98 protein-coding genes and 3 pseudogenes (1 of these 101 cut by a window edge) are annotated in these 113,764 nt (G+C 72.7%); 41 read left to right on the top strand and 60 right to left on the bottom strand.

The window, feature by feature from the left end:
- Positions 1-674, top strand: the final stretch of a protein-coding gene (locus tag AB0E85_RS02485) for a SpoIIE family protein phosphatase (protein ID WP_361921639.1). It extends 1,372 nt beyond the left edge of the window; the window shows 674 of its 2,046 coding nt (coding positions 1,373-2,046); its start codon lies beyond the left edge, outside the window; its stop codon occupies positions 672-674.
- A gap of 10 nt (positions 675-684) precedes the next feature.
- Here AB0E85_RS02485 and AB0E85_RS02480 read toward each other — a convergent pair whose 3' ends face one another.
- The 5 genes from AB0E85_RS02480 to AB0E85_RS02460 form a co-directional block, all read right to left on the bottom strand.
- Entirely contained in the window at positions 685-1,101 is a 417-nt protein-coding gene (locus AB0E85_RS02480; RefSeq protein ID WP_361921637.1) for a hypothetical protein, read from the bottom strand.
- Positions 1,102-1,133: 32 nt separating this feature from the next.
- The gene (locus AB0E85_RS02475) at positions 1,134-1,601 is read right to left on the bottom strand and encodes an SHOCT domain-containing protein (protein WP_361921635.1); all 468 of its coding nucleotides are present in this window, start codon (positions 1,599-1,601) and stop codon (positions 1,134-1,136) included.
- Between the two features lie 80 nt (positions 1,602-1,681).
- Positions 1,682-2,563 (bottom strand): ribonuclease BN, encoded by an 882-nt coding sequence (locus AB0E85_RS02470; protein ID WP_361921634.1) that lies wholly within the window; start codon positions 2,561-2,563, stop codon positions 1,682-1,684.
- Positions 2,564-2,566: 3 nt separating this feature from the next.
- Complete coding sequence (locus AB0E85_RS02465) at positions 2,567-3,922, bottom strand: hypothetical protein (RefSeq protein WP_361921632.1); 1,356 nt, start codon at positions 3,920-3,922, stop codon at positions 2,567-2,569.
- A gap of 53 nt (positions 3,923-3,975) precedes the next feature.
- Positions 3,976-4,638 (bottom strand): HdeD family acid-resistance protein, encoded by a 663-nt coding sequence (locus AB0E85_RS02460; protein ID WP_361921630.1) that lies wholly within the window; start codon positions 4,636-4,638, stop codon positions 3,976-3,978.
- A gap of 165 nt (positions 4,639-4,803) precedes the next feature.
- On the opposite strand from AB0E85_RS02460, the gene AB0E85_RS02455 reads away from it, so the two are divergent.
- On the top strand, positions 4,804-5,442 hold the full coding sequence (locus AB0E85_RS02455; protein WP_361921628.1) for a potassium channel family protein: 639 nt from the start codon (positions 4,804-4,806) through the stop codon (positions 5,440-5,442).
- Between the two features lie 3 nt (positions 5,443-5,445).
- Entirely contained in the window at positions 5,446-6,855 is a 1,410-nt protein-coding gene (locus tag AB0E85_RS02450; protein ID WP_361921626.1) for a DUF2252 domain-containing protein, read from the top strand.
- Positions 6,856-6,876: 21 nt separating this feature from the next.
- On the opposite strand, the gene AB0E85_RS02445 is transcribed toward AB0E85_RS02450, so the two are convergent.
- The 4 genes from AB0E85_RS02445 to AB0E85_RS02430 form a co-directional block, all read right to left on the bottom strand.
- A complete protein-coding gene (locus AB0E85_RS02445; protein ID WP_361921624.1) occupies positions 6,877-7,074 on the bottom strand; it encodes a hypothetical protein in 198 nt (65 codons plus the stop codon).
- A 125-nt stretch (positions 7,075-7,199) separates the two neighbouring features.
- Entirely contained in the window at positions 7,200-7,718 is a 519-nt protein-coding gene (locus AB0E85_RS02440) for a hypothetical protein (RefSeq protein WP_361921622.1), read from the bottom strand.
- On the bottom strand, positions 7,718-9,325 hold the full coding sequence (locus tag AB0E85_RS02435) for an MFS transporter (protein ID WP_361921620.1): 1,608 nt from the start codon (positions 9,323-9,325) through the stop codon (positions 7,718-7,720). Before AB0E85_RS02435 ends, AB0E85_RS02440 begins: the two co-directional genes overlap by 1 nt.
- A 75-nt stretch (positions 9,326-9,400) precedes the next feature.
- Positions 9,401-12,064, bottom strand: coding sequence for a LuxR C-terminal-related transcriptional regulator (locus AB0E85_RS02430; protein ID WP_361921618.1), 2,664 nt, complete (start codon positions 12,062-12,064; stop codon positions 9,401-9,403).
- A gap of 189 nt (positions 12,065-12,253) precedes the next feature.
- On the opposite strand from AB0E85_RS02430, the gene AB0E85_RS02425 reads away from it, so the two are divergent.
- Entirely contained in the window at positions 12,254-13,087 is an 834-nt protein-coding gene (locus AB0E85_RS02425) for a class II glutamine amidotransferase (RefSeq protein ID WP_361921616.1), read from the top strand.
- 18 nt (positions 13,088-13,105) lie between these two features.
- On the opposite strand, the gene AB0E85_RS02420 is transcribed toward AB0E85_RS02425, so the two are convergent.
- The 4 genes from AB0E85_RS02420 to AB0E85_RS02405 all read right to left on the bottom strand — a co-directional run bounded on the left by AB0E85_RS02420 (position 13,106) and on the right by AB0E85_RS02405 (position 18,016).
- Complete coding sequence (locus tag AB0E85_RS02420; RefSeq protein WP_361921614.1) at positions 13,106-13,615, bottom strand: O-acetyl-ADP-ribose deacetylase; 510 nt, start codon at positions 13,613-13,615, stop codon at positions 13,106-13,108.
- A complete protein-coding gene (locus tag AB0E85_RS02415) occupies positions 13,612-15,021 on the bottom strand; it encodes an NAD(P)/FAD-dependent oxidoreductase (protein ID WP_361921612.1) in 1,410 nt (469 codons plus the stop codon). The genes AB0E85_RS02420 and AB0E85_RS02415 overlap by 4 nt, the downstream gene beginning before the upstream one ends.
- A 180-nt stretch (positions 15,022-15,201) precedes the next feature.
- Complete coding sequence (locus tag AB0E85_RS02410; protein ID WP_361921610.1) at positions 15,202-16,047, bottom strand: inositol monophosphatase family protein; 846 nt, start codon at positions 16,045-16,047, stop codon at positions 15,202-15,204.
- Positions 16,048-16,189: 142 nt separating this feature from the next.
- Positions 16,190-18,016 carry a gamma-glutamyltransferase gene (locus AB0E85_RS02405; protein ID WP_361921608.1) on the bottom strand — a complete coding sequence of 609 codons (1,827 nt, stop codon included), beginning with the start codon at positions 18,014-18,016 and terminating at the stop codon, positions 16,190-16,192.
- 264 nt (positions 18,017-18,280) lie between these two features.
- Here AB0E85_RS02405 and AB0E85_RS02400 point away from each other — a divergent pair, with 264 nt between their 5' ends.
- Complete coding sequence (locus AB0E85_RS02400; RefSeq protein ID WP_361921606.1) at positions 18,281-18,949, top strand: hypothetical protein; 669 nt, start codon at positions 18,281-18,283, stop codon at positions 18,947-18,949.
- A gap of 26 nt (positions 18,950-18,975) precedes the next feature.
- On the opposite strand, the gene AB0E85_RS02395 is transcribed toward AB0E85_RS02400, so the two are convergent.
- From AB0E85_RS02395 to AB0E85_RS02355, 9 genes are all read right to left on the bottom strand, one after another.
- Positions 18,976-20,496, bottom strand: a complete 1,521-nt coding sequence (locus tag AB0E85_RS02395) for an NCS1 family nucleobase:cation symporter-1 (protein WP_361921604.1) — start codon at positions 20,494-20,496, stop codon at positions 18,976-18,978.
- Between the two features lie 138 nt (positions 20,497-20,634).
- Positions 20,635-21,657, bottom strand: a complete 1,023-nt coding sequence (locus AB0E85_RS02390; RefSeq protein WP_361921602.1) for a TIGR03842 family LLM class F420-dependent oxidoreductase — start codon at positions 21,655-21,657, stop codon at positions 20,635-20,637.
- A gap of 11 nt (positions 21,658-21,668) precedes the next feature.
- Positions 21,669-23,072 carry a dihydropyrimidinase gene (gene hydA, locus AB0E85_RS02385; RefSeq protein ID WP_361921600.1) on the bottom strand — a complete coding sequence of 468 codons (1,404 nt, stop codon included), beginning with the start codon at positions 23,070-23,072 and terminating at the stop codon, positions 21,669-21,671.
- 76 nt (positions 23,073-23,148) lie between these two features.
- The gene (locus AB0E85_RS02380; protein ID WP_361921598.1) at positions 23,149-23,991 is read right to left on the bottom strand and encodes a nitrilase-related carbon-nitrogen hydrolase; all 843 of its coding nucleotides are present in this window, start codon (positions 23,989-23,991) and stop codon (positions 23,149-23,151) included.
- 156 nt (positions 23,992-24,147) lie between these two features.
- On the bottom strand, positions 24,148-25,746 hold the full coding sequence (locus tag AB0E85_RS02375; protein WP_361921596.1) for a PucR family transcriptional regulator: 1,599 nt from the start codon (positions 25,744-25,746) through the stop codon (positions 24,148-24,150).
- Between the two features lie 28 nt (positions 25,747-25,774).
- Positions 25,775-27,061 carry an aspartate aminotransferase family protein gene (locus AB0E85_RS02370; protein ID WP_361921594.1) on the bottom strand — a complete coding sequence of 429 codons (1,287 nt, stop codon included), beginning with the start codon at positions 27,059-27,061 and terminating at the stop codon, positions 25,775-25,777.
- Entirely contained in the window at positions 27,058-27,900 is an 843-nt protein-coding gene (locus AB0E85_RS02365) for a nitrilase-related carbon-nitrogen hydrolase (RefSeq protein ID WP_031136537.1), read from the bottom strand. Before AB0E85_RS02365 ends, AB0E85_RS02370 begins: the two co-directional genes overlap by 4 nt.
- A 170-nt stretch (positions 27,901-28,070) precedes the next feature.
- A complete protein-coding gene (locus AB0E85_RS02360; protein WP_361921591.1) occupies positions 28,071-29,801 on the bottom strand; it encodes a hypothetical protein in 1,731 nt (576 codons plus the stop codon).
- A 98-nt stretch (positions 29,802-29,899) separates the two neighbouring features.
- Positions 29,900-30,151, bottom strand: coding sequence for a helix-turn-helix transcriptional regulator (locus tag AB0E85_RS02355; RefSeq protein WP_361921589.1), 252 nt, complete (start codon positions 30,149-30,151; stop codon positions 29,900-29,902).
- 32 nt (positions 30,152-30,183) lie between these two features.
- Between AB0E85_RS02355 and map the strand changes: the two genes are divergently transcribed.
- Together map and AB0E85_RS02345 are read left to right on the top strand one after the other, a co-directional pair.
- Positions 30,184-30,951 carry a type I methionyl aminopeptidase gene (gene map, locus AB0E85_RS02350; protein WP_361921587.1) on the top strand — a complete coding sequence of 256 codons (768 nt, stop codon included), beginning with the start codon at positions 30,184-30,186 and terminating at the stop codon, positions 30,949-30,951.
- A gap of 188 nt (positions 30,952-31,139) precedes the next feature.
- The gene (locus AB0E85_RS02345; protein WP_361921585.1) at positions 31,140-33,674 is read left to right on the top strand and encodes an ATP-dependent Clp protease ATP-binding subunit; all 2,535 of its coding nucleotides are present in this window, start codon (positions 31,140-31,142) and stop codon (positions 33,672-33,674) included.
- A gap of 49 nt (positions 33,675-33,723) precedes the next feature.
- On the opposite strand, the gene ggt is transcribed toward AB0E85_RS02345, so the two are convergent.
- Positions 33,724-35,526 carry a gamma-glutamyltransferase gene (ggt, locus tag AB0E85_RS02340; RefSeq protein ID WP_361921583.1) on the bottom strand — a complete coding sequence of 601 codons (1,803 nt, stop codon included), beginning with the start codon at positions 35,524-35,526 and terminating at the stop codon, positions 33,724-33,726.
- A gap of 104 nt (positions 35,527-35,630) precedes the next feature.
- On the opposite strand from ggt, the gene AB0E85_RS02335 reads away from it, so the two are divergent.
- Both AB0E85_RS02335 and AB0E85_RS02330 read left to right on the top strand, forming a co-directional pair.
- Positions 35,631-36,392, top strand: a complete 762-nt coding sequence (locus tag AB0E85_RS02335) for a hypothetical protein (protein ID WP_361921581.1) — start codon at positions 35,631-35,633, stop codon at positions 36,390-36,392.
- A 116-nt stretch (positions 36,393-36,508) separates the two neighbouring features.
- Positions 36,509-38,077 (top strand): CocE/NonD family hydrolase, encoded by a 1,569-nt coding sequence (locus tag AB0E85_RS02330; protein ID WP_361921579.1) that lies wholly within the window; start codon positions 36,509-36,511, stop codon positions 38,075-38,077.
- A gap of 223 nt (positions 38,078-38,300) precedes the next feature.
- On the opposite strand, the gene AB0E85_RS02325 is transcribed toward AB0E85_RS02330, so the two are convergent.
- Positions 38,301-39,044 (bottom strand): amino acid ABC transporter ATP-binding protein, encoded by a 744-nt coding sequence (locus AB0E85_RS02325; RefSeq protein WP_361921577.1) that lies wholly within the window; start codon positions 39,042-39,044, stop codon positions 38,301-38,303.
- Between the two features lie 140 nt (positions 39,045-39,184).
- Complete coding sequence (locus tag AB0E85_RS02320) at positions 39,185-39,592, bottom strand: DUF6278 family protein (protein ID WP_361921575.1); 408 nt, start codon at positions 39,590-39,592, stop codon at positions 39,185-39,187.
- Positions 39,593-39,840: 248 nt separating this feature from the next.
- On the opposite strand from AB0E85_RS02320, the gene AB0E85_RS02315 reads away from it, so the two are divergent.
- On the top strand, positions 39,841-41,616 hold the full coding sequence (locus AB0E85_RS02315; RefSeq protein WP_361921573.1) for an SGNH/GDSL hydrolase family protein: 1,776 nt from the start codon (positions 39,841-39,843) through the stop codon (positions 41,614-41,616).
- Here the strand turns inward: AB0E85_RS02315 and AB0E85_RS02310 are convergent.
- The 8 genes from AB0E85_RS02310 to AB0E85_RS02275 all read right to left on the bottom strand — a co-directional run bounded on the left by AB0E85_RS02310 (position 41,613) and on the right by AB0E85_RS02275 (position 52,310).
- Positions 41,613-42,392 carry an exodeoxyribonuclease III gene (locus AB0E85_RS02310; protein ID WP_361921571.1) on the bottom strand — a complete coding sequence of 260 codons (780 nt, stop codon included), beginning with the start codon at positions 42,390-42,392 and terminating at the stop codon, positions 41,613-41,615. The two genes, AB0E85_RS02315 and AB0E85_RS02310, sit on opposite strands and share 4 nt — an antisense overlap.
- Before the next feature lie 53 nt (positions 42,393-42,445).
- Positions 42,446-43,081 carry an MBL fold metallo-hydrolase gene (locus AB0E85_RS02305; protein ID WP_361921569.1) on the bottom strand — a complete coding sequence of 212 codons (636 nt, stop codon included), beginning with the start codon at positions 43,079-43,081 and terminating at the stop codon, positions 42,446-42,448.
- 34 nt (positions 43,082-43,115) lie between these two features.
- Entirely contained in the window at positions 43,116-44,423 is a 1,308-nt protein-coding gene (pcaC, locus tag AB0E85_RS02300; RefSeq protein ID WP_361921567.1) for a 4-carboxymuconolactone decarboxylase, read from the bottom strand.
- Positions 44,424-44,573: 150 nt separating this feature from the next.
- On the bottom strand, positions 44,574-46,805 hold the full coding sequence (locus AB0E85_RS02295; RefSeq protein ID WP_361921565.1) for an SWIM zinc finger family protein: 2,232 nt from the start codon (positions 46,803-46,805) through the stop codon (positions 44,574-44,576).
- Positions 46,802-49,654, bottom strand: a complete 2,853-nt coding sequence (locus AB0E85_RS02290) for an SNF2-related protein (protein WP_361921563.1) — start codon at positions 49,652-49,654, stop codon at positions 46,802-46,804. Before AB0E85_RS02290 ends, AB0E85_RS02295 begins: the two co-directional genes overlap by 4 nt.
- Positions 49,655-49,737: 83 nt before the next feature.
- Positions 49,738-50,319, bottom strand: coding sequence for a sugar kinase (locus AB0E85_RS02285; protein WP_361921561.1), 582 nt, complete (start codon positions 50,317-50,319; stop codon positions 49,738-49,740).
- A complete protein-coding gene (locus tag AB0E85_RS02280) occupies positions 50,316-51,464 on the bottom strand; it encodes an ROK family glucokinase (protein WP_361921559.1) in 1,149 nt (382 codons plus the stop codon). The genes AB0E85_RS02285 and AB0E85_RS02280 overlap by 4 nt, the downstream gene beginning before the upstream one ends.
- A gap of 108 nt (positions 51,465-51,572) precedes the next feature.
- Positions 51,573-52,310, bottom strand: coding sequence for a GntR family transcriptional regulator (locus AB0E85_RS02275; protein ID WP_209442542.1), 738 nt, complete (start codon positions 52,308-52,310; stop codon positions 51,573-51,575).
- 128 nt (positions 52,311-52,438) lie between these two features.
- On the opposite strand from AB0E85_RS02275, the gene AB0E85_RS02270 reads away from it, so the two are divergent.
- Positions 52,439-53,458, top strand: a complete 1,020-nt coding sequence (locus tag AB0E85_RS02270; protein WP_361921557.1) for a Gfo/Idh/MocA family oxidoreductase — start codon at positions 52,439-52,441, stop codon at positions 53,456-53,458.
- A 16-nt stretch (positions 53,459-53,474) separates the two neighbouring features.
- Here AB0E85_RS02270 and AB0E85_RS02265 read toward each other — a convergent pair whose 3' ends face one another.
- Positions 53,475-54,152, bottom strand: a complete 678-nt coding sequence (locus AB0E85_RS02265) for a response regulator transcription factor (RefSeq protein ID WP_359634042.1) — start codon at positions 54,150-54,152, stop codon at positions 53,475-53,477.
- A gap of 46 nt (positions 54,153-54,198) precedes the next feature.
- The gene (locus AB0E85_RS02260) at positions 54,199-55,416 is read right to left on the bottom strand and encodes a histidine kinase (RefSeq protein WP_361921931.1); all 1,218 of its coding nucleotides are present in this window, start codon (positions 55,414-55,416) and stop codon (positions 54,199-54,201) included.
- Positions 55,417-55,650: 234 nt separating this feature from the next.
- Here AB0E85_RS02260 and AB0E85_RS02255 point away from each other — a divergent pair, with 234 nt between their 5' ends.
- Entirely contained in the window at positions 55,651-55,851 is a 201-nt protein-coding gene (locus tag AB0E85_RS02255; RefSeq protein WP_361921555.1) for a hypothetical protein, read from the top strand.
- 39 nt (positions 55,852-55,890) lie between these two features.
- On the opposite strand, the gene AB0E85_RS02250 is transcribed toward AB0E85_RS02255, so the two are convergent.
- Both AB0E85_RS02250 and AB0E85_RS02245 read right to left on the bottom strand, forming a co-directional pair.
- Positions 55,891-56,286 (bottom strand): ribonuclease, encoded by a 396-nt coding sequence (locus AB0E85_RS02250; RefSeq protein ID WP_361921553.1) that lies wholly within the window; start codon positions 56,284-56,286, stop codon positions 55,891-55,893.
- A gap of 107 nt (positions 56,287-56,393) precedes the next feature.
- On the bottom strand, positions 56,394-57,020 hold the full coding sequence (locus AB0E85_RS02245) for a dihydrofolate reductase family protein (RefSeq protein ID WP_361921551.1): 627 nt from the start codon (positions 57,018-57,020) through the stop codon (positions 56,394-56,396).
- Between the two features lie 180 nt (positions 57,021-57,200).
- Here AB0E85_RS02245 and AB0E85_RS02240 point away from each other — a divergent pair, with 180 nt between their 5' ends.
- A complete protein-coding gene (locus AB0E85_RS02240; protein ID WP_361921549.1) occupies positions 57,201-57,944 on the top strand; it encodes an SDR family oxidoreductase in 744 nt (247 codons plus the stop codon).
- A 225-nt stretch (positions 57,945-58,169) separates the two neighbouring features.
- On the opposite strand, the gene alc is transcribed toward AB0E85_RS02240, so the two are convergent.
- Entirely contained in the window at positions 58,170-59,285 is a 1,116-nt protein-coding gene (gene alc, locus AB0E85_RS02235) for an allantoicase (protein ID WP_361921547.1), read from the bottom strand.
- Between the two features lie 38 nt (positions 59,286-59,323).
- On the bottom strand, positions 59,324-60,664 hold the full coding sequence (gene allB / locus AB0E85_RS02230; RefSeq protein ID WP_361921545.1) for an allantoinase AllB: 1,341 nt from the start codon (positions 60,662-60,664) through the stop codon (positions 59,324-59,326).
- A gap of 247 nt (positions 60,665-60,911) precedes the next feature.
- Between allB and AB0E85_RS02225 the strand changes: the two genes are divergently transcribed.
- Positions 60,912-61,709: an IclR family transcriptional regulator gene (locus tag AB0E85_RS02225; protein ID WP_361921543.1), complete on the top strand. Its 798-nt coding sequence runs from the start codon at positions 60,912-60,914 to the stop codon at positions 61,707-61,709.
- 60 nt (positions 61,710-61,769) lie between these two features.
- Here the strand turns inward: AB0E85_RS02225 and AB0E85_RS02220 are convergent, their stop codons facing one another.
- Positions 61,770-62,099: a DUF5955 family protein gene (locus AB0E85_RS02220; protein WP_361921541.1), complete on the bottom strand. Its 330-nt coding sequence runs from the start codon at positions 62,097-62,099 to the stop codon at positions 61,770-61,772.
- A 242-nt stretch (positions 62,100-62,341) separates the two neighbouring features.
- On the opposite strand from AB0E85_RS02220, the gene AB0E85_RS02215 reads away from it, so the two are divergent.
- Complete coding sequence (locus tag AB0E85_RS02215) at positions 62,342-62,956, top strand: nucleotidyltransferase family protein (RefSeq protein ID WP_361921539.1); 615 nt, start codon at positions 62,342-62,344, stop codon at positions 62,954-62,956.
- Positions 62,957-63,164: 208 nt separating this feature from the next.
- The gene (aceB, locus tag AB0E85_RS02210; protein ID WP_361921537.1) at positions 63,165-64,790 is read left to right on the top strand and encodes a malate synthase A; all 1,626 of its coding nucleotides are present in this window, start codon (positions 63,165-63,167) and stop codon (positions 64,788-64,790) included.
- 1 nt (position 64,791) lies between these two features.
- Here the strand turns inward: aceB and AB0E85_RS02205 are convergent, their stop codons facing one another.
- From AB0E85_RS02205 to AB0E85_RS02185, 5 genes are all read right to left on the bottom strand, one after another.
- Positions 64,792-65,124: a SelT/SelW/SelH family protein gene (locus tag AB0E85_RS02205; protein ID WP_361921535.1), complete on the bottom strand. Its 333-nt coding sequence runs from the start codon at positions 65,122-65,124 to the stop codon at positions 64,792-64,794.
- Positions 65,121-66,035 (bottom strand): HipA family kinase, encoded by a 915-nt coding sequence (locus AB0E85_RS02200; RefSeq protein ID WP_361921533.1) that lies wholly within the window; start codon positions 66,033-66,035, stop codon positions 65,121-65,123. Before AB0E85_RS02200 ends, AB0E85_RS02205 begins: the two co-directional genes overlap by 4 nt.
- 181 nt (positions 66,036-66,216) lie before the next feature.
- Positions 66,217-67,665, bottom strand: a complete 1,449-nt coding sequence (locus tag AB0E85_RS02195) for a polysaccharide deacetylase family protein (RefSeq protein ID WP_361921531.1) — start codon at positions 67,663-67,665, stop codon at positions 66,217-66,219.
- Positions 67,666-67,796: 131 nt separating this feature from the next.
- Positions 67,797-71,507, bottom strand: coding sequence for a hypothetical protein (locus tag AB0E85_RS02190; RefSeq protein ID WP_361921529.1), 3,711 nt, complete (start codon positions 71,505-71,507; stop codon positions 67,797-67,799).
- Positions 71,508-71,607: 100 nt separating this feature from the next.
- Positions 71,608-72,879, bottom strand: a complete 1,272-nt coding sequence (locus AB0E85_RS02185; protein WP_361921527.1) for a cytochrome P450 — start codon at positions 72,877-72,879, stop codon at positions 71,608-71,610.
- 301 nt (positions 72,880-73,180) lie between these two features.
- On the opposite strand from AB0E85_RS02185, the gene AB0E85_RS02180 reads away from it, so the two are divergent.
- The 6 genes from AB0E85_RS02180 to AB0E85_RS02155 all read left to right on the top strand — a co-directional run bounded on the left by AB0E85_RS02180 (position 73,181) and on the right by AB0E85_RS02155 (position 79,424).
- On the top strand, positions 73,181-73,480 hold the full coding sequence (locus tag AB0E85_RS02180; protein WP_361921525.1) for a hypothetical protein: 300 nt from the start codon (positions 73,181-73,183) through the stop codon (positions 73,478-73,480).
- Positions 73,481-73,495: 15 nt separating this feature from the next.
- Positions 73,496-74,365 (top strand): ABC transporter ATP-binding protein, encoded by an 870-nt coding sequence (locus AB0E85_RS02175; protein ID WP_361921523.1) that lies wholly within the window; start codon positions 73,496-73,498, stop codon positions 74,363-74,365.
- The gene (locus AB0E85_RS02170) at positions 74,362-75,345 is read left to right on the top strand and encodes an iron-siderophore ABC transporter substrate-binding protein (protein ID WP_361921521.1); all 984 of its coding nucleotides are present in this window, start codon (positions 74,362-74,364) and stop codon (positions 75,343-75,345) included. The genes AB0E85_RS02175 and AB0E85_RS02170 overlap by 4 nt, the downstream gene beginning before the upstream one ends.
- Before the next feature lie 7 nt (positions 75,346-75,352).
- Positions 75,353-77,425 (top strand): iron ABC transporter permease, encoded by a 2,073-nt coding sequence (locus tag AB0E85_RS02165; protein ID WP_361921519.1) that lies wholly within the window; start codon positions 75,353-75,355, stop codon positions 77,423-77,425.
- 80 nt (positions 77,426-77,505) lie between these two features.
- On the top strand, positions 77,506-79,005 hold the full coding sequence (locus AB0E85_RS02160) for an APC family permease (protein WP_361921517.1): 1,500 nt from the start codon (positions 77,506-77,508) through the stop codon (positions 79,003-79,005).
- Between the two features lie 2 nt (positions 79,006-79,007).
- Positions 79,008-79,424 carry a universal stress protein gene (locus AB0E85_RS02155; RefSeq protein WP_062929930.1) on the top strand — a complete coding sequence of 139 codons (417 nt, stop codon included), beginning with the start codon at positions 79,008-79,010 and terminating at the stop codon, positions 79,422-79,424.
- Here the strand turns inward: AB0E85_RS02155 and AB0E85_RS02150 are convergent.
- Positions 79,419-79,787 (bottom strand): (2Fe-2S) ferredoxin domain-containing protein, encoded by a 369-nt coding sequence (locus tag AB0E85_RS02150; protein WP_361921515.1) that lies wholly within the window; start codon positions 79,785-79,787, stop codon positions 79,419-79,421. The two genes, AB0E85_RS02155 and AB0E85_RS02150, sit on opposite strands and share 6 nt — an antisense overlap.
- A 61-nt stretch (positions 79,788-79,848) precedes the next feature.
- Positions 79,849-81,366: an IucA/IucC family protein gene (locus AB0E85_RS02145; protein ID WP_361921929.1), complete on the bottom strand. Its 1,518-nt coding sequence runs from the start codon at positions 81,364-81,366 to the stop codon at positions 79,849-79,851.
- A gap of 119 nt (positions 81,367-81,485) precedes the next feature.
- On the opposite strand from AB0E85_RS02145, the gene AB0E85_RS02140 reads away from it, so the two are divergent.
- The 3 genes from AB0E85_RS02140 to AB0E85_RS02130 are packed head-to-tail and all read left to right on the top strand — an operon-like array spanning position 81,486 to position 85,080.
- Positions 81,486-82,982 (top strand): IucA/IucC family protein, encoded by a 1,497-nt coding sequence (locus AB0E85_RS02140; RefSeq protein ID WP_361921513.1) that lies wholly within the window; start codon positions 81,486-81,488, stop codon positions 82,980-82,982.
- 44 nt (positions 82,983-83,026) lie between these two features.
- On the top strand, positions 83,027-84,292 hold the full coding sequence (locus AB0E85_RS02135) for a VWA domain-containing protein (RefSeq protein WP_361921512.1): 1,266 nt from the start codon (positions 83,027-83,029) through the stop codon (positions 84,290-84,292).
- Positions 84,292-85,080, top strand: a complete 789-nt coding sequence (locus tag AB0E85_RS02130) for a hypothetical protein (protein ID WP_361921510.1) — start codon at positions 84,292-84,294, stop codon at positions 85,078-85,080. Before AB0E85_RS02135 ends, AB0E85_RS02130 begins: the two co-directional genes overlap by 1 nt.
- A gap of 55 nt (positions 85,081-85,135) precedes the next feature.
- Here AB0E85_RS02130 and AB0E85_RS02125 read toward each other — a convergent pair whose 3' ends face one another.
- Positions 85,136-85,762 carry a helix-turn-helix domain-containing protein gene (locus AB0E85_RS02125; protein ID WP_361921508.1) on the bottom strand — a complete coding sequence of 209 codons (627 nt, stop codon included), beginning with the start codon at positions 85,760-85,762 and terminating at the stop codon, positions 85,136-85,138.
- A gap of 86 nt (positions 85,763-85,848) precedes the next feature.
- Between AB0E85_RS02125 and AB0E85_RS02120 the strand changes: the two genes are divergently transcribed.
- From AB0E85_RS02120 to AB0E85_RS02095, 6 genes and pseudogenes are all read left to right on the top strand, one after another.
- On the top strand, positions 85,849-87,057 hold the full coding sequence (locus tag AB0E85_RS02120; protein ID WP_361921506.1) for a pyridoxal phosphate-dependent aminotransferase: 1,209 nt from the start codon (positions 85,849-85,851) through the stop codon (positions 87,055-87,057).
- Positions 87,058-87,197: 140 nt separating this feature from the next.
- The gene (locus AB0E85_RS02115; RefSeq protein WP_361921504.1) at positions 87,198-87,761 is read left to right on the top strand and encodes a DUF2243 domain-containing protein; all 564 of its coding nucleotides are present in this window, start codon (positions 87,198-87,200) and stop codon (positions 87,759-87,761) included.
- Entirely contained in the window at positions 87,761-88,609 is an 849-nt protein-coding gene (locus tag AB0E85_RS02110; RefSeq protein ID WP_361921502.1) for a cytochrome c oxidase assembly protein, read from the top strand. Before AB0E85_RS02115 ends, AB0E85_RS02110 begins: the two co-directional genes overlap by 1 nt.
- Before the next feature lie 59 nt (positions 88,610-88,668).
- Complete coding sequence (locus AB0E85_RS02105; RefSeq protein ID WP_361921501.1) at positions 88,669-89,304, top strand: hypothetical protein; 636 nt, start codon at positions 88,669-88,671, stop codon at positions 89,302-89,304.
- Positions 89,305-89,362: 58 nt separating this feature from the next.
- On the top strand, positions 89,363-89,785 hold the full coding sequence (locus AB0E85_RS02100; protein ID WP_361921499.1) for an acyl-CoA thioesterase: 423 nt from the start codon (positions 89,363-89,365) through the stop codon (positions 89,783-89,785).
- A 28-nt stretch (positions 89,786-89,813) separates the two neighbouring features.
- Positions 89,814-89,930, top strand: a pseudogene (locus AB0E85_RS02095) (IS5/IS1182 family transposase); the annotation flags it as partial.
- A gap of 849 nt (positions 89,931-90,779) precedes the next feature.
- Here AB0E85_RS02095 and AB0E85_RS02090 read toward each other — a convergent pair.
- From AB0E85_RS02090 to AB0E85_RS02055, 8 genes and pseudogenes are all read right to left on the bottom strand, one after another.
- Positions 90,780-90,956: pseudogene (locus AB0E85_RS02090) on the bottom strand (serine/threonine protein kinase); the annotation flags it as partial.
- Positions 90,957-91,044: 88 nt separating this feature from the next.
- A complete protein-coding gene (locus AB0E85_RS02085) occupies positions 91,045-92,433 on the bottom strand; it encodes a nucleobase:cation symporter-2 family protein (protein WP_361921498.1) in 1,389 nt (462 codons plus the stop codon).
- Positions 92,434-92,659: 226 nt separating this feature from the next.
- A complete protein-coding gene (locus AB0E85_RS02080) occupies positions 92,660-94,039 on the bottom strand; it encodes an 8-oxoguanine deaminase (protein WP_361921496.1) in 1,380 nt (459 codons plus the stop codon).
- Between the two features lie 118 nt (positions 94,040-94,157).
- On the bottom strand, positions 94,158-95,081 hold the full coding sequence (gene pucL / locus AB0E85_RS02075) for a factor-independent urate hydroxylase (RefSeq protein WP_361921494.1): 924 nt from the start codon (positions 95,079-95,081) through the stop codon (positions 94,158-94,160).
- A 6-nt stretch (positions 95,082-95,087) separates the two neighbouring features.
- Positions 95,088-95,483 carry a hydroxyisourate hydrolase gene (uraH, locus tag AB0E85_RS02070; RefSeq protein ID WP_361921493.1) on the bottom strand — a complete coding sequence of 132 codons (396 nt, stop codon included), beginning with the start codon at positions 95,481-95,483 and terminating at the stop codon, positions 95,088-95,090.
- Positions 95,484-95,490: 7 nt separating this feature from the next.
- Positions 95,491-96,000 (bottom strand): 2-oxo-4-hydroxy-4-carboxy-5-ureidoimidazoline decarboxylase, encoded by a 510-nt coding sequence (uraD, locus tag AB0E85_RS02065; protein ID WP_361921491.1) that lies wholly within the window; start codon positions 95,998-96,000, stop codon positions 95,491-95,493.
- Positions 96,001-96,133: 133 nt separating this feature from the next.
- Entirely contained in the window at positions 96,134-96,502 is a 369-nt protein-coding gene (locus AB0E85_RS02060; protein ID WP_033306635.1) for a helix-turn-helix domain-containing protein, read from the bottom strand.
- Positions 96,499-96,750, bottom strand: coding sequence for a hypothetical protein (locus AB0E85_RS02055; protein ID WP_062929898.1), 252 nt, complete (start codon positions 96,748-96,750; stop codon positions 96,499-96,501). The genes AB0E85_RS02060 and AB0E85_RS02055 overlap by 4 nt, the downstream gene beginning before the upstream one ends.
- Before the next feature lie 161 nt (positions 96,751-96,911).
- Here AB0E85_RS02055 and AB0E85_RS02050 point away from each other — a divergent pair, with 161 nt between their 5' ends.
- The 5 genes from AB0E85_RS02050 (at position 96,912) to AB0E85_RS02030 (ending at position 101,630) form a co-directional block, all read left to right on the top strand.
- Positions 96,912-97,733: a TIM barrel protein gene (locus AB0E85_RS02050; protein ID WP_361921489.1), complete on the top strand. Its 822-nt coding sequence runs from the start codon at positions 96,912-96,914 to the stop codon at positions 97,731-97,733.
- Positions 97,734-97,758: 25 nt separating this feature from the next.
- The gene (locus AB0E85_RS02045; RefSeq protein WP_361921487.1) at positions 97,759-98,649 is read left to right on the top strand and encodes a 2-hydroxy-3-oxopropionate reductase; all 891 of its coding nucleotides are present in this window, start codon (positions 97,759-97,761) and stop codon (positions 98,647-98,649) included.
- 207 nt (positions 98,650-98,856) lie between these two features.
- The gene (locus tag AB0E85_RS02040) at positions 98,857-100,314 is read left to right on the top strand and encodes a catalase (protein WP_361921485.1); all 1,458 of its coding nucleotides are present in this window, start codon (positions 98,857-98,859) and stop codon (positions 100,312-100,314) included.
- 311 nt (positions 100,315-100,625) lie between these two features.
- Positions 100,626-100,862: a hypothetical protein gene (locus tag AB0E85_RS02035; protein WP_361921483.1), complete on the top strand. Its 237-nt coding sequence runs from the start codon at positions 100,626-100,628 to the stop codon at positions 100,860-100,862.
- A 159-nt stretch (positions 100,863-101,021) separates the two neighbouring features.
- Positions 101,022-101,630, top strand: coding sequence for a TIGR04222 domain-containing membrane protein (locus AB0E85_RS02030; protein ID WP_361921482.1), 609 nt, complete (start codon positions 101,022-101,024; stop codon positions 101,628-101,630).
- Positions 101,631-101,767: 137 nt separating this feature from the next.
- Here the strand turns inward: AB0E85_RS02030 and gcl are convergent, their stop codons facing one another.
- Complete coding sequence (gene gcl, locus AB0E85_RS02025; protein WP_361921480.1) at positions 101,768-103,552, bottom strand: glyoxylate carboligase; 1,785 nt, start codon at positions 103,550-103,552, stop codon at positions 101,768-101,770.
- A 209-nt stretch (positions 103,553-103,761) separates the two neighbouring features.
- On the opposite strand from gcl, the gene AB0E85_RS02020 reads away from it, so the two are divergent.
- Both AB0E85_RS02020 and AB0E85_RS02015 read left to right on the top strand, forming a co-directional pair.
- Positions 103,762-104,748, top strand: a complete 987-nt coding sequence (locus tag AB0E85_RS02020; RefSeq protein WP_361921478.1) for a hypothetical protein — start codon at positions 103,762-103,764, stop codon at positions 104,746-104,748.
- 28 nt (positions 104,749-104,776) lie between these two features.
- The gene (locus AB0E85_RS02015) at positions 104,777-105,283 is read left to right on the top strand and encodes a GNAT family N-acetyltransferase (RefSeq protein ID WP_361921476.1); all 507 of its coding nucleotides are present in this window, start codon (positions 104,777-104,779) and stop codon (positions 105,281-105,283) included.
- A 92-nt stretch (positions 105,284-105,375) separates the two neighbouring features.
- Here AB0E85_RS02015 and AB0E85_RS02010 read toward each other — a convergent pair whose 3' ends face one another.
- Positions 105,376-106,968, bottom strand: coding sequence for an AMP-binding protein (locus AB0E85_RS02010; protein ID WP_361921474.1), 1,593 nt, complete (start codon positions 106,966-106,968; stop codon positions 105,376-105,378).
- Entirely contained in the window at positions 106,965-108,644 is a 1,680-nt protein-coding gene (locus AB0E85_RS02005; protein WP_361921472.1) for an AMP-binding protein, read from the bottom strand. Before AB0E85_RS02005 ends, AB0E85_RS02010 begins: the two co-directional genes overlap by 4 nt.
- Before the next feature lie 125 nt (positions 108,645-108,769).
- Here AB0E85_RS02005 and AB0E85_RS02000 point away from each other — a divergent pair, with 125 nt between their 5' ends.
- The 3 genes from AB0E85_RS02000 to AB0E85_RS01990 all read left to right on the top strand — a co-directional run bounded on the left by AB0E85_RS02000 (position 108,770) and on the right by AB0E85_RS01990 (position 113,643).
- Entirely contained in the window at positions 108,770-109,591 is an 822-nt protein-coding gene (locus tag AB0E85_RS02000; RefSeq protein WP_361921470.1) for a helix-turn-helix transcriptional regulator, read from the top strand.
- A 204-nt stretch (positions 109,592-109,795) separates the two neighbouring features.
- Positions 109,796-112,648 carry an AAA family ATPase gene (locus AB0E85_RS01995; RefSeq protein WP_361921468.1) on the top strand — a complete coding sequence of 951 codons (2,853 nt, stop codon included), beginning with the start codon at positions 109,796-109,798 and terminating at the stop codon, positions 112,646-112,648.
- 203 nt (positions 112,649-112,851) lie between these two features.
- Positions 112,852-113,643 carry a serine protease gene (locus AB0E85_RS01990; protein ID WP_361921466.1) on the top strand — a complete coding sequence of 264 codons (792 nt, stop codon included), beginning with the start codon at positions 112,852-112,854 and terminating at the stop codon, positions 113,641-113,643.
- On the opposite strand, the pseudogene AB0E85_RS01985 reads toward AB0E85_RS01990, so the two are convergent.
- A pseudogene (locus AB0E85_RS01985) lies at positions 113,644-113,764 on the bottom strand (bifunctional hydroxymethylpyrimidine kinase/phosphomethylpyrimidine kinase); the annotation flags it as partial.

The following is a 113,764-nucleotide window of genomic DNA, read 5'->3' as shown; positions in this document are numbered from 1 at the left end:
CCCTCCAGCGCAGCCTGCTGCCGAGCACCCCCGCCGAGCGGGAGGGGCTGGACATCGCCGCCCGCTACCGCCCGGCCCTCAGCGAGGTCGGCGGCGACTGGTACGACGTCCTGCCGCTGGGCCCGGGGCGCACCGGGCTGATCGTCGGGGACGTCATGGGCAAGGGCGTCCAGGCCGCGGCGATCATGGGGCAGCTCAGCACCGCGACCCGGGCGCTGGCCCGGCTGGACCTGCCGCCGGCCGAGCTGCTGCGCCACCTCGACGACATCGCCGGCTCGCTCGGTGACGCGATCGCCACGTGTGTGTACGCGGTGTGCGACCTGGAGCGCGGCACGTGCGAGCTGTCCAGCGCCGGGCATCTGCCACCGGTGCTGGCCGGGACGGACGGCAGCGCGAAGCTCCTCGACGTGCCGGGCGGTGTGCCGCTCGGGGTCGGCGGCGTGGAGTTCGGCACGGTGGAGGTGGAACTCGCCCCGGGCTCCCTGCTCGCCCTCTACACGGACGGGCTGGTCGAGAACCGCGCCGAGTCGATCGACACCGGCCTCGACACGCTGACCCGCCTGCTCCGGAACGCGGGGCCCAGCCTTCAGCGCGCGAGCGACAGTCTGCTCAGCGCGCTGAGTCCCGAACCGGACGACGACGTGGCCCTGCTGCTGGTCCGCACGCGGACCTGAGCGGGACGGCTCAGGCGTCACCCCTGCGTGGGGTGCACAGGGCCCAGATGATGAACGCGGACATCGCGATCATGACCACGGACCAGACCGGGTAGGCCGGCAGGGAGAGGAAGTTGGCGATGATGACGAGTGAGGCGATGCCCACGCCGGTGACGCGCGCCCAGCCCGACCCCTGGAACAGACCCATGCTGACGAGCACGGCGACCACGCCCAGGGCGAGGTGGATCCAGCCCCAGCCGGTGAGGTCGAAGGCGAAGACGTAATTGGGTGTCGAGACGAAGACCTCGTCCTCGGCGATCGCCGCGATGCCGCGCATCACAGCGAGGATCCCGGCGATCATGAGCATGACGGCCGCGAAGACCATCATGCCGGTGGCCAGGCCCTGCTTCGCCGTCCTGTGCCCGTGCGTAGGGTGTGTGGCGGTCATCTGCTGCCTCGCTTCTGTTGCGTCCGGCGCCGTCAGCGACCGGAGGTGGAAGTGGCGTGCGGCGGGGGCGCCGACGCGCCGGATCCGCTCAGGACCAGGTCCTTGGCCTTGCGGAACTCCTCGTCCGTGATGTCACCGCGGGCTCGGATCTCGGACAGCCTGGTGAGTTCGTCGACGCTGCTCGTCGGTTCGCCGCCCCTGGCGGTCTGCCGTATGTAGCTGTCCATGGCCTCCTGCTGCTCGCGGGCGTGTGCGATTTCCCGGCGTCCCATGTTCTTGCCGCGGGCGATGACGTAGACGAACACCCCGAGGAAGGGCAGGACGACGCAGAACGCCAGCCAGCCCGTCTTGGCCCAGCCGCTCAGGGAGTCGTCGCGGAAGATGTCGAAGACGATCCGGAAGAGCAGCACGAACCACATGATCCACAGGAAGAACCACAGCATCGCCCAGAAGGCGCTCAGCAGCGGAAAGTCGTACGCCAGGTAGGTCTGCGCACTCATGTCACTCCTCCGTTCCGGGCACACGCCCGGCAGCCGTTGTGTGCCGTTGTCAGCGTGCTCGCGGCGCGGACCGGGCCGCCTCACCCGGAGCGGGTGATCGTGCGGCCGCCCCGCGGCCGGTGACGGGCGCCGAGCGCCCTGCGGTACCAGGCGGACGTGGCCACCGCCTCCCCGAGTGCCAGCCCCGAGACGGCCACCAGGAACACCGCGATCAGCCACGACAGGAAGGTGAAGACCGGCCCCAGCAGACCGAACTCCGCCAGGCTGCGGTCCATGGCCGTGGGCATCAGCAGGCGGGCCGCCCAGCTGAGCACGACCGTCCCCGTCCCCGCCAGGACCGCTCCCGGGAGCAGATCGCTCCAGCCGATCCTGGCACCCAGCAGCAGGTGCTGCGACCACCACCACAGCAGCGTCGCCCAGAGCACGGACAGCACCGCTCCGACCACCGGCCCGGCGCCGAAACCGCCGCGCAGTGGTGCCTGGAGGAGCAGGTAGACGAGCCAGACCAGCAGCCACAGCGGCCAGCGCCAGGCCGCCTCCCGCAGCGGCGCCCGGGGCAGGTTCCAGCACCGTTGGCACACCGCCTGGAGCGCCCGGCTGAAGGCGGTCGCCGAGGCGAGCGTGACGAGCACACCCACGGCCCCGACCGTGTTCGCGGTGGGTCCGGTCGCCTCGAAGGAGCGCCGCACCTCCTCCAGCGTGTCGCCCCGGACCCCGAGAAGCTCCTGGAGCGCGTCGGCGAGCAGGTCCTGTACGCCATCGGGTGCGAACGCCGCCACCGTCATCAGCAGGGGCAGCGCGGCGAGGAAGGCCTGGGCGGCCAGCCGGACCGCCCCTTCCACGATGTTGAGCGCGACCAGCCGGGGCAGCAGCCGGGCCGCGGGGCCGGACCTCAGGTGCGCCGAGATCCGCTCGGCCCGCGACCTGCGGGACGGCGGATCCGGGGCGGAGGTGCCGGCCATGGCTCAGGGAGCCGGGGCCGGGCCCGTTCGCGTCGTGTCCGGGCCTCGTGCGGCAGCGGCGAGCGTCTCCAGGACGATCAGCACGACGACGACCAGGCCTGCCACGAGCGCGACCACGCCGGCCGTGGGGTGGTTCCACAGGACGAGGGCCAGGACGCCCGCGCCGATGACGATGCCGGAGGTCCACGCGCGGTGCTCCGCGAGGGCGAGGCCGGCCGATCCGGTGCGCAGGCCGGCGCGGGAGAGGCCCAGGCCGGCGGCCGAGGTGCCCCGGCGGGCGAGGTTCCGGACGGCCCGGGCCCCGCGCCCGGGGCCGTAGAGGTAGGCGGCCAGCGCGATGATCACCGCTACCACGAGGAGGGTGCGGGTGCTGTCGCTCAGGAAGCGGACGAAGGTGTCGTAGATCGCCGCGGCGGCGTCGGGCGGCAGCGTCGCGCTCGGCACGGCGTCCAGGTAGACCCGCCGCATGAGGGCGAGCGCCACCAGGAGCAGGACCATCATCACGCCCACACCGACAGCCGTGACCAGCAGCATCCGCCGGTGCCGGGGCGCGGTCCACACGGCGAGGGCGGCCAGGACGACGGTCAGCACGGGCAGCCAGGTGCCCATGGTGTCCAGCAGCCGCATGGCGTCCTTCGCCTTGCCCAGTTCCTCGGCCTGGAACAGTGTGATGGTCCGGTCGGTGTCCGGGATGGCCGCGGCCTTCTCGAAGCCCGCGTCGACGAGACGCTGCCGCACCTCGTCGACCACTTGCCCGAGGTCGAGCTGCACGGTGTCGCCCTCGGCGCGGAGCGCGCCCTCGCGCTCTCCGGTGAGCATGCTCACCACGGCGGCGTGCGCCCGCGTGTTGGCGCCCTCCCATGCCTGTGCGAAGACATCGCTGGTCACGACGCGGCTGACGGTCCCGTCCACGACGTCGCGGACGGCGGAGCGCAGGGGCCCGGCGAGGGACTCGGACGCCTCGACCACGCGCGGCGGTGCCCCGGCGTCCGCCAGCGTCCGCGTGAGCGCCTCGGTCACCGCCTCGACATCCACCTGGGCCACCACACGGTCGGTCAGCCGGTCGGTCACCACGTCCTGGACCGCCGGGTCCGAGGCGAGCGGTGCCACGGTCTGCACGTACCGGCCGGTGTCGGAGACCTGGTCGTCCACCCAGGCGGCGACGACCGACAGCGGCGCGAGCAGCAGGGCCAGGACGAGCAGCACGCCGGCGCCGGAGTAGCGCAGCCGGCGGTGCCGTACGCCGGCGTGCCGGCGCAGCCGCTCGTACTCGGCGTGCTCTTCCGGGCTCAGGAAGCGTCCCGATGCCTCACGGCCCTCGTCGGAGGGTGACGGGACGGGACCGTCGGTGGGGGCCATGGCTGCTCCTCGCATGCGGTGACGGCCGGTCGCCGTCAGGTGTCCCGCCTGGCTCAGGCGTTCCCGTCGGGGCCGTGCGGAACGGCGGTGGACGACCCGCGCAGCGCGGCCCGCCAGGCGAACGCGAGCCCCGCCTCGGCCAGTCCGAGCAGGACGAGCCACAGGCCGAGCAGCCGGGTCAGCGCGCGCGCCGACTCCGCGGGCAGGGCCAGCACCACGACGCCCGCGACGATGCCCAGCACCGCCATGCCCAGGACGAAGCCGCGATGCGGCAGGTCACGGGCGGCGAGGGCGGTGTAGAGCGTGAGGATGCCGGACACCAGCCAGACGAGGCCGACGATCAGCGACAGCGCCGTGATGGTCTGCAACGGGTTCCTCAGGCACAGCACTCCTGCCAGCACGTACAGCACGGCCAGGAGCAGGCTGGGCAGGCGGTGGCCCTGTTCCTGCCGGGCGAAGGTCGCGACGAAGCGGAACGCTCCGGCCGCCAGCAGGTACAGGCCGATCAGCACCGCCACGACGTGCAGGGTGGCCTCGGGCCAGACCAGGAGCAGGATGCCCGGCACGAGGGTCGCCACCGCCGAGGCGAGGATCCACGTCCAGGAACGTCCGAGGGCCGCCAGCAGCTGCGCGGGGTCACCCGCGGTGCTGTACGCCGGCCCCGTGGGCCCGTACTCGGCACCCGCACGCGGCCCCTGCCCCGGTGACGTGGTCATGGCTCCTCCTCACCGGCGATCCGCCGGTCTGCGGGAACGCCCTTGCCGTGCAGCGTCGCGCGCCCCGCCGGCCCCGGGATCACCCCCGGCGGGTGATCCCTCTCCCGCCCCGCCGCGATGAGGTGGTGACGACCCCGTCTGCCGGCAAGGAGCACGAGACACGAGATGAACGATCCAGCGGTGGCCCGGACCACGTCCGCCCAGCTCCGGCAGGAGCAGGACCAGGAGCAGGACGAGGAGCAGGAGCGGCGTCGGCGGCCACACGGTCCGCGGCGCCGCGCACGGGCCGCCGTCCTCGTGCGTGCGGCGCTCATCGCGACCGGTCTCGTCACCGTCTACTACGTGCTGCCCCTGGACGGGCGGAGCACGACCGGCACCTCGGTGCTGCTCGCCTGCGGCCTTCTGCTGGTCGTCATGGTCTTCGCGTGGGAGGTGCGCGCCATCGCGCATTCGCCCTATCCGAGGCTGAAGGCCGTCGAGGCCCTGGCCGCCACCCTGGTCCTCTTCCTGCTGCTCTTCGCCGGCACCTACTACCTGCTGGAACACTCCACCCCGGGTTCCTTCAGCGAACCGCTGACCAAGACGGACTCCCTGTACTTCACGCTCACCACGTTCACCACGGTCGGGTACGGGGACGTCGCCGCCCGGTCCCAGACCGGACGCGTACTGACGATGATTCAGATGGCGGGCGGACTGCTGCTGGTGGGCGTCGCCGCACGGATCCTCGCCGGTGCCGTGCAGGCGGGGCTGCGCCGTCGGGGACGGGAGCCCTCGGACGACTTCACCTCGCGGCCGGAGGACTGAGCCATGACCGTACCGGGTCCCCTGACGACCTACCTGTCGCCGGCCGAGCGGGCGGCCGAGGGGCGGAACGTGCGACGGCACGTCCCCCGCTCCTCCCACGGCTTCTTCGACGCGGGTCCGCAGCGCTTCGACCCGGTCGAGGTGCTGGAACGTCAGTCGGCCACCCGCGTACCGGAGTTGGTGCCGATCCGCTACGCCCGCATGCTGGAGTCCCCGTTCCGCTTCTACCGGGGCGCGGCGGCCGTGATGGCGGCGGACCTCGGGGCCGTCGCGGACACCGGTCTGCGGGTGCAGCTCTGCGGCGACGCCCATCTGCTGAACTTCCGGCTGCTGGCCTCGCCGGAACGCCATCTGGTGTTCGACATCAACGACTTCGACGAGACGCTGGCCGGGCCCTTCGAGTGGGACGTCAAGCGGCTGGCGGCCAGTCTCGCCATCGCGGGCCGGGCCAACGGCTTCGAGGCCGAGGAGCAGAACCGGGTGGTGGAGGCGGGCGTACGGGCCTACCGGCAGCGGATGCGGGAGTTCGCGGGCATGCGCACCCTGGACATCTGGTACGCGCAGGACGACGCCGACCGGCTGCGGGAACTGATGGCCGCGTCGATGACCAAGGAGGCGAGGCGCCGCACCGCCGAGGCCACGGCGAAGGCCAGGACCCGCACCCACCTCCAGGCCTTCGAGAAGCTCACCCGGGTCACCGACGAGGGCCGGCGGATCGCCCCCGACCCGCCCCTGATCACGCCGCTGCGCGACCTGGTGGACGACTCCGCGCCGCGCGGGCAGGAGAAGGAGCTGCGTGCCGTCCTGGAGGGGTACGTGCGGACCCTGTCGTCCGAGCGCCGGCACCTGCTGCGCCGCTACCGGCTGGTCGACATCGCCCGCAAGGTGGTGGGCGTCGGCAGCGTCGGCACCCGCTGCTGGATCGTGCTCCTGCTCGGCCGGGACGACGACGATCCGCTGCTGCTCCAGGCCAAGGAGGCGCAGGCGTCGGTACTCGCCGACCACACCGACGGCATCCGCTACGACAACGAGGGCCGCCGCGTGGTGGCGGGCCAGCGGCTGATCCAGACGACCAGCGACATCCTCCTGGGCTGGACACACGCCGTGGGCCTCGACGGGCACGAGCGGGACTTCTACGTACGCCAGCTGCGCGACTGGAAGGGCATCGCCCGTCCGGACACGATGGACCCGGGCCTGCTGCGGCTGTTCGCCGGGCTGTGCGGGGCCAGTCTGGCGAGGGCCCATGCCCGCTCGGGCGACCCCATCGCCATCGGGGCGTACCTCGGCGGCGGCAACGGCTTCGAGCGTGCCCTCACCGCGTTCGCGCAGTCCTACGCCGACCGGAACGAGCGGGACTTCGCCGCGCTCGGCGCCGCCGCCCGGTCCGGCAGGATCCGGACGGCGGCCTCGTGAGCCGTCCCTCCTGTGAGCTGGTCACTCCGGCAACTGGCGCAGCTCCACGACCCTGAGCCCCAGCGACTGGAAACGGGTCAGCAGGCCGTACAGGTGGGCGTCGTCCACGACCGGGCCGTACAGCAGCGTCTGCCCGGACACCACCACGTGGTCCAGTTCCGGGAAGACTTTGGCCAATGTCTCCGACATCTGTCCGGCGATGCGGATCTCATAGCGCATGAGCTGCTCTCCCGCGGGCGGCCCGAGAGGGTGAGGCGCGCCCTTCCCTAGCGATGGTCCGCCTCGGCGGGCCGTGCGCCCTCACCCGGCGCAGGTGAACCTCCGCCCGGCCCGCGAGGGGCACGTCAGTGCTTGACGACGAACTTGAAGGCGATGATCAGCAGACCGAGCAGCAGGTTCACCGCCGCCGAGGCGGCCAGCTGCCCCCGGGAGGCACCGGCCCGGACCGCCGCGGCCACCGACCAGCCGACCTGCTCCGCCACCGCCACCGCGAGCGCCAGCCACACGGCGCCCTGCACGTCCAGGCCCAGCAGGGGGCTGACCGCGACGGCGACGGCGGGCGGGACCGCGGCCTGCACGATCGGCCACTCCTCGCGGCACACGTGCAGCACGGTCGCACGGTCGACGGTCCGCTGCGCCAGCCGCGCCCCGAACAGCTGCGCGTGCACGTGCGCCAGCCAGAACACCCCGCCCGTCAGCACGAGCAGCAACACCAGTTCCAGCCGGGGCAGCGCCCCCAGGGTTCCGGCCCCGATCACCACGGAGGCGGCGAGCATGGCCCCGTAGACGCCGCCGGTGTAGTCGGCGTGGGCCCGGCGCTCCGCGCTCCGTGCCCTGCGTGCGGCACCGCGGTCCGTGGACATCAGGCCTCTCCTTCGCCGGCGGGCCGCCGCACGGAGCGCTGCCCCGCGGTCGGCAGATGCGAGGTGACCAGGAAACTGGCGAGAGTGATCCCACCGGTGGCGAGGACGGCCGCCTTCAGCCCGTCGAGCTGGGCCGACGCGTAGGAATCCGTGACCGCCTCGACCTCCGCGGGCGGCAGGCCGGCCTCTTCCGCCGCCGAGCGGACCTGGCCCGTGGAGACGAAGCTGACCCCGGCCTCCAGGGCTACGCCGGTCTGCTTGCGGGCCTCCTCCGACAGCCTGGGGTCGGCCTCGACCTGGGTGCTGAAGGCGTGCACCAGGGCTCCGATGAGCAGCGAGCCGATGAGCGCGGTGCCCAGGGCGGAGCCCAGGTTCTGGGCCGTGAACTGGAGCCCTCCCGCCTCGCTGCGCTCCTCCTCGCCGACGCCCGACTGGACGACGTTGCCCAGCTGCGAGGCGAGCAGACCCATGCCCACGCCCAGCAGGGCCATGGCCCCGGCGAACTGGGCGTCGTCGATGGCGGGGTCGATGGTCGCCAGCAGCCACACGATCGCTCCCGCGAGGGTCAGCAGAGCCAGCCGCACCACCCGGCGCGGACCCGCGAGCCGGCCCAACCGTGAGGCGAACAGGGAGGCCGCGAGCATGGTGAGGGACACCGGGAGCAGCCGCAGGCCGGTCTCGAAGGCGTCGAAGCCCTGCACCACCTGCAAGTACAGCGGGATCGCGAAGAACAGCCCCAGCAGGATGAGGTTCTGGCTCAGGAGCATCAGCAGCCCGGACCGCAGGACCGGTCTGCCCAGCAGTGACAGGTGGACCAGGGCGTCGGCCCCCCGGGCGTCCCGCCGTCGCTCCCAGTGCACGAAGGCGGACAGGACCACCGCTCCGGCGCCGACGACGAACAGGGTGGGGGCGAAGCCCAGGACGGTGAAGGGCGGGTTGCGCGGCTGCACCCAGCCCCAGGTGGTGCTCTGGAGCACTCCGAGCACGCCCAGTCCGAGGCCGGCGGCGGAGAGCACCGCACCGACGCCGTCGAGCCGGGGCCGGGGTTCCCTCGGGGCCGTCCGGGGGATCACCCGGTGGCAGAGCAGCACCACCAGGACGACCACGACCTCGCCGGCGAAGACCAGACGCCAGGTGAGGTACGTCGTCATCCAGCCGCCCAGCAGCGGCCCCACCGCGATGCCGGCGCCGGCGAGACCGCCTATCACGCCGTAGGCGACGGCCCGGTCCCGTCCGGCGTAGGACTCGGCGACGAGGGCCGCCATGGACGGCAGGACCATGGCGGCCCCGAGCCCCTCGATGACCGACCAGCCCAGGGCGAGGACCCACAGACTGGGCGCCACGGCGGTGAGGGCCGAGCCGGTGCCGTAGACCGCGAGCCCCAGGAGGAACATGCGCCGGCGGCCCAGGACGTCCCCGAGCCGTCCGCCGACCATCATGAACGCCGCCATGACCAGGGCGTACAGGGTGATGACCGCCTGGATGGCGGTGACCTCGGTGTCGAAGTCCTCGACCAGCCGGCTGATGGACACGTTCATGACGGAGGTGTCCAGCACCATCAGGAACTGTGCGGTGCCGAGGACGAACAGGGGACGCCAGCTTCTCACCCGTCCATCGCAGCCGCAGAGCCGTCGTCGCGCCTCACCCGCCCCGGGCGAGGGGGCCGGATGGGACCCGCGCGGTCAGAGGATCCGCGCGTCGCGGGCGCGGCGCACCGCGTCGCCGCGCCGGCTCACCGCGAGCTTGCGGTAGATGCTCTTGAGGTGGGTCTTCACGGTGTTCACCGAGACGTGGAGGTCGGTCGCGATCTCCTCCGTCGACCTCATCTCGGCCAGCCTGCGCAGCACGTCCCGCTCGCGCGCGCTCAGTTCCTCGACGACGAGGGCCGGTGGCGGCGGCTGCGCCGCGGGAGCGGGGCGAGCGTGCTCGGGCTCCGGGACGAGCCAGCCGCCCGCCAGCTCCCGCAGACGGCCGGTGCTCAGCAGCGGGCGGATCCAGGGACCGGCTTCCAGGAACGGCAGGCGCAGCTGCTCGCGCCGGCCGTCCAGGAGGGCCCGGCCGAGCAGGCGGTGGGCGGCGGCGTGGTCGCCGAGCTCGTGGGCGGCCTGGGCGCGAGCAAGCGTGGCCCGGACGGTCACCGCCGGCCCGGGCCGGTCGGTGTCCGGCAGGCTGCGGAGCATCTCCAGCGCTTGCTCGGGGTGGCCCGCGGCGAGCCGGGCCCGGGCGGCTTGCACGGTGCAGGCGGCTCGGCGGTCGGCCACCCGCTCGACGGCCTTGCGGGCCGACTCGGGCTGCCCCTGGGCCAGGTAGGCGGCGCAGGCGAGGGCGGCGGCGTGGTCCTCGGCCCAGGGTGAGCCCACCACGGCCGGGACGATCGCGTCCGCCGCCGCCAGTGCGGCCCGGGTGTCTCCCCTGGCGAGCAGCAGCCGGCCCCGGGTGAGCACCCGGCCCGCTTCCTCGACGGGATCCTCTCCCAGCAGGTGGGAGGCGGCGGCCTCGTCGAGGAGCGCCTGCGCCTCGTCGAGTTCGTCACGGTCGATGAGGACGGCGGCCCGGACCAGAGCGCCGAGGCCGGCCCCGGACCGCTGGGGCAGGCTGTAGCGCTGTGCCTGGCCGGCCGCCGCCAGGGCCTTGTGCTCCGCCCGGCCGAGCCAGCCGTTCAGGTAGTCGATCAGAGCCAGGTGCCCCAGAGCCTCCCACCGGGGCAGCGCCATGGCCGCGCCGCCGGGTCGTCCGGCCACCGCCGACAGGACGGTCCGTGCGTCCTCGAAGCGCCCGGCCCACAGCCGGGCGGAACCCAGGTGGGTGAGCAGCAGGGCGTTCAGCTCCGGGTGCTCGTCGAGCAGGTGCCCGGGAACCTCCGGCCGGAGGGCCAGCGCCTGCTCCGCGGCGCGCTCGGCCCTGCCCGGCGTTCCGGTCAGGCGCGCCGCCAGGGCTTCCAGCAGGGCGCAGGTGAGCCCGGCCGCCGCGGGGTCCGTCGCGCCGTCCCGGGCCAGTTCCTCCTCGGCCCGGTGCAGGTGCGCCAGGCCGTGTTCGACATCACGGCCGGCCAGCTCGCGGGCCGCGCGGACGAGGTCCGGTGCCGGGCCCCTGACATCGGGGCCCATCCGCTCGAACAGCGCGGACAGGTCGTCTGAGCGCAGACCGGTGAAGAGCTGCCCGAGGGCGAGGTCGTCGACCACGGCCCGTGCGGTGAACTCCCAGTCGTCCGCCGCCGCACCCTGGGCGAGCGCTTCGGGCAGGGCTCCGGAACTGCGCAGCCACTGGGCCGCCCGGCTGCGCAGTTCCGGCTCCAGGCCGGGGAAACGCTCGCGCAGGTGGGCTCGGAGGATCTCGGCGAAGAGGGGATGCAGGCTGTACCAGGAGTGGCCGAGGTAGTGGACGAAGGCGTTCTCGCGTTGCAAGGCGGCCAGGATGGGCTCCGCGTCCGTGCGCTGCGTCAGCACGTTGACCAGGTCGGGGCAGCAGCGCTCCAGAACGCTGATGCGCAGCAGCAGATCCTGGGTGCCGGGTGGCTGCCGGTCGAGCACCTCGGCGAGCAGGAAGTCGGCCACCGCGCTGTGGTCCGCCTCGAACTGCTTCAGGTAGGCGTGCGGGTCCGTCCCCTGGCGGGCGGCGAGCGCAGAGAGCCGGAGACCCGCGGCCCAGCCCCGGGTCCGTTCCACCAGGGCCAGCACGGCGCTCGCGGGCAGGTCCAGGCCGTGCCGTGTCAGGAGCTCATGGGCCTCGTCGGGGGTGAAGGCCAGCTCGGCGTCCCGGATCTCCGTCATCTCGCCCGAGGCCCGGTAGCGGTGCAGCGGCAGCAGGGGTTCGGTGCGGGTGACCAGGATCAGACGCAGGCCCCGACCGGCGTGGTGCAGGACGAACTCCAGTTGTTCGGCGATCTCCCGGGAGACCACGCGGTCGAACTCGTCGAGGACGACGAGCGTGGGAGGGTCCCTGCCCTCGAGATCGGCGGCGAGGCGGGTGAGCGTCCGCTGGTCCACGCGACCGGCCTCCGCGGGGCTGCCGACCTCGCTCGCCACCGGCACGCCGGCCGCACGCAGAGCCTGAAGCACGTGCGCCCAGAACACGCCGGGGGCCTGGTCGGTGCTCTCGGCGGTGAGCCATGCGACCGGGCGGCTCAGGCTGGAGGCCCAGTCGGCGACCAGGAGCGTCTTGCCCGCACCGGCCGAGCCGTTGACCATCGTCAAGGGCGTGGCCAGGGCCTGGTCGAGGTGCCCGGTCAGGCGCGGCCGGCGCACGAAGGTCGCGGGTCTGGCCGGCAGGGCGAACCGGGTGCGCAGCAGCGGGTCACCGGTGGGGTCGGCGAACCCCGCCTCCGGCATCTCATCGGTCGCGGCCATGGGGCTCACCCCTGCCTGCCGTCCGTCAGTCGGTCCTGAACTGGCGATCGTCCCGCTCAGCATCTCAGTGTTCGCTCCGCCGCGCACACCCGGGCCCAGCCGTCCCCGTCAACCACCCGTGGCGGGCGATGCGGCCACCGCCGTGGCCGGAGTCTCCTGGGGGCACCGCTCGGAACGGGAGGACCGATCATGTGCCGCTGGCTCGCCTACTCGGGCACCCCCGTGCTGCTCGACGACGTCCTGTACCGCCCCGAGCACTCGCTGATCGACCAGAGCCTGCACGCGCGGATGGGGGTCGAGACCACCAACGGCGACGGCTTCGGCGTCGGCTGGTACGCGTGGCACCTGCGCACCCCCGCTGTCATTCGCGACACGGGTCCGGCCTGGAGCAACCGCAATCTGCGGGAGATCGCCGACCACGTCCGCTCGTCGCTGTTCTTCGCCCATGTGCGGGCCTCCACCGGCACCGCCGTGCAGCAGACCAACTGCCACCCCTTCCGGCACGGACGATGGATGTGGATGCACAACGGGGCGATCACCGGGTTCTCAGCGCTGCGCCGGGATCTCATGATGTCCATAGCGCCGGAGCTGTTCCCTTCGCTGGAGGGCACGACGGACTCCGAGGTGATGTTCCACGTGGCCCTCACGCTCGGTCTCGACGGCGACCCGCCGGGCGCGGTGGCCCGGATGGCGGGGCTCGTCGAGCGGCTCGGGCACGAGCACGGGGTGCCGGAGCCGCTCCAGATGACGATCGCGGTGACCGACGGCGAGCGGGTGTGGTTCTTCCGGTACTCCAGCGGCGGAGCCTCGCGCTCGCTGTACTACAGCAGCCGGGTGGAGGACGTGCGTGCCCTGCACCCCGATCTCGCCTTCCTGAATCACATCTCGGACGAGACCCGGCTGGTGGTGTCGGAACCGCTGGGCGATCTTCCCGGGGTGTGGAACACCGTTCCGGAGAACAGCTACGGCGTCGTCCAGCCCGGCCGCGACCTGCTGCGGCACTTCGAGCCCGAACCCGTCTGAGAGACGCCGCCCCGCGGCTCAGCGGAGGTGCGCGGCGAACGCCTCATACGCGGGCCGGTCGAAGAGGACGAACCTGACCTGCTCGACCGTGGTGTCGGCCGCCTGTACGGTCTCGATCGCGATGCGCGCGCCGTCGTCCATCGGCCAGCCGTAGACGCCGGTGGAGATGGCGGGGAACGCGACGCTGCGGGCACCGAGTTCACCGGCGACACGGAGCGACTCGCCGTAGCAGGAGGCGAGGAGGGCGGAGCGGTCCTCGGTCGCGCTGAACACCGGGCCGACCGTGTGGACGACCCAGCGGGCGTCCAGGTCGCCCGCGGTGGTGGCGACCGCCCGGCCGGTGGGCAGGCCCTTGCCGAGGTGCGCCGCGCGGAGCCTGCGGCAGTCCTCCAGGATGGCGGGGCCGCCGCGGCGGTGGATCGCGCCGTCGACCCCTCCCCCGCCCAGCAGTGAGGAGTTGGCCGCGTTGACGATCGCGTCGACGCTCTCGCGGGTGATGTCGCCCTGGACCAGTTCGATGGCCGTCATATCTGCCTCAGTCGCTTCCAGACGGCCTTCGCCGCGTTGTGCCCCGACATGCCGTGCACTCCGGGGCCCGGCGGGGTCGCCGACGAGCAGATGAAGACGGCCGGATGCGGGGTGTTGTAGGGGAACAGGGTGGGCCTGGGGCGCAGCAGGAGCTGAAGGCCGGAGACGGCGCCGGAGGCGATGTCCCCGCCGATGTAGTTGGCGTTGCGGGTGGCGAGTTCGGGCGGGCCGGCCGTGGCGCGGGCCAGGACGCGGTCGCGGAACCCCGGGGCGAAGCGCTCCAGTTGGCGCTCGATGGTGTCGGTGAGGTCGCCGGTCCAGCCGTGCGGGACGTGTCCGTAGGCCCAGAAGACGTGCTTGCCCGCCGGGGCCCGGGTGGGGTCGACGACGCTCGGCTGGACCGTGATCAGGAACGGCTTGTCGGGGGCCCGGCCCTCCCGGGAGGCCGCGTTCAGGGCCGCGCCGATCTCGGCCCTGTTCGCGCCGACCTGCACCGTGCCGGCGGCGCGGGCCTCCTTCGCGGTCCACGGCACGGGGCCGTCCAGCGCGTAGTCGACCTTGAAGACGCCCGGTCCGTAGCGGTAGCCGCCGTAGTGGTTGCCGAAGCCGGCGATGCGGGCCAGGGCGGTGGGCGAGGTGTCGAAGACGTACGCCCGGGCCGGCGGCAGGTCGTCGAGGCGCTTGACCTCGTAGTCGGTGTGGACGCTGCCGCCGAGGTCCCGCAGGTAGGCGGCGAGGGCGTCGGACAGGGACTGGGAGCCGCCGCGGGCGACGGGCCAGCCGCGGGCGTGCGCCGCGAGGGCGAAGACCAGGCCGATGGCGCCGGTGGCGAAGCCGCCGAGCGGGGCCATGACGTGGGCGACGAGCCCGGAGAAGAGGGCCTTGGCCGGTTCGTCGCGGAAGCGGCGCATCAGCAGCGTCGACGGGGGCAGTCCGGCCAGGCCGAAGCGGGCCAGGGTCACCGGGTCGCGGGGCAGGGCGGTCAGCGGCAGCGACATGAAGTCCCGGGCGAGGGTGTCCCACTTGGGCAGGAAGGGCTCGACGAGCCTGCGGTACGCGCCGGCGTCGCGCGGGCCGAAGGAGGCGGCCGTCTCGCCGACCGTGCGGGCCAGGACGGCCGCCGTGCCGTCCGGGAAGGGGTGCGCCATGGGCAGCTCGGCGTGCAGCCACTCCAGGCCGTACCGCTCCAGCGGCAGGGCGCGGAACGCCGGGGAGTTGATGGCGAGCGGGTGGGCCGCGGAGCACGGGTCGTGCCGGAAGCCGGGAAGGGTGAGCTCCTCGGTGCGGGCTCCGCCGCCCACGGTGCTACGGGCTTCGAAGACGGCGACGGAGAAGCCGCGGCGGGCCAGCTCCACGGCCGCGGTCAGTCCGTTCGGCCCCGCACCCACTACGACGGCATCGAGCATCGACGGCACCTCGGACCCCTTCGTCAGCCGACGGCCACTGGGGATCAGGATATGCCCGGGGACGGACAGTCACCGGCCGCCGGTGATTTACGGCGGGGAAGGCCGCTTTGCGGCGACCGAAACCCCCGAACGGGCACACGCTTGGTAGTCACCTGTGTGCAGCACGCAATGGCGGGCCGCTCACGCCCCGCCCGACAGCAGGCTCACCACCCGGCGGGCCGTGGCCGCGTCGCGGGCGGCGGTGAAGGGCAGGGCGTTGCCGCCCGCGATGCGGAACGGCTCGCCCGCGAGGGTCAGGTGGGCGCCGCCGGCCTCCTCGACCAGCAGCAGACCGGCCGCGTGGTCCCAGGCGGCTTCCCAGGAGAACGCCACCGCGTCCGACTCGCCGCGGGCGATGGCGAGGTACTCCAGTCCGGCCGAGCCGCACGGGCGCGGTGCCACGCCGTCGGTGCGCAGGCCGAGCAGGGCGTGCTTCTCCTCGTCCGTCGTGTAGTCGGGGTGGGAGGTGGCCACCCGCAGGTCCCGCCCGGGCTCCGGCACTCCGGCGAACAGCCGCTCCCCGTCGAGGTGGGCGCCCTTGCCCCGCTGGGCGGTGGCGAGCCGGTCGCGGGCGGGCGCGTACGTCCAGGACGCGAGCAGGGTGCCGCGGTGGGCCAGTGCGACCAGGGTGCAGAACCCCGCCTCGCCGCGGACGAACTGGCGGGTGCCGTCGACCGGGTCGACGATCCAGACCGGGGCGTCGCCGCGTATCGCCCGGTAGGACGCCGGGTTGGCGTGGACCGCCTCCTCGCCGACCACGACCGAGCCGGGCAGCAGGGCGACCAGCGCCTCGGTCAGGTACAGCTCGGCCTTGCGGTCGGCGTCGGTCACCAGGTCGTGCGGGCCGCTCTTCTGGTCGACCTCGTCCGCGGCCAGCCGGCGCCAGCGGGGCATGATCTCGGAGGCGGCCGCCTTGCGGATCGCCTCTTCGACGTCACCGGCGTGCTGTGCGAGAAACTCTTCGATGGTTTCGTTGCTGTCGATCACCCCTCCATGACAACACGAGCCACTGACAACGCCCGCCCGCCGGGTGCACTCCGGGTGGCCTCGCGATGAACAGCGGGGCGTCCGGGCGCGGCCGGACGGCGGTGCCCGTCACGGGCGCGCCCTCCGGCGTCCGGCCGACGGATCACCGGCCCACCGCGTATCCCTGCATTCCGCGCGGGTTCGCCGCGGCCGACAGCACGCCCGTCTCCGGGTCCCGCGCGACCGCGCACAGCCGGCCCTCCGACCAGGGGCCGCCCACGGTCACGTCGTGGCCGCGGCGGCGCAGCTCCCCGACGACGGACGGGTCGGTGCGGGCCTCCACGGTGACACTGCCCGGGCGCATGCCGCGCGGGTAGAAGGAGCCGGGGAAGCTGTCGTTGTGCCAGTTCGGGGCGTCGATGGCGCCTTGGAGGTCGGGGCCGCCGCGCACGTGGGCGCGCAGCGCCACCGCGAGGAAGAAGTGCAGCTGCCACTGGTCCTGCTGGTCACCGCCGGGCGTGCCGAACGCCATGACGGGCACGCCGTCGCGCAGGGCGATCGAGGGCGTCAGGGTGGTGCGGGGACGGCGGCCGGGGGTGAGGGAGTTGGGCAGGCCCTCCTCCAGCCAGGTCATCTGGAGCCGGGTGCCGAGCGGGAAGCCGAGTTCGGGCACGACCGGGTTGGACTGGAGCCAGCCGCCGCTGGGGGTGGCCGAGACCATGTTGCCCCAGCGGTCGACGACGTCGAGGTGGCAGGTGTCGCCGCGGGTGGTGCCGTCGGCGAGGATCTCGGGTTCGCCGGGCACGGGGGACGCCGGGCTCTTGGCGACGGTCGGTTCGCCGACGCCCAGCGCGTCGAAGCCCTCCTGAGCGGCGGCGGCCACGCGCGCGTGCGCGCACAGGCGCGGCGTGCGTCCACCGGGGCTGCCGGGCCGCAGGTCGTTCTCGGCACGCTCGCCGACGAGGGCGCGGCGGGCCGCGTTGTACGGGTCGGACAGCAGGTCGTCGAGCGGTACGTCGGCGGCGTCCCCGTACCAGGCCTCGCGGTCGGCCATGGCGAGCTTGCAGTTCTCGACCAGGAGGTGGACGTAGTCGGCCGAGCCGTACGGGGGCAGTTCGGGCGGGAGCAGGGCGAGTTGCTGGAGGAGGACGGGGCCCTGGCTCCAGGCGCCCGGCTTGCACACGGTCCAGCCGTTCCAGTCGTACGTCGCCGGTGTCTCGTAGGTCGCGGACCAGGTGGCGAGGTCGGCCGCCGTGAGGGTCCCGGTGTGCCGCCGGCCACTGGTGTCCTTGGTCGGACGACCGGCCTGGCGGACGAGGGCGTCGGCGATGAACCCGCCGCGCCACACCTGCCGGGCGGCCTCGATCCGCGCCTGTCTGTCGCCCGTGCCGGCGGTCTCGGCGAGCAGGCGCTTCCAGGTGGCGGCGAGTGCGGGGTTGGCGAAGAGCTCACCGGGGCGCGGCGCCTTGCCGCCGGGCAGGTAGACGTCCGCCGAGGAGGTCCACTCCGTCTCGAACAGCTCGCGCACGGTCTCGACGGTCTCGCCGACGCGCTCCACGGGCGCGTGGCCGTGCTCGGCGTAGCCGATGGCGTACTTCAGGACCTCGTCCAGGGACCGGGTTCCGTGGTCGCGCAGCAGCAGCATCCACGCGTCGAACGCGCCCGGTACGGCGGCCGCGAGCGGCCCGGTGCCGGGGACGAGGTCCAGGCCGAGGCCCCGGTAGTGCGCGACGGTCGCCCCGGCCGGTGCGACGCCCTGCCCGCACAGCACCCGCACTTCGCCGCCGGCCGGGGCGAGCAGGATCGGCACCTCGCCCGCGGGGCCGTTGAGGTGCGGCTCGACGACGTGCAGCACGAAGGCGCCCGCCACGGCCGCGTCGTAGGCGTTGCCGCCGCCCTCCAGAACGGCCATCGCGGACTGCGAGGCGAGCCAGTGGGTCGAGGAGACCATGCCGAAGGTGCCCTGGAGGGTGGGGCGGGTGGTGAACATACGGCCTTCTTCTCTCGTCGTCCGGGGCGCTCGGGGGCACGCCACCCGTCCCCCTCCCCCGGTGCGGGACCTGGCAAAACCTCGGGAAAACCGCCCACCGGCTGCTGAACCGACCGATTTCCGGGCGGTGAAAAGGGGTCCCCCGTCACCGCGCAGCCACGGAGCGAGTTCGCACTTCCGCACCACAGACACTCGTGTGAGACTGTCGTCCCGTCCGCCGTGCGGACCCGCTCCGCACCTTCCGTCCCCCACGAGAAGGGCGCCGTGCGTTCCCTACCTCTGCCCCTCGCCCTGACCGCCCGTCTGTCCCCGGTGGTGGTGCTCGCCGCGCTGGGCTGGGCGCTGTCGTCCGGTCCGCTCGCCGCGCCGCAGGCCGCCGAGCACAAGCCGGCCGAAGAGAAGACCGGGACACAGTCCGCGTCCGCCCCGTCGACGTCGACGGTGTCGAAGGCGTACTCGGCCGCGCCGGCCCCGTGCGAGAGCGTCGCCGAGAAGACGATCGAGTCGCTGGTGCCGGGCGCCAAGACGGCCGGCAAGGAGATCCCGTCCACGGACTCGGAGCTGCGCCGCACCTGTTCCTGGAACGCGCTCAAGGGGTACGACTACCGCTGGCTCGACGTGTCGTTCGAGGTGATGGAGTCGGACGACGCCGCGGAGAAGTCGTACGAGGCGCACCTCGACAAGAAGAGCGGCGGCGGCGCCGTCCCGGGTCTGGGCGACAGCGCCTACTCCGTCGTGAACCTCACGACCGAGGACAAGCAGGAGACCCGCGAGGGCGTCGTGATCGCCCGCGCCTCCAACGCGCTGGTGATGATCACCTACAACGGCAGTGACTTCGAGTCGAAGAAGGCGCCCGGCACGGACACGATCAACAAGGGCGCCATCAAGGCCGCGAAGGAAGCCGTGGCCGCGCTGGAGAGCGACAAGGGCTGAACGGCCCTCCAGCGCGCCGGGCTCTTTCAGACGGTGCTGCGGCCCCGCGTGGCCATCAGCACCAGGTACAGGACCATCGACGTGCCCAGGCCCACGGCCCAGCCGTAGTCGGCCAGATCGGCCAGCGCCGGGACGGGACGGCCGTCGATCAGCGGCTTGAAGCTCGCGCCGCCGACGGCGAGGACACCGCCGACCGCGAAGGCGACGACGGCCCGCCAGTTCCAGCCGCCCTCGTACCAGTAGCGGCCGCCGGGCCGGTACAGGTCGGCCAGGTCGAGCCGGGCGCGGCGCAGGATCCAGTAGTCGGCGATGAGGATGCCCGCGACGGTGCCGAGCAGGCCGCCGACCAGCCCGAGCCAGGTGAAGATGTAGCCCTGCGGGTCGGAGTAGAGCTTCCACGGGAAGATCAGCACACCGAGGACGCAGGTGGCGAGGGCGCCGGCCCGGAAACTGATGCGCCGGGGCGCGATGTTGGAGAAGTCGAACGCCGGCGAGACCAGGTTGGCCGCCACGTTGACGGAGAGCGTCGCCACCAGCACGGTGACCAGCGCGAAGAGCAGGCCGACCGTGTTGTCGGTCTTGGCGGCGAGCTGCACCGGGTCCCAGATGGCCTCGCCGTAGACGGCCTGGGAGCCGGAGGTGACCATCACCGACAGGAACGCGAAGAGGGTCATGGTGGTCGGCAGGCCGAGGGCCTGGCCCCGGGTCTGCGCCTTCTGGCTCTTGCCGTAGCGGGTGAAGTCGGGGATGTTCAGCGACAGCGTGGACCAGAAGCCGATCATGCCCATGAGGGCGGGGGCGAACAGTTTCCAGAAGTCGGGGCCCCAGCCGAGCTTGGAGGGCTGGTCGAGCAGCGGGCCGAAGCCGCCCGCCTTGTCGCTCATCCACCACAGCATCACGAACGCGCCGACGAGCACGAAGGGCGCCGCCCAGTTCTCGAAGCGGCGGATGGTTTCCATGCCCCGGTAGATGATGACGACCTGGAGCGCCCAGAAGATCGCGAACGACAGCCACATCGTCCAGGCGTAGCCGCCGACCTTCGCCGCGTCCGTCCAGCCGGTGCCGATGAGCTTGCCGGCCAGGAAGTAGATGGCCTCGCCGCCGATCCAGGTCTGGATCCCGAACCAGCCGCACGCCACCAACGCCCGTACGACGGCGGGCAGGTTGGCCCCGCGGATGCCGAAGGAGGCCCGGGCGAAGACCGGGAAGGGTATGCCGTACTTGGGTCCTGCGTGCCCGGTGAGCAGCATCGGTATCAGCACGATGACGTTGGCCAGGGCGATGGTGAGCACCGCCTGCTTCCAGTCCATGCCGACGGCGATGAGCCCGGAGGCGAGGGTCCAGGAGGCCGTGTTGTGGGCCATGCCGACCCACAGGGCGGAGAAGTTGTAGGTGGTCCAGGTGCGCTTCTCGACGGGGACCGGCAGCAGGTCCTCGTTGGCGTAGGGGCCGGTCGGTGCGGGGGCGCCCGGGGTGATCTCCACCCGGCCGTCGGCGAGGGTGACTTGGGTGGTCGGCGGTGGGGCGGTGGGAGCGGTATCGGTCATGGGCCGGGCCAATCAGGGGAGGTGGGACGGGAAAGGCCGTGCGGTGATGCCGATGGGGGGTGCGCCGGTGAGCGTCCTGGGGCCCCCTTCCCGAGCCGCTGGGAAGGGGGAGTTCACAGGGGGGTGCGGCGGAGGAGGTCAGCCGTTGACGGCCGGAATCACCCGGGATCCGTAGGCCTCGATCACGGCCTCCTGCGCGTCGTGCATGTCGTAGACGGCGAACTGGTCCACGCCGAGCGCGCGCAGCGCCTCCAGCTTCTCGATGTGCTTGTCGACCGGGCCGATCAGACAGAACCGGTCGACGATCTCGTCGGGCACGAACTGGGTGTCCGGGTTGCCGGCGCGGCCGTGGTGGGAGTAGTCGTAGCCCTCGCGGGCCTTGATGTAGTCGGTGAGTTCGTCGGGGACGGCGGCCGAGTGCTCGCCGTACTTGGAGACCAGGTCGGCGACGTGGTTGCCGACCATGCCGCCGAACCAGCGGCACTGCTCGCGCGCGTGCGCGAGTGCCTCGGGCGAGTCGTCCTCGGTGACGTAGGCCGGGGCGGCCACGCAGATCGTCACCTCGGCGGGGTCCCGCCCGGCGGCGACGGCCGCGTCCTTCACGGCCTTGACCATGTACTCGGTGAGATAGAGGTCGGCCAGCTGGAGGATGAACCCGTCCGCCTCCTCGCCGGTCATCTTCAGGGCCTTGGGCCCGTACGCGGCCATCCAGACGGGCAGTTCGGCGCCCTCCTTGATCCAGGGGAACCGGACCACGGTGCCGCCGCCGAGGTCGGCCTCCCGTCCGCTGCCGAGGTCCCGGATGACCTTCATGGCCTCGCTGATCCGGGCCAGGGTGTTGGGCTTGCGGCCGGCCACGCGCATCGCCGAGTCGCCGCGGCCGATCCCGCAGACCGTGCGGTTGCCGAACATGTCGTTGAGGGTGGCGAAGGTGGAGGCGGTGACCTCCCAGGTGCGGGTGCCGGGATTGGTCACCATCGGCCCGACCTTCAGGGTCGTGGTGTTGGCCAGGATCTGGCTGTAGATCACGAACGGTTCCTGCCACAGCACGGCCGAGTCGAAGGTCCAGCCGTAGGTGAAGCCGTTCCGTTCCGCCCGCTTCATCAGGCTGATCACCCGCGAGGCCGGCGGGTCTGCTTGCAGGACGAGTCCGAAGTCCATCTGCGCCACTCCTAGTTGAGGTACTGACAGGTGGATCGCGGGGTGAACACGCCGTGCCCGGCGTGGCCGGTGTACTCCCGCTCGGTGATGACGGGTTCGCCGCGCGAGAGGACCGTCTCGACCCGGCCGGTGGTGCGCCTGCCCTCGTACGCCGAGTAGTCGACGTTCATGTGGTGCGTCTCGGCCGACATGACCTGCTCGGCGTGCGGGTCGTAGACGACGACGTCGGCGTCGGCGCCCGGCGCGATGGTGCCCTTCTTCGGGTACAGGCCGAACATGCGGGCCGGGGACGCGCAGGCGATCTCGATCCAGCGGCGGCGGGAGATGTGCCCGTCGAGGACGGCCTGGTGGAGCAGGTCCATACGGTTCTCGACGCCGGGAAGCCCGTTGGGGATCTTGGAGAAGTCGCCGCGGCCGAGTTCCTTCTGGCCGACGAAGCAGAAGGGGCAGTGGTCGGTGGAGACGACCTGGAGGTCGTTCGTGCGCAGGCCGCGCCAGAGTGCGGCCTGGTGTTCCTTCGGCCTCAGGGGCGTGCTGCACACGTACTTGGCGCCCTCGAAGTCGGGCTCGGCGAGGTTGTCGGTGGACAGGAACAGATACTGGGGGCAGGTCTCACCGAAGACGGGCAGCCCCTCGTCGCGGGCCCGGGCCAGCTCGGCCACCGCCTCCGTCGCCGAGACGTGCACGACGTAGAGGGGCGCGCCGGCCACCTGCGCCAGCTTGATGGCGCGGTGGGTGGCCTCGGCCTCCAGCAGGGCCTTGCGGACCTCGCCGTGGTAGCGCGGGTCCGTCTCGCCCCGGGCCAGGGCCTGTTCGACCAGGACGTCGATGGCGATGCCGTTCTCGGCGTGCATCATGATCAGGCCGCCGTTGTCGGCGGAGCGTTGCATGGCGCGCAGGATCTGGCCGTCGTCGCTGTAGAAGACGCCCGGGTAGGCCATGAACTGCTTGAAGGAGGTGACGCCCTCCTCCACCAGGTGGTCCATCTCCTTCAGCGTGTGTTCGTTGACGTCGGAGACGATCATGTGGAAGCCGTAGTCGACGGCGCAGTTGCCCTCGGCCTTGGCGTGCCAGGCGTCGAGTCCCTCGCGCAGGCTGTGGCCGACGCTCTGCACGGCGAAGTCGATGATCGTCGTCGTTCCGCCCCAGGCGGCGGCCCGGGTGCCGGTCTCGAAGGTGTCGGAGGCGAAGGTGCCGCCGAAGGGCAGCTCCATGTGGGTGTGGGCGTCGACGCCGCCGGGGATGACGTACTTTCCGGTGGCGTCGATGGTGCGGTCTGCGGTGAAGGCCTGCGCCGCCGGGGTGTTGGATGCCGCGAGGGCGGCGATGCGGCCGTCCTCGATCAGGACGTCGGCGTGGATCTCGTCGGATGCGGTGATGACGAGGCCGCCGCGGATGACGGTTCGGGTGCTCATGCTCTGTCGCTCCTCGCCGTTTGAACGTGACGGTTGACGGTGGCTGGTCGCGCAGTTCCCCGCGCCCCTGGGTTTCTCAGGGTGCTGTCAGTGGCCCGTACGCACCCGGTGCCCGGTCCCGGTAGAACTGCCAGCGGTCGCGGACCTCGCGGAGTTTGGCCATGTCCAGGTCGCGGACGACCAGTTCGGGCTCCTTGTCGCCGGCCACCTCGCCGACGAACTGGGCCTCCGGGTCCACGAAGTACGAGGTGCCGTAGAAGTCGTTGTCGCCGTACTCCTCGACGCCGACCCGGTTGATCGCGCCGACGAAGTACTCGTTGGCCACGGCCGCCGCCGGCTGCTCCAGCTGCCAGAGGTAGCCGGACAGGCCGCGGGAGGTCGCCGACGGGTTGAAGACGATCTCCGCGCCCGCGAGGCCGAGGGCGCGCCAGCCCTCCGGGAAGTGGCGGTCGTAGCAGATGTACACGCCGACCCGGCCGACCTTCGTGTCGAAGACGGGCCAGCCGCTGTTGCCCGGGCGGAAGTAGAACTTCTCCCAGAAGCCCCGCACTTGGGGGATGTGCGTCTTGCGGTACTTGCCGAGGTAGGAGCCGTCCGCGTCGATCACGGCGGCGGTGTTGTAGAGGACGCCGGGCTGCTCCTCCTCGTACATCGGCAGCACCAGGACGATGCCGAGTTCCTCGGCGAGGGCCTGGAAGCGGCGCACGATCGGGCCTTCGGGGATCTGCTCGGCGTACTCGTAGAACGCCGGGTCCTGGACCTGGCAGAAGTACGGGCCGTAGAACAGTTCCTGGAAGCACAGGACTTGGGCGCCCTGCGCGGCCGCGTCGCGGACCGCCTGCTCGTGGACCTGGATCATCGATTCCTTGTCGCCCGTCCAGGCGGTCTGGAAGACGGCGGCGCGGATCACTCGGCTCATCGGGACCTCCGGTCGCTCGGTGTGCCGTGAGCCTAGGGAGGGCGAAAGGCGTCTTTGAGTTGCAGCGTGTCACGTCCCGGGGCGTGCGGCGTGCCACCGTGTCACTCTTTCGTGGACCCATGTTTCACCGCCGTTTTCCCAGGTGATCGTCGTGTTTCACTGCTGTTGCGCGTCGTGCGCGAGGAGTGCGATGTGCACCGAGGCGGCCTGCTCGAAGTCGTCGAGGTCCACCCCGAGGCGGACCTGTATGGCCTCCAGCCGGCGGTAGAGGGCCGGCCGGGAGACGTGGTGGAGCTGGGCGGTGCGGGACTTGTTGCGGCCGGTGGCCAGGTAGGTGCGCAGCACCGACAGCAGGTCCTCGTCACTCTCGCGCAGCAGCCCGTCCAGCTCGCGCTCCGCGAAGGACTGCACGTGCGGGTCGTCGCGCAGCAGCCGGATCAGGCCCCGCAGGTGGACGTCCTTCAGGCGCACCACCGGCGGGAGGTCGAGGACGGCGGAGGAGTCGGCGACGGCGTCCGCGACGTGCTGGGCCTCGCGCAGCCCGGTGGGTACGTCGTCCCAGGCGGAGCGGGCTTCGGCCGCGGCGACGACGGTGTGGCCGGGGCCGGTCTCGGTCCGCAGCCGGGTCGCGAAGTGCGCGGCGAGGACACCCGCGTCCTGGTCCTGGGGCAGGCTGAGCAGCACGGCGGTGGCGCCGTCGGCCAGTTCGGCGACGAGCCCGGGCAGGCCCAGCAGCCGCAGGAGGCGTTCGAGCCGGGCGGGGTCGCCGTCGCGGACGACCAGCGGCACGAAGGTGCGCCGGTTGACCGGCAGCCCGGCCGCGCGGGCCCGGGGCAGCAGTTGCCGTGCCGGTACGACGCCGCTGACCAGGTCGGTCAGCAGGCTCTGCGCGGACTGCTCCTCCCAGGAACACGCGGCGCCGCCGGCGAGCATGCGGTGCAGGACGAGGGCCTCGGCGGCGCGGTCGGCCAGCAGCCGTCCGGTGGCGGTGTCGCCCCGGTAGCCGCACAGCACGATCCGGCCCCACCGCTCCCCGCGCCCGCCCAGTTCGGCCCGGATCCAGCCGTCGCCCTCGACGCCTCCCCCAGTGCCTGAACGGCCTGGGTGGTGCCCCCACGCCTGCCGGGCGATGCGCTCCCAGTCGCGCAGCACGTCGTCCACCGCGGGCCGCTCCCCCGCTGTGCCGAGGACGCGGTGGGCGAGGTTGGTGACGACGACGGGGCAGGCGCTGTGCCGGGCGACCTCGTCGAGCAGGCGTTGCAGCGGGGCGCCGGCGGTGATGAGGGCGGTGAGTTCGGTGCGGACGGCCTCGGAGAGGCTGACGGCGGCGAACTTGCGCCGCACCAGCCGCGACTGGACCTCCTCGGTCAGTTCGGCGAAGGGGAACGGCCGGTGCAGGACGACCATCGGCAGTCCGCACCGCTCGGCCGCCCGGCGCATCACGTCCGGCGCCGCGGGGAAGGCGCGGCCCAGTCCGAGGACGACGGCGGCGGCCTCCGCGCGGTGCAGCGACCGGACGTACTCGGCCTGTTTGTCCTCGTCGCCGGCGAGCAGCACACCGGTGGTGAGGACCATCTCGCCGCCACTGAGCATCACGCCGACGTCGGCGGCCTCGGCGACGTGCACCCAGCGCACCGGCCGGTCGAGGTGGCTCGCGCCGGCCACCACCTCGGGCTCCCCGGCGAGCACCCGCTCCAGGGTGAGGACCTGCCGGACCGACAGGGCGGGCTCCAGGGAATCCAGGGTGATGGTCATGATGGCGGGCCCCTTGCTCAGTGCACTGCTACGGGATGCTCCGCAGAGCGTTCTCGAGGATCGCGGCGCCCTCCTCGGCCTCCGCGACGTTGAGGGACAGCGGCGGGGCGACGCGCAGCGCACTGGTGTTGTGGCCACCCCCCTTGCCGATCAGCAGGCCGCCCGCGCGGGCCGCCTCCAGGACGGCCGCCGCGGTCTGCGGATCGGCCTCGTCCGTCCCGGGTTTGGTGATCTCGATGCCGATCATCAGCCCGCGTCCGCGTACCTCCCGTACGGCCGGGACGTGGGCGGCGACGGCCCGCAGCCGTTCGATGAGCAGGCCGCCGACGCGCCGGGCGTTGCCCTGGAGGTCGTGCTCCAGCAGGTAGGTGAGGTTGGCGAGGCCCGCCGCCATGGTGACCTGGGTGCCGCCGAAGGTGGAGATGCTGTTGGAGTCCAGGCAGTTCATGATCTCGGAGCGGGCGACGACCCCGCCGATGGACATGCCGTTGCCGATGCCCTTGGCGAAGGTCATGATGTCGGGCGGCCCGTTGCGGCTGTGGGCCTGCCAGCCCCAGAAGTGCTCGCCGGTGCGGCCCCAGCCGGTCTGCACCTCGTCGGCGATCCACAGGATGCCGCGCTCGTGCAGCACCTCGCGGAAGGCGGCGTAGAGCCCGTCCGGCGGTGCGGTGAAGCCGCCGACGCCCTGGACGGGTTCGGCGATCAGCGCGGCCGGCGGGCGGGTGTGGCCGAGCAGGTCCTTCAGGTCGTCGACGCAGGCCGCGATGAAGGCGTCGTCGCTGAGCGAGGCGAACGGGCCGCGGGTGCGCACGCCGCCGTGCACGTACAGGGTCTGGAGCGGGGAGAGCGAGGTCGGGGACCAGCCGCTGTTGCCGGTGATGCCGACGGCGCTGAAGGAGCGCCCGTGGTAGCTGTTGCGCATCGCGAGGATGGTGTTGCTGCGCCGGTACGCCGTGGCGAGCAGCAGGGCGGTGTCGTTGGCCTCGGTGCCGGAGGTGGTGAAGAAGACGCGGGCGTCCGGGATGCCGCTCACCTGGGCGATGCGCTCGGCGAGTTCGACCATCGGGCGGTTGAGGTACAGGGTGGAGGAGTGGATGATCCTCCCTGCCTGCTCGCTCACCGCCTTGGTCACCTCGGGGAGCGCGTGCGCGGTCATGGTGGTGAGGATGCCGCCGAAGAAGTCGAGGTACCGGTTGCCCTGCGCGTCCCAGACGTGGCGGCCCTCGCCGTGGGTGATCTCCAGGGGCTCCTCGTAGTAGAGGGCCAGCCAGTCCGGGAGCACGGCCCGGTGACGGCCCAGGAGGTCGTTGGTCACGGCTGCACCAGCCCTTCGTAGGCGTCGGGACGGCGGTCGCGGTAGAAGGCCCACGTCTGCCGCACCTCTTCGATCAGGTCGATGTCCAGCTCCCGGATCACGAGTTCCTCCTGGCTGTCGCTTGCGACGTCCCCCACGAACTGCCCACGCGGGTCGACGAAGTAGCTCGTGCCGTAGAAGTCGTTGTCCCCGTACTCCTCCTGACCGACGCGGTTGATCGCGGCGATGTAGTACCCGTTGGCGACGGCGGCCGCGGGCTGCTCCAGCCGCCACAGGTGGGACGACAGGCTCCGGTGGGTGGCCGAGGGGTTGTAGACGAGCTGGGCGCCGGCCAGGCCGAGTTGGCGCCAGCCCTCCGGGAAGTGGCGGTCGTAGCAGATGTAGACGCCGACCTTGCCGACGGCCGTGTCGAAGACGGGCCAGCCGAGGTTCCCGGGCTTGAAGTAGAACTTCTCGCGGAAGCCCTTGAGCTGCGGGATGTGGTGCTTGCGGTACTTGCCGAGGTAGGTGCCGTCGGCGTCGATCACCGCCGCGGTGTTGTAGTAGAAGCCGGGCTGCTCAGCCTCGAACACCGGCGCGACGATCACCATGCCGGTCTCGCGTGCGAGCGCCCGCATCCGCCGTACGGTCGGCCCGTCGGGGACGGGCTCGGCCCAGCGGTAGTGCTCCGGCTCCTCGACCTGACAGAAGTAGGGGCTGTTGAAGACTTCCTGGAAGCCGATGATCTTCGCGCCCCGGCGGGCCGCCTCGCGGGCGTGCTCCTCGTGTTTCGCCACCATGGACTCGGTGTCGCCGGTCCAGGTGGCCTGGACCAGGGCGGCACGTACGACGTTGGCCATGAGCTGCTCCTTCGACGCGACGTCTGCGCCTCTACGCCCGTAGAAACGGGCCGTAGAGCCACGAACGTAAGCCTCTGGCACGGGGTTGCCAAGACCATCGTCGCCAACCCGCGGGGCATTGCGCGATTCGCACTCCTGTGGGTGAGTCGCCCCGGGTGGGGCGTCGCCGGTCAGGCGGGGAATCCGGCGACCCGCAGGGCGTGCACGAGATCCCAGCGCCGTTCGTCCGACACGCTCTGGGCGGCCTCCAGCAGGAGCGGTACGAGGCGCCGCGGATCGGGCTCGGCGCTGCGGGCGGCCTCCTCGGGGGTACGGGCCCTGACGTACGCGTCGAGCAGCACGCGCACCTCGCGGTGGCGCCTTTCGGCGGCCAGGCCGAGGACGGCCTCTCCGACCTCGCCAGGGGGCCGTGCGACCCCCTGCCGAAGCATCTGCTGTCCGTCCCCCGCCCGCCCGGCCCCGACCAGCGCGTCGGCGGCGGCGACCAGCCGCCCGGCGGGCAGCGATGCGGCCTCCCACAACAGGGTCTGCCAGTCGGCGTCCAGGCCGGCCCGGTGCAGCCGCTCCGCGAGCAGCGGAAACCGGGCGGGCTCCCACGAGGCGACCTCGGTCAGCAGGGCGTGGGCCTCTCCGCTGCGCCCTTCGCTCCGCAGCCGGGCCAGCAGGTCGACGGTCCCTCCGACCTCGGCCAGATCCGCGGCCCCGGGCCGGCCGGCCTCCGGTGCCGCGGGTTCCACCACCGCCTCCTCGGCGGCCCCGGCGTAGCGCGCACCGCGGGGGGTACGGCCGGGGGCCGTGGGGGCGGACACGGGCAGGTCCGGCACACCCCCGGCCGGCGGCACGGCGACGGCTGCGCCACCCTCGTCCACCACCCCGGCGAAACGAGCACCGCCGCGACGTCGTTTGCGCTGCTTGGGGGCCGGGGGCTCGGGGGCGGCCGGCTCCCCCGAAGCAGCCCCCCTCGCCGGGTACTGCGGCGCGTACCGCCGGCCCTCTCGGCCTACGGCGTCGTACCGGCCGACGGCATCGGCCACGACCGGGGCAGGAGCGGAGGCGGGGAGCGCGTCGGCCCCCTCGACCTCCCCCGAGACAGCCCCCCTCGCCGGGTACTGCGGCGCGTACCGCCGGCCCTCTCGGCCTACGGCGTCGTACCGGCCGACGGCATCGGCCGCGGCTTGGGCGCCGGCCGGCAGCGCGTCCGATCCGGCGGCGGCCCCGGCGGCTTCCCTCTGGTCAGGCCGGCCCATGGGGCCGCGCCGGCCGGCTCCCGGGCCTCCGGCACCGTGCCGGTCGGGGGTACCGGTCCCGGCCGCGGGGGCCCCGGGCTCGTACGCGTCATCAGTCGTGGACGGTCCGGCGGCGTCCTGCCACGCCCCCGGGAGGAACTCCCGGTCGTGTCGGTCCAGGTGGGCCATCCGAGCCCGGAGTTCCGCGCAGCGCGCCGCGGCCCGGTCGTGGTCGTCCCGGGCCCAGGCCAGGTCTAGGCGGAGGGCGTCCGCCTGCTCGCGGGTCGTGGCCGAGGTCAGGTGGCGGGCCAGGGCGGCCTGGCGTTCGGCGGCGTACTTCTGTTCGCGGAGCATGACGTCGAGGCGGTCACCGAGGGCGTCGCGGCCCCCGGGACGGCCGTCGTACGCGGCGAGCGCTGCGGCGTGCAGGGCGCGGGCCCGGTCCGTCTCCGGGCCGGCACCTCCCGGTCCGTACTGCCCGGCGAGGTCCTGGAGCAGGGCCTCGACCACGTCCCAGGGCGGCATCTCGCGCCCGTCGAGGCAAGCCCGCATGCCTTCCGGATCGCGCTGCCAGAACACCGCGCACCAGCCGCCGGACGGGTCCAGGCGCGTCAGCAGACCGCCCAGGTAGGTCACGAACTCCCCGACTTCAGCCGGGAGTTGATCCGCCGCCATCGCTCAACTCCCGTGAGACCGGAGCACTCCGCCCCGTAGGCAACACCAGTCGTGTTACGGGCGTGCTACGGGGAGTTTTCACGCGCGGCGCAGGAGCCTCAGAAGGGCACCGGCGCGCACTGCCCGGCCAGTTCGTCCATGGACAGTCCGAGCACTCCGGCCAGCGCTGCCACCGTGAAGAAGGCCGGGGTCGGGGCCCGGCCGGTCTCGATCTTCCGGAGGGTCTCCGCGGAGATGCCCGCGCTCGCCGCGATCTCCGTCATGCTCCGGCCGCCACGCGCCTCACGCAGCAGCTTGCCGAGCCGCTCGCCGCGTTCGCGCTCTTCGGGGGTGAGTGGGGTGCGCACCATGACCCCATTCTAATACCGGTATAGTAATTGGCATGGTGGAACTGAAGACAGACACTTCTATCGACGCGATGCACGAGGCGGGCCAGGTCGTCGCGCGGGCCCTGACGGCCGCCCGGGAGGCCGCCGCCGTGGGCGTGTCCCTGCTGGAACTGGACGAGGTGGCGCACGGCGTCCTGCGCGCGGCGGGCGCGACCTCGCCCTTCCTGGGGTACCGCCCCTCCTTCGCACCGACCCCCTTCCCCGCCGTTCTGTGCGTCTCGGTCAACGACGCGATCGTGCACGGCATCCCGACCCGCTACCGCCTGCGCGACGGCGACCTCGTCTCGATCGACTTCGGCGCCGAACTGGGCGGCTGGGTCGGCGACTCCGCACTCAGCTTCGTCGTCGGCACCCCGCACACGGCGGACCTCCGCCTGATCGAGACCGCCGAGCGGGCCCTCGCGGCCGGCATCGAGGCGGCCGTCGTCGGCAACCGCGTCGGCGACATCGCCCACGCGATCGGCACGGTGTGCCGGGGCGCCGGTTACGGCATCCCGGACGGCTTCGGCGGCCACGGCATCGGCCGCCGCATGCACGAGGACCCCGGGGTGCCGAACGAGGGCCGCCCCGGGCGCGGCATGCGGCTGCGGCACGGCATGGTGCTGGCCATCGAGCCCATGGTCGTCGCGGGCGGCACGGACGACTTCCACGCGGCCCCCGACGGCTGGACCCTGAAGACGAACGACGGCTCCCGGGCGGCCCACGCCGAGCACACGGTGGCGATCACGGAGTCCGGGCCGAGGATCCTGACCGCACGCTGAGCACGCCACGCGATCACCTCTTCCTCCCGGTATGCCCCAAAGGTGCCCCCCGCCGACGATCGTGCGAAGGTGTTCTACGAGCGCGCCCCAGGTGTAACCGGCTGCCACCCGGGTTACCCGACCCCGGCACGTCGACCAGCGAGGGCGTCCCCCGCCCGCGCGCCGGGGACGCCGGGAACGGAAGGCCCATGAGCAGCGGCTTCACCAGCCCGGAGGGCTACGGCTCGGATCCCTTCGGAGAATTCCTCGCACGCTTCTTCGGCGGACCGCGTCCCGGTCCCCGGCAGATCGATCTCGGACGGCTGCTCAGCCAGCCGGCCCGGGAACTCGTCCGCGGCGCCGCACAGTACGCCGCCGAGCACGGCAGCCGGGACCTCGACACGCAGCATCTGCTGCGGGCGGCGCTCGCCACCGAGCCCACGCGCACCCTGCTCAGCAAGGCCGGCGCGAACCCCGACTCACTGGCGTCGCAGATCGACGACCGCTCGGGACCGGCCCAGCACACGCCGGACGACGCCCCGCCGCCGACCGCGCTCTCCCTCACCCCGGCCGCCAAGCGGGCCCTGCTGGACGCCCACGACATGGCCCGGGCCCGCGGCTACGGCTACATCGGCCCGGAGCACGTGCTCAGCGCCCTGGCCTCCAACCCCGACTCCGCCGCCGGGCACATCCTCAACGCGGCCCGCTTCGCCCCCTCCGAACCGCCCGAGGCGCCGGAGGTGCCCCAGTCCGAGCGTCCACGCCCGACGAACACGCCGACCCTCGACAAGTACGGCCGTGACCTCACCGAACTGGCCCGGCAGGGCCGGATCGACCCGGTGATCGGCCGGGACCAGGAGATCGAGCAGACCGTCGAGGTCCTCTCCCGGCGCGGCAAGAACAACCCGGTGCTGATCGGTGACGCGGGAGTCGGCAAGACGGCCATCGTGGAAGGGCTGGCGCAGCGCATCTCCGAGGCGGACGTGCCCGATGTACTGATCGGGCGCCGGGTGGTCGCCCTGGACCTCACGGGCGTGGTCGCGGGCACCCGCTACCGGGGCGACTTCGAGGAGCGGATGAACAACATCGTGGGCGAGATCCGCGCCCACTCCGACCAGTTGATCATCTTCATCGACGAGCTGCACACGGTCGTGGGCGCCGGTTCCGGCGGCGGCGACGGCAGCTCGATGGACGCCGGCAACATCCTCAAGCCGGCCCTCGCCCGGGGCGAGCTGCACATCGTGGGCGCCACCACTCTGGAGGAGTACCGCCGGATCGAGAAGGACGCGGCGCTGGCCCGCCGCTTCCAGCCGATCATGGTGCCGGAGCCCACCGCCGCGGACGCCATCGAGATCCTGCGCGGCCTCCAGGACCGCTACGAGGCCCACCACCAGGTCCGCTACACCGACGAGGCCCTGGTGGCGGCCGTGGAGCTGTCCGACCGCTACCTCACCGACCGCCGCCTGCCCGACAAGGCCATCGACCTCATCGACCAGGCCGGTGCCCGGGTGCGGCTGCGGGCCCGGACCAAGGGCACGGACGTCCGGTCCATGGAACGGGAGCTGGAGCAGCTGACCCGGGACAAGGACCAGGCCGTCGCCGACGAGCAGTACGAGCAGGCCACCCAGTTGCGCGACCGGATCGTGGAGCTGAAGCAGCGGATCACCGAGGCCGGCGGTGACGGCGAGGTCGACGAGGGCCAGGACCTGGTCGTCGGGGCCGAGTCGATCGCCGAGGTGGTGTCCCGGCAGACGGGCATCCCGGTCAGCAGCCTCACCCAGGAGGAGAAGGACCGTCTGCTGGGCCTGGAGGAGCACCTGCACCAGCGGGTGGTCGGCCAGGACGAGGCCGTGCGGGTCGTCTCGGACGCGGTGCTGCGCTCCCGCGCCGGGCTGGCGGCCCCCGACCGCCCGATCGGCAGCTTCCTGTTCCTCGGTCCGACGGGCGTCGGCAAGACCGAGCTGGCCCGCGCGCTCGCCGAGGCGCTGTTCGGCAGCGAGGACCGCATGGTCCGGCTCGACATGAGCGAGTACCAGGAGCGCCACACCGTCAGCCGGCTGATCGGCGCCCCGCCCGGCTACGTCGGCCACGAGGAGGCGGGCCAGCTCACCGAGGTCGTGCGCCGCCACCCGTACTCGCTGCTGCTGCTGGACGAGGTGGAGAAGGCCCACCCGGACGTCTTCAACATCCTGCTCCAGGTCCTCGACGACGGCCGGCTGACCGACTCCCAGGGCCGCACGGTGGACTTCAGCAACACGGTCATCGTGATGACGAGCAACCTCGGCTCCGAGGCGATCACCCGCCGGGGCGCCACGACGGGCTTCGCCGCGGGCGGCGCCGACGCGGACGAGGAGGCCCGCCGCGAGCAGATCCTGCGGCCCCTGCGCGAGCACTTCCGCCCCGAGTTCCTCAACCGCATCGACGAGATCGTCGTCTTCCGCCAGCTGACCACGGAACAGCTGCGGCGGATCACCAACCTGCTGCTGGACCGCACCCGTTCCCTCGTGCAGGGCAAGGGCGTCACGGTGACCTTCACCGACCGCGCGGTGGAATGGCTGGCCGACCGCGGCTACCAGCCGGAGTACGGCGCCCGCCCGCTCCGCCGCACCATCCAGCGCGAGGTGGACAACGAACTGTCACGCCTGCTGCTGGACGGCCGGGTGAAGGAGGGCGGCCGGGTCACCGTGGACACGGCGGACGGCCACTTGACCTTCCAGACACCGAGTTCGGCAACGCCCTCCTGAGGGGCGCGGGGAACTGCGCGACCAGCCCCCGCGCACCTACACCGGCACGTCAGCCCGCGGGTCGTACCACCATGGCCGACCCTCCACCCCGCCGCACGGTCTCCGCGGCTGCCAGCCACTTCCCACCCGGCAGCCGCTGAACACCCGTAGCCGCACCGATCTCCGGGTTCGCCTTGAAGGAGTGCCCGATCGCCTCCAGCTGCTTCCTGACGTCACGGTCGAAGCCGGGCTCCAGCTCGGTCTGCGCGGCGTTGCGCTGACTGGCCCGGGGCGCCGCGATCGCGTCGACCAGCGGCAGCCCCCGGTCGACGAGCCCGGTGAGCGTCTGGAGAACGGTCGTGATGATCGTCGCGCCACCCGGCGATCCGAGCGCCACGACGGGCTGGTGGTGCCGGTCCAGCACGATCGTCGGCGACATCGACGACCGCGGGCGCTTGCCCGGCCCCGGCAGGTTCGGGTCGTGCACCGCGGGGTTGGCCGGTGCGAAGGAGAAGTCCGTCAGCTCGTTGTTGAGGATGAACCCCCGCCCGGGGACGGTGATCCCGCTGCCGCCGGTCTGCTCGATGGTGAGCGTGTAGGCGACGACGTTGCCCCACTTGTCGGCCACCGTCAGGTGCGTGGTGCTGTCGCCCTCGTACGTCGTCGGCGCGGCCGTACCACCGGAGCCGCACCGCTCAGGATGACGCGGATCGCCCGGCGGCACCGGGCTGGTGAGCACCGCGTCGTCCTTGATGAGGCACTCGCGCGAGTCGGCGAACCGCTGCGACAGCAGTCCCTTCGTCGGCACGTCCTCGAAGGCGGGGTCGCCCACCCACCGGCCCCGGTCGGCGAACGCGATCCGGCTGGCCTCGATGAAGCGGTGCAGGTACTTCGCCTTGCTCGCCTTCGACAGGTCGGTGCGCTCCAGGATGTTGAGCGCCTCCCCGACCGTCGTGCCTCCGGAGGAGGACGGCGCCATGGAGTAGACGCCGAGGCCCCGGTAGGAGGTCCTGGTGGGCGCCTGGACCTTGGTGCGGTAGGCGGCCAGGTCCTTCGTGGTCAGGTCGCCGGGCCGGGCGTTCCAGCCGGAGCCGGGGTCCACGGGCGGCTTGTTGACGGTGTCGACGACGTCCCGGCCGAGCCGGCCGCGGTAGAGCGCGTCGACGCCCTTGCGTCCCAGCTCCGCGTACGTGCGGGCGAGGTCGGGGTTCTTGAAGGTGGAGCCGACGACGGGGAGTTCGCCGCCCGGGAGGAACAGGTCGGCGGTGTCCGGGAAGTAGCGGAAGCGGGTCTCGTTGGACGCCGTCTGCGAGCGGAACGTCTCGTCGACGGTGAAGCCGTCGCGCGCGAGCCGCTCGGCCGGCTTCAGGACACTCGCGAGTCGCTTGCTGCCCCACTGGTCGAGTGCGGTCTGCCAGGTGGCCGGCGTCCCCGGGGTGCCGACACTCAGGCCGCTGCTGACGACTTCGGGGAAGGGGATGGGCTTGCCGTCCTCGACGAACAGGTTCTCGTCGGCGCTCAGCGGCGCCGTCTCACGGCCGTCGACGGTGCGTACCGTGCGGGACTTGGCGTCGTAGTACACGAAGTAGCCGCCCCCGCCGATGCCGGCGGAGTAGGGCTCGGTGACGCCGAGCGCGGCGGCCGTGGCGACGGCGGCGTCGACGGCGTTGCCGCCCTTCCTCAGGACCTCGATCCCGGCGGCGGAGGCGTCCGGGTCGACGCTGGAGACGGCACCCCCGTAGCCGACGGCCAGCGGGGTCTTCCCACCGCCGGCGCTCTGCGCGGCGGGTGGCGGCGCCGCCGCTCCCACCGACACCACCACGGCGGCCGAAACCGCCAGGACCGTCAGATTCCGTGCGACAGGGCGACGCATCCGCACCTCCAGTCGAAAGCCGTCCGCGCAGCTTAATTCATCGCCATGGCCGCGTCAGGCAGGCGTCGAACACCGGTGCGTCGGGCCCGCTACCATGCGCGCCCATGAATGACGACGTGCGCAACATCGTGCTGGGCGTGATCGCGGCGGGCATCAGCGCCTCCCTGGGCTGGCTCGCCCGTACGTTCCTGTGGAGGCGCAAACTCCGGCGCAAGCAGGCCTTCTTCGGACTGCCCGAGAACTCCGAGTCCCTGCTCGTCGTCAACCGCGATCCGGCCGCGAGCGAACCGGCGGTGCACCGCTTCGACGTGTACGCGCTCCTTGAGCTCTCGGCGCTGATCAAGGACTGCGGGGCACACCTCCACGTCGTCACCCAGGACTCGGCGCATCAGGGCTTCGGGGAGCGCACCGAGTTCTGCGTGGGCGGCCCGGGGTCGAACCGCCGCATGATGGCGCACATGTCGGCCATGCTGCCCGGGGTGCGCGTCAACATCGACCCCGAACCGGGGCCGGACCGGGGCGCCTTCCAGATCGGTGGTGAGCGCTACCGCATGGACCCGGGCATCACGGAGTACGTGCTGCTGGCCCGGCTCACCGTCGGCGACCGCCGGGACGCCCGGCCCGTGTTCCTCTTCTGCGGCCAGCGGGCCATCACCAACCAGGCCGCCACCCGCTACCTCGCCCGCAACCACGAGCGCCTGACCCGCAAGTACGGCACCGGGTCGTTCGTGCTGCTGCTCAAGGTGATCAACTCGCAGGCGTACGGCCCGGACGTCGTCGAGCTGGTGGAGGACGTGACGCGGGCGGCGCAGACCGCGCTGCCCGCCGCGGCGACGGCTCCACGCACTACACACCGCGCCTCCTGAAGTCCTCCACCACTCAACAATCGTTACTGGCACGTAACTTACTGACGGGTTACCCCTGGTAAGACGTCGAGGTTACCGTTCGGTCACTTTGCACTGACACGAGTGAGGAGTGACCCGTGGGACCCCACCGCAAGGCCCTGCGCACCACCGCCGTAGGCGCCGTCTCGGCGACCCTGGTCGCCGGCACCGCCCTCGGATTCGCCCCCACCGCACAGGCGGCGCCGAACCCCGTCCGCTTCGTCGACATCGCCGGCGACGGCGGCACCGTCCTCAAGGCCAACGTCGTGACCCCGGCCGGCGCCCGCGGCACCGACCGCTACCCGCTGCTCGTCCTGCCCACGAGCTGGGGACTGCCCCAGATCGAGTACCTGGCCCAGGCGCAGAAGCTCGCCGACTCCGGGTACGTCGTGGTCACGTACAACGTGCGCGGGTTCTGGCAGTCGGGCGGCGAGATAGAAGTGGCGGGCCCACCCGACGTCGCCGACGCGTCGAAGGTCATCGACTGGGCACTCGCGCACACCCCCGCGGACGCCGGGCACATCGGCATGGCGGGTGTCTCCTACGGCGCGGGCATCAGCCTGCTCACCGCCGCGCACGACAAGCGGATCAAGGCGGTCGCCTCACTCAGCGGCTGGGCCGACCTGATCGACTCGATCTACGCCGGACGCACCCAGCACCTCCAGGCCGCCGCCCTGCTGGACGGCGCGAGCGTGGTGACGGGCCGCCAGGGCGCCGAACTGCGGCAGATCTTCGACGACTTCTACAGCTCCAACCTGGCGAAGGAGCCGGAACTCATCGCGTGGGGGAAGAAACGTTCCGCTGCGACGTACGTCGACCGGATCAACGAGAACGGCGCGGCGATCATGCTCGCCAACGCCTGGGGCGACAGCGTCTTCCCGCCCAACCAGTACGCCGACTTCTACGAGAAGCTGACCGGTCCGAAGCGGCTGGAGATGCGCCCCGGCGACCACGCGACAGCCGAACTGACCGGCCTGTTCGGACTGCCCAACGACGTGTGGAAGGACACCGAGCGCTGGTTCGACCACTACCTCAGGGGCGAGGACAACGGCATCGACCGCGAGCAGCCCGTCCAGCTCAAGTCCCGCTCCACGGGCGGCTACGAGGGCTATCCGGACTGGAAGTCGGCTGGCGCCACGGACCGCAAGATCGCCCTCGGAGGAGCGAAGACGATCCGCGCGAACGTCAACTCGGGGGCGGACGGCGGTGTCGTCTTCCTGTCCAGCATCCTCGACCAGGTGGCCCAGCTGCCGCCCATGGCCTCGATCCCCCTGCTCCCCCGCCGCTGGGCTGCCGTGTGGCAGTCGGAGAAGTCGGCCACGGCCCAACGGGTGCGCGGAACGACGAAGTTGCACACGACCCTCACCCCGACCAAGGAGAGCGGCACCCTCGTCGCCTACCTGTACGACGTGGGGCCGCTCGGCCTCGGCAAGCTGGTCACCCACGCGCCGTACACCTTCCACGGGCGCACCCCCGGAAGGCCGTTCGGCGTCGACCTGGAGCTGTACTCCACGGCCTATGACGTCCCGGCCGGGCACCGCCTCGCCCTGGTCGTCGACACGGTCGACCCGCTCTACATCGAGCACAACCCGTCCGGCGCGCAGCTGACCTTCTCCTCACCGGCGAACGACCCGTCGTACGTGTCGGTTCCGCTGCGCGAGCAGTGATCTCCGGCTGCCGCCGGACGGGCCTGGCCGATGTGAACCGCCGCCCCCGTGGCCTTCGGGCCGTGGGGGCCGCACCCGGTGGGAAGTGCCCCGCGGACCGGGCGGGCGGTCTGCTCATCCCCGGCGGGATCGGCGGTCTTCGGCGAAGTCCCCCTCTCCGACAGGGATGAAGGGCACATCGTAGTCGAGGTCCGATCCGATGAGCCGTCCGGTGCCTGCCCGTTCAGTGCTTGAGGATCTTGGAGAGGAAGTCCTTGGCGCGGTCACTGCTCGGGTTGGTGAAGAACTCGTCGGGGCTGCGGTCCTCGACGATCCGGCCGTCGGACATGAAGACGACCCGGTTGGCGGCCGAGCGGGCGAAGCCCATCTCGTGCGTGACGACGATCATGGTCATGCCGTCGCGGGCCAGTTGCTTCATGACCTCCAGCACCTCGTTGATCATCTCCGGGTCCAGGGCCGAGGTCGGCTCGTCGAAGAGCATCGCCTTGGGCTCCATGGCCAGGGCGCGGGCGATGGCCACGCGCTGCTGCTGGCCGCCGGAGAGCTGTGCCGGGTACTTGTCCGCCTGATTGGCGACGCCGACCCGGTCGAGGAGTTCACGGGAGCGCTTGTCGGCGTCCTCCTTCCGGCGCCCGCGGACCTTGACCTGCCCCAGGGAGACGTTCTGGAGGACGGTCTTGTGGGCGAAGAGGTTGAACGACTGGAAGACCATGCCGACGTCCGCGCGGAGCCGGGCCAGGGGCTTGCCCTCCTCCGGCAGCGGCTGCCCGTCGAGGACGATCTCCCCGGACTCGATGGTCTCCAGCCGGTTGATCGCCCGGCAGAGGGTCGACTTCCCCGAGCCCGACGGGCCGATGACCACGACGACCTCCCCCCGGCCGACGGTGAGGTTGATGTCCTGGAGGACATGCAGCTCCCCGAAGTGCTTGTTGACGTCACGCAGCTCGATCAGCGGCTCGACGGCCATGCTCAGCCCTACTCACTCTCAGCTGTGTGGTGGTTGCCGCAACGTATCCAGGCAAGATCGGACTTGTCGGGCGACACGCACTTTTCGATCATTAGCCGTATTTACGCCGGACTTTGGGCCAAAGGTTGCGGTCATGGGGCTCACGACTCCGCGACTTCGGCGTACAGCTGCGACAGCTCGGGGACCCCGTTCACCGCCCACTCGTGACCGGAGTCCACGACGTCGAACTCCCGGCCGGAGACCAGTCGCACGACCGGTTGTCCGTCGGACCGGATCTCCCAGGCGGCTCCCGGAACCGTGCGCACGATGACGGTGCCGAGGTAGAGACCGGCGTCGTTGCCGAGCCAGGGCAGCGTCTCCTCGTCGTCCCGCCAGCGCGGCACGAGCTGGTCGAGCGCCTCCAGGGAGGCCGCGGAGTCGTCCAGCCGGACGCCCTCCCGGTACGCCTGGGAGCGGAGCAGTTCGCACTCGGCGAGGAGTTCCGCGATGCCTGCGGGGTCGGGGAACCCGACCTTCCGGCGCCGGTTGCCCAGGAAAGGGATGTTCATACTCCCAGCGTGTCATTCGTACCGCCGTACGCACCACAGGGCGCGCGGGTCCGCCGATCCCGGTCGAGTTCAGGCCGAGTTCACGCAGGGCGCGTTGACGGGTCACTCCCGTCTCCCTAACTTCACCGTGCGTCTTGTGTCCCGGCTGTCGTTGTCTCTTCGGTTTCGTCTCTTCGGTTTCGTCTCTTCGGTTTCGTCTCTGCGTTCCGTCTGTTGCGTCGTGTGTCGATGAGCGGGAGGAGTCGGCCGTGCGCCGATGTGTCCGGGGGATCCTGGTCGTCCTGAGCCTGTGCGGGTCGCTGGTGCCGACGGTGTCGGCGCAGGCCGCCGAGCGGGAGCGGGCGGCACCGGTGCCGCTGGAGCGGCTGTTCGACAACGTGGCGGTCAGCGACGACAGCCGGCCCCGGGAGGCCGACTTCGACGGCTTGGGCGCCTCGCTGTCGGCGCGGGACCTCACGGCCGCGGGCTGGACGCCCGGCCGCGTGCTCACCGTGCAGGGCACCCGGCTGACCTGGCCGAAGCGCCGGCCCGGCGAGCCGGACAACGTCCGCGCCGCCGGGCAGGACGTGCGGGTCACGGGGCGCGGGGACGCCCTGGCCTTCCTGGTGGCGGGCACCGGCGGCACGGAGGTGGGCGGCCCGGGCACGGTCACGTACGCGAACGGCACCCGCTCCCGGTACCGGCTCACCGCGCCCGACTGGCGTACCGGGCCGCTCGCGACCAAGGCGGTGGCCCTGCCGCACATCAACACGCCCGGCGGCCGACTCGACCGGCAGGCCCGCCTGTACGTCGTGACGGTGCCGCTGGTGCCGGGGCGCGCGGTGAGGTCGGTCCGGCTGCCGAGCGCGGCCGGGCTGCACGTCTTCGCGATGTCGGTTCGGACCGCCACACAGGGCTGGACGGGCAGCTGGACGACCGCCACGGGCGGCTACGCCGCCGTGGGCCCCTGGACGGACCGGACGCTGCGACTGGTCGTGCACACGTCCACCGGCGGGCCCCGGGTGCGGATGCGGTTCGACAACACCTTCGCGGCCGCTCCGGTGCGGATCGGGAGCGCGACGGTCGCGGTGCAGGCGTCCGGCGCGGCCTCGCGGGGCACCCCGGTGGCGCTGTCGTTCGGCGGTGCGGCGGGCGTGACGATCCCGGCCGGGGGCCAGGCGTACAGCGATCCGCTCGGCTTCTCCGTACCGGCGGAGACCAATCTGCTGGTGAGCTTCCATCTGCCCGGGACGGTGGCGGCCGCGCCGGTGCACGGGCTCGCCCAGCAGCGCTCGTACGTCAGCGAGCCGGGCGACCACGCGGCCGACACCGCCGCCGGGGCGTACACCTCGGTGATCACCCGCTGGCCGCTGCTCGCCGGGGTCGACGTGAGCGGCGGTCCCGGCTCCGTGGTGCTGCTCGGGGACTCGATCACCGACGGCGACAAGTCCACGGTGGACGCAAACCGGCGCTGGCCGAACGTCCTGGCCGGCCGGCTCCTGAAGCAGAGCACCGTCCCGCGCTACGGCGTGCTGAACCTCGGCATCTCGGGCAACCGCGTGGTCACCGACCGCTACCCCGGCGACGGGGTGTCCACGGACACGGCCGGGGTGAGCGCCCTGCACCGCTTCGACCGGGACGTCCTCGCCCAGCCGTCGGCGCGTACGGCCGTCGTCTTCGAGGGCGTCAACGATCTGCGGTGGGGCGCGTCCGCGCCGGCGGTGATCGCCGGGCTGCGCGAGCTGGCTGCTCGGGGGCACGCCCGGGGGCTGCGGATGCTCGCCGCGACGATCCTGCCCTGCGAGGGCGAGGCGCGGTGCACCGCCGCCGTCGACGCCGAGCGGGTCGCGGTGAACGAGTGGATCCGCAGCGGCGAGGCCTTCGACGCCGTGCTCGACTTCGACGCGGTGGTCCGCGATCCGCAGCGGCCGTCCCGGATGCTCCCCGCGTACGACAGCGGGGACCGTCTGCATCCGGGCGACACGGGGCTGGCGGCCCTGGCGGACTCCGTCGACCTGCGGCTGCTGCGGCCCCGAAGCCTCTAGACGTCCAGGTCGACGACCACGGGGGCGTGGTCCGAGGCGCCCTTGCCCTTGCGCTCCTCGCGGTCCACGTACGCGTCGCCGACCGCCTTCGCGAAGGGCGCGTTGGCGTACACCAGGTCGATGCGCATGCCGCGGTTCTTCGGGAAGCAGAGCTGGCGGTAGTCCCAGTACGTGAACGGCTGGTCGTACTTGAGGGGGCGCGGGACCACGTCGGACAGGCCCGCCTCGCGCAGGGAGGCCAGGGCGGCGCGCTCGGCGGGGGTGACGTGGGTGGAGCCCTCGAAGAAGGCGGGGTCGAAGACGTCGTCGTCCGTCGGCGCCACGTTGTAGTCGCCCATCACCGCGAAGGGGCGGCTGCCCGCCGCGTCGCCGGCGACGGCGGCCTTGAGGGCCTCGAACCACTGGAGCTTGTAGGCGTAGTGCGGGTGGTCCACCTCACGGCCGTTCGGCACGTAGACCGACCAGACGCGCAGCGGGCCGCACGTCGCCGAGATGGCGCGGGGCTCCACCGAGCCGTCGAACCCGGGGTCGCCGGGCAGGCCCTTGACGACGTCCTCGATGCCGACGCGGGAGAGCACCGCCACGCCGTTCCACCGGCCGGTCGCGTGGACCGCCGACTCGTAGCCCAGCTCGCGCAGTTGCTCCGAGGGGAACTGCTCCTCGGCGACCTTGGCCTCCTGGAGGCACAGCACGTCCGTGCCGCTGCTCTCCAGCCAGGCCAGGAGCCTCGGCAGGCGGGCGGTGATCGAGTTCACGTTCCAGGTCGCGATGCGCATGCCCCACAACCTACCCGGAGGGTCTGACAACGCGGTCCGGTCCCTGCGCGGCCTCAGACCTCGGCGGACTCCCCCGGCGTCAGCCGCAGGTGCTGCGCGCCGCCGAGCTGCCCGATCTGCCGGTCGTAGATCGGGCGGGCCAGGTCGGTGAGGAGGGCGTCGTGGATGTCGTAGGCGCGCTGCGGCTTGACCTCACGGACGTAGTCGATGACCTCGGAGATCTTGCTCCAGGGGGCCATGACGGGGAGCATCAGCGTCTCCACCGGATGGTCGGGGACGGTGAGGGCGTCGCCGGGGTGGAAGACCGCGCCGCCGTCGACGAGGTAGCCGACGTTGGTGATGCGCGGGATGTCCGGGTGGATCACGGCGTGGAGTTCGCCGTGGACCTGGACGTCGAAGCCGGCGGTGGTGAAGGTGTCGCCGTGGCCGACGGTGTGGACGCGGCCGGGGAAGGCGGAGGAGATCTTCTCCGCGACCGACCGCAGGGTCCAGATCTGGGCGGCCGGGTTGCTCTCCATCGCGGCGCGCAGCCGGGACTCGTCGAAGTGGTCGGGGTGCTCGTGGGTGACGAGGATCGCGTCGGCGCCGAGCGCGGCGTCCTCCTCGGTGAAGGCGCCGGGGTCGAGGACGAGGGTCCGGCCGTCCTTCTCCAGACGGACGCAGGCGTGCGACTTCTTCGTGAGCTTCATGAATCCATCCTGCCTCCGCGCCCGTCGCGCGGACTCACTCCTGGGGCGTGGTCTCCTGCCGGATGACCTGCTGGGCCACCTTGAACGCGCTGTTCGCGGCCGGGACGCCGCAGTAGACGGCCGCCTGGAGCAGCACTTCCTTGATCTCTGCCGGGGTGAGGCCGTTGCGCAGGGCGGCTCTGGTGTGGACGGCCAGCTCGTCCAGGTGGCCGCCGGCGACCAGGGCGGTGAGGGTGACGCAGCTGCGGGTGCGCCGGTCCAGGCCGGGGCGGTCCCAGATCTCGCCCCAGGCGTAGCGGGTGATGAACTCCTGGAAGTCCCCGGAGAACTCGTCGGCCTGGGCGAGCGCGCGGTCCACGTGCGCGTCGCCCAGCACTTCGCGGCGGACCTTGATCCCGGCGTCGTACGGGTCGGGCCGGCCCTGGGCCTGGGGTGGTACGGCGAGCGGGGCGATCTCGGCGACGGGCCCGGTTTGCAGGGGCTGCGGCGGGGCGGGGGACAGCACCGGCTTGAGGGCGGCCGCGGGCAGGGCGGTCTGGCCGGTGGAGGTCTCGAAGACGGGCTGCCAGGCGGTGGAGAAGTGCCGCACCAGCAGGTCGGTGACCGCCCCGGGCTGCTCCACCGGGACGAGGTGGGACGCGCCGGGGACGACGGCGAGGCGGGCGTCCGGGATGCCGGCGACCAGGGTACGGGCCTCGGCGGGGCCGGTGACCTGGTCGTCGGATCCGACCAGGACCAGGGTCGGGACGCCGACCCGCCCGAGTTCGGAGCGCACGTCGAAGCCGGCGAGCGCCTCGCAGGAGGCGATGTAGCAGCCGGGGTCGGTGGTGCGCACCATCTGCACGGCCCACTCGGTGATCGCGGGCTGCGCGGCGGCGAACCCGCCGGTGAACCAGCGCTCGGGTGCGCTGCGGGCGATCGGGTCGAGGCCGTTCGTGCGGACGATCACGCCCCGCTGGCGGAACTCGTCGGCCGTGCCGAAGCGGGGTGAGGCGGCGATCAGCGCGAGCGAGGCGAGCCGCTCCGGGTGGCGCAGGGCCAGCTCGATGCCGACAGCGCCGCCGAGCGCGCAGCCCGCGTAGCCGAAGCGCTGCACGCCGAGCCCTTCGAGGGTGGCCAGCAGCCGCGTGGTGAGGTCACTCACCGAGCCCGCCGGGTACGCGGGAGCGCCGCCGTGGCCGGGCAGGTCGAACCGGAAGACGCGCCACTGCTTGGTCAGCTCGGGGATCTGGCGGTCCCACATGTGCCATGTCGTGCCGAGCGAGGGCCCGAGGATGAGGACGGGGGCGTCCTCGGGGCCGTCGAAGCGGTACTGGAGGGCAGGGGTCGTGGTCTCACTCACCGCTCCACGCTAACCGCCGGTTCCGGCACAGCCGACACGGGTCCCGGGATCCTTGCACCCGGCTCCCGGATATCACCGGTGAACCCTCACGCCGCCTTCACTGATGTGCCCGGGAGCACTCGGATGCGGGCCATGGGCGCTGGGGCGCGTTCAGAGGTCGCTCGGCACGCCGAGGCCGGTGAGGGCGCCGACCGGGTCCAGGTCGGGAGTGCCTCTCGGCCACCAGTCGTCGTGGCCCGGATCGGACTCGTAGGCGTACCAGAGGCCGTCGCGGCCGAGGCGGAGCTGGAGGTGGCCCCGGGGGTGGGTGAGGTGGTTGCGCCAGGGGCGGAAGGCGGGCAGGTCGGCGGCGAGCAGGAGGGGGCGGGCCCGGTCGAACCGCCCGGCCGGCGGGTCCCACGGCTCCTCCAGTACGGCGAGGCCCTCCAGCCCTCCCTGACGCCAGGCGGCGACCGCCCGGGCCAGCTCGGACGGGGTGCGGCCCGCCGCCGAGGCGAGGGACGCGTAGAGCGACCGGGTGCCGGCGGTGAGCCCTGCCCCGGGGCGGGCCGCGGCCAGGCGCACCGCGTCCTGCCAGAAGGTCAGCTGCCCGACCGGGTCACGGCCGGTGCCGAGCAGGGCGTGGGCGCGGGCGGCGGCGTCCGTGGCGAGCTGGTCCAGGGCCAAGGGGTCCGGGCCGCCGGGGGCGGCCGGGTAGGCCGGGGGCTGCTCGGGGTGCGCGGGCGGAGGCAGTGGTGCGGGCAGGGGCGCGAGCGCGCGCGACGCGAGGACCTCCGCGGCCCGCACGCCGGGCAGGGGCGCCGGGCCTTTGTCGCGCGCGGCTCGCGCCGCGCGGGTGGCGCTCAGCCGGGACAGCGCGTCGAGCAGTTCCCGCTCGCCCCGGCCGCGCAGCAGGAGCAGGACGAAGGGGTCGGCGTCGAGCAGCCGGGCGGTCTGGTAGCAGAGGGCCGCCGCGTGCTTGCAGGGATGACCGCGGTCGGGGCAGCTGCACCGGGGCTCCAGGTCACCGGGGCCGGGCAGCAGCGGCACGCCGCACTCCGCGAGGGACTGGGGCATCTCCTTGTCGAGCAGCGCCGCGATGTGCCCTGGGCGGTCGGCGGCCGCGTCCAGGAAACGGTCCCAGTCGGTGTCGTCGAGCGTGCGCAGCCGTACCTGGACGCGGTACGGGCGGGGGCGGCTGCCCTGGACGTAGGCCAGGACGAGTCCGGGCGTCACGGTGATGGCGTCGACATTCCCCTGCGCGGCGTACCCCCGCCCGCGCTCCAGCCGCTTCACGTCCAGCGCGCCCTGCTCCAGCGCACCGACCCAGGCGTTTCCCCACCAGCTCTCGGCGAAGCGGTCGCCGTCCCGGGGCGGGAAGGGCGGGAAGGTGCGGCGCAGGTCGCCGTCGCGACCGGGGGCCGCCATGGAGCCCGGAGCCGTGGGGGCGGCTGTTGGGCCGGGGGCGGTCGTGGCGGGTGGCGGGGACGCCGGGTGGGCGGGCCCGGAGGCGCGGGTCGGCGGGGTCGGGGCCGCCGGTGCTGTCGGGGCCGTGGGCTCCGGGGCGTCGGTCGCGGCCACGGCCGGGGGCGCCGGGGCACTCGTCCCGGGGGTGGGAGCCACGGCCGACGTCGCCTGACCGTTCCTCTCGTCGAGGTCGGAGGGCGCCTCCTCCGGTCCGGCCGGCGTGTCCGGCCGTCCTGCCGGGTCCGGGGCGTCCGATACATCTGGCGTAGCGGACGCCCCAGGGGGGCCGGACACGTCCAGCGCATCTGACAGATCCGGCATCCGGAACGCGTCCGAGAGCAGCTGTCGTACCTCGGCTGCTCCCCCGCCGACGCCGTGGTCGCGGGCTCGCCGGGCGGCCGCCGCCCTCTCGTCCACGCCCTTGTGCCGCGCCCTGCGCCTGCGCCGGGCGCCTTCCCGCTCGGTCTCCTCCCGAGCGCGCCGCGCTTCGTCCCGGGTCGCGCGCAGCGCCTCCCGCGCGATGTCCGCCGCGCGGGGCCCGGGCCGGTCGGGGGCACCTCCGCGGGGACCGGCCGTGGGCGCCTCGGCCTCCTGCGCCTCGGCCTCCTGCGCCCCGGCCTCCTGCGCCTCGGTTCGCACCTCGGCCGGGGCGGGCCCGGCCGCGTCTTCACGCGAACGCTCCGGCGCGGACGGCGGCTCTGTCGCAGCCCCGGCTCCCCGGGTCTCCTCCTGCGCGTCCTGCTCTTCTCGCCGGCCGCTCCCCCGGTGCCCGGGCACCGCCTTCCGCAGCGCCTCACGGGCGGTGTCGCCGGGGCGCGGGACGTCCCGCCCCGCGGGCTCACCGGGCGGGGACGATGCCGGGTCCGGTCCCTGGGCCGCCCGTGCGCGGGCCTCCCGCAGGGCCCGGCGGGCCTCGTCGGCCGGGCCGGGTGTCATGACGACCTCCGCAGGGACACCAGGTCGGACAGCTCCCGGTCCGTCAGTTCCGTGAGGGAGGACTCGCCGGAGCCGAGGATCGCGTCGGCCAGGGCGCGCTTGGACCGGAGCATCTCGGCGATGCGGTCCTCGACGGTGCCCTCGGTGATGAGGCGGTGCACCTGGACCGGCTGGGTCTGGCCGATGCGGTAGGCGCGGTCGGTCGCCTGTTCCTCGACGGCCGGGTTCCACCAGCGGTCGAAGTGCACGACGTGTCCCGCCCGGGTGAGGTTGAGGCCAGTGCCCGCCGCCTTGAGCGACAGCACCAGGACGGGTGTCGAACCGGCCTGGAAGCGGTCCACCATGCGCTCCCGCTCGGGGACCGGCGTACCGCCGTGGAGGAGGTCGACCGGTACCGCGCGGGTGGCCAGGTGGGAGGTGATGAGGCGGGCCATCCCCACGTACTGCGTGAAGACGAGGGCTGATCCGTCCTCCGCCAGCAGTGTGTCCAGCAGCTCGTCGAGAAGGGCGAGTTTGCCGGAGCGGGCGGCGAGCCGGACGCCCGCGGCCGGGTGGTGCTCCTCCTTGAGGAACAGCGCGGGGTGGTTGCAGATCTGCTTCAGCGACGTGAGGAGCTTCAGGACCAGGCCGCGGCGGGGCATGCCCTCGGCCGTCTCGATGGCGAGCATCGACTCGCGGACGACCGCCTCGTACAGCGCGGCCTGTTCGCGGGTGAGCGGCACCGGGTGGTCGGTCTCCGTCTTGGGCGGCAGCTCGGGCACGATGCCCGGGTCGGACTTCTTGCGGCGCAGCAGGAAGGGCCTGACCAGTCGGGCGAGGCGCTCCACCGCCTCCTCGTCCTCGCCGTTCTCCACGGCACGCGCGTGCCGGGCGCGGAAGGACTTCAGCGGGCCGAGCAGGCCGGGGGTGGTCCAGTCGAGCAGCGCCCACAGCTCCGAGAGGTTGTTCTCGACGGGTGTGCCGGTCAGGGCCACGCGCGCGGGGGCCGGGATCGTGCGCAGCGCCTTGGCGGTGGCCGAGTACGGGTTCTTGACGTGCTGCGCCTCGTCGGCGACGACCATGCCCCAGGCTCGCTCGGCCAGGGCGGGGGCCGCCGAGCGCATGGTGCCGTAGGTGGTGAGGACGAAGCCGCCGTCCAGGCCGTCGAGGCTGCGGTCCGGGCCGTGGAAGCGGCGGACCGGCACGCCGGGGGCGAAGCGGTTGATCTCCCGCTGCCAGTTGCCCAGCAGGGAGGCGGGGCACACGACCAGCGTGGGTTCGCCGCGCGCCCGTTTCAGGTGCAGGGCGATGAGGGTGACGGTCTTGCCGAGGCCCATGTCGTCGGCGAGGCAGCCGCCGAGGCCGAGGGTGGTCATCAGGTCGAGCCAGGCCAGGCCCCGCAGTTGGTAGTCCCGGAGGGTGGCCTGAAGGGCCGGGGGCGGGTCGGCCGGGCGGATCCCCGCGGTCAGGCGGTCGCGCAGGGCGGCCAGCGCGCCCACGGGGACGGCCTCGACCGTCTCGCCGTCCACGTCGGCCGTGCCGGTGAGGGCGACGGACAGGGCATCGACCGGGTCGAGCAGGCCCAGGTCCCGTTTGCGGGCCTTGCGCACCAGCGCCGGGTCGACCAGCACCCACCGGTCGCGCAGCCGGACGACCGGGCGGTGGGCCTCGGCGAGCGCGTCCATCTCGGTGTCGGTGAGCGGGTCGCCGCCGAGCGCCAGCTGCCAGCGGAACCGGAGGAGGTCCTCGCTCTCGAAGAAGCTGGTGCCGTCGGTCGCCGAGCCGGGGGCCGGGCGGACCACAGCGGCGGCGGACAGGTCCTGCGCGAGGTCCCGCGGCCAGTGCACGGCGACCCCGGCCGCGGCGAGCCGGGTCGCCGCGACGCCGAGCAGGTCGCTCAGCTCGTCCTCGGTCAGGGCCAGCACGTCGGGCACGTCCTGGTCGGCGAGCCGGTCGAGCGGGGGCCAGACCCGCGCCGCGCGGCGGACGGCGAGGGCCGCGTCCACGCGCGCGCGGGGACCGAAGGCGTCGTCGGCCTCCCCCGCCCACAGGGCCGCCGCGTCGGCCACGAGGGTGGGATCGGCGAGGCTGTGCACCTGGACGATCGCCGCGCCGGCACTGCGGGCACGGCCGTCGGAGGCGTCGTCGAACAGGTCGTAGGCCGACAGGTCCAGGCGGAGCGAGATCCGCACGCCGGCGTCCATGCCGGCGGCGACCTCTGCGGCCCAGTCGTGAGCGGCGGGCAGGTGCTGGGGCTCGCGGGCCGCGAAGGGCCTGCCGGAGGTGTGCGGCGCGGCCGGGGTGCGGGGCAGGGTGTCGGCGACCGCGTCCAGGAAGGCGCGGACGAGCGCTTCCGGTTCGGGCAGCCGGATCGGGCCCGGGCCGGGCAGCGGGACGGGGTGGCCCTCGTAGGGCAGGGCGGCGGCGACGGCGCGCAGGTGCGCGATGTCGTCCGGGTCGAGGGGGCCGGCGCGCCAGGCGTCGTGGCCCGTGGAGGTGAGGCCGGGCAGCAGCCGGCCGCGGGCGGTCAGCCGCAGGGCATGGAGGGCGGCGGCGCCCCAGCAGGCGGTGGCGGGGTGGGCTCCCGGGTCGTGGCGGGCGCGCACGAGGAGCGGCAGGGCCGCGTCGAGCGGGAGGGTCAGTGCGGGGGTGGTGCGCCGCCGGACCCCGGCGGCGCCGTGCCGTCGTACGACGGTCAGCTCGGTGACGGCGGTGTGCTCCGGGTCCCCCGGGGGCAGGGGTTCGCCTTCGGGGTCCCAGACGGCGATGCGGCCCTCGCGCGGGAGGGGGGCGGGCAGGAAGACGACCGGGAGCCTGGCCGGGAGGGCGGGCGCCTCGGCCCGCTCGGCCACCGCAGTCGTGCGGTCCATACGTCCGGTCACCTCCCGCCCGCGTTCCGGATCAGTTGTCTCCGACTCTACGGGCGGGGTCTGACAATCGGCCCCGGCGACGGTCAGGGCACGGTCCGCGCGACCACGTACACCCAGGGGTACGCCGGGTTGGACAGGTCCACCACCACGTCGTGGGTGGGGGCCGGGTTCTTCTGCCGGTGGACGAAGCCGTACCAGGAGTCGGTCGTGGCGAACTTCCAGCCGGTGACCTTCCGGTCGCGGGCGCCGATGGTGACGTCGCCCTGCTTCAGGTCCTTCCTGGTCACGCCCAGGCCGGTCAGGTAGGCGTCGAGACCGGCGGCGTTGGTCTCGAACTGGGTGTAGAGGCGGCTGGTCTTCCAGTTGTTGGTCTCGTAGTACGCCACGTGCCAGGCCGGGTGCGGCACGGGCACCTGGTAGATCCGGCGCTGGAGCTTGGAGGGCCAGCCCTCGGTCAGGCCGGTCGCCGAGTACTTCGCCTCCTTGTCCTTGCCGCTGTCGCGGCTCTGGTTCGCGGAGATCACCAGGTAGCCGGCCGGGATGCCGATGAGCAGGACGATGATCAGCAGGGTGAGGGCCCTGCGGCGGATCATGTGGCGGCGGTCCTCGACCGGGCGGTCCGGCTCGTCGGGCCAGGATCCCTGGTGGGGCAGGGAAGCGGTCACGGCGTCTCCTGGGTACTGCGGAGCGACTGCGTGTAGCGCTCGTACCGCTCGTAGCGCTCCACGCGGCGGCGCTTGGCGCGGCGGAAGCGGCGGGCGACCAGCCGGGCGAGGTCGGCGGCCCCGACCATGCCGGCCTCGGGGCCGAGCTGGGCCCGGACGATGCGCGCCTCGGGGCGGTAGCCGCGGCCGGTGAGGTGCCGCTTGAAGGCGTCCCGGGCCGGGCCGATCAGCAGGTCGTCGGCGGCCGAGACGCCGCCGCCGATCACAAAGCAGGACGGGTCGAGGGCGGCGGCGAGGTTGGCGATGCCGACGCCGAGCCACTGGCCGATGTCCTGGAGCAGCTCGATGCACATGGCGTCGCCGTCACGGGCCAGCTCGGTGATCATCGGGCCGGTGATGTCGCCGATGCTGCCCTTGACGTGCTCGATGATCCCGTACGCGACGGGCGAGTCGGCGGCGGCCAGCTCCCGGGCCTCGCGGACCAGGGCGTTCCCGGAGCTGTACTGCTCCCAGCAGCCGCGGTTGCCGCACGGGCAGCGGTGGCCGCCGGGCACGACCTGCATGTGGCCGAACTCGCCGGCGACGCCGTACTTGCCGCGCTTGACCTGGCCGTCCTCCAGGATCGCGCCGCCGATGCCGGTGCCGAGGGTGATCATGACGAGGTGGTCCTCGCCCCGGCCGGCGCCGAAGCGCCATTCCGCCCAGGCGGCGGTGTTGGCGTCGTTGTCCACGAGGACGGGCACGGAGAGCCGGCCCGAGAGGCGGTCGCGGAGCGGTTCGTTGCGCCAGGACAGGTGGGGGGCGAACAGCACGCGGTTGCGGTCGGCGTCCACCCAGCCGGCCGCACCGATGCCGACGGCGTGCACGTCGTGCCGGTCGGAGAGGTCCAGGACCAGCTCGGCGATGGTGTCCTCGACGACCTTGGGGCTCTTGGACTTGTCCGGGGTCTCCGTGCGGAGCATCTCCAGGATGTTGCCGTCGGCGTCGACGACGCCCGCCATCACCTTCGTACCGCCGATGTCGATGCCGACCGTGGGCACGCGCGGCGCCGTCAGGTGCGAGCGGCGCTCCCGGGTGCCGGCGGTGCGCAGGGCCGTGGCACGGCGGGAGCCGATGGGGGCGGTGAGGTCGCGGTAGGTGCTCATCGCCGCCGATTCTGCCTCACGGGGAGGCAGCGTGCGGAGCACAGGGGTGGTGCGGATCATCGCCGCGTGCGGGTCGGTGGGGGCTTGTCGCGCAGTTCCCCGCGCCCCCTAGGTACGCACGAGCAACTGGAATTCGAAGGAATAGCGCGTCGGGCGGTACGTGTGAGTGCCGTACTCGACAGCTCGGCCCGTGTCGTCGAACGTGACGCGTTGCATCGTCAGCAGCGGCGCGCCCGTCTCCTCCGCCAGGCGCTCCGCCTCCTCCGTGGTCGCCGCGCGGGCGCCGATCGACTGGCGGGCGCTGTGCAGGGTGATGCCCGCCGCTCGCATCAGACGGTAGAGGCCGGTGGTCTCCAGCTGGTCCGTGTCGAGATCGATGAGGCCGGGCGGCAGGAAGTTGCAGAGGTAGGCCATGGGCTCGCCGTGGGCGAGGCGGAGGCGCTCCACGCGGTGGACGTCGCTGTCCTCGGCGACGCCGAGCGCGGCGGCGACCTCGGCGGAGGCGGGGACGAGCTTGTTGACGAGGACCCGGGTGGCCGGGCGCTGGCCCGCCGCTTCCAGGTCGTCGTAGAGGCTGCTGAGCTCCAGCGGGCGCTTCACCTGGCTGTGCACGACCTGGGTGCCCACGCCGCGGCGGCGGACGAGGAGGCCCTTGTCGACGAGCGACTGGATCGCCTGGCGGACGGTCGGCCGGGACAGGCCGAGCCGGGCGGCGAGTTCGATCTCGTTGCCCAGCAGGCTGCCGGGGGTCAGCGTGCCGTGCTCGATCGCGGCTTCCAGCTGCTGGGACAGCTGGAAGTACAACGGCACGGGGGAGCTGCGGTCCACGCTCAGCTCGAGCTGCACGGTCGGGTCCACTTCTGGTTTCGGCACGGGGCGAGCGTAGCTCCGTGCGTTGTTGACGGGAAGTCGTGTAGTCAGATTGTCCGGACATACAGATTGACAGCGGGGCGCGGGGCACGCACTTTGTTTTCATGCGCATCGGCGTCATCGGTACGGGCCGCATCGGCACCATCCACGCGAACACGCTGAGCCGGCATCGCGACGTCGGCTCCCTGATCCTCACGGACGCGGACCCCGCCAGGGCCCAGGAACTGGCGCACCGGCTGGGCGAGACGGCTGCGCCCGGCGTGGAGGAGATCTTCCGCTGGGGGGTCGACGCGGTGGTGATCACGACGGCCACGTCGGCCCACGCCGAACTGATCGGTCGGGCAGCACGCTCGGGCCTGCCGGTGTTCTGCGAGAAGCCCATCGCGCTGGATCTGCCGGGGTCCCTGACGGCCATCGCCGAGGTCGAGGCGGCCGGGACGGTTCTCCAGATGGGCTTCCAGCGCCGCTTCGACGCGGGCTACACGGGCGCGCGCGAGGCCGTGCGCGCCGGCCGGCTGGGGCGACTGCACACCGTGCGGGCCCTGACCAGCGACCAGGCGCCGCCGGACGCCGCGTGGCTGCCGCTGTCCGGCGGGCTGTACCGGGACACGCTGATCCACGACTTCGACGTGCTGCGCTGGGTGACCGGCCGGGAGGTGACGGACGTCTACGCCGCCGGGTCCGACGCGGGTCCCCGGATGTTCCGGGAGGCGGGCGACGTCGACACCGCCGCCGCGGTGCTCACCCTGGACGACGGCACGCTCGCCACGCTCACCGCGACCCGGATGAACGGCGCCGGCTACGACGTGCGCATGGAGCTCGCCGGGGAGCGCGACCAGATCGTGGTCGGTCTGGACGACCGTACGCCGATCGCGTCCACGGAGCCGACCGGGCCGCCGGCCGCGGACAAGCCGTGGACGGGTTTCCTGGAGCGCTTCGGCCCTGCCTACGAGGCCGAGCTGAACGCGTTCGTGGAGGTCGTCCGGGGCGAGCGGGCCAACCCCTGCGACGGGCGGGAGGCCCTCCAGGCGCTGCGGATCGCCGAGGCGTGCGAGCTGTCGCGGCGGGAGCGCAGGCCGGTGCGCCTCGCGGAGATCGCCGGCGCCTCCCCCGCGTTCGCCTGACGGCGGGCCGCCGCGGTCAGCGCTCTTCCTGCTCCTCCTCCAGGAGCCCCGCGTCGTAGGCGAGCAGCGCGATCTGCACCCGGTTGTTGAGGTCGAGCTTGGCGAGGATGCGGGAGACGTGTGTCTTCACGGTGGCGACGCTCATGAACAGGCCGGTGGCGATCGCGGCGTTGGCCAGACCCCGGCCGACCGCGACGGCGACCTCACGCTCGCGGTCGTTGAGCGCGGCCAGGCGTTCGCGCGCGCGGGTGCGGCGCGTGTCGGCCGCGGTGCCGACGGCGTGCCGCATCAGCTGGCGGGTGACCGTGGGCGACAGGACCGGGTCGCCGGCCGCGACTCGGCGTACCGCCGCGAGGATCTCGGCCGGCGGGGTGTCCTTGAGGACGAACCCGGCGGCACCCGCGCGCAGCGCGCGCAGCACCTGCTCGTCGGCGTGGAACGTGGTGAGGACCACCACCTGCGGGGCGTCCTCGCGGGCGCGCAGCCGCTCCGTGGCCGTGAGACCGTCCACCGTCGGCATCCTGATGTCCATGAGCACGACGTCCGGGCGGGTGCGGTCGACGAGGGCCTCCACCTCGGCGCCGTCGGCGGCCTCGCCGACGATCTCGATGTCGTCGGCGCCGCCCATCATGAAGGACAGCCCGGCCCGCACCAGCGGATCGTCGTCGACGAGGAGCAGTCTGATCGCAGTCATGGGCCTTACGTTTTCACGGCCGGGCCGGGCCGCGGGGCACGAGCCGTCACCCCCACGGCAGCCACGCCCGCACCTCGAACCCGCCCTGCGGGGTGGGCCCGTGCTCCAGCCGGCCGCCGGTGAGGGTCGCCCGCTCGGTGAGGCCGATCAGCCCCTGGCCGGAGCCGGGCACGGGCGGCACCTCGCCCTCGGGCGGCGGGTTGTGCACGAGGACGGTCAGGCCGGTGCCCGGGGCGCCGGCGACGGTCACCGTGACGTCCGAGCCGGGTGCGTGCTTGCGCGCGTTGGTCAGGCCCTCCTGGGCGATCCGGTAGGCGGTGCGGCCGACGGAGGACGGGACGGCGGCGGGGTCCGCGACGCGGTGGTCGAGGGAGACCTTCATGCCCGCCTCGCGGGACTCGGCGACCAGAGAGTCCAGGGCCGCGAGCGTCGGCTGCGGACGGCCGGTGTCGTCCGGTTCGCCGGCCCGCAGCACGCCGATGATCTCCCGCAGGTCCTGGAGCGCGTCGTGCGCGCTCTCCCGGATCACGCCCGCCGCCCGCGCGGTCTCCGCCCAGGACGCGTCGGGCCGGAACTCCAGGGCGCCCGCGTGCACGCTCAGCAGGGTCAGCCGGTGGGCGAGCACGTCGTGCATCTCGCGCGCGATCGCCTCGCGGGCGAGCCGCTGCGCCTGCTCGGCCCGCAGCCGCGCCTCCGTCTCGGCGCGCCGGGCGCGGTCCTGGAGGCTCACCATGAGCTGCCGTTTGGCCCGTACGAACATGCCCCAGCCGACGACGGCCACGGTGAGCAGTCCGGCGAAGAGCACGGCCACCAGGTAGGGGAGGTCCGCTTCGGGGCGCACCCAGTAGTAGAGGGGCACCAGCGCCACGTTGACGCCGCCCACCCAGGCCACGTACCGGAAGGGGCGGTGCACGGCCAGGGTGAACAGGGCGATGAGGCCCGCGGCGCCCGAGGTGTCCGAGAAGACGTTGAGGGGGGTCAGCGCCACGGCCAGACCCAGGGGCCAGCGGCGCCGCAGCCAGACCGCCGCGCAGGCCAGCGCACCGATCACCTGGTCGACGACGGCGAGTCCGTCCGGCACATGGGGGTTGTCGGCGAGCGCCTCGACGGCCGTCAGGCCCACCACCACGGCCAGCAGGAAGCAGGAGAAGTCGACGACCCAGTCGCGGGCGGTGCGCCGGGGCCGCCGCCCGGCCCGTGCGGCGTCGGGGTCGAGTTCGTGCAGGAGGGCCGACGGGAAGAACCATCTGCGCCCGGTCGGCAGCGCGGGCGTCCCTGCCGCCGGTACCGGGGAGGCGTGCCGCACGTCGTCACCGCTCACGAGGGCCAAATCTACGCAGCGCAGGCCCGTCGCACCCGCCCTCGCCCGCAATCGTCGACCAAAGTCGCCGCGGTGCAGACTTTCGATGCCGTCGTGGCGCCGGAGCGGAGACTTCCGCTCCCGGCGGCCCGCCTCGCGGCCGATGTGCGTGGGGGCCCGCGGGGCGAGGCTGACGGCATGAAGCAGGTACTGGAGATTCTCGGCTTCCTCGCCCTGGTCCAGGGCGTGGCGGGCCTGGTGCACGAATTCACCGACTGGAACTGGGGCCTGGTGCACCGTCTGGGGTTCCTCGACGGCTACGAGGTCTACGCGAGCGTGGCGCTGCTCGTGCTGGGTGTCGCCCTGTTCGCGGCGGCCGGGAGCCGGAAGTCCGTCTGAACGGCCTGACGGACGTCCGGCCCGCGGCCCCGGCCGGGCTCAGCAGCCGTGGTCGACCAGGGCGAACGACGCGTAGTGGTCGGCCGTGTAGTAGTCCTCCCGGTTCTGCTCACCGGTGACGATGCGCCGCGCGCCGCGGGTGGAGGAGCCCGGGGTGATGACCGTGTACTCGTGGTAGTACCCGGACGACTGGCTGGGCAGGATGCCTTCCCGGTTCTGGAAGACGGTGCCGTCCTGGTCGAACGGGTAGGGACCGCCCTGCTCGATCAGGTCGAGCGTGTCGTGGGCCTGGGACGGCAGCTTGCTGTAGCAGATGTCGCCGACGGCGGTGGGGGCGGCGCCGGCCGTGGTGGCGGAGACGGTTCCGCCGACGAGGAGGGCGGACAGGAGGGCGGCTGCTGCGCCGAGCCGCGAGGCGCGTGGGGGGAAATTCATGAGCCTCATGATGACGCGCGTAGACGCTGGCATGTCAATGACAAGCGTGGAGAATTTCCTGTGAAGCCCCGTGCGTTCGCGGGAAGTTCACCCGCGCACCGGCGCCCTCACGCCTCCTCCGGCAGTCCGAACTCGCCGTACTCGGGGCGGCCCTTCAGGTCGTACGTCTGGACCGACACGCCCGCACCGGTGACACTGCCGCCGGTGTGCTCGAACGCGGTCGGTACGGCGCCCTCCGTGAACAGCCGGAACCCGGAGCCCAGCACGACCGGGAAGGTCAGCAGGTGCAGGGTGTCGACGAGGTCGAGCGCCAGCAGGGACCGGACCAGGGCACCGCTGCCGTGCACCTGGACCTCGCCGTCGCTGCGCTCCTTCACGGCGGCGACCTCCTCGGCGAGATCGCCGGTGAGCACCGTGGTGCCCGCCCAGCCGGGGTCCGTCAGGGTCGAGGAAGGCACGTACTTCGGCAGGGAGTTCAGCTTGGAGGCGACCGGGTCGGCGGGGTCGGTCACCTTGGGCCAGTACGTGGCGAAGATGTCGTAGGTGCGGCGGCCGAGCAGGAAGGCCCCCGGGCGGGCGAAGACCTCGCCGATGAACCGGCCGAAGTCCTCGTCGGCGTACGGGAAGCTCCAGCCGCCGTGGGTGAAGCCGCCCCGGGTGTCCTCCTGCGGCCCGCCGGGGGCCTGGTAGACGCCGTCGAGGGTGACGAAGAGGGTGGAGACGAGCTTGCCCATGGCGGGTGCCTTCCTTCCGGTGGGCCGGGATCTGCTGCCATCGGTTCAGACCTCGCCACCGCCCGCAACTCATCGCTGGGCCGTACGCCCGCCCCGCGCAATGGCGTATGCGGCCTGCGGTCCCACCTCGACGTCCGTTCGCCGCCGGCACCGGTGTGGTGCGGCCGCTGGGATGGACTCATGACCATTCAGGGAACTCTGCACGGCAAGGTGGCTCTCGTGACCGGCGGGAGCCGTGGGATCGGCGCGGCGACGGCGGTACGGCTGGCGCGGGAGGGGGCGGACGTGGCCGTCGGCCACGTGAACGGCAAGGAGGCGGCCGAGGGGGTCGTCCGGAAGGTGGAGGCGCTGGGGCGCCGGGCGGTGGCGCTGCGCGCGGACGTGGCGCGGCCTGCCGAGGCGGCCGCCGTGGTGGACGCGGCGGCACAGGCGCTGGGCGGGCTCGACATCCTGGTCAACAACGCCGGTGTGGGGGTGCTCGGGCCGCTGGACACCCTGTCGCTCGCGGAGGTGGACCGGGTCCTCGACGTCAACGTACGGGGTGTCTTCCTGGCCTCCCAGGCGGCCGCGGCGCGGATGCCCGAGGGCGGGCGGATCATCACGATCGGCAGCTGCATGGCCCAGCGGGTACCGGGACCCGGCGGGACGCTCTACGCGACGAGCAAGGCGGCCCTGGCCGGTCTGACCAAGGCGCTGGCCAGGGAGCTGGGTGGACGCGGGATCACGGCGAACCTCGTCCTGCCCGGCCCGATCGACACGGACATGAATCCGGCGGACGGGCCGTACGCGGCCGGCCAGGCGGCGATGACGGCGCTGGGCCGGTTCGGCACGGCGGACGAGGTGGCGTCGATGGTCGCCTACCTTGCGGGGGCGACGTACGTGACCGGGGCGGAGTTCCCGGTGGACGGCGGCCACGCGGCATGAGGCGCGTGGGACGCACCGGCGCAGTCCGGCCGGCGCACCCCACGCTCACGACGTGATTCAGCCACCCAACTCCTGGTGGCGCGCCGCTAGCCGACGGTCGCCTACCTGGCAGGGGCGACGCATGAGACCGGGGCGGAGTTCCCGGTGGACGGCGGCCACGCAGCATGAGGCGCGTGGGACGCACCGGCGCAGTCCGGCCGGCGCGCCCCACGCTCACGACGTGATTCAGCCACCCAACTCCTGGTGGCGCGCCGCCAGGCGGCTCGTGCCCTCCTGGGTCAGGGAGCCGAACAGGCGGAGCCGGGAGATGCCCCCGTCGGGGAAGATGTCCACGCGCGCGTGCGTGCCGACGGCCGGTTCCGGCAGGACGAAGCGGTGGTTGGTGTCGGGCTGGAGGCGGGTGCGGGGCAGGATCTCCTGCCAGTCGCCGTCCTCGCCGTCCCTGACCGACACCGAAGCCCAGCCGGCACTGTTGCCCTTGAGGTAGGCGGTGTCGATCTCCAGGGCGCGGATCTGCGCCTGGGCGGCCAGCCGGTAGCGGATCCAGTCGTGGCCCTGGTCGCGGCGGCGGCGGGTCTCCCAGCCGTCGTCCATCTTGAGGGAGCGGCCCGGCGCGATGGTGTTGGAGGCGGGCGAGTAGAAGCGGTTGGAGGCGTCCTCGGCCCGGCCGCCGTTCTCCAGGGCGACGACGTCGAAGGTGCCGAGCGCCTCCAGCCACGCCGGGTCGGGGACGACCTCGCCGTGGACGCGCAGGCGCGCGATGCCGCCGTCGGGGTGCTGGCTGACCCGCAGGTGCGTGAAGCACTGCTCGACGTCGACGGCGAACCCGTTCGCCGCGTGGCCGCCGACCGGCGTGCGCGGGACGAGGGTCGTCCACTTCACGTCGTCCCCGAGGAGCTCCTCCGGTGACGGGGAGCCGATGACGCGGGTGCCCTCGACGGACACGGCCTGGGGGTAGTTGCCGCGGAAGTGGGCGGTGTCGACGACGATCCCGCGGATCACGCCCGGGGCGCCGAGGCGGACCAGGGCCCAGTCGTGGTCCTCGGCGGTCGGCCAGGGGTGGCCGGCGGAGGCGCCCCGGCGGCGGCGCGTCTCCCAGCCGTCCATGATCTTGCCCTTGTGACCGAAGTGCTCGGGGTCGAACTCGGCGGGCCCGGGCACCAGCAGGTTCTCGCGCTGGGCGAAGAACTCGTCGTTGGCGGCGATGACACCGGCACCGAGGCGCCGGTCGGCGAGGTCGGTGTACTGGGTGAAAGGGAAGTCGGCGGTGCGGTAGTCCGCGTACGGGTCGCCGCCTCCGTAGGGGTTCGCGTCGCCGGTGAAGCTGGGGATCGCCGTCACGATGATCAGGTCTGCCTTTCGGGTGTCCGGGATGGGATTCAGTTGGTCCGGGTGAGGAGCCGCCCCTTCGGTTCGGTGAACTCGCCGTCCGCGACGACGCGCTGTCCGCGCAGCCAGGTGGACTTCACGACGCCGTGCAGGGTCTTGCCGGCGTAGGCCGTGACGCGGTTGCGGTGCTGGAGGGCGACCGGGTCGACGGTGAAGGTCTCGTCGGGGGCGAGGACGGCGAAGTCGGCGTCGCGGCCCACCGCGATGGCGCCCTTGCGGTCGTCGAGGCCGACCAGTTCGGAGGTGCGCGCGGACATCCAGCGCACCACGTCCTCCAGGCCGTGCCCGCGCCTGCGGGCCTCCGTCCAGACCGCGGCCAGGCTCAGCTGGAGTCCGGAGATGCCGCCCCAGGCCGTCGCGAAGTCGTCGGTCTTCAGGTCGGCCGTGGACGGGGAGTGGTCGGTGACGACACAGTCGATGGTGCCGTCGGCCAGCGCCTGCCAGAGCAGGTCCTGGTTGGCGGCCTCGCGGATGGGCGGGCAGCACTTGAACTCGCTGGCGCCGTCGGGGACTTCCTCGGCGGTGAGGGTCAGGTAGTGGGGGCAGGTCTCCACGGTGATGCGGACGCCCTGCGCCCGCGCCTCGGCGATCATCGGCAGGGCGTCGCTGGAGGAGAGGTGCAGGACGTGCACGCGCGCGTGGAGGGCCTTCGCCTCGCGGATGAGCTGGGCGATGGCGGTGTCCTCGGCGTCCCGGGGGCGGGAGGCGAGGAAGTCGGCGTACTTCGGGCCCGGCTGCTGCGGGGCGGAGGCGAGGAGACGGGGGTCCTCGGCGTGCACGATGAGCAGTCCGTCGAAGGCGGCGATCTCGGCCATGGTGCGGGCCAGGGGGTCCCGCTCCAGGTGCGGGAACTCGTCCACGCCGGACGGGGACAGGAACGCCTTGAAGCCGAACACGCCGGCCTCGTGCAGCGGGCGGAGCTCCTTGATGTTGTCGGGCAGCGCGCCGCCCCAGAAGCCGACGTCGATGTGCGCCTTGTCGGCGGCGACCCGCTGCTTGGTGCGCAGGTGCGGGACGGTCGTGGTCGGCGGGAGGGAGTTCAGGGGCATGTCGACGAGCGTCGTGATGCCTCCGGCCGCGGCGGCGCGGGTGGCCGTCCAGAAGCCTTCCCACTCGGTGCGGCCCGGGTCGTTGACGTGCACGTGCGTGTCGACGAGGCCGGGCAGCAGGACGTGGTCGCCCAGGTCCTCCAGGCGGGCGCTCTCCGGTACGGGAGCGTCGTACGGGAGGACGGCCGTGATCGTGCCGGCGGCGACCGCGACCGATGCGGCGCGCGTCCCTCCGGGAGTGATGACACGCGTCGAGCGAAGCACCAGTTCAGCGTCGGACACCCGAACCCCTTACTTCCAGTCACTTCCGCGTAACGGAATTCAACTTTCTGTTGAAGGAGTCTTCACTCCCTCTTCCGCGACGTCAAGGGCACACTGGACGGCGGCACCCTTCGGCGAACACTCCTGGACGTTTCCACAAAGCGGAATTAAACTTCCAGCACGCAGAACGTAGCTACGCACAAGCGGGGAGTCAACCGACCGCCGGGTAGGCTTCTGCCCTTCCCGCCCGCCCCGAAAGGAACGCGCCGTGCCGACGTCCAGCGCCAGCACCACCGACTCCGCCCGGTCCTCCGCCAACGGCGGCGTCCAGTCCCTGGAGCGCGCCTTCGACCTGCTCGAACGGATGGCGGACGCGGGCGGCGAGGTCGGCCTGAGCGAGCTGTCCGCGAGCAGCGGCCTGCCTCTGCCGACCATCCACCGCCTGATGCGCACGCTGGTGGCCTGCGGGTACGTGCGCCAGCAGCCCAACCGGCGGTACGCGCTCGGCCCGCGCCTGATCCGCCTCGGCGAGTCGGCCTCCCGGCTGCTGGGCACCTGGGCCCGGCCGTACCTAGCGCGGCTGGTCGAGGAGACCGGCGAGACGGCGAACATGGCCCTGCTGGACGGGGACGAGATCGTCTACGTGGCGCAGGTGCCGTCGAAGCACTCGATGCGCATGTTCACGGAGGTCGGCCGGCGGGTGCTGCCGCACTCCACGGGCGTGGGCAAGGCCCTGCTCGCCGGTTTCCCGCCGGAGGAGGTGCGGGCGCTGCTCTCCCGTACGGGCATGCCCGCCGCGACGGAGAAGACGATCACGACGCCCGACGGGTTCCTCGCGGCCCTGGAGGACGTGCGCCGGCAGGGCTTCGCCATCGACGACAACGAGCAGGAGATCGGGGTCCGTTGCCTCGCGGTCCCGGTGCCCGACTCCCCCACCGCCGCGGCCATCTCCATCTCGGGCCCGGCAGGACGGGTCACGGAGGCGGCGACGGACAAGATCGTGCCCGTGCTCCAGCAGGTCGCTGGGGAACTGTCCGAGGCGCTCGCGAGCCAGAGCCCCGCGTAGCGCCGACAGGCGGCGGGGAGGATCCGCCGGTCCCCTGCGACCTGATCCGGACGACGGACCCTAGCCCTGGCCCCGCACCGGCCCCCCGAAGAGATCCACCGCCCGCCGGACCTCCCTCAGTTCCGCGGACAGGGCGCTCACGGAGCCGATCGCGCCCGCGATCAGCAGCAGGGAACGGCGCAGGCCGGTGATCTCGGGGATGCCGTCGGCGGCCATGGCGGCCACGGCGGCCAACTCCTCCTCGGCGATGGCCCGGTCGGCGAACTCGCCGGGATGGGCGGCCAGTCGGCGGCGCAGCCGCGACACGGCGGAGCGCAGCTCCGTCACGCGCGGATCCTCGGCGCCGCCGGTCACAGGCCCCTGCCGCTTCTGCTCGACGCTCCGCAACACAGTCCTCCCCCTCGCACCTCGTCGTGCGCGTGCCCTTCGCCGCCAAGTCCCCCACACCGGGCAGCCGTCGGGCGCCCGGCCGGTCGGTGCGGGCGACAGTAAACGACGCGGACCACCGGGCGCCAGTCCATTGCGTCATCGACTTGTTTCGCTGAGTGACTTTCTGGCCCGAGGCGCACGCCCGTCCGACGCGCACCCCGCGCCATCGCACCCCTGTGCGGGGCGTGCGGTATGCAGGAGCCATGACGACACGGGAGACGACGGGCGGGACACCCGCGATTGCGGGACTGCTGCTCGCGGCGGGTGGCGGACGGCGGCTCGGCGGGCGGCCCAAGGCGCTGCTCCCCCACCGGGGACGGCCTCTGGTGGAGCACGCGGTGCGGGTGCTGCGGGAGGGCGGCTGCGCGACCGTCCACGTCGTACTGGGGGCGCGGGCCGACGAGGTGCGCGCCCGGGCCTCGCTCACGGGGTGCGTCGTGGTCGACAACCCCGACTGGGAGCAGGGGATGGGGAGTTCCCTGCGCGCCGGGCTCGGCTCACTGACCGGCACGGACGCACGGGCCGCGCTGGTGTCGCTCGTCGACCAGCCCGGCATCGGACCGGAGGCGGTGGCCCGGGTCCTGGCGGCGCACGCGGGCGAGGCGTCGCTCGTCTCCGCCTCGTACGACGGTGTGCGCGGCCATCCGGTGCTGTTCGGCGCCGCCCACTGGGCGGGCATCGCCGCGACTGCGCACGGGGACCGGGGGGCACGCGCCTATCTGAGGGAGCACCGGCCGGAGGTCACCCTCGTGGAGTGCGGGGATGTCGCCCGGCCCTTCGACATCGACACCGAAGCCGATCTGGTCCACCTGGAGTGAGCGGGGTGGCACGGAGCGCCACCTTGCCTCGACCCGGAGAATCTCGACATCAACAGACGATTGAACTTCCACCATGAGGAAACTAGTATCCACTGTTCAGAAGCGCCCGTCCGCTCCACGGGCGCCGACCGCCGTATCCGGGAAGACTGGCACCCGGTGCCAAGCACGCCGGCTCGTCTTCACAGCTCGCTGAAGGAAGTGACCGTTCATGTCCGCTCCAGCGCCGTCCCCGCTGGCCATCGTCGACGCCGAGCCCCTGCCCCGGCAGGAGGAGGTCCTCACCGAAGCGGCGCTCGCCTTCGTGGCCGAGCTGCACCGGCGGTTCACGCCCCGGCGTGACGAGCTCCTCGCCCGCCGCGCCGAGCGCCGCGCCGAGATCGCCCGCACCTCCACCCTCGACTTCCTCCCGGAGACGGCCGCGATCCGCGCCGACGACTCCTGGAAGGTCGCCCCGGCCCCGGACGCCCTGAACGACCGCCGGGTCGAGATCACCGGTCCCACCGACCGGAAGATGACCATCAACGCCCTCAACTCGGGCGCGAAGGTGTGGCTCGCGGACTTCGAGGACGCCTCCGCGCCCACCTGGGAGAACGTGGTGGGCGGCCAGCTGAACCTGAGCGACGCATACACCCGGAACATCGACTTCACCGACCCGAAGTCCGGCAAGTCCTACGCCCTGAAGGCGAACGAGGACCTCGCCACAGTCGTCATGCGCCCGCGCGGCTGGCACCTGAACGAGCGTCACCTCGTCGACGCCGACGGCACCCCGGTGCCCGGCGCCCTCGTCGACTTCGGCCTGTACTTCTTCCACAACGCCCAGCGCCTGCTGGACCTCGGCAAGGGCCCGTACTTCTACCTCCCGAAGACGGAGTCCCACCTGGAGGCCCGCCTGTGGAACGAGGTGTTCGTCTTCGCGCAGGAGTACTGCGGCATCCCGCAGGGCACGGTCCGCGCGACCGTCCTCATCGAGACGATCACCGCCGCGTACGAGATGGAGGAGATCCTCTACGAACTGCGCGACCACGCCTCCGGGCTGAACGCGGGCCGCTGGGACTATCTGTTCTCCATCGTCAAGAACTTCCGTGACGGCGGCGCCAGGTTCGTCCTGCCGGACCGCAACGCGGTGACGATGACGGCCCCGTTCATGCGCGCCTACACCGAACTCCTCGTCCGCACCTGCCACAAGCGCGGCGCGCACGCCATCGGCGGCATGGCGGCCTTCATCCCCTCCCGCCGGGACGCGGAGGTCAACAAGGTCGCCTTCGAGAAGGTCCGCGCCGACAAGGACCGCGAGGCCGGCGACGGCTTCGACGGCTCCTGGGTCGCCCACCCCGACCTGGTGCCGATCGCCATGGAGTCCTTCGACAAGGTCCTCGGCGACAAGCCCAACCAGAAGGACCGGCTGCGCGAGGACGTCGACGTCAAGGCGGCCGACCTCATCGCCGTCGACTCGCTGGACGCCAAGCCCACCTACGCGGGTCTGGTCAACGCCGTGCAGGTCGGCATCCGCTACATCGAGGCCTGGCTGCGCGGCATGGGCGCGGTCGCCATCTTCAACCTGATGGAGGACGCGGCCACCGCCGAGATCTCGCGCTCCCAGATCTGGCAGTGGATCAACGCGGAGGTCGTCCTCGACAACGGCGAGCAGGTCACCGCCGACCTGGCCCGCAAGGTCGCCGCCGAGGAACTCGCGAACATCAGGGCCGAGATCGGCGACGAGGCCTTCGCGGCCGGCAACTGGCAGCAGGCCCACGACCTGCTGCTGACGGTCTCCCTCGACGAGGACTACGCCGACTTCCTGACGCTCCCGGCGTACGAGCAGCTCAGGGGCTGACTCAGCCCGCGGACGGCGTTTCCGAGTGGCCCAGGGACTTCTCCGGGGCCACTCGGTCGCGTACCGCCCGCTTCACCGCCGTCGGCTCGGGGAAGCCCTGCTCGCGCCGGTCCCAGACGACCTCGCCGCCGACGCGGACCACGAACACCCCGCCCGTGCCGGGCTTGAGGGCCAGTTCCGTGAGTTCGGCCTCGAAGGTCGTGAGCAGTTCCTGCGCCAGCCAGGCCGCGCGGGGCAGCCAGCGGCACTGGGTGCAGTACTCGATCTCGACCCGCCGCGCGGCGCCCGGGGAGTCCTCCGACCGTTCGATCTCGGTCCGCTGGACGTCCGTCATCCGAGGTGCACCGACCAATCCTGCTGAGCCGCGGGCTTGCCGTGCAGGTCGGGCACCTGCTTGAGCCACGCGGGGCGTCCTTGCTGGTTCTTCGCCGCCCGGAGGGCCTCCTCGGCGGCGAGTTCCTCCCGGGTGGGGAAGCCCGTCGGCAGCCAGTCCCCGGAGGCCCGCACGCGCGCGTGCAGGTATGTCACGTACGCCGCGCGCACCTCGTCCGCGGTGGCGAAGCCCGGCTCGCCGGCCAGCCAGGCGTCCGGGACCTCGGCGAGGATCCGCCGCAGCAGCTCCTCGGTGACCCGGGGTGCCAGCTCGGCGTCGGCGGCCCGGACGTCGGGCCCGTAGTGGCCGAGGGCGTGGTGGCGGAAGTCGTAGGCCTTGCGGGGGTCGGTTGCGTCCCAGCGGTGGTGGAAGACGAGGGCGGCGCCGTGGTCGATCAGCCACAGGTGCGGGGGTGCGACGCCGAGGGTGGGCCAGACCATCAGGTTGGAGCTGTGGACCGTGCGGTCGACGTTCACGGTCAGGGCGTCCAGCCAGACGATCTTCCCCGCCTCCAGCGGGTCGAGGGGGAAGACCCGGGCGATCTCCGGGGTGAAGTCCCGGGCGCCCGGCAGGTGGTCCATGCCGAGGTTGACGCCCGCGCTGGCCGCGTGCAGGCCCCGCACCTCCTGGTGCGGCTCGTGGTCCGCGATCGCCGGATCGAAGTGCACCAGGACCAGCTCGGGGAAGCGCAGCCCGAGGGCGCGGGCCAGCTCCCCCACGATCACCTCGGCGACGAGTGCCTTGCGGCCCTGCGCGGAGCCGGTGAACTTCACGACGTAGGTGCCGAGGTCGTCGGCCTCGACGACTGCGGGGACGGAGCCGCCGGTGCGCAGGGGCTCGATGTAGCGGGTCGCGGTGACTTCTCTCAACATGTTCCGCAGCCCCGCGGCTGGCTCGCCTTGCCTTCCATGGTCCCGCCTCCCGCCCCCGGCCTCCGGCATCAAGTGAGCATAGTAACGACGGAGCCTGGACGGACGCCTGCCGGACAAGGCGCTCGCCGGCCTTCCGGCCCGCGACGGGTGACCCCGCGTACGCGCCGCCGCGGGTCGGACGTCAGCGCCGGAGACTCGAGCGCAGGTGGCTGACCGTCACGAAGCGGTAGCCGCGGGCGGTCAGGGTGCGCAGGATCTCGGGGACGGCGGCCACCGAGGTCGGGTGGATGTCGTGCAGGAGGACGACGTCGTTGCGCCCGGCCTTGTCGATGACGGTCCGGGCTACCTTGGCCGCGTCGCGGTACTTCCAGTCCTCGGTGTCGACGTCCCACAGCACCGGGGAGAGGGTGGTCGCCGCCCTCACCGTGGCGTTGACCGCGCCGTAGGGCGGCCGGAACAGGGTCGGCGCCCTGCCGGTGGCGGCCTTGACGGCCGCGCTGGTGCGGTCCAGCTGGGAGCGGACCTGGGCGGGGGTGAGGCGGGTCAGGTCGGGGTGGTTCCAGGAGTGATTGCCCACCTCGTGGCCGGCCCTCGCTTCAGCGCGCACCAGTTCGGGGTGGGCCGCCACGTTCTGGCCGACCGTGAAGAAGGTGGCGCGCGCCCGGTAGCGGGCGAGGTGCTTCAGCAGTGTCGCCGTCTCCGGGGCCGCGGGCCCGTCGTCGAAGGTCAGCGCGATGCACTTGGCCTTCTCGCAGTCCGTGGTGTCGTCCCCGGAGGCGCTCTCCGTCGGGGCGGGAGGCTCCGGTGTGTGGGCCGCGCCCAGGTCGAGGTGGCTGCTCGGGGTGACGGCCTGCTGCCGGACACGCTTGCCGAAGCCGGACAGCCACGGGGTGAGCGTCGTCTTCGAGAGGGTCACGACGTACCGGCCGGCTGCGGGGACACCCACCTCGCCCGGTTCGAAGGCCACCCGGAGACCGCCGTCGGCGGTGAAGGCCATGTCGTCCAGGGCGGCGGCGCGGCTCCGGGAGTCGCCGAAGGCCGCGTCGAGGGAGGCGGCGTCCACGCCCGGCCGGCCCTTGAGCTTCGCCTTCAGGGCGGCGACGAAGACGTCCTGCGAGGCGCCGGCGACGAGGTCGGGCGCGGTGCGGACCGTCCGGTCCCTGCCGTCGTACCAGTACGTCGTGTAGGACAGTCCGCCGGCGGCCGCGGAGCCGTCCTGGGTGGTGAGGCGGACGCCCAGCACGTCGCCCGAGGCGACCAGGAACTCGTAGCTGATGTTCAGCTCCTTGGCGCCCTCGGCGTCGGTGCCCCCGGCGCACGAGCCCGTCCGGAAGGTGTCCACCCGCTGCTCGGCGTAACGCTTCATGGCGGCGGTCATCGCCTCCGCGCCCGGGACCGCCGGGTAGCTCGCGGCATACCGGCAGGAGCCGTGCTCGCTGCTGTCGGTGACGATCTCCAGGCCCCTGATCCGCGCCGGGTCGACGCCGGAGGCGGCGGTGGCGGGTGCGGAACCGGCGGGCCGGTGCCCGGGCTCCGCACCGGAGGATCCGGGCGTGGCGGAGGAGCAGGCGGCCGTGAGGGTCAGGGAGGCGAGCAGGAGAAGGGACGGGAGCAGGGAATTCTTGCGCATGACGAGAGAGCCCTAAAAGGAGGGGGATGTCAGGTGGGCCGGACGGCCACGGCCTCATCCTCCGGGGCCCTGATGTTGTCCAGCGACCCTCGTCATCACCTCTGGACAATCACCTGGACAACCCGCTGACCTCAGCAGATCTCCCGGTACGGCGCGTCGGGGACGTACGTCCGCCACTGGGCCTCGGTCAGTCCGCCCCCCGCGCGTGCGCAGACGGCGGCCGCGGCCCGGCCGGCGTCGACGGTGTAGCGCTGGAGCGGGGTGTGCGGGCCGGCGGCGTACAGCGTGCCGTCGTTCCCGCCGAAGGCGACCGACTCGATGGCGTCGCCGGGCGTGGGCAGATCCGTGCCGAGGAGCTGCTGGGTCGTGGTGTCCCACACCTGGAGGGTGCTGTCGGTGCCGCCCACGGCCAGGGTGCGGCCGTCGGCCGAGAACGCCAGCGCCGCCACCTCCTGGCGCGCAGCCTCGCCCGCCGTGCCGGCCAGGACGCCCGTCCGGTGTTCGGCGTCCCCGTCCCACAGGGTCACCCGCCCCGAGTCGTCGCCGACCGCGAGCCGCTCGCCGTCGGAACTGAACGCCAGCGCGGTGACCGTTCTGCCGTCGGCGAGGGCACGGCCCACCGTGGTGCCGCGGGGCAGTCGCGCGTACTGGTCGAGGGTGCCGACGAGCAGGCGCCCGTCGGGGCGTACGGCCAGGGTCGCCCCGGTCAGGCCCGGCAGCGTCCGGGTACGGCGGCCCGTGCCCACGTCCCGGACGTCCGTGCCGGTGCCGTGGCCGATCAGCAGGATCCGGCCTCCGGGGCCGAGGGCCAGGGGAGCGGCCGGATTCTCGGGGGTGCCGGGGAGGTCGAACGACGTCCGTGCCCGGTGCGCCGCCACGTCCCACACCGTGACCCGCTGTCGTCCGGAGGGGGAGGTCCCGCTGACCGCCAGGGCTGTGCCGTCCGGGCTGAAGGACAGCAGCGGGGTGTCCTCGACGCCGGTCGGAAGGGCGCCGACGGTGTCGTGGGCGAGGACGTCGCCGGTGCCGGTGGAGCGGAGTTCGAGGCGGTAGGTTCCCGCCGTGCGGGGGCCGGAGCGGGTGGCGGTCGCGAGGGTGCTGCCGTCCGGGCTGAGGACGGTCGCGTCGGCGGGCGTGTCCTGCCAGGGGGGCGCGAGGTTCGCCGTGAGGTCGTACGAGCGGACGGTCGCGCCGTCGAGGAAGCGGAGTACCCGGTCCCGGCCCTTGTCCCAGGCCAGGCCCCGCACTTCCTGGCCCTGCGTCAGCGGGATGCGGACCGCGGGAAGCCCGGATTCCCGCAAGCGCCACACCGCCAGCTCGCGGTCGTCCACCGTGGCCAGGAACCTGCCGTCGGGCGTGAAGTCGAGCTGGGTGAACCCGGGAGTGCCCGTACTGCCGACGTCGGCGACGAGACGTCCCCCGGAGATGTCCCAGACCCGGGCCGTGTCGCCGGAGGCGGCGGCCAGCCGGGTGCCGTCCGGGCTGAAGCGGAGCAGGTGGTCGCCGCTGTCGGCGCCGGTGCCTGTGCCGCAGAGGTCCTTCTCCTTGTCCCAGCCGCCGGGCAGACGCTCGTCGCGGAGCGTGTCCCACACCTCGGGTGCCCCTCCGGCGGGGCAGAGCGCGAGGAGCCGGCCGTCGCGGTCCAGGTCGGCGGCGGTGGGGTCGGCGGCCCTGCCGAAGAGGACCTTGCCGTCGCCGGTGCGGTGCAGCCGGACGGAGCCCGTGTGGTTCGACGGGACGGTGAGCAGGCCGGTGCCGTCGGGGGTGAAGGCCAGTGCGGAGCCCTCCCCCGTGTCGGCGGCCGGCTTTCCGCCCGCCAGGTCCCACAGCCGCTCGTCACCGTCCGCTCCGGCGACGACGAGGAGCCGTCCGTCGGGGCTGACGGCATCCGCTTCCATGGCGGCGGGCAGGAGGTACGAGGCGGACCGGTGCCCGGAGGCCACGTCCCAGACGCTGACCCGGCGGCCTGCCACGCTGACCAGCCTGCGGCCCCGGTCGACGAGGAACCGTCGCGTGTCCCTGCCGGTCTGCGGATCGGTGAAGGCGTCCCGCTGCGGCTGGAACAGGGCGCCGAGCAGCGCGGAGCGTGACTCGGTGAGCGGCGCGGTCCGCCAGGCGGCGACGCCCAGCAGCAGAGCCGTACGGGGGTCGGAGGAGCGCAGGCCCGCGGCCGACGCGGCGATCCGGCGGGCCGCGGCCTTGGCGGCCTCGGCCTGGCTCGTGCGGGTCTGCTGCCAGGCGGCCAGACCGGCGGTCAGGGCGAGGACCAGGAGGACGCAGAGGGCGGCGGCGAGGGCACGCCGCTTGCGCGTGGCCGTGTCGCGGGCGGCGATCGAGGCGGTGAGGAAGGCCCGCTCGGGGCGGGTCAGGTCGTCCCCGCCTTCCTCCTCGTCGCCGGTCCCACCGGATCCCCCGGTGAACAGTTCCTCGGCCCGGGACAGCCGCGCCCCCCGGTACAGGGCCCCCTCGTCGCGCCCCAGCTGCTCCCAGGCACGGGCCGCCCCGGCGAGCCGGCGCTGCTCCTTCAGGTGCTCCCGGTCCTCCTCGATCCACCCGGCGAGCCGCGGCCAGCCGGTGATCAGCGCCTCGTGGGCGAGTTCGACGACACCGTCGTTCAGGGTGACCAGCCGGGCGACCGCGAGTTGTTCGAGGACGTCCTGTGCGTCGGCCGTGAACTCGGTGCGCTCGGCCGGGCGGCGGGTGTCGGCGGTGCCCTCGCCGGGGGCGACCAGCCGCAGCAGGACCCGCCGGGCGGTGCGGGCCCGGTCCGGGGACAGGTCGCCGTACGTCTCCTCGGCGGTGGCGGCGATGGCGCCGCGCACGCCGCCCGCCGCCTCGTACGCCGCCATGGTCAGCGTCCGCCCTCTGCGCCGCCGCCAGGTCTCCAGCAGGGCGTGCGAGAGCATCGGCAGGGCGCCGGGCCGGCCGGTCACCTCGTCGACGATCCGGGCGGTCAGGGCCCGTTCGACGAGGAGGCCGGCGGCGGCCGCCGGTTTGGTGACCACCTCGCGCAGCTCGGCCCGGTCCATCGGCCCGACCAGCAGATTGGCGCGGCTGACCGCTTCGGCCAGCTCGCGGTCCCCGGCGCAGTGGCCGTAGAAGTCGCCGCGCACCGCCACGACCACCCGGAGCCGGCTGTCGGGGTCACGGGCCGCGAGCAACAGGCGCAGGAAGCGTTCGCGCTCCCGCGGGTCCCGGCACAGCGTGAACAGTTCCTCGAACTGGTCGACGATCACCCAGGTGTCCTGTTCGCCCTCCTGGGGCACCAGTGCCTTCTCATGGGTGTCGGCGGGGCGCTCCCCGGGCGTCAGCACCCGGATCACCTCGGGGCGGTCGGTGCCGGTCGCATCGCGCAGTGCCGGTACCAGTCCGGCCCTCAGCAGTGAGGACTTGCCGCTTCCCGACGGGCCGAACACCGCGGCGAACCGGTGTGTGCGCACCAGGTCGAGCAGCTCACCGACGAGCGCGTTCCGGCCGAAGTACAGGTCACGGTCGTACGGCTCGAAGCGCGCGAGCCCGCGGTAGGGCGGAACGGCGTCCCCGTCGGTCTCCGCGGCTTCCCCCACGGCCTGTTCCTCGGCCGCCGCCTTGGCCATCCTCCAGCGTTCCTCCCACACGCCGGGTTCCGCGTCCAGCGCCCGCACGTAGGCCAGGACGACGGGCAGCGACGGAAGGTGTTCACCGCCGGCCGCCGCGGACAGCGCGCTCGTCGAGTAGTTCGCCCGCCGGGCCATGTCCCGGTACGTCGGCTTCCCGGCCGCCTCCCGCAGGCCCCGCAGCTCGTGCGCGAGTCGCTGGACCGGACCGGCCTCGGGGTCCAGCGGCTTCTCGCGTCGTCCCACGCCTGCGTGCCTTTCAAGATCCAGCCAAAGCGGACCCTCACGCTACTTTTCCGTACGAATGTCCGGCAACCCCCGCTGACCTGCTGTGACGTAATCGGCCTCAGCGTGTCGCGGGCGCGGACCGGCGGGCGGGCGCCGGTGCCCGGACGGCGTCCATGACGAAGCCGCTGCGGACCCGGGCCGGCATGCGGTTCAGCGGGATCCGCAGGTCCTGGCCGGGCACGTCGTACTCCAGCAGGGCCAGCCGTGGTCCGAGGGCGCGCAGCAGGGCGATCGTGACGTCCTCGCCGGGGCAGCGGTGACCGGTTTCGCGGTCGCCGCCGCCCTGGGGGATCAGTTCGTCGGCGTGGGGCGGCCGCTGGAGGAAGCGCTGCGGTTCGAAGGTGTACGGGTCGTCCCAGAGGTCGGGGTCGTGGTTCTGCCCGTACAGGTCGAGCAGGATCAGCGTGCCGGACGGAATCGGTTCGCCCCGCCACTCCAGATCGGTGGCGGCCCGGCCGCCGACGAAGGGCGCGAAGGGGTAGAAGCGCCGCACCTCGTGGGCGAACGCCACGGCGTACGCGGGATCGTCGCCGGTCAGGCGGTCCCGCAGCTCGGGCCTGAGGCGCAGCGCGTGGGCGGCGTACGTGACGAACCAGCACACCGCGACCGTCGGACGGATGACGTTGAGCAGTTCGACCGCCGCCGTGTGCGGGTCGAGGAGCCGGCCGTCGGCGTCCCGGTGCCTTGCGATTCCATCGAGTGCCGACTCGGCCGGCGCGGCGACAGTCCCCGACCGTACGTCCTCGACCAGACGTCCCAGCCAGGCCTCGCAGCGGGCCCGGGCCCGGCGGGCCCGCCAGTGGCGCGGCCCCGGCGTGGCGAAGCCGTCGACCATGGCGACCAGATCCCGGGCCAGGGGCCCGGCGTCCTCGACGACGATTCCGGCCCACTGGCACACGCCCCGGGTGAGCACCCGGCTCGACTCGTCGAACAGCACGACCCGCCGGCCGGACCACGTCTCCACCGCCTCGTCCCACTCCGCGGCGACGCGGTCCACCAGTCCGGCCACCGCCTCCGCCCCGGTGAGCAGGGACAGGAACATCTCCTTGCGTACGCGGTGGTCCGGCCCGTCCAGGGTGTGCACGGCTCCGTGGCCGAAGAGCGTGCTCAGGACCGGCCCGGGCAGTGCCGTCCGGCGCTCCACGTGCCGCTCGTCGTAGAAGAACCGCACCGCCCCGGGGCCGTGCAGGGCGACCACCGGCTGTCCCATGAGCCGCGTGCGGACGAGCGGAGCGGTGGTGCGGCGCCTCCGGTCGGGCAGCCATGCGTATCCCTCGGCCAGGAGGGCGAGTGAGCTGTCGGCGACCGGTGCACGGCGACGGGGATCCATGGCGCGGCGAGTGCCCGCCGGTTCTGCCGGGAAACCGGGGACCCGCTGGTGCGCGACAGGGGGGGCCGACCAGGGCCGTCGCCGCGCCGTGGTCCGTTTGTCCCCGGTGGCGGTGGGGGCCCGGCGGGGCGCGCACCCCCACGACGCCGCGTGATGCGGCAGAACCGGGTCCTGTGGTTGCTGGACCGTCTGGAGCGGGAGCCCAGGCCGACGCGCTGATCGACACGCTCCGCTGGGGCGTGCGGGCCCTTCCCCCGTGCCGTGGCCGCGATCTGCGCACGGCGGGTGGCTGGGGCACCCGGTGCATCCGCTGCTGGTGCAGGTGCCGATCGGCAGCCGGCTGTCGGCGGCCGTCCTGGACCTGCGCCCCGGCCGCTCGCGCGAGTCGGGGCTGCTGATCGGGGTCGGGCTGGGCGCCGCGGCCCCCGCGGCCGTGGCCGGCTGGGTGGACCGGGCGGCACGAGGAGGCTCTCCCGCCAGGGCGGTGAGCGTGCCCATGGCCATCCGGGTGGCGCGCGGCCAGAGCAGCCGGCCGGCGGTCAGGATCGAAGCCGCCCACTCGCTTATGCAGCACCCCCTTGTCAAGGCGATATTAGGTTAGGCTAACCTTCGCCGCGTGAGATCTGGTGAAGAAACGGCCGGCGGACTGCGTCTGCGCGGGCATCAGCTGTCCGCCACGGGCGTGACCGTGTCGTACGACGGCACGGACGTCGTGCACGACGCGGCGATCGCGCTGCTGCCCGGCGAGGTGACCGTCCTGGTCGGCCCCAATGGCAGCGGCAAGTCGACGCTGCTGCGGACGATCGCGCGGCTCCAGCGCCCGCGCCGGGCCGAGCTCAGCATCGACGGCGACACCGACGGCCTCGCCCTGTCCGCCCGGGAGTTCGCCCGGTACGTGTCCCTGCTGACACAGGGGCGCCCCACGCCGAGCGGGCTGACCGTGCGGGATCTCGTCGAGTTCGGCCGCTACCCGTACCGGGGCCGCTTCGGCCGGCCGGATCCGGACGCGCCCGCCGCGGTCGAACGGGCGCTGGCGCTGACCGGGGTGACGGACCTCGCCGAGCGCGGCGCCGACCACCTCTCCGGCGGGCAGCTGCAACGCGTGTGGCTCGCGAGCTGCCTGGCCCAGGAGACCGGCGTCCTGCTGCTGGACGAGCCGACGACCTATCTCGACCTGCGCTACCAGATCGAACTCCTCGACCTCGTCCGCGACCTGGCGGACGACCACGGGATCGCCGTCGGGGTCGTGCTGCACGACCTCGACCAGGCGGCGGCCGTCGCCGACCGGATCACGCTGCTCGAAGCGGGCCGGATCGTCGCCGACGGCCGGCCCGAGGAGGTCCTGACCCCGGAGCGGCTGACGGCCGTCTACGGCATCCGGATCGACGTCGACACAGACCCCCACACCGGCCGGATACGGACCCGTCCGATCGGCCGGCACCACACCCGCTCCAACCGAAGCGAAAGGCTCGGCACCACCTCATGAGACGTCTCCTGCTCACCGCGGCCACCACCACCGCCGCGGCGCTCACCCTCGCCGCCTGCGGCACCACCGAGCCGGCCGCCGACAGCGCGCAGAAGAAGACCTCCGAAGCCATCAGCCTCACCGACTCCACCGGCGCGAAGGTGAAGCTGGACGGCCCCGCCAAGAAGGTCGTCGCCACCGAGTGGAACGAGGTCGAGAGCCTCATCACCCTCGGCGTCGACCCGGTCGGCGTCGCCGACGTCAAGGGCTACAAGACGTGGGACACCGCCGTCCCGCTGAAGAACGAGCCGAAGGACATCGGCACGCGCGGCGAGCCGAGCATGGACACCATCGCCTCGCTCGCCCCCGACCTGATCGTGGCCAGCTCCGACCTGCCGGACGCGGCCGTGAAGCAGCTGCGGAAGATCGCCCCGGTCCTGGAGATCAAGTCGGCGGACGCCTCCGACCAGATCGGGCAGATGTTCACCAACCTGGACCTCATCGCCAAGGCCACCGGCACCACCGCCAAGGCCGAGGCCGCGCGCAAGGGCTTCGAGGCCAAGGTCGCCGAGGGCAAGAAGGCCCTCGCCGACGCGAAGCTCGCCGGCACCGACATCGCGTTCGCCGACGGTTACGTGACGTCGAACCAGGTCTCCCTGCGCCCCTACACCAGCGGCTCCCTCATCGGCGCCGTCAACGAGCGGCTCGGCCTGAAGAACGCCTGGAAGGTCAAGGGCGACCCGGCCTACGGCCTCGGCAGCACCGACGTCGAGGGCCTCACCGCCCTGCCGAAGGACGTGCAGTTCGCCTACATCGGCAACGACGGCGACAAGTCCAGCAACCCGTTCTCCGGTCAGCTGAAGAAGAACGCCGTGTGGACCTCCCTGCCGTTCGTGAAGGCGGAACGGGTGCACCGGCTGCCCGACGGCATCTGGATGTTCGGCGGTCCGGAGTCGATGGAGGCGTACATCGACGCCGTCGTCGGCGCGCTGAAGAAGTAGCGAGGCCATGGCCGTCACCGAAGCACCCCCCGTCGCCCGTCCGCCGGCGGCCGCGTCCCGGACGGGTGCGGCCGCGGTGACGGCCGGGCTCGTCCTCCTGGTCGCCGCCCTCGCGGTCGTCGACATCACCCAGGGCACGGCCTCCGTCGGGCCGGGCCAGGTCCTCAAGGCCCTGACCGGGCAGGCCGATCCGGGCGACGCGTCCGTCGTGATCGCTTCCCGGCTGCCGCGGATGACCGCCGGTATCCTGGTCGGCGTCGTCCTCGGCATCGCGGGCGCGGTCCTTCAGGCCGTCAGCCGCAATGTGCTCGCCTCGCCCGACACCCTCGCGGTGAACGCCGGTTCGTACCTGGCCCTCGGGCTGGTCGGTGCGACCGGTGTCTCGCTGCCGCTGCTCGCCTCCTCCGGCGTGGCCTTCGCGGGCGGTCTCGCGGCCGCCGCCGTCGTCCTCGCCCTGTCCGGCCTCGGCACGGGCACCGTGCGGCTGGTCCTCGCCGGCACCGCGCTCGCGCTGGGCCTGAACTCCGTCACCGAAGGGCTGCTCCTGCTGTTCCCGCAGCAGACGGAGGGCCTCTACCAGTGGAACCAGGGCAGCATCGGCCAGAACGGCTTCGACGGCGTCGTGCAGATGCTGCCCGTCGCGCTGGTGGGACTCGCCGGGCTGCTGCTGGTCGCCCGCCGGGTCGACGCGCTCGCCCTCGGGGACGACGCGGCGCGCGGTCTCGGCGTCCCCGTGCGGGCCACCCGGGTCACGGTGGTGGTCCTGGCGGCGCTGCTGTCCGCCGCGGCCGTCACGCTCGCCGGGCCCATCGGCTTCGTCGGCCTGTGCGCCCCGGCGCTGGTCCGCCCGCTCGCCCGCCGGTTCCGGGGGTTCGTCCGCGCCCGGGCGGTGCTGCCCGTGGCCGGTCTGACCGGTGCCGCGCTGGTGCTCGGGTCGGACGTGCTGCTGCGGACCCTCGTCCCGGCGGACACGGCGGTGGCCGTCCCCACGGGCGTCGTCACCAGCCTGGTCGGTGCCGTCTTCCTGGTGGTGACGGCCCTGCGCCTCAAGGACACCGCCGGGGCCGACACGCCGGACCGGCTGCGCATCCCGAGCCGGACGGCGTTCCTCGTCACCGTGGCCGCACTCGTCGCGGCGGTCGTCGGCGTCACGCTGGCCGGCGTCCTGCTGGGCGACAGCAAGCTCCTGCTCGGCGATGTCGCCAACTGGGTGCAGGGGCGTGCCGGGCAGACCGTCTCCTTCGTCCTGGACACCCGTGTGCCGCGGGTGCTCGCGGCGCTGTGCGCCGGCGCGGCGCTCGCCCTGGCCGGCACGCTGGTGCAGGCGGTGACCCGCAACCCGCTGGCGGAGCCCGGTGTGCTGGGCGTCTCCGGCGGTGCCGCGCTGGGCGCCGTCCTGCTCGTCACCACCGTGCCCGCGGCCGGTTCCTGGGGGGTCGCCGGTGCGGCCTTCGGGGGCGCGGCGCTGGCCTCGGCCATCGTCTTCGGCCTTTCCGCCCGGGGCGGTTACCGGCAGAACCGGCTGGTCCTCGTCGGCATCGGCATGGCGGCCGGTTCCACGGCCCTGATCAGCCTGCTCATCGTGCTCACCGACCCGTTCAACGCCGTCAAGGCGCTGACCTGGCTGTCCGGTTCGACGTACGGGCGGACCATGCCGGACGTGCTGCCCGTCGCGCTCGTCCTGGCCCTGGGTCTGGCCGTCGCGTTCGCCCGGCGCACCGAGCTGGACCTCGTCTCCCTGGACGAGGACACCCCGCGGCTGCTGGGTCTCGGACTGCCGCGGGCCAGGCTGGGCTTGCTGGTGACGGGTGTGCTGCTCGCCGGGACCGCCGTGGCCTCGGCCGGCACGATCGGATTCGTGGGACTGGTGGCTCCGCACGCGGCCCGTGCCCTGGTGGGCCGGCGGCACGGCCGGGTCGTACCGGTCGCCGTCCTGCTGGGCGCGGCGCTGGTCTGCACGGCCGATCTGATCGGCCGCACCGTCATCGCCCCGGCCCAGCTGGGCGCCGGCCTGATGACGGCGGTGATCGGCACGCCGTACTTCCTGCACCTGCTGGTCCGGGGCCGGAAAGCGGCATGACGCCCGAAAGGGGCATCAATAGTTAAAGCGCTCCGAAAGTCCCTGTTGTATGGAGGTACACACAACGGGAGCGAGGGAGCATGGCCAAGGACATCACGGACCCGGGCCCGCCCCCGGCGGCGAGCCTGAAACCCAATGCCATCGGGTTCCTCGACGCCCTGGTCATCGGGCTCAACGCGACCTCCCCCGCGTACTCCGTGGCGGCGGTCATCGGCCCGATCGTGGCGCTGGTCGGCATCTACGCCCCCGGGGTGATGCTCGCGTCCTTCGTGCCCATGCTGCTGATCGCGTCGGCCTTCTACTACCTCAACAAGGTCGACCAGGACTGCGGCACGACGTTCTCCTGGGTCACCCGGGCCATGGGGCCGTGGGCGGGCTGGCTGGGCGGCTGGGCCATCGCCATGACGGGCGTCCTGGTGGTCGGGTCGCTCGCGGACGTCGCCGTGACGTTCTTCCTGCTCGCCGTGGGCCTGGACGGCTGGGCCGACAACGACGCGGTGCGCCAGGTGCTGACGGTGCTGCTCATCCTGGTGATGACGGCCGTCTGCGTGATCGGCACCGAGATCTCGGCCAAGGTGCAGAACGTCCTGATCCTGGCCCAGGTGGCCTGCCTGCTCGCGTTCGCCGTGGTGGCGCTCTACCGCGTCTACGCCGACACCGGCACCCTCGACGCCGTCGATCCGGAGTTCGGCTGGCTCGATCCGTTCGGAGCCGGCGGGGCGTCACTGACCGCGGCCCTGCTGCTGGGTGTGTTCATCTACTGGGGGTGGGAGTCGGCGGTCAACCTCACCGAGGAGGTCGAGAACTCCGCGACCGCCCCCGGCAAGGCGGCCGTCTGGTCGACCGTGCTGCTGCTGGTGACCTACCTCGCGGTCGCCTTCGCGGTCGTGGCCTACGCCGGAACGGACTACCTCGCCGAGAACGCGGCGGAGGAGGAGTTCATCTTCGCCCTGCTCGCCGAGGAGGCCATGGGCGGCTGGGACTGGGTCGTCCTGCTCGCCGTCTCGACATCGGCGCTCGCCTCCACGCAGACGACGATCATCCCCGCGTCCCGCACAGGCCTGTCGATGGCACGCCGGCATGCCCTGCCCGCCCACTTCGGCCGCATCCACCCGCGGTTCCGCACCCCCGACGTGAGCACCTGGTGGGTCGCCGGCATCGCCATCGCCTGGTACCTCGTCCTCTACCACGTCAGCGAGAACGCCCTCTTCGACTCCCTCACCGCCCTGTCCCTGCTGATCGCCTTCTACTACGCGCTCACGGGCCTGGCCTGCGCGGTCTACTACCGCCGCCAGCTGACCCGCAGCGCCCGCAACTTCTTCCTGATCGGCGTCGGACCGCTGATCGGCGCGGGGCTGCTGGCGTGGCTGCTGGTGGAATCCGTGGCGGACATGTCCGACCCCGAGAACTCCTACAGCGGCGTCTCGTGGTTCGGGCTCGGCCCGCCGCTCGTCATCGGCATCGGCATCGCGGTGACGGGCGTCGTCCTCATGGTCGTGTGGCGGCTGCTGGCGCCCGCCTTCTGGTCGGAACACCCCAGCGTGGTCGACCCGGACCTCGTCGACGGCAAGGAGTCCTGAACATGTCGGTGGTCCTCGGCTACGACGAGTCCCCGGGCGCCCTGAGCGCGCTGCGCGTCGCCATCGAGGTGGCGACCGCGTACGACGAACCCCTGGTGATCGTCCACGGCGTCGCCGCCCCCGGCGTCACGGGCGAGGAGTACGGCGCGCATCACGAGGCCGTCCGCGAGGCAGGCAGCACCGCGCTCTCCCACGCGGTCCGGGTGGCCGACGAGGCCGGTGTGCGGACGTCCGTGGAGCTCATCGACGAGCGGCCCGCGCAGGCGCTGATCGAGGCGGCGGCCCGGCACGGCGCCCGGGTCATCGTGGTGGGCACATGGGGCGAGAGCCCGGTGCGGGGCGCGCTGCTGGGCTCCACGCCGCACAAGCTGCTGCACCTGTCGACCGTGCCCGTGCTGTGCGTGCCGGCCCGGTCATGAACCGCCCCGGCGGCGGCGCCCGGGCTTGAACACGTACAGGCCGAGGACGTCGGGCAGCGGCGCGACGCCGGGGCCGCCTTCCCGCACCCAGGCGACGACGTCCTCCGTGGCGGCCGGGTCGTTGACCAGTCCGAGCCACACCGGCCGGGCTCCGGCGGCCCGGCCCGCCGCCGAGGGCTGGACGACGACGACGTTGGCCTGGTCGCAGACGTCGAGGCAGTCGGAGACGCGTACCGGTGCCGCCTCGCGCAGGCGCTCGGTCTGGGCGGCGTGATCGACGCCTCTGATCTTGCGGGTGCCGCAGCAGCAGTCCCGGCAGACGACGATGCGGCAGGGTGCCCCTGCGTTCGGCGTCCCGGACATGCCGCCCCTCCCTCTCCGCGTATGGCGATGATCATGTCATGCGGTCGCCGGGCCCGGAGCGTCAGGTCCCTTCCCGGAGCGGGTTGGGCAGGGGCCGGTAGCGGGCGTCGGCGCCGTCCGCGCCCGTCCACCGCAGCAGCAGGTTGGTCTTCGCGGGGAGGGTCGGCGAGCCGAGCAGGGCGGGGATCTCGGGGAGGTCGTGGCGGGCGAGTTCGCGGCGGGCGGCGGGCCAGGGGTCGAACCCGGGGTGGGCTTCGGCCAGGGCGCCGGCGATCTCCATGAGGTGGTTGACGACCAGGCAGTACACGAGCCGCTCCCAGCCGGCCTCCCGCGACACCTCCGGCAGCAGTTTCACGCCCTCGGCGTCCCGGTACAGCGCCTGTACCGGCAGGCCGTCGGCGTCGACGGCGACCAGGGTGTTCTGGAGGTGGGCCTCGATGACGACGCCGTGCTCGGCGAACGCCGTCAGCGCCGGGGGCACGACCTGGGCCAGGTAGGCCGCCCACCAGGCCCCCGGGTCGGCGGCGCCATCGAGCGGGCTGCCGTCGAAGCCCTCGACCAGGCCGGCGGCGAGCAGGGGGGTCGCGCCGGGCAGGAGGCGGTCGCCGAACCCGTCGCGCACGAGGACGGCCAGGGCCTCGAAGGCGAAGTCCGCGGTGCGGTACCCGCGGTCGCCGAGCCAGGCCGGGGGCCCGCCGAACGTCGCGAAGGCGGCGCACACGGCCGCGTCCGTGCCGCGCAGGGCGAGCAGGTCGTGGCGCCACAGCCGGCGGATGTCGTTGGTGATGCGCACGTCCAGGCTGAACTTGAGGAAGAGATCGTGCCCGGGCGCGTAGAGCGTGCGGATCGCGGCCGTGGGCCAGGTGTCGAAGGCGGTCGCGCCGAGCCGGATCAGCCTGCCGTCGGCGAAGGCGGCGGCGAGTTCCCCGCCCGCCAGGTCCAGTTGCCAGGGGTGGGCCGGGAGCAGGCGGTAGCCGGGCGGGGCCGTGCCCAGGGCGTCCAGGGCGGAGGTGTCGCCCTCCTCGACGACGGTGTCCTCGCGCAGCCCGAGCAGGACCATCGGGAAGCCGGCGTACGCCTCGGGCGCGTAGGGCAGCCAGCCGGCGGCGGGGCCGCCCCCGCGCGCCTTGGGGGCGGGGTGGTGGGTGTGGCCGGTGAGGAGGGACTGTTCGGAGCGCCGGTAGAGGTCGCCTGGCGGGGTGGCCCGGGCCCGGGCGGTGAGCAGGGCGGCCACGGCGTCCCGGCTGTCGAGCATCTCGGCGGGCAGTTCGTGGTTGGGCAGGCCGGTGTGCCGGCGCAGTTCCTCGGCGACGAGTTTGACCAGCTCGGTGTGGCCGAGGCGGTGCCAGGCGCCCGCGGACTCGGCCTCCGGTTCGGCGGGCCGCCGCGTTCCGCGCACCCGCAGCAGCCGGTTGCCGCCGGGCAGCCGGTAGACGCGGTGGTCGCCCTCCTGCCGCTCGGGCCGGGCGACCTCCCGCAGCAGGCAGTTCAGCAGGGGTACGGCGGCATATGCGTCGGCGAGGGCCCCGGTGGCCGGGTCGTCACCGTGGGCCGAGTCGTCGTCGGCGGGCGGGGGCATGAGGTCCACGCGTTCCACTCGTCCCTACGGTCCTTCCAGCGTTCCGGGCGGAGATGATCAGTATGTCGGTCGTCGCCATTCCGCTGTGACGCCCCTATTCGTACCCGAGGAGCCCGCCCGTGCACCGTCCCCCCTCCGCCGAGACCGAGGTCGCCGGCGAGCTGTCCGTCGTACGGCCCGGGCTGCTGCCGCGGTACGAGGCCGAACTGCCCGGCGCCCGGGCGGCCGTGCTGTCCCGGCTGTGGCGCGGTCTCACCCACGACCCGGTGCCCTGGGCCACCCGCGCCGAGCAGGACGGGGACGGTCTGGCGCTGTCCCTGTCCGACGGCCGCCGGCTGCACGGCCCCCGGCCGGATCCTTACGCCACCGGCGCGTACGTCACCGTCGTACGGCTCGACGGGGCGGCCTACGGGGATCCGGCACGGCTGATGACCGACCTCGCCGTACCGCACTCCGCCTCCTTCGCCGCCGAGCTCGGGCACAGTGTCGCCTCGTTGGCGCTGTCGAGGGCGGGGCAGGGGGGCGAGGGCCGGGACGACTGGCCGGAGAGCGACTGGGAGTGGGAGCAGCGGATCGCGGACGGGCACCCGTTCCATCCGACGTGCCGGTCCCGGCCGGGCTTCTCGGTGTCCGAGCAGCTGGCCTACGGGCCGGAGCACCGGCCGGTCGTGGAGCTGGGCATGGTGCCGGTGCGGGCCGAGGAGTGCCTGGTCACGGGCGCGTGGCCGCGGGAGCTGCGGGACGGGGAGCGCGTGGTGCTGCCGGTGCACCCGTGGCAGGCGGCGCATGTGCTGAAGCGGGTGTTCGAGGAGCGGCGGCCCGCGCATCCGCTGATGTCCCTGCGGACGCTGGCCCTGCCCGGCGGGCCGCATGTGAAGACCTCGCTGAGCGCCCGGCTGACGTCCTCGGTGCGGGACATCTCCCTGCCCTCGGTGGCCGCGTCGGCGGTGCTGTCGGACTTCGCCGCGACTTTGGCGGCGCGCGCGGACGGCCTGTTGCACGTCACCCGCACCCTGGGCGCGGCGGCGGCCGGCTCCCCCGACTTCGCGGCCGTCCTGAGGGAGTCGCCGCAGGCGTACGCGGGCAGCGGCGAGCGGGTGCTGCCGGTGGCGGCGCTCGCCACCACCGGCCTGCCCGAGTCCCCCGCCTGGCTGGCCGGTTTCGCCCGGCTCGCGCTGAGTGTCGGACTGCGGCTGCTGGAGCTGGGCGTGGCCCTGGAGGCGCACGGCCAGAACCTCCTGGTGGTCCTGTCGCCGGCGGGGGATCCGCTGCGGCTGGTCTACCGCGACCTGGCCGACATCCGCGTCAGCCCGGCCCGCCTCTCCCGGCACGGCATCACGGTGCCCGAGCTGCCCGCGCGGATGGTCACGGACGACGAACGCGCGCTGCGCCGCAAGCTGTTCGGCTCCCTCGTGGCGGGCGCGCTGGCCGGCACGGCCGGATCGCGCCCGGCGCTCGGCGCGGCGCTGGAGACGGCCGTACGGGACCTGCCGCGCACCCCCGACCTCGCGGCCCTGTGTGCGGATCCCCTGCCCACGAAGGCGCTGACGCTGATGCGCCTGTCGCCGCGGACGCCCGGGGACCAGTGGGCGGAACTGCCCAATCCCCTTCGCTGAGACGCGTTTTGGAAGCGGAGCCGGATGATCACTAGGATCCGGCGATGATCACAAGAACACGGCTGGCGGCAGGGGTCTGTGCCCTGCTCGCCGCGCTGACGGCCGGGCTCGCCTTCCCGGCCGGAGCGGCCGCCGGCGAACCCACGGGCCAGGACGCCCCCAAGGTCGACCTCGTCCTCGATGTGAGCGGCTCGATGCGGGCGCGGGACATCGACGGACAGTCGCGGATGGCCGCCGCGAAGCAGGCGTTCAACGAGGTGCTCGACGCCACGCCCGAGGAGGTCGAACTCGGCATCCGCACCCTGGGCGCGAACTACCCGGGGGACGACCGGAAGACGGGCTGCAAGGACACCGCGCAGCTGTACCCCGTCGGCCCGCTCGACCGCACCGAGGCCAAGACGGCCGTCGCCACGCTCACCCCGACGGGCTGGACGCCGATCGGTCCGGCCCTGCTGAAGGCGGCCGGCGACCTGGACGGCGGCGACGGCTCCAAGCGCATCGTGCTGATCAGCGACGGCGAGGACACCTGCGCCCCGCTCGACCCGTGCGAGGTGGCCCGCGAGATAGCGGCCAAGGGCATCGGCCTGACCATCGACACGCTGGGTCTGGTGCCGACCGCCAAGCTGAGCAGGCAGCTGAGCTGCATCGCCGAGGCCACCGGCGGCACGTACACCTCGGTCGAGCACCAGGACGAACTGACCGACCGGGTGAACCAGTTGGTGGACCGGGCGGCCGATCCGGTGGTGACGCCGGTGCCGGCCGAGGGCGCCGGCCGGTGCGCCGGGGCGCCGACGCTGAAGTCGGGCCTGTACAGCGACCGCGAGGAGTTCGGGCAGCAGCGCTTCTACCGGGTGGACGTACGGCCGGGGCAGGAGCTGCGCGCTTCGGTGAGCGTCGCGGCGGACCGGGCGGTGAACCCCGGCTACGGCGTGCTGCTGCGGGCGATGACGTCCAAGGGCCGCGAGATCGTGCGCGGCGAGGCGGCGGGCAACGGCCGTACGGACGTGATCTCGACGGGCCTGCGCTACCCGAAGCCGGAGAGCGACGACGAGGACGCGCCCGCCGAGGCGGTCTGCCTCGCCGTCTCGCACTCCTTCTCGGCGGCCTCCGGTGTGAAGACCACGCCCGGCCTGCCGCTGGAGCTGACGGTGGACGTGGTGGACGCCCCGAGTCCGGCCGGCGACGTGGCCGCCTTCGGCCTCGGCCGCGGCTGGTGGCTGCTCGGCGTGCTGATCCTCACCGGCTTCCTCGCCGGTCTCGTCTGGGGCTGGCTGTCGCGCTGGCGGATCGCGGTCTGGAGGACCAACTGATGCGAGCGGTACGAGCGTTGAGCGCAGCATTGCTGACCCTCGGCCTGGCGGCCGCCCCGGCGGCGGCCGACGCCTCGCCGAGTCCGTCGCAGGACGGCACGGCGGCGCCCACACGGGCCGGTACGTCGTTCCGTACGGCGACGGAGATCGAACAGGGGCAGCCCGCCACGGCGAGCGGCTCCACGGGTGACTACCTGTACTGGTCGTTCCCCGCCGACACCGGACAGCGCCCCACGGTCGAGGCGACGGTGAAGCTCCCCGAGAGCCACGCCTCCCAGACCTGGCAGATCGACGTCTACGACGGTCTGCGCCGCCGCCAGGCCTGCCAGTACGGGGCGCAGACGCGCACCGCGGCGGCGGACGCCTCCTCCGTCGAGCTGGCCTGCGTGCTGCGCACGGTCCGCGCCTGGTCGCAGCCGTGGGCGAACGACCCGCTGCCCGGCACCTACTACGTCCGGCTGACGGCCACCGGCGTCACCACCGCCGACCTCGGCCTGCCGGTCGGCAGCGAAGTGCGGGTGGACTCACGGGACATCGGCGGATCCGCGGCGGTCGACGGCTCGCTCGCCGAGCCGCTGGTGCCGGGCATCGCCACGAAGCCCGGGGAGGAACGGGAGGACGCGGCGGTGCCGGCCGGTCTCGGACCCGAGGACGGCTGGGCGTCCGGCCGGTGGTCGGACCGGTGGGTGTGGACCGCGGCCGGCGGAATCCTGGCCGCGCTGGCCGGAGCCGGCGGGTACGCGCTGACGCGCGGGACGGGACGGCCGTCCCGGGTGCCGCCCGCCTGACGATTCCGATGCCGCTGACGGCCGCTCGGAAGGCCCGCTGACCGCGGGCCTTCTCTCAGGCCTCGCGCAGCGCCTTGGCGAGCGTGCCCTCCCCGCTCACCTCGACCCGCCCTTCGCGCACGGCGTGCGTGAGGCTCAGCTCGCCGCGGGCGACGGCCGTGCACGTGGCGGTGTCCAGGGCCAGCCGGGCGTCCGGCTCCCCGGGGGCGGGTCCGTCGCCGTACACGGGCCCCTCCTCGGCGCCGGCGTGCAGATGGAACAGGCCTTCCTCCAGGCGGACTTCGACGAGCCCCTCCCCGTCCAGCAGGCCCAGCAGGGGCAGGGCGAACCAGTGCGCCCGGACCGCGTCCGTCGGCCGGCGCTCCCCGAGCCCGGCCCGCCCCCACTCCCCCAGCGCCTGGAGCACCGGCAGCACCTCGCGCCCGCGCGGGGTGAGTTCGTACACGAAGGCCGCACCGGGCGGCGGCAGCCGGCGCCGGGTCGACAGGCCGTCGCGCTCCATGTCCTTCAGCCGCGAGGCGAGTACGTCGGTGCTGACCCCGGGCAGGTCCGCGTGCAGGTCGGTGTAGCGGCGGGGACCGGCGAGGAGTTCCCGGACGATCAGCAGGGTCCATCGGTCGCCGACGACATCGAGCGCACGGGCGGCGGAGCAGTACTGGTCGTAGCTTCGGCGAGGTGGCATGCGACGCAGTCTAGACAACTTGTTGGACTTTCCAAGCGCGCACTTGGTAAAACCAAGCAACACGGTTCGGCAGAGGAGAGGCGCGCATGGAGTTCCGGCAGTCGAGCAAGCTCAGCGAGGTCTGTTACGAGATCCGCGGCCCGGTCATCGAGCAGGCCGACGCGCTGGAGGAGGCGGGCCACAGCGTGCTGCGCCTGAACACCGGCAATCCGGCGCTGTTCGGGTTCGAGGCGCCGGAGGAGATCCTCCAGGACATGATCCGGATGCTGCCGCGGGCCCACGGCTACACCGACTCGCGCGGCATCCTCTCCGCCCGCCGCGCGGTCGCCCAGCGCTACCAGACCCTCGGCCTGGAGGTCGGCGTCGACGACGTCTTCCTCGGCAACGGCGTCTCGGAACTGGTGTCGATGGCCGTCCAGGCGCTCATCGAGGACGGCGACGAGATCCTGATCCCCGCCCCTGACTTCCCCCTCTGGACGGCCGTGACGACCCTCGCGGGCGGCAAGGCGGTCCACTACCTGTGCGACGAGCAGGCCGACTGGTACCCCGACCTCGACGACATGGCGTCGAAGATCACCGACCGCACGAAGGCGGTCGTGATCATCAACCCGAACAACCCCACCGGCGCGGTCTACCCCAAGGAGATCGTCGAGGGGATCCTCGGCCTCGCCCGGCGGCACGGCCTCATGGTCTTCGCCGACGAGATCTACGACCAGATCCTCTACGACGACGCCGTGCACCACTCGGCCGCAGCCCTCGCCCCCGACCTGGTGGTCCTCACCTTCTGCGGCCTGTCCAAGACCTACCGCGTGGCGGGTTTCCGCTCCGGCTGGCTCGTGGTCACGGGGCCACGGCAGCACGCGAAGGACTACCTGGAGGGCCTCACCATGCTGGCCTCCATGCGGCTGTGCGCCAACGCGCCCGCCCAGTACGCCATCCAGGCCGCGCTCGGCGGCCGGCAGTCCATCCGCGAGCTGACCACGCAGGGCGGGCGGCTGCTGGAGCAGCGGAACGTGGCCTGGGAGAAACTGAACGAGATCCCCGGCGTGACGTGCGTGAAGCCCAAGGGCGCGCTGTACGCGTTCCCGCGTCTCGACCCGAAGGTGCACAAGATCCACGACGACGAGAGGTTCGTCCTGGACCTGCTGCTGCGGGAGAAGATCCAGGTCGTCCAGGGCACGGGTTTCAACTGGCCGACCCCGGATCACTTCCGCATCCTGACCCTGCCGCAAGCGGACGACCTGGAGGCGGCGATCGGCCGGATCGGACGGTTCCTCGGCGGGTACCGCCAGTAGCCGCCGAGCCGTTCCCGGAGCGTGCGGGAGGGCCGGAAAGGGTCTTTGAGCCGGATGGAGGCCGAGCGCAGGGCGTGAGCGCCGCGCAGCAGGGAACGTCGTCTTCGGTTCCTCCCCCCAGCCGAGAGCGGAGACGATCAATGGCCACCACGCAGGGTGATTCCCGGGCCGGCACCGCACGACCGGCGGACCTCCGGCTGCCGGGCATCGTGCTCGGGGTGGGGATGGGCGGGTTCGCCGACGGCATCCTGCTGCACCAGTTGCTCCAGTGGCACCACATGCTCTCCAGCACCAACCAGGACCGCATCGGGGTGAAGTACTACGACCCCCACACCGTCTCCGGTCTGGAGATGAACACCCTGTGGGACGGCGTCTTCCACACCGTGTGCTGGCTCTCGGTCCTCGTGGGGCTGGCCGTGCTGTACGCGCGGGTCACCCACGACCGGCTGCGGGTGTGGACCTCCCGGGTGCTGTGGGGCTGGATGCTCGTCGGCTGGGGCCTGTTCAACCTCGTGGAGGGCGTCCTGGACCACCACGTCCTCGGCATCCACCACGTCTACGCCGGAGAGGGCCAGGTCTGGTGGGACATCGGCTTCCTCGTCCTGGGCGCCCTGCTGGTCGCCGGCGGCCACCTGCTCCAGCGCGGCGGCCGGTTCTTCGATCCCGGTGCGCCCGCCGACCGCCGTGAGGCCCGGCGGGGCTGATGGACCACCACCTGCCCGAGCACGGGCACGACGCGCCCGGTGGCGCCCTGGACTGGCTGCCACCCGCACTCGTGCTGCTCGCCGCCGCCGGTGCCTACCTGCTGCTCGTCCGCCGGGCGCGCCACCGCAATCCGGCCCTCGGCTGGAGCAGGTGGCGGACCGGCTTCTTCCTGGGCGGGACCGGCCTGCTCGGTGTCGCGCTGCTGCCGCCCGTGGCCCTCTTCGCCCATGAGGACTTCCGCGGGCACATGATCCAGCACCTCCTCATCGGCATGTACGCGCCGCTCGCGCTGGTCCTGGCCGCCCCCGTCACGCTCCTGCTGCGCACCCTGCCCGCGTCCCGGGGCCGACGGCTGACCGCGGTGCTCCACAGCCGGCCCGCCCGCGTGATCGCCCACCCGGCGGTCGCGCTGGTCCTCTCCGCGGGCAGCCTCGTGGTGCTGTACTTCACCCCCCTGTACAACGCGACCGCGGCCGTCCCGGCCGCGCACTGGCTGCTGCACGCGCACTTCCTGCTCTCCGGATCCCTGTTCGCCCATGCCATCGCCGGCCCCGACCCGGCCCCCGCGCGGCCCGGTGTCAAAGCCCGGCTGGTCTACCTCGGCGTCGCGATCGCGGCGCACGCCGTGATCTCCCAGTTGATCTATGCCGGCGTCCGGGTCCACATCCACGCGCCCGTCGACCAGGTGCAGGGCGGCGCCGAAGTCATGTACTACGGCGGCGACCTGGCCGAGCTGCTGCTGGCCGCCGCACTGGTCGCCACGTGGCGGCCCGAGCCCCGGCGCGCGGCGAGCCGTGGTGCGGGGCGGGGGGTCGTCCCGGCCCGGAATGTCAGTGGCGGGCCGTAGCCTTCGAGCAGGTGGGGCGAGGGGCCCCGGGGCTGCCCGAGGCCGGAGAGGAGCACGCCGTGACCCGACCGCCGACCGCCGCGCAGCGGCGGGTGATCGACGCCGCCGACCCGGTGACCGGGCGGCTCCGGGGGGCGGAGCCGCAGCTGACGGCACTGGTGAAGCGAGGGCTGGCCTTCCGGCACCCGCGGCCGCCGCACGACCACTTCCTGACGCCCGAGGGGCACCGGGTGCGGCAGGGCATCACGCCGCTGCCCGAGCCCGCCGGGCCCGGGGAGGCCCCCGCGTCGACGGGCGTGTTCGCCGCGCGCGTCGGCGGCGAGGAAGGCGCTGCGGATGCCGGGCCCGCCCGGCGCCGCGAGGTGCACAGCGCCTGGCAGGGGCTGCTGGAGCTGCGCCGGATGACAAACCCGGGCGGGGGCACGGACCGGCCGTGTGGCTGGGAGCGCACGCATCTGGTGCGGGCCGCCGCGCTGGCGCTGGAGGCGGCCGGGCACGCTCCGGCGGGGCGGGAGGGCGGGGGCTACCGCGTGCGGGAGACGCCGCAGCCGGAGGCCGTCGCCGTGCACGAGCCGGACGGCGCGGCGCTGAGGGCCTGCGCGGCCACCCTGGAAGGGGCAGGCTGGCAGGTGAGCGAGCACCGTGAACCGCGCACCGGGAACCGGTATCTGCTGGCTTCACCACGCCGGGCGTGATGAGCATGCCAAGATCGGTGGATCGTTGTGCAGTGCACGAGAACCCGAAGGGGAAGCCGTGAGCGAGCCGTTTTCCGTCCCGGTGACCGTCCGTGGATACGAGACCGACGTCCAGGGGCACCTCAACCAGGCCGTCTACCTGAACTACGCGGAGCACGCCCGCTGGTCGCTGCTCCACGCCGCCGGCATCAGCCAGTCCGCCCTCATCGGCAGCGGCGTGGGCCCGGTCGCCCTGGAGACGACCATCCGCTACAAACGCGAGCTGCTCGCGGGCGATGAGGTCGAGGTGACCTGCGCCTTCACGTGGGGCGGCGGCAAGACGTTCCGGATCGAGCAGGCCGTGGTGAAGGCGGACGGCTCGGTCGCCGCGGAGATCACGGCCGTCGGCGGGATCCTGGACCTGGAGAAGCGCAGGCTGGTCGCCGATCCCGCCGAGGTCTTCAGGAAGCTGGCGTCGGACCCGGGGCTGTTCGGACTTTGAACACCGGTTCCAGTTTGGCGTCCGCGGTCGGGCGGGCGATCGGGAGACGCTGGCTGCGATCATCTTCATGGCCGGCTCGGGCTGCACTTGGTGGCAGTTGCCGCCGGTCTTCGGAACCGCCTGCCCAACGGCCCGACGGCGATTTGCTCGGTGAAGCCGGGACCGCTTGCCGCCCCAGCTCACCGCGTCCTCTTGGAAATGCTACACACAACTGCGGCGGGGCCGCTGTTTGGTCCCCCAAATCACCGCTTGTCAGCGGAGGCAGCAATTCCTGACGAAAATTTTTCACGACACTACGAAGCCGTCCCGCTCGTGCCGCAGTATGCGGCGGTCAGCAGCCCACTGTACTGCCGACTCCCGACGGCCTCAATCCCACTCCACGGTAATACATGTAACCCTCCACCATAACGCAATTGTTTGCCGTTCCAGTCACTCCAACCGGGCCGGCATGGTAGGCGTACTTACCGTGGTCCGTGTCTGCAGCTCTCAGAGTGCATGACCTTCCCTCACCTGAGGTCTCTGCGCATTTGTGAATCTGGATGAAGGTCAGAGAAGCCACGCCATAGCTTTTCCCGACATGGTGGAAGCAGGCGCTGTTGGTCCCGCCGTTAGTGCTGTTGTAGTAGACGGTCAAATTGCCGACTACACCATCCCCGGGGTATGAGACAGGGTAGTTGGCCGTGATGGTACCGGAGCAGGAGATGGCGGTCGGGACAGCCTGCGCCGACGGAGAGATAAACAGGCTGGCACCCATGAGGCTGAACAGGATGGCGAGTACGCCCCAAACGCGGCGAGGTAATCTCATGCGGTTTCCTTCTATGAAGCGACGGTCAAGTTAGCGCACCATACTCAGCCACCCTTGCAAATTTTTCAATGTTTCGGTGGGGTGCGGCAGTTGACGCAGCGTCGTCCGTTGCGGTGGCGTCATGCGAGTCGGTCATGGCTGGCGAGACTTGCCTCGGCTCTGACCAAGCCAGCTCGCCGACGGCGAGCTCTCATCGGCCAGTTCCGGCCAGACCACCTTGATCGCCACCGGCCGGCAGCCCTGCGTGTGCGACAGGTAGACCCGGCCCAGGCCGCCCGCGCCGAGCCGGGCGGCGAGGCGGTATCCGGCCACCATGGGCGGGCCATCGCCCCGCAGCGGCTGGAACCCCTCGGTCGCGTGGTTCATCGGTCCGTTTCCCCCTGGTCCCCCGACCCTTGACCCCCGGTCAACGATCGGTTGACCGAGGCAGATGCCTAAGGGGATTCCAGGGAGTTCAGGACGCGGCCGGGGCCTTGGGTACGCCCGTGAGTTCCTCGCCCGCCTCCATCGGGTGCGTGACGTCATGGGCGTCGCGGCCGTTCCGGCCCAGGTGGTTGAAGACCAGGTTGAGCAGCACGGCCGCCACGCAGCCCGTGGAGATCCCCGAGTCCAGGACGATCCGGGCCGTCTCCGGGAAGGCGTGGTAGAACTCCGGGGCCGTGATGGGGATGATGCCGACGGCCAGGGAGACGGCCACGATCAGGACGTTGTTGTCCTTGTCGAGGGCTGCGCGGACCAGGGTCTGGATGCCGCTGGCGGCGACCGAGCCGAACAGCACCACGCCCGCGCCGCCGAGCACCGGGCGCGGTACGACGGCGATCAGCGACGCGGCCATCGGGCACAGGCCCATCAGCACCAGGAAGCCGCCGCCCGCGGCGACGACGTAGCGGCTGCGGATCTTCGTCATGGCGACCAGGCCGATGTTCTGCGCGAAGGCGCTGCACATGAAGCCGTTGAAGAGCGGGCTGATCGCCGAGCCGAGGGTGTCGGCGCGCAGGCCGGCCGCGATGGTCTTCTCGTCGGCCGGGCGGTCGACGATCTCGCCCAAGGCCAGCATGTCGGCGGTCGATTCGGTCATCGACACCACCATGACCACGCACATCGAGATGATGGCGGCGAGCTGGAACTGCGGGGCGCCGAAGTGGAACGGGGTGGGGAAGCCGATGACGGCCGCGTCCGCGACGGGGCCGAAGTCCGTGGCACCGAACGGGATCGCGATCAGCGTGCCGATCACCAGGCCGAGCAGCACGGCGATCTGCTTGACGAAGCCCGTGGTGAAGCGGCGCAGCAGCAGCACGATCAGCAGGGTGACGGCCGCGAGGCCCAGGTTGGTCGCCGAGCCGTAGTCGTGCGCGGCAGGGTCGGATCCCTGTGCCCAGCCGAAGGCGACCGGGAGCAGGGATATGCCGATCAGCGTGATGACCGTGCCCGTGACCACGGGTGGGAAGAAGCGGATCGCCTTGCAGAAGACGGGGGCCGCGAGGAAGCCGAGGAGTCCGGCGACGATGACCGCGCCGAAGATGATCGGCAGGGCGTCGGACTTGTCCTCGGTGGAGGCGACGATGGCGGTCATCGGAGCGACACCGGCGAAGGTGACGCCGTTGACGAACGGCAGCCGGGCGCCGATCTTCCAGATGCCGAGGGTTTGCAGGAAGGTGGCGAGGCCCGCGGTGAACAGGCAGGCGCCGGTGAGGAAGGTCAGGTCGCCGGCGGAGAGGCCGATGGCCGCGCCGACGATCAGGGGCGGGGCGACGACGCCCGCGTACATGGCGGCCACGTGCTGGAGGCCGGTCGTCGCCATTTTGAGCGCGGGGAGTTTTTCGTCAACGGGGTGGTCGGCCACGGCGGCGTCCCTCCGGTCGGTTACACGGCTGTGCCCGGGGGCCGCCGTGGGTGTCAGGGAGGTGGTGCGGGTGTGGTCGTGCGGGACCGGACATGCAGGTGACGGGGGGTGGCCGTTCCGGGGTGCGCGCGTGCGCGCGCACCCCGGAGACGACCGCCGTGGTCCCCGCTCGGGTCCACGGCCACCGGCCGGGAGCCGTCCCTCCCGGCCGGAGTCATCCGGGTGTTCAGGCCTCGGCGGCGATCCTCGCCAGCCGCTGGGCCTCCTCCCGCGTGGCGCGGGCGATGGCGTCCTCGTCGGCCGTGAGCAGCCGTCCGTCCTCGACGATCTGACGGCCGTCCACGAAGGAGGCGGTGACCGGGGCGGCCGCGCCGAAGACCAGGGCGGTCACCGGGTCGGCGATGGAGGCGTGGGCGAGCGTGTCCAGCTTCCACAGCACGAGGTCGGCGAGCTTGCCGGGCTCCAGGGAGCCGGTCTCCGCCGCCCGGCCGAGGACCTGGGCGCCGCCGTACGTGCCGAGGCGCAGGGCCTGACGGGCGTTCAGGGCGGCCTCCTTGTGGCCGCCGAGGCGGTTGATGAGGAGGGCGTTGCGCAGCTCGGTGTGGAGTTCGCCGGACTCGTTGGAGGCGGTGCCGTCGACGCCGAGGCCGACGGGGACGCCGGCGGCGAGCATGTCGGGGACGCGGGCGATGCCGGCGGCGAGGCGGGCGTTGGAGGACGGGCAGTGCGCGACGCCGGTCCTGGACCGGGCGAACGCGGCGATGTCGGAGTCGTTCATGTGGACGCAGTGCGCCATCCACACGTCCTCGCCGAGCCAGCCGGTGGACTCGAAGTAGTCGGTCGGTCCCATGCCGAACAGTTCGTGGCAGAACTTCTCCTCCTCCACGGTCTCCGAGCCGTGGGTGTGGAGGCGGACGCCGAGGCGTCGGGCCAGCTGGGCGCCGTCGCGGAGCAGTTCGGTGGAGACGGAGAAGGGCGAGCAGGGTGCGACGGCGACCTGCGTCATGGCGTCGAAGGAGGAGTCGTGGTGCCGGCGCACGGTCTCCTCGGTGGCCGCGAGCGCGCCGTCGAGGGTCTCCACGGCGAAGTCCGGGGGCAGGCCGCCGTCCTTCTCGCTGCGGTCCATGGAGCCGCGGGCGAGGGTGAAGCGGACGCCCATGTCGCGGGCGGCACCGATGATCGCGCCGGAGAGGTCGCCGGAGCCCCGCGGGAAGACGTAGTGGTGGTCCATGGCGGTGGTGACGCCGCCGCGGGCCATCATCGCGAGGGAGCCCTGGGCGGCCGCGCGGACCATCGGCTCGTCGATGCGCGCCCAGGTGGGGTAGAGGGCGACGAGCCAGTTGAAGAGGTTGTGGTCCGTGGCCAGGCCCCGGGTGATCCACTGGTAGAAGTGGTGGTGGGTGTTGATCAGGCCGGGGGTCACGAGGTGACCGGAGGCGTCGATACGGCGTGCGACGTTCTCCAGGCCCTCGGGTGCCGCGCCCGCGCCGAGCGACTCGATGCGGTTGCCGGCGAGCACGAGGTGGCCGGAGGCGTACTCCGTGTCGTGTCCGTCGACGGTCGCGATCGCGCAGTTCTCGATGACGATGCGCCGGTCTGCTGCCATGGTTCGTCCCTTTTCACGAAGTGTGCTGAATTGGCGAGGGCACGGCAGGACCCCGGGAGTTTTGAGTGCCGTGGCCGGGAGGAGGGTTCCCCGGCCACGGGTGCCGAAAGGGGGAACGTCAGAGGTTGGTGAGGTCCTCGGGGATCCGCGCCTCGCAGCCGTCCCGCAGGATCGTCGCCTCGATCAGGCCGTAGGGGCGGTCGGCGGCGTAGTACACCTCATTGTCGTTCTTCAGCCCGAACGGCTCCAGGTCGACCAGGAAGTGGTGCTTGTTCGGGAGGGAGAAGCGGACCTCGTCGATCTCGCTGCGGTGGTTGATGATCCGCGAACCCATCTGGTACAGGGTCTGCTGGAGCGAGAGCGAATAGGTCTCGGCGAAGGCCTGGAGCATGTGCTTCCGCACCTGCTCGTAGGACTTCTCCCAGTGGGGCATGCGCTGCTCGTCGTCGGTCCAGTTGAACCGCCAGCGGCCGGAGACCTCGGTGGCCAGGATGCGGTCGTAGGCCTCCTTCAGCGTCGTGTACTTGTCCTTGACGTAGCCCCAGAACTCGGAGTTGGTCGAGTTCATCACGACGAGGTCCTTGAGACCGGAGACGACCTCCCACTTCTCACCGTCGTAGGTGATCTGGGTCAGCCGGACCTCCTGGCCCTTGCGGACGAAGGAGTGCTTGACCTCGTCGGCGCCGATGAACTGCGAGGTGGTGTCGGAGGCCTCGATCCGCTCCCAGGCGTACTCCTCGATGCGGATCCGGGCCCGGTGGATCGGCTCCTGGCTGGTGACGAAGTGCCGGGCGAGGTGGATGCCGAACTGCTCGGCGGACTCGATGCCGTGCTCCTTGGCGAACGCGTACACCGTGTTCTTGGTGGTGTCGGTCGGCAGCACGTTGGCGTTCGAGCCGGAGTAGTGGACCTCGTCCATGTCGCCGGAGAGGGCGACGGAGACGTTGAGGTCCTTGATGTGGTGGGTGGCGCCGTCCCGCGTGATCTTGACGACTCGGTTCTCGGCCTTGCCGTACTGGTTCTGTCCCAGGATGGTGGGCATTCTGAGCTAGCTCCCTCGGTAAACGGAGTAGCCGAACGGGTTGAGCAGCAGCGGTACGTGGTAGTGCTCGCCCGGCACGACGGCGAACGTGATCGCCACCTCCGGGAAGAACACACCGACGCCGCTGTCCCGATTCGCGGGGGCGTCCTGCTGCGCATCGGCTTGCTTGTCGGTGAAGTACGGCTCCACGGCGAAGTCGAGCCGTACGTGGGTCGTTCCCTCCGGCAGGGCCGGCAGGTCCTTGCACCGCCCGTCCGCGTCGGTCGCCGAGCCGCCGAGCGCCTGCCAGTCGGCTGCGCGTCCCGCGCGGGCGGACAGGTGGACGGCGACGCCCCCGGCGGGGCGGCCGACGCTGGTGTCCAGGATGTGCGTGGACACGGACGCGGTGACGGAGGTGCTCATGCTGCTGTCAGTCCTCTTCGACGAGTCGGGCCAGACGGATGCGGTTGATCTTCCCCAGTTCGGCGCGGACGATCTCCCGCTCCCGCTCCGGCGGGTTGCCGATCCGTTCCCGGAGCGCGTCGCGCATCTGCTCGCCGGTCCGGCCGGTGGCGCAGATCAGGAAGACATGGCCGAACCTCTCCTGGTAGGCCAGGTTCAGTTCCAGCATCTCCGCCTTGAGCGTGTCGGAGGCGCCGGCCATGCCGCTCTGCTCCCGGGCCGAGGTGGGGTCGCCTGCCTTGGGCCTGCCGATCGGCGGGTGGCCGGCCATCGCCTCGTCGAGGTCCCCGGCCGTCAGCTCCGCCATGGCGGCGTCGCTCGCTGCGTACAGGTCCTCGCAGGTGGCGTAGGGGCGGGCGGCCAGCAGGCGCTTCGCCCACGCCGTGGAGGCGCACGCCTCGCGGAGGGCGGTGTACGCCGCGTGCTCCTCAAGGGCGTTGAACCGGGTCAGGCCCGGCGGCGTGGAAGTGGACGTCACGGGAGCCTCCGTGGCCGGTGTCGGCCTTCGTGCTGAACGGGCGTGCCGATAGCTAACGCCCTCCCGCGACAGCACGTCAACACTTTGTTGAAAATTCGGTGGCACGCAACCCGGCCGCCACGCGGCCGGCCGGTCAGGCCCCCTTCTCGCGGTTCAGGTAGTTGTAGACGGTGAAGCGGCTGACGCCGAGGGCGCTCGCCACTGTCTCCACGCCGTGCCGTACGGAGAAGGCGCCGCGCGCCTCGAGTATGCGTACGACCTCCTGCTTGGCCCTGCGGTCCAGGTCGGCCAGCGGCACGCCCTTGCGGCGCTCCATGGCGGCCAGGATGTGATCGAGGGAGTCGGCGAGCTGCGGCAGCCGGACGGCGACGGCGTCCCGGCCCTCCCAGGCCAGGACGACGTCGTCGGGGCCGGCCTCGTCGGGCGGGATCATCTCGCCGCCCATGGCGTCGACCAGGGGTTTCACGGCCGCGATGAACGGCTCGTCCCCCGCGCCGCTCACGCCTGGCCCTCCTCGACCACGTTGACCTGGAGCGTGACCCGGGTGGCGCCGGCCTCCAGGGTCTTGCGGAGCAGGGCGTCCACGGCGGTGAGCACCGCGTCGGCACCGCCCTCCGCGGTGTTGCCGAACGGGCCCACGTCCACGGCGTCCAGCTCGGCGGCCTCCACGACCTCGCGGGCCACCACCGCGTGCGCGGGTGCCTCGTCCAGGTCGAACGGTTCGGTCGTGAACTCCACTCTCAGTCGCACGCGCTCAACCTAACGCGCGGGGCGGACTTTCCGGCAGCCCCTCTTGACAGCCCTCGCACCCCACAGGCAATCTTCCGTTAAGCAGAAACAACATTCCACTATACGGAATAGACGCCATGGACGTCCGCACCATGGAAGACACGGAAGGGAGCGCCGCCCCGATGGGATTCGCAGACCAGCGCTTCAACGTCAACCTGTCGATCCTCTTCACGGAGCTCCCCCTCCTGGAGCGCCCCGCGGCCGCCGCCGCGGCGGGCTTCACCGCGGTCGAGCTGTGGTGGCCCTGGGTCGACTCGCCGGTCCCCGAACAGTCCGAGCTCGACGCCCTGGGGCGCGCCATCGAGGACACCGGCGTCCGGCTCACCGGCCTGAACTTCTACGCCGGGCAGCTCCCGGGCCCGGACCGCGGCGCCCTGTCGGTCCCCGGTGAGGAGTCGGAGCGGTTCCGCGCCAACATCGACGTGGCGGCAGACTTCGCCGCCTCCCTGGGCTGTACGGCCCTCAACGCCCTGTACGGCAACCGCGTCGAGGGCGTGGACGAGGCCGAGCAGGACGCACTCGCCCTGGAGAACCTGGTTCTCGCGGCCCGGGCCGCCGACCGGATCGGCGCGATCCTGCTGATCGAGGCGCTGAACGGGCCCGAGTCGCCGCTGTACCCGCTGGTGTCCGCGCCCGCCGCGGTCGAGGTCGTCGACAAGGTCAACGAGGCCACCGGCCTCGGCAACGCCCGCTTCCTGATGGACCTTTACCACCTGTCCATGAACGGTGAGGACCTCCCGTCGGTGATCGAGCGGTTCGCCGCGAAGACCGGCCACGTCCAGATCGCCGACAACCCGGGCCGAGGAGCGCCGGGCACGGGCTCACTGCCCCTCGAAGACCTCCTCGACCGGCTGACGAAGGCGGGCTACGACGGCTGGGTCGGCCTCGAGTACAAGCCGGGCGACCGCCCGAGCGCCGAGGCCTTCGACTGGCTTTCCCGCTGACCCCGTACCTGAAAGGCACCCCGTCATGAGCACACTCCCCAAGGTCGCCTGGATCGGACTCGGCATCATGGGCTCCCCCATGTCCGAGAACCTGATCAAGGCGGGCTACCAGGTCACCGGCTACACGCTGGAGCAGGACAAGCTGGACCGCCTGGCCGCCGCCGGCGGCACCGCCGCCGGTTCGATCGCCGAGGCCGTCAAGGACGCCGACGTCGTCATCACGATGGTCCCGGCCTCCCCGCAGGTCGAGGCCATCGCCTACGGCCCCGACGGCATCCTGGAGAACGCGAGGTCCGGCGCGCTGCTGATCGACATGTCCTCGATCACGCCCCAGACGTCGGTCGACCTGGCGAAGGCCGCGAAGGACAAGGGCATCCGCGTGCTGGACGCGCCGGTGTCCGGCGGTGAGGCCGGTGCCATCGAGGCCGTGCTGTCCATCATGGTCGGCGGCGAACAGGCCGACTTCGACGCCGCGGAGCCGATCCTCGAAGCCCTCGGCAAGACCATCGTGCTGTGCGGTCCGCACGGCTCGGGCCAGACGGTGAAGGCCGCCAACCAGCTGATCGTGGCCGTCAACATCCAGGCGTGCGCCGAGGCCGTGGTCTTCCTGGAGAAGTCCGGCGTGGACCTGAAGGCCGCCCTGGACGTCCTGGGCGGCGGACTCGCCGGCTCGACCGTGCTGACCCGCAAGAAGGACAATTTCCTCGGCCGGGACTTCAAGCCGGGCTTCCGGATCGACCTGCACCACAAGGACATGGGCATCGTCACCGACGCCGCCCGCAACGTCGGCGCGGCTCTGCCCGTCGGCGCCGTGGTCGCCCAGCTGATCGCCTCCCTGCGCGCCCAGGGCGACGGCGGGCTGGACCACTCGGCGCTGCTGCGGGCCGTGGAGCGGCTCTCCGGCGCCCAGGCCTGACCCTCACCCCCGGCCCCGAGAGCCCGGGCCACCGATCCCCGGGCGGCGCCGCCGCTGACACCTGTCCTGTCGCGCCCAAGGCGGCGGCGCCGCCCGGAACCAGCCATGCCCACCGCTTCAACAGATTGTTGACGCTCCGCTCGCCCCGACCCTAGGCTCCACAAAGCGGAAAGATGTTTCCGCTGCCCTCTCGTACGGAAGGTCACGATGTCGCAGCGCGTGCTCACCACCGAGTCCGGCGCCCCCGTCGCCGACAACCAGAACTCCGCCACCGCCGGCGTCGGCGGCCCGCTCCTGCTCCAGGACCAGCACCTGCTGGAGAAGCTGGCGCGCTTCAACCGCGAGCGCATCCCGGAGCGCGTGGTGCACGCCCGGGGCTCGGGCGCGTACGGCCACTTCGAAGTGACCGACGACGTCTCGGACTTCACCCACGCCGACTTCCTCAGCGCGGTCGGCAAGCGCACCGAGGTGTTCCTGCGCTTCTCGACCGTCGCCGACTCGCTCGGCGGGGCGGACGCGGTGCGCGACCCGCGCGGCTTCGCGGTGAAGTTCTACACCGGGGAAGGCAACTACGACCTCGTCGGCAACAACACCCCGGTGTTCTTCATCAAGGACCCGGTCAAGTTCCCCGACTTCATCCACTCGCAGAAGCGCGACCCGTTCACGGGCCGTCAGGAGCCGGACAACGTCTGGGACTTTTGGGCGCACTCCCCCGAGGCCACCCACCAGGTGACCTGGCTGATGGGCGACCGCGGCATCCCGGCCTCCTACCGGCACATGAACGGCTACGGCTCGCACACCTACCAGTGGACCAACAGCCGGGGCGAGGCCTTCTTCGTCAAGTACCACTTCAAGACCAACCAGGGCATCCGCTCCCTGAGCAGCGAGCAGGCCGCCGAGATCGCGGGCAAGGACCCGAACTCGCACCAGACAGACCTGCTCCAGGCCATCGAGCGGGGCGTGCACCCGTCCTGGACGCTCCACGTGCAGCTGATGCCGGCGGCGGAGGCGGCGGACTACCGCTTCAACCCGTTCGACCTGACCAAGGTGTGGCCGCACGCGGACTACCCGCTCCGGCGCGTGGGCCGGCTGGTGCTGGACCGCAACCCGGACAACGTCTTCGCGGAGGTCGAGCAGGCGGCGTTCTCCCCGAACAACTTCGTGCCGGGCATCGGCCCCTCGCCCGACAAGATGCTCCAGGGCCGCCTGTTCGCCTATGCGGACGCCCACCGCTACCGCCTGGGCGTCAACCACACGCAGCTGGCCGTCAACGCGCCGAAGGCCACGACCGCCCGGAACTACGGCCGGGACGGCCTCATGGCGTCCAACGCCCAGGGCCGGCACGCCAAGAACTACGAGCCGAACTCCTACGACGGCCCGGTCGAGACCGGCCGCCCGCTGTCGGCGCCGCTGGCGGTCTCCGGCCACACCGGCACCCACGAGGCGCCCGCGCACACCAAGGACGACGACTTCTTCCAGGCGGGCGAGCTGTTCCGGCTGATGTCCGCCGACGAGAAGTCCCGCCTGGTCGCGAACATCGCGGGTGGCCTGTCGAAGGTCTCCCGCGACGACGTGATCGAGAAGAACCTCGCGCACTTCCACGCCGCCGACCCCGAGTACGGGCGGCGCGTGGAGGAGGCGGTCCGCACCCTGCGCGAGGACTGAACTCCCTGACCGTGCCCGACCGCCCGGGGCGACCCGGATGAGGGGTGGTCCCCCGGGCACGGACACGGTCAGGGCGCGGACCGCGGCGGCTGCGAGCCAGTGCGGTGGTGAAGGGCCCGGACCGGCTTCTCGACCTGAGGGAAGCCGGCCCCGGAGCCCGTCGCACCCGCCGCGGTCCCAGCACCACCCACCCCTCTCCCGAAGACCCCGTCCGGCGGCGCGAACGTCCTGTCGCGCCCAGCCTCGCGCCGCCGGACGGCCAAGCCCTCCCCCGGGGTGCGGATCGGTCCCGTTGGCAGCAACCTGAAGGCATGGCACCTCCCACCGAGGATCCGCATGTCGTGGTCCACGCCCCCGCCCTGGACGGCTCGCGCCGGGTCACCCTGGGCGAGGAGCCGCTGGGCGTCGCGACCCACGCCGATGACGTCGCCGAGATCCTGCGCCTGGCCGACCTGTACGTCACCGACGTCGCGGAGAGCGACCTCGTCGAGTGGCAGGGCGGCGGACCGGACGACTGGCCGGGACTGTCCGAGCACCACGAGGCGTGAGCGCGTCTACGCCACCGGTCGTACAGCCCGTACGGCACCCTCAAATCAAGCTCTGAACCCGGCCCCGGGGGCTTCAACCGCCCCCGGGGCCGGGCACATTCTCGTCACACGGGGCCCGTCGGCACGGGGGCGGCGGGCCCCGGTACGGGGGGTGAAGCCATGAGCGACGGTACGGCGGTCCGGCTGGAGCCGCACGAGATCGCACTGCTGGGGGAAGGCCCGCGGGCCGCCGTCACCGTCGCCGTGGTGGACCTGTATCTGCGGGGCCTGGCGGAGGCGGACCTGCCCGGGACGGTCCGGGCGGGCGCCGTGGACGACGTGCCGGCTCAGCAACCGCCCTCTCCGCTCGCGGTCGCGGTGCACGCCCGCCTGCGCGGGCCCGCCGCCCCCAAGGGGCTGGTGAAGGATCCGGACATCCGGCTCGCGGTGGCCCTCATGCGTATCCCGCTCGCGGAGGCGGGGCTGCTGCGCTACCCCCTGCTCGGGCCGACCCGCGCAGCCCGCCGCCACGTCCGCGGCCTGCGCCAGGACCACCCCCTGCCGGCGAGCAGGCACGGCCTGACCGACGGTGAACGGCTGCTGCTGGTCGCCCTGCACGGTGAGGCGGCCCTGCGGCTGCTGGTGCCGCGCTTCGCCCTGCGGGCGGGCCTGGTCCGGCGGGCCGAGGTGGGCGGCAAGGGCCTCCTCAAGAACTCCCCTCGCGGCAGGGGCGGCGGCGGGGGGTACCACTACTGCGGCGGGGGCGGCTGCGGAGGCGGCGGAAACTGACCCCGTGCGTGCGTTGACGGGCAGGCGCGGGGACGCGGCACGGAAATGCGTCAGGGGCGGCCCGTCCTCACAGGCACCGGAATGCGTCAGGGGCGGCCCGTCCTCATGGACGGGCCGCCCCCCTGCTCCCCTGCGCGTCAGACCTTCAGCGTCCTGATCGAGGTCGGCGCGTGGCCGGGCTCGGTGGCGATCTCCTCGAACTCCACGACGTTGCCGATGTCGTTGGTCGTCGACATGGAGATGTTGGTGACGCGCTCCAGGATCGCCTCGACGACGACCGGGACCCGGTGCTCCGCGGCCAGCTTCTTGGCCTGCTCGAAGGCCTCACCCAGCTCGGCGGGGTCGGTGACGCGGATCGCCTTGCAGCCGAGGCCCTCGGCGACCTTCACGTGGTCGACGCCGTAGACGCCGAGCTCCGGGGAGTTGAGGTTCTCGAATTCCAGGTTGACCTGGAAGTCGATCTCGAACGCCCGCTGCGCCTGGCGGATCAGCCCCAGGTAGGAGTTGTTCACGAGGACGTGGATGTAGGGGATCCGGTGCTGCGCGCCGACGGCGAGTTCCTCCAGCATGAACTGGAAGTCGTAGTCGCCGGAGAGGGCGACGACGGACGCCTCCGGGTCGGCCTTGGCGACGCCGAGCGCGGCCGGGATGGTCCAGCCGAGCGGGCCGGCCTGGCCGCAGTTGATCCAGTGCCGGGGCCGGTAGACGTGCAGCATCTGGGCACCGGCGATCTGCGAGAGGCCGATGGTGGAGACGTACCGGGTCTCCGGGCCGAAGGCCTTGTTCATCTCCTCGTAGACGCGCTGCGGCTTGATCGGGATGTCGTCGAAGTGCGTACGGCGCTGGAGGGTCGCCTTGCGCTCCTGCGCGGCCCCGGCCCACGCGGAGCGGTCGGGCAGCGCGCCGGCGGCCTTCAGCTCGCGGGCGACCTCGACGAACAGTTCCAGGGCGGCCCTGGCGTCGGAGGCGATGCCGTAGTCCGGGGCGAAGATCCTGCCGATCTGGGTGGGCTCGATGTCGACGTGGACGAACGTCCGCCCGGCCGTGTAGACGTCGAGTTTGCCGGTGTGGCGGTTGGCCCAGCGGTTGCCGATGCCGAGGACGAAGTCGGACTCCAGGAAGGTCGCGTTGCCGTAGCGGTGCGAGGTCTGGAGGCCGACCATGCCGGCGTTCAGCTCGTGGTCGTCGGGCAGCAGGCCCCAGCCCATCAGGGTCGGGACGACCGGGGTGCCGGTCAACTCGGCGAACTCGACGAGGAGTTCGGCCGCGTCGGCGTTGATGATGCCGCCGCCCGCGACGATCAGGGGCCGCTGGGAGGCGTTGAGCATCCCGATCGCCTTCTCGATCTGGGCGCGGGTCGCGGCGGGCTTGTAGACCGGGAGCGGCTCGTACGTCTCCGGGTCGAACTCGATCTCCGTCAGCTGCACGTCGATCGGCAGGTCGATGAGGACCGGGCCGGGGCGGCCGGAGCGCATCAGGTGGAAGGCCTGCTGGAAGACGCCCGGGACCTGCGCGGCCTCCAGCACGGTGACGGCCATCTTGGTGACCGGTTTGGCGATGGAGGCGATGTCGACGGCCTGGAAGTCCTCCTTGTGTATCACGGCGGTCGGGGCCTGGCCCGTGATGCACAGGATCGGGATGGAGTCGCCGGTCGCCGAGTACAGGCCCGTGATCATGTCGGTGCCGGCCGGGCCCGAGGTGCCGATGCAGACGCCGATGTTGCCCGGGTGGGTGCGGGTGTAGCCCTCGGCCATGTGCGAGGCGCCCTCGACGTGCCGGGCGAGGGTGTGGGTGATACCGCCGGAGGCTTTGAGCGCCGCGTAGAACGGGTTGATCGCCGCGCCGGGGACACCGAACGCGTCGGCGACGCCCTCACGCTTGAGGATCTCAACTGCCGCGCGGGCAGCGGTCATTCGAGCCATCGAGTACTCCTGCTTCGGCTGTCGGATTCGCACTCCCGTCGCGCCCCGCGGTGAGCTTCTTCCGTATTGCGGAATTTGTTTTCTACTATCTGGAATGAATGTATGCGGGGGGAGCGAGAGGCGTCAAGAGACGCCAAGCGCCGGACAGGGCGGGGCCGGAGGGAGCACGATGGGCACGCTGTCCGACGCGACACGGTTCTGGAGTGGCCATGACCGAGACCGTTGCGGTGCGCTGCCCGGCCTGCCGCCGCGAGCACCGCTACACGGCTCCCGCGTACCCCTGTGCGTGCGGCGCGCCGGTCGCCCCGCGACTGGACCGCGACGGCTCGCCGACGCCCGTCTCGCACCGGGTCTGGCAGGACGAATGGGTGACCGTGCGGTGCGGCTCCTGCGGGCGGCACGGCGAGTGGCCACACCCGGAGGTGGGGTGCGCGTGCGGAGTGGTGCTGCGGTTGGCAGTGGTGGGCCTGGACGGCCTCGCGGGCGAGGAGGCGGCGGCTGGTGGGACGCCGCCGACCGGGAGCGCGACGACCGGCCGGGACGGGGCAGGGGGCCAGGGCGAGACGTCCGGCCGGGACGGGGCAGGGGGCCAGGGCAAGACGTCCGGCCGAGACAAGACGGGGAGCCAGGGCGAGACGACCGACCGGGAGGCGACGGCGGCCCGGGACGACACGGACGGCCAGGACGCCGCGCCCCGGCCCCCGAACGGCCCGCGCGAACCCACCACCGCCGATGCGTCCATGACCGGCGACACCGCCTCCGCCGATGCATCCGCCGCCACGAGCGACGCCACCCCCGCCCGGCCCCCCTTCCGGTCCGTCACCATCCGCACCGCCCTCGACGCCGTCACCGCCACCGCGCTGTACCTGCGCTGGCTCGGGTACCGGGGTGTCCGGCGGGCGGACCAGCGGCCCCCGTCCGGTATCGGACTGGCCGCCCGCGGTGTCGTCGCGCAGGTGGACCCGGCCGTGCGCCCGGCGGGTCTGCGGGACGTGGAGTGTCTGTGGCTGACGGCCATGACCGAGTCCGCGGACGGTCTCTACTTCTCCCTCGCCGGGTACGCCGACGACGCCCGGGCCCGCGCCGACGCCCTGGGCCTCCCGCTGTTCGTCCTGGACCTCACCGGCACCCCCAGGCCGGTGAACGCTCCGGCCGAGACACTGGCCGCGACCGGCTCCGGGGAGCGGGCCCCCTGACCACACCACCGCAGCGCATACTCACCGCATGCGCATCCGCCCCGCGACCCCGGCCGAACTCCCCGTCCTCCAGGACATCGAACGGGCCGCCGGCGCCCCGTTCCGCGACCTCGGCATGCCGGAGATCGCCGACGACGAGCCGCCCGCCCTCGACCTCCTGGAGCACTACCGCCGGGCGGGCCGCTGCTGGGTCGCCTGCGACCCGCGGGACCGGCCGGTCGCCTACCTCCTGGCCGAACCCGTCGACGGCGCCCTGCACGTCGAGCAGGTGTCGGTCCACCCGCGGGCCGCACGCCGGGGCGTGGGCCGCGCCCTCCTGGCCCACGCCGCCGAGCGCGCCCGCGAGCAGGGGCTGACCTCCCTGACGCTGACCACCTTCACGGACGTCCCGTGGAACGCCCCCTACTACGAGCGCCTCGGCTTCCGCCCGCTCCCCGAGGCGGACCTCACCCCCGGCCTGCACGCGATCCGCGCGACGGAGGCCGAGCTCGGCCTGGACCGCTGGCCGCGGGTGTGCATGCGAAAACCGTTGTGAACGGGAGCTCCGCCGCTGCCCCACGATATGCCCGTGGAGCCGGCAACCGGCGGGCCTGGCGCCGGGCTGGACGACGGCGACCCCGAGCTCTTCTACCTCTGCCCGTCCGCGAACCTCTCCCGCAGCTCCACCTTGCGCACCTTCCCGGACACCGTCATCGGGAAGGAGTCGAGGATGCGCACCCGGGCCGGGACCTTGTAGTGCGCCAGCTGCCCGTCGCAGAAGGCCCGGAGTTCCTCCAGGGTCGGCGGGTCGTCCGGGTCGCGGGCGATGACGCAGGCCAGGACCTCCTCGCCGTAGCGCTCGTGCGGGACGCCGACGACCTGGACGTCCTGGATCTTGGGGTGGCCGTAGAGGAACTCCTCGATCTCGCGGGGGTAGACGTTCTCCCCGCCCCGGATGATCATGTCCTTGATGCGGCCGACGATCTCGACGTAGCCGTCCTCGCGCATCACGGCGAGGTCGCCCGTGTGCATCCAGCGGCCGGCGTCGACGGCCTCGGCGGTCTTCTCCGGCTCGTTCCAGTAGCCGAGCATCACGCTGTAGCCGCGGGTGCACAACTCGCCGGCCGTGCCGCGCGGCCGGGTGACCCCCGTAGCCGGGTCGACAATCTTGACCTCGATGTGCGGCAGGACCCGGCCGACCGTGCCGGTGCGGTGCTCCAGGTCGTCGTCCCGGCGGGTCTGGAGGGACACCGGGGACGTCTCGGTCATGCCGTAGCAGATGGAGACCTCCGCCATGTGCATCTCGGCGACCACCCGCTTCATCACCTCCACCGGGCAGGGCGAGCCCGCCATGATGCCGGTGCGCAGGGAGGAGAGGTCGTAGGAGGCGAAGCCGGGGAGGTTCAGCTCGGCGATGAACATGGTCGGGACGCCGTAGAGGGACGTGCAGCGCTCCTGCTGGACCGCCTCCAGGGTCGCCTCCGGGTCGAAGGACGGGGCGGGGATGACGATGCAGGCGCCGTGCGAGGTGGCGGCGAGATTGCCCATGACCATGCCGAAGCAGTGGTAGAAGGGCACCGGGACGCAGATCCGGTCCTGCTCCGAGTAGGCGATCAACCCACCCACGAAATAGCCGTTGTTGAGGATGTTGTGGTGGGAGAGGGTCGCGCCCTTGGGGAAGCCGGTGGTGCCGGACGTGTACTGGATGTTGATCGGGTCGTCGCAGGACAGCTCGTCGTACGTCGCGTCGGGGGTCGCCCGGCCGAGCAGCGCCTCCCAGCCCGGGTCGCCGAAGTAGACCACCTCCCCCAACTCCGTTACGTCACCGCGCACTTGCTCCACCATCGCCCGGTAGTCGCTCGTCTTGTGACGCAGGGAGGCGAACAGCAGGGACACGCCGGCCTGCTTCAGGACGAACGCCACCTCATGGGTGCGGTAGGCCGGGTTGATGTTCACCATGATCGCGCCGATGCGGGCGGTGGCGTACTGGACGAGCACCCACTCGGGGCAGTTGACGGCCCAGATGCCCACCCGGTCGCCCTTGGCCACCCCGGAGGCGTGCAGGGCTGAGGCCAGCTCGTCGACCGCCGCGCCGAACTGCGCGTACGTCCAGCGCCGTCCGGACGGCACGTCGACCAGCGCCTCGCGGTCCGGCCAGGCGGCCACCGCCCGGTCGAGGTTCGCCCCGATGGTGTCGCCGAGCAGCGCGGTCCCGCCGGTGCCGTGGCTGTAGGAGTTCACCGGAAGTCCTCCTCGCGGTACTCGGCGTCCGACCCGGCCGCCGTGGCCTCACGCAGCTCGATCCGGCGGATCTTGCCGGAGACGGTCTTGGGCAGGGCGCCGAACTCCAGCCGGCGGATGCGCTTGTAGGGGGCCAGGGTCTCGCGGGAGTGCTCGAACAGGACCTTGGCCGTGTCGGGGCCGGGCTGCCAGCCCTCCGCCAGGACGACGTAGGCCTTCGGGACGGCGAGCCGCAGCGCGTCCGGGGCGGGCACGACCGCCGCCTCGGCGACCGCCTCGTGCTCCAGCAGCGCGCTCTCCAGCTCGAACGGGCTGATCTTGTAGTCGGAGGCCTTGAAAACGTCGTCACTTCGCCCGATATAGGTCAGATATCCCTCTTCATCCCTGGAAGCGACGTCCCCCGTGCGGTAGTAGCCGCCGGCCATCGCCTCCGCCGTGCGGTCGGCGTCGCCGTGGTAGCCGGTCATCAGACCGACGGGACGGTCCGACAGGTCGAGCGCGATCTCGCCCTCCGTGGCGCCCGGCGCACCCGACACGGGATCGAGGAGTTCGACGCGGTAGCCGGGGCTCGGCCGGCCCATCGAGCCGGTCTTGAGCGGCTGACCGGGGCTGTTGGCGACCTGCACGGCCGTCTCGGTCTGGCCGAAACCGTCCCGGATGGTGCGGTTCCAGGCCCGGCGGACCTGCTCGATGACCTCCGGATTGAGCGGCTCGCCCGCCGCGACGACCTCGCGGGGCGGGGTGCGCAGCTGCGTCAGGTCGGCCTGGATGAGCATGCGCCACACGGTCGGCGGGGCGCAGAAGGTGGTGACGCCCGCCCGGTCCATCTCGGTCATGAGACGGACGGCGTCGAAACGCGTGTAGTTGTGCAGGAAGACGGTCGCCTCGGCGTTCCACGGGGCGAACAGGTTGGACCAGGCGTGCTTGGCCCAGCCGGGTGAGGAGATGTTCAGGTGTACGTCGCCGGGTTTCAGGCCGATCCAGTACATGGTCGACAGATGGCCGATCGGGTACGACGTGTGAGTGTGTTCGACGAGCTTGGGCCGGGCGGTGGTGCCCGAGGTGAAGTAGAGCATCAGCGGGTCGTCGGCCCGGGTGGGGCCGTCGGGGGTGAAGTCGGCGGAGGCGCCGTAGGCATCGTCCAGCGGCAGCCAGCCGTCCGGCACGGCACCGGCGGCGTCAGCGGCGATGCGCGTGTAGTCGCCGGGGACCTCGGCGAACTTGCCGGTGTCCTCGGGGCGGGCGATGACGTGCCGGACCCGGCCGCGCTCGACGCGGTCGCGCAGGTCGGCGGGGCCGAGCAGGGGGGTGGCCGGGATGACCACCGCGCGCAGCTTCATCGCGGCGAGGGCGGTGATCCACAGTTCGGCCTGGTTGCCGAGCATGACGAGGATCCGGTCCTCGGCGCGCACGCCCCGGGCGCGCAGCCAGCCGGCGAACTGCGCCGACCGCACGGACATCTCCCCGAAGGACAGCCGGGTCTCGCGGCCGTCCTCCTCGACGAGGTGGAGGGCGGTGCGGGCGTTGCCGTCGGCGATCTCGTCGAACCAGTCGAGCGCCCAGTTGAAGTACTCGGGGCGGGGCCAGCGGAAGCCCGCGTAGGCCGTCGGGTAGTCCTCGCGGTGCTCCAGCAGGAAATCCCGCGCGTCGCGGAACAGTGCCGTCGCCGATGTCATCTGTCCTCCTGGGTGCCGGACCATTGCCGGGCGGCTCTGAGCCATCGTGTAATCCGTGATGCAGGTCTCACTACCCCCGAACGGGGGGTGCGCCCGCGCAGGAGCCGTAGTGAAGGGGCGATCAGGTGACGACAGACGCGTCCGACGCGGTCGAGATGCGCGACGCGCTGCTGCGTCTGCGGCGGGGCACCGGCCTTCCGATCGCCTTCGGCGGCCTGCTGGAGGCCGGGCAGCAGATGCGCATCAGCGAACTGAGCGGCACGGCGACGCACGCCCTGCGGTCGCTGGTGGTGACGTCCGGCACCGGTCTGGGCGGCAAGACCGTGGCGCTGTCCCGGCCGTGCGTGGTGACGGATTACTCGGCCTCGCGGCAGATCAGCCACGAGTACGACGCCCCGGTGGCCGCGGAGGGGCTGCGCTCGGTGCTGGCCGTGCCGGTGGTGGTGCGGCACCGGGTGCGCGGGGTGCTGTACGGGGCGCTGCGCACGGCCCTGCCGCTGGGCGGCCGGATGCTGGACGCGGCGGTCGAGGCTGCGCGGGATGTGGAGCGGGCGCTGGTGGTCCGGGACGAGGCCCGCACGCTCGTCGCCGGGGTGGGGGACGGTGCCGGGGCGGGTCCGGGGTGGGAGCAGGTGCGGGAGGCGCACGCGGCCCTGCGGGCGCTGGCCGGGCGGATCACGGACCCGGAGCTGCGGGCGGAGCTGCTCGGCGCGTGTGCGCTGCTGACGGCCGAATCCGGCGGGTCGGCCCGGGTCCGGCTGGCGCCGCGCGAGGTGGACGTCCTGGCGTGTGTCGCGGCAGGTGCGACGAACGCCGTCGCAGCCGACCGGCTGGGCGTGACACCGGAGACCGTCAAGGGGTACCTGCGGTCGGCCATGCGGAAGCTGCGGGCCCGCACCCGTGGCGAGGCCGTGGTCGCCGCGCGCCGGGCGGGGTGGTTGCCATAGGTTTGTGGTGTTTTCTGTCGCACGTGCTCGTTCGAGCTGCCGGAGGGTTCCCGACGGGGCACCGGCCTCGTGTTCCGCCGCATTCGGGAGACGGATGAATTCGCCCGCCGGCGCTCGTTGTTATTACCCTCACGACGCCGTCCCTCCGAAATTCAAAGAGCTGTTGCCTAATATTGGCCAGGACACGACACAGGGAGGGGAGCGGTGACCGGACGACGGGACTTCCAGGAGCCTCCCAAGAGCCGCCCCGACCTGGTCATCGGCCGGGAGGACCTGTTCACCTCGGCCCGTGAGCAGCTCGGCCGGGGCGGCAGTGTGCTGCTCCACGGTCCGGCCGGAATTGGAAAGTCCACGGTCCTGCGGGCGCTGGCCGCGGATTACGGCGGTGCGGCGCGGACGGTGTTGCGCTGCTCGGCGACCGAGTCGGAATCCCACCTGCCCTTCCTGGCGCTGGCCGACCTGTTCGGGCTGGTCCTGGAGGACGTGTCGGGGGCGCTGCCCGGCGCCCAGCGCACCGCCCTGGAGTCGGCGCTGACCGGCCGCGGCGAGTCCACGCTCCAGCGGGACGGGCTCGCGCTGCGCCTGGCGGTGCTGTCGGCGCTGCGCGTCCTCGCCGCCAAGGGCCCGGTGCTGGTGGTCGCCGACGATCTCCAGTGGCTGGATGCCGCCAGTGCGGAACTGCTCGGCTTCGCGGCCCGCCGGCTGGGGGACACCCCGGTGCAGATGCTGTGCGCGGTGCGGACCGAGGGCCAGGAGTACGACCGGCACCTGCCGGCGTCCCCGCCCGACACGCTCGCCGTGCGGCTGGGCCCGCTGAACCGTACGCAGGTCTCGGCGCTGCTCGACCACCGCGGCTACACGCCCCTGTCCCGCTCCACGGTCCGCGACATCCACCGCACCAGCGGCGGCAACCCGCTCTTCGCGCTGGAGCTGGGCCGGGCCCTGGCCGAGAGCCCGGCCCGGCCGCGGCCGGGCGAGCCGCTGCCGGTGCCCACCTCGCTGCGGGCCCTGGTGCTGAGCCGGCTGGAGATGCTGTCGGACGAGGCGCGCCGCACCCTCCTGGTGGCCAGCGCCGGTGCCCGTCCCACGCTGGCGCTGCTGCACGCGGCCGGCCGGGAGAACGCCGAGGCCGAGACGGCCCGGGCGGCGGCCCTGGGGCTGCTCGTCACGGACCCCGAGGCACCGGCCCTGCGGTTCGCGCACCCGCTGATCTCGGCGGCGCTGTACGCGGAGGCTCCGGCTCAGGAGCGACGGGCCGTGCACGCCGCGCTGTCCACCGCGGCCTCCGACCCGATCGAGCGGGCCCGGCACCTGGCCCTGGCCACCACCGGCACCGACCCGGACGTGGCGGCCCGGCTCGCCGAGGCCGGGGCGCTGGCCCGGGACCGCGGCGCGCCCTCCGTGGCCGCCTCGCTCGGACTGCTGGCCGCCCGGCACACCCCGGTGGACAGCACTCCGGGCCCCGACGAGCGACGCCTTCAGGCGGCGGAGGACGCGATCACCGCAGGTGAGGCCGATCTCGCGCGGGACATCGCACGTGACGTACTGACGCGTGCCACCGTGCCCGCGGAGCGGGTGCGGGCGTGGATGGTCGTCATCGAGGCGGCCGGGCAGGCCCTCGGCGAGGTCGACGCGGTCTTCCCGCAGGTCCTGGCCGACGCGGGCGACGACCCGCGCCTGCTCGCGCAGGTCTACTACCAGCTGGCCTGGCGTGGCCTGGTCGTCGAGGGCGACTTCGCCGAGGCCCGCCAGGAGGCGGCGCACGCGGCGGATCTGGCCGCCCGCGGCGGGGACCGCCGGACCGAGCTGATGGCGCTGTCCTTCCAGGCCTCCACCGAGACCCTGATGGGCCACCCGGACGCCCCCGCGACCGTCAAGCGGGCGTTGAAGGAACCCCAGGACCCCTATGTGGCCTGCCACCACAACGGCGCCGGGTCGGCCCGGTTCCGCTGGCTGATCATGAGCGACCAGCTGCCCGAGGCGCGGGCGACCATCACCGCGCTGCTGCGCGAGGTGCGCCGGCGCGGGATGGTCGAGAGCGAGGTGCACTTCCTGCGCTTCCTCGCCGACACGGAACTGCGCTCCGGGCACTGTGGCCGGGCCCTGGACCTGGCCAGGGAGAGTCTGCGGCTGGCCCGGGACTCCGGGATCGGCGAGGGCGCCTCGGCCATGCTCGCCTCCCTCGCGGAGGCCTCGGCCGGGGACGTCGACCGGGCCCTGGCCCTCGCCCGGGAGGCGGCGGACCACGCCGAGGTCGACGGCGACCAGATGTACCTGTCCCGGGCCCTCGCGGCGCTGGGCTACGCCCAGTTGGTGGCCGGCGACCCGGCCGCCACCGTCCGTTCGCTGCGCCGGGTGCGGGAGCTGGAGCAGGGCCTCGGCATCAACGACCCCGGGCGCGGCCGCTGGCACGGCGACCTCGCCGAGGCACTGGTGCGCATCGGCGAGCCGGGCGAGGCCCAGGACGTCATCGACACGACCCGGGCGCACGCGCTGCGGCTGGGCCGGCAGAGCGTGCTGGCCGTCCTGGACCGGGCCGAGGCGCTGGTGCGGGCGGCACGCGGCGAACACGAGGCCGCCGTCGTCCGGTTGACCTCCGTGCAGGACCGGCTCGGCCGGCTCGGCTACGGCCTGGAGGAGGCCCGGGCCGCCTTCGCGCTGGCCCGCCTGCGCGCCCAGGCAGCGGCCGCTGCCCGCCCCGGGGCCAGGCCCCTGCCGGGACCGGCGTCGTACGACGAGGCCGCCCGGCTGTTCCGGCGCTGCCGCGCGCTGCCCTGGCTGCGGCAGGTCGACGCCGCCGCCACGACCGGGCCCGCGGCGGTGGAACCGCCCGCCGTCACGCCGGCCGTCGCGCTGGACGCGCTGGAGGGTCTGGCCGCGATGGAGCGTCAGGTCGCCTCGCTGGTGATGGAGGGCGCGACCAACCGGGAGATCGCGGCACGCCTGTTCATCAGCGTCAAGACCGTCGAGGCGACCCTCACCCGGGTCTACCGCAAGCTCGGGATCCGCTCCCGGGTGGACATCGTCCGGCTGGCCGCAGGCCGCCGAACGACCTGACCCCACCTGGGTTTACACCACCGGACCGAGGGTTATCCCTGCCCAACTCCCCTAGGGGGTTCCCTCATTGGGAGCCCCCTCGTCCGGGCTCTAGCTTTGGGGCGTGCCGCTCGCCGGGCACACGGAGATCCGAACAAAGGCGTCAGGGTCCCCGTGCACGACCACCCGCGCGACCCCCCACCGGCAACTCCCCAAGGAGACCCATGTTCGGGCTCAACGCCGCCAAGAAGGCCGCCGCCGTCGCCGCGGCGACCGCTGCCGCCGCCACGACCGCGCTGCTCGCCGCCCCCACGGCCGTCGCCGCGCCCCAGCCGATCGTCGGCGGTACGACGACCACGGCGTCCGCGTACCCGTTCGTCATGCAGATCACGGACGCCTCGCAGAACCAGTTCTGCGGCGGCACGCTCGTCTCGCCCACGAAGGTCGTCACCGCCGCGCACTGCATGGTCGGCGAGACCACGAGCAGCGTGCGCGTCGTCGGTGGCCGCACCTATCTGAACGGCACCAACGGCACGGTCGCCAGAGTCAGCAAGATCTGGATCCACCCGAACTACACCGACGCCACCAACGGCGAGGACGTGGCCGTGCTGACACTGTCGACGTCGATGCCGTACACCCCGGCCAAGTACGTCTCCTCCTCCCAGACCTCGGTGTACGCGGCCGGCACCACCGCCCGCATCCTCGGCTGGGGCGACACCTCCCAGAACGGCAGCGCCTCCAACCAGCTGCGCACCGCGACGGTACCGACCGTGTCCGACTCCGGTTGCGCGAGCTCCTACGGCTCCGACTTCGTGCAGAGCGACATGGTGTGCGCCGGAAAGGCCTCCGGCGGCGTGGACACCTGCCAGGGCGACAGCGGCGGCCCCCTGCTCATCGGGGGCGTCCTGGCAGGCATCACTTCCTGGGGCGAAGGCTGCGCCCAGGCCGGTTTCCCGGGTGTCTACACCCGGCTGACCACCTTCTCCAACCTGGTCACGACGCAGGTCAACTCGTGATCACCGGCTGACTCCTGAGTATCCCTCAGGTGAAAGACCGGCCGCGACGGCCCCGGTGACGTACTCCTTCGCCGCCGCCACCGCCTCCGGCACGGACTGCCCCTTGGCGAGCTGGGAGGCG

Origin of the sequence: Streptomyces sp. NPDC029044, assembly GCF_040637495.1 — a bacterium.
GTDB lineage: Bacteria > Actinomycetota > Actinomycetes > Streptomycetales > Streptomycetaceae > Streptomyces.
This window is presented reverse-complemented; position numbering and strand designations above follow the sequence as displayed.

What these genes read in the sequence shown, in the direction of transcription:
- AB0E85_RS02480 (WP_361921637.1), bottom strand. Translation starts at nt 1,101, where the DNA reads ATGACCGCCACACACCCTACGCACGGGCACAGGACGGCGAAGCAGGGC.
- AB0E85_RS02475 (WP_361921635.1), bottom strand. Translation starts at nt 1,601, where the DNA reads ATGAGTGCGCAGACCTACCTGGCGTACGACTTTCCGCTGCTGAGCGCC.
- AB0E85_RS02470 (WP_361921634.1), bottom strand. Translation starts at nt 2,563, where the DNA reads ATGGCCGGCACCTCCGCCCCGGATCCGCCGTCCCGCAGGTCGCGGGCC.
- AB0E85_RS02465 (WP_361921632.1), bottom strand. Translation starts at nt 3,922, where the DNA reads ATGGCCCCCACCGACGGTCCCGTCCCGTCACCCTCCGACGAGGGCCGT.
- AB0E85_RS02460 (WP_361921630.1), bottom strand. Translation starts at nt 4,638, where the DNA reads ATGACCACGTCACCGGGGCAGGGGCCGCGTGCGGGTGCCGAGTACGGG.
- AB0E85_RS02455 (WP_361921628.1), top strand. Translation starts at nt 4,804, where the DNA reads ATGAACGATCCAGCGGTGGCCCGGACCACGTCCGCCCAGCTCCGGCAG.
- AB0E85_RS02450 (WP_361921626.1), top strand. Translation starts at nt 5,446, where the DNA reads ATGACCGTACCGGGTCCCCTGACGACCTACCTGTCGCCGGCCGAGCGG.
- AB0E85_RS02445 (WP_361921624.1), bottom strand. Translation starts at nt 7,074, where the DNA reads ATGCGCTATGAGATCCGCATCGCCGGACAGATGTCGGAGACATTGGCC.
- AB0E85_RS02440 (WP_361921622.1), bottom strand. Translation starts at nt 7,718, where the DNA reads ATGTCCACGGACCGCGGTGCCGCACGCAGGGCACGGAGCGCGGAGCGC.
- AB0E85_RS02430 (WP_361921618.1), bottom strand. Translation starts at nt 12,064, where the DNA reads ATGGCCGCGACCGATGAGATGCCGGAGGCGGGGTTCGCCGACCCCACC.
- AB0E85_RS02425 (WP_361921616.1), top strand. Translation starts at nt 12,254, where the DNA reads ATGTGCCGCTGGCTCGCCTACTCGGGCACCCCCGTGCTGCTCGACGAC.
- AB0E85_RS02420 (WP_361921614.1), bottom strand. Translation starts at nt 13,615, where the DNA reads ATGACGGCCATCGAACTGGTCCAGGGCGACATCACCCGCGAGAGCGTC.
- AB0E85_RS02415 (WP_361921612.1), bottom strand. Translation starts at nt 15,021, where the DNA reads ATGCTCGATGCCGTCGTAGTGGGTGCGGGGCCGAACGGACTGACCGCG.
- AB0E85_RS02405 (WP_361921608.1), bottom strand. Translation starts at nt 18,016, where the DNA reads ATGTTCACCACCCGCCCCACCCTCCAGGGCACCTTCGGCATGGTCTCC.
- AB0E85_RS02395 (WP_361921604.1), bottom strand. Translation starts at nt 20,496, where the DNA reads ATGACCGATACCGCTCCCACCGCCCCACCGCCGACCACCCAAGTCACC.
- AB0E85_RS02390 (WP_361921602.1), bottom strand. Translation starts at nt 21,657, where the DNA reads ATGGACTTCGGACTCGTCCTGCAAGCAGACCCGCCGGCCTCGCGGGTG.
- hydA (WP_361921600.1), bottom strand. Translation starts at nt 23,072, where the DNA reads ATGAGCACCCGAACCGTCATCCGCGGCGGCCTCGTCATCACCGCATCC.
- AB0E85_RS02380 (WP_361921598.1), bottom strand. Translation starts at nt 23,991, where the DNA reads ATGAGCCGAGTGATCCGCGCCGCCGTCTTCCAGACCGCCTGGACGGGC.
- AB0E85_RS02375 (WP_361921596.1), bottom strand. Translation starts at nt 25,746, where the DNA reads ATGACCATCACCCTGGATTCCCTGGAGCCCGCCCTGTCGGTCCGGCAG.
- AB0E85_RS02365 (WP_031136537.1), bottom strand. Translation starts at nt 27,900, where the DNA reads ATGGCCAACGTCGTACGTGCCGCCCTGGTCCAGGCCACCTGGACCGGC.
- AB0E85_RS02360 (WP_361921591.1), bottom strand. Translation starts at nt 29,801, where the DNA reads ATGGCGGCGGATCAACTCCCGGCTGAAGTCGGGGAGTTCGTGACCTAC.
- AB0E85_RS02355 (WP_361921589.1), bottom strand. Translation starts at nt 30,151, where the DNA reads ATGGTGCGCACCCCACTCACCCCCGAAGAGCGCGAACGCGGCGAGCGG.
- map (WP_361921587.1), top strand. Translation starts at nt 30,184, where the DNA reads ATGGTGGAACTGAAGACAGACACTTCTATCGACGCGATGCACGAGGCG.
- AB0E85_RS02345 (WP_361921585.1), top strand. Translation starts at nt 31,140, where the DNA reads ATGAGCAGCGGCTTCACCAGCCCGGAGGGCTACGGCTCGGATCCCTTC.
- ggt (WP_361921583.1), bottom strand. Translation starts at nt 35,526, where the DNA reads ATGCGTCGCCCTGTCGCACGGAATCTGACGGTCCTGGCGGTTTCGGCC.
- AB0E85_RS02335 (WP_361921581.1), top strand. Translation starts at nt 35,631, where the DNA reads ATGAATGACGACGTGCGCAACATCGTGCTGGGCGTGATCGCGGCGGGC.
- AB0E85_RS02325 (WP_361921577.1), bottom strand. Translation starts at nt 39,044, where the DNA reads ATGGCCGTCGAGCCGCTGATCGAGCTGCGTGACGTCAACAAGCACTTC.
- AB0E85_RS02320 (WP_361921575.1), bottom strand. Translation starts at nt 39,592, where the DNA reads ATGAACATCCCTTTCCTGGGCAACCGGCGCCGGAAGGTCGGGTTCCCC.
- AB0E85_RS02310 (WP_361921571.1), bottom strand. Translation starts at nt 42,392, where the DNA reads ATGCGCATCGCGACCTGGAACGTGAACTCGATCACCGCCCGCCTGCCG.
- AB0E85_RS02305 (WP_361921569.1), bottom strand. Translation starts at nt 43,081, where the DNA reads ATGAAGCTCACGAAGAAGTCGCACGCCTGCGTCCGTCTGGAGAAGGAC.
- AB0E85_RS02295 (WP_361921565.1), bottom strand. Translation starts at nt 46,805, where the DNA reads ATGACACCCGGCCCGGCCGACGAGGCCCGCCGGGCCCTGCGGGAGGCC.
- AB0E85_RS02290 (WP_361921563.1), bottom strand. Translation starts at nt 49,654, where the DNA reads ATGGACCGCACGACTGCGGTGGCCGAGCGGGCCGAGGCGCCCGCCCTC.
- AB0E85_RS02280 (WP_361921559.1), bottom strand. Translation starts at nt 51,464, where the DNA reads ATGAGCACCTACCGCGACCTCACCGCCCCCATCGGCTCCCGCCGTGCC.
- AB0E85_RS02270 (WP_361921557.1), top strand. Translation starts at nt 52,439, where the DNA reads ATGCGCATCGGCGTCATCGGTACGGGCCGCATCGGCACCATCCACGCG.
- AB0E85_RS02265 (WP_359634042.1), bottom strand. Translation starts at nt 54,152, where the DNA reads ATGACTGCGATCAGACTGCTCCTCGTCGACGACGATCCGCTGGTGCGG.
- AB0E85_RS02255 (WP_361921555.1), top strand. Translation starts at nt 55,651, where the DNA reads ATGAAGCAGGTACTGGAGATTCTCGGCTTCCTCGCCCTGGTCCAGGGC.
- AB0E85_RS02250 (WP_361921553.1), bottom strand. Translation starts at nt 56,286, where the DNA reads ATGAATTTCCCCCCACGCGCCTCGCGGCTCGGCGCAGCAGCCGCCCTC.
- AB0E85_RS02245 (WP_361921551.1), bottom strand. Translation starts at nt 57,020, where the DNA reads ATGGGCAAGCTCGTCTCCACCCTCTTCGTCACCCTCGACGGCGTCTAC.
- AB0E85_RS02240 (WP_361921549.1), top strand. Translation starts at nt 57,201, where the DNA reads ATGACCATTCAGGGAACTCTGCACGGCAAGGTGGCTCTCGTGACCGGC.
- AB0E85_RS02215 (WP_361921539.1), top strand. Translation starts at nt 62,342, where the DNA reads ATGACGACACGGGAGACGACGGGCGGGACACCCGCGATTGCGGGACTG.
- aceB (WP_361921537.1), top strand. Translation starts at nt 63,165, where the DNA reads ATGTCCGCTCCAGCGCCGTCCCCGCTGGCCATCGTCGACGCCGAGCCC.
- AB0E85_RS02205 (WP_361921535.1), bottom strand. Translation starts at nt 65,124, where the DNA reads ATGACGGACGTCCAGCGGACCGAGATCGAACGGTCGGAGGACTCCCCG.
- AB0E85_RS02200 (WP_361921533.1), bottom strand. Translation starts at nt 66,035, where the DNA reads ATGTTGAGAGAAGTCACCGCGACCCGCTACATCGAGCCCCTGCGCACC.
- AB0E85_RS02195 (WP_361921531.1), bottom strand. Translation starts at nt 67,665, where the DNA reads ATGCGCAAGAATTCCCTGCTCCCGTCCCTTCTCCTGCTCGCCTCCCTG.
- AB0E85_RS02185 (WP_361921527.1), bottom strand. Translation starts at nt 72,879, where the DNA reads ATGGATCCCCGTCGCCGTGCACCGGTCGCCGACAGCTCACTCGCCCTC.
- AB0E85_RS02170 (WP_361921521.1), top strand. Translation starts at nt 74,362, where the DNA reads ATGAGACGTCTCCTGCTCACCGCGGCCACCACCACCGCCGCGGCGCTC.
- AB0E85_RS02165 (WP_361921519.1), top strand. Translation starts at nt 75,353, where the DNA reads ATGGCCGTCACCGAAGCACCCCCCGTCGCCCGTCCGCCGGCGGCCGCG.
- AB0E85_RS02160 (WP_361921517.1), top strand. Translation starts at nt 77,506, where the DNA reads ATGGCCAAGGACATCACGGACCCGGGCCCGCCCCCGGCGGCGAGCCTG.
- AB0E85_RS02155 (WP_062929930.1), top strand. Translation starts at nt 79,008, where the DNA reads ATGTCGGTGGTCCTCGGCTACGACGAGTCCCCGGGCGCCCTGAGCGCG.
- AB0E85_RS02150 (WP_361921515.1), bottom strand. Translation starts at nt 79,787, where the DNA reads ATGTCCGGGACGCCGAACGCAGGGGCACCCTGCCGCATCGTCGTCTGC.
- AB0E85_RS02145 (WP_361921929.1), bottom strand. Translation starts at nt 81,366, where the DNA reads ATGCCCCCGCCCGCCGACGACGACTCGGCCCACGGTGACGACCCGGCC.
- AB0E85_RS02135 (WP_361921512.1), top strand. Translation starts at nt 83,027, where the DNA reads ATGATCACAAGAACACGGCTGGCGGCAGGGGTCTGTGCCCTGCTCGCC.
- AB0E85_RS02130 (WP_361921510.1), top strand. Translation starts at nt 84,292, where the DNA reads ATGCGAGCGGTACGAGCGTTGAGCGCAGCATTGCTGACCCTCGGCCTG.
- AB0E85_RS02125 (WP_361921508.1), bottom strand. Translation starts at nt 85,762, where the DNA reads ATGCCACCTCGCCGAAGCTACGACCAGTACTGCTCCGCCGCCCGTGCG.
- AB0E85_RS02120 (WP_361921506.1), top strand. Translation starts at nt 85,849, where the DNA reads ATGGAGTTCCGGCAGTCGAGCAAGCTCAGCGAGGTCTGTTACGAGATC.
- AB0E85_RS02115 (WP_361921504.1), top strand. Translation starts at nt 87,198, where the DNA reads ATGGCCACCACGCAGGGTGATTCCCGGGCCGGCACCGCACGACCGGCG.
- AB0E85_RS02110 (WP_361921502.1), top strand. Translation starts at nt 87,761, where the DNA reads ATGGACCACCACCTGCCCGAGCACGGGCACGACGCGCCCGGTGGCGCC.
- AB0E85_RS02080 (WP_361921496.1), bottom strand. Translation starts at nt 94,039, where the DNA reads ATGGCAGCAGACCGGCGCATCGTCATCGAGAACTGCGCGATCGCGACC.
- pucL (WP_361921494.1), bottom strand. Translation starts at nt 95,081, where the DNA reads ATGCCCACCATCCTGGGACAGAACCAGTACGGCAAGGCCGAGAACCGA.
- uraH (WP_361921493.1), bottom strand. Translation starts at nt 95,483, where the DNA reads ATGAGCACCTCCGTCACCGCGTCCGTGTCCACGCACATCCTGGACACC.
- AB0E85_RS02050 (WP_361921489.1), top strand. Translation starts at nt 96,912, where the DNA reads ATGGGATTCGCAGACCAGCGCTTCAACGTCAACCTGTCGATCCTCTTC.
- AB0E85_RS02045 (WP_361921487.1), top strand. Translation starts at nt 97,759, where the DNA reads ATGAGCACACTCCCCAAGGTCGCCTGGATCGGACTCGGCATCATGGGC.
- AB0E85_RS02040 (WP_361921485.1), top strand. Translation starts at nt 98,857, where the DNA reads ATGTCGCAGCGCGTGCTCACCACCGAGTCCGGCGCCCCCGTCGCCGAC.
- AB0E85_RS02035 (WP_361921483.1), top strand. Translation starts at nt 100,626, where the DNA reads ATGGCACCTCCCACCGAGGATCCGCATGTCGTGGTCCACGCCCCCGCC.
- AB0E85_RS02030 (WP_361921482.1), top strand. Translation starts at nt 101,022, where the DNA reads ATGAGCGACGGTACGGCGGTCCGGCTGGAGCCGCACGAGATCGCACTG.
- gcl (WP_361921480.1), bottom strand. Translation starts at nt 103,552, where the DNA reads ATGGCTCGAATGACCGCTGCCCGCGCGGCAGTTGAGATCCTCAAGCGT.
- AB0E85_RS02020 (WP_361921478.1), top strand. Translation starts at nt 103,762, where the DNA reads ATGACCGAGACCGTTGCGGTGCGCTGCCCGGCCTGCCGCCGCGAGCAC.
- AB0E85_RS02015 (WP_361921476.1), top strand. Translation starts at nt 104,777, where the DNA reads ATGCGCATCCGCCCCGCGACCCCGGCCGAACTCCCCGTCCTCCAGGAC.
- AB0E85_RS02005 (WP_361921472.1), bottom strand. Translation starts at nt 108,644, where the DNA reads ATGACATCGGCGACGGCACTGTTCCGCGACGCGCGGGATTTCCTGCTG.
- AB0E85_RS01990 (WP_361921466.1), top strand. Translation starts at nt 112,852, where the DNA reads ATGTTCGGGCTCAACGCCGCCAAGAAGGCCGCCGCCGTCGCCGCGGCG.